Origin of the sequence: Pseudomonas sp. NPDC089569 (genome assembly GCF_050280625.1) — a bacterium.
GTDB lineage: Bacteria > Pseudomonadota > Gammaproteobacteria > Pseudomonadales > Pseudomonadaceae > Aquipseudomonas.
The window spans coordinates 1-94,162 of record NZ_JBNNVQ010000014.1; the positions used below are offsets into that span (position 1 = coordinate 1).

Genomic DNA, 94,162 nt, shown 5'->3' on the forward strand with positions numbered 1-94,162 from the left:
GCGGCTTCCATGATGGCGCGCATCTGCTCAAGGTTGTTGACGTTGAAGGCTGGAACGCCGTAGCCGAACTCGGCTGCGTGGTCCAGCATCTGGCGCATGCTGATAAGTGCCATTGTGGGTCTCTCTCCCGGTTGAGGGTCGTTAATCGTGCCAGCCTGCCGTAGCGGCGGCGGCTATTCAAGTTATTGCAGATCGGGGGTCGAGGCCCGGGCTGCTGATTCGGTACTGCTGAAATCTCTGGAACTGCACAGACCATGTGGGAGCGAGCCTGCTCGCGATTGCGATTGCACATTCAACATCGATATCGAATGTGCCGGCCTCATCGCGAGCAGGCTCGCTCCCACAATGGATCTGTGGTGTTTCAATTAATCCGCCTTGCAGCCACGGCCGATCAGATCATTGGTGGCGACCCAGTAAACCAGGCCCTCTTCACCCTTGACGTGAAACGCCAGCATGTTGTCGCTGTACAGCACACCGGACGCGCCTGGTTCTTCTTTCAGGCGATGAACCTGATCGGCGCCACCCAGGCGTACATCGACCTCCTTGCGGCTGTCATCGGTGTAGCGCCAAACCACCTTGGCCTGGCTGTCGCATGTCCATGTCGTCCAGTTATCCGCCGGTGCGGACGCCTGAAACGGGTTCCATTGCGCACAACCGCTCAACAATCCCAACGCCGCAACGGCGATCAAGCCTTTCATCCGTGTTCCTTAACCCGCGGTGAACGCCGCCGGCCCCGTGTAAAGAGTCAGACCCGTCAAGGACAACCATGTTCCTTGGCGGGCGTCTGTGTCTCGTATTTGTCCAGGCCTTCAGGCCCGGACCGCTTGTTGAGCACCGGATTGGTTTCTGCCTGCCAGTCGGCCTGGTAGCAACCATTTTGTGGTGCGGCCGGCGCAGATTCCGGCGTGGCTTGCGGGTGACTCCCGCAAGCGGCCAGCGATCCTGCGACGATCAACAACGCTAGCGTCTTGACCATCTGAACACTCCCTTGCCTGGTCAAACGGGCGACCCTCAGGCCTTGGCCCGGCTTTCCAGAACTTCGACGGCTGGCAGCACTTTGCCTTCGACGAATTCGAGGAATGCGCCACCGCCGGTGGAAATGTAGGAGATTTTTTCGGCAACGCCATACTTGTCGATGGCGGCCAGGGTGTCACCGCCACCTGCGATCGAGAATGCAGCGCTGTCGGCGATGGCCTGGGCCAGTACTTTGGTGCCGTTACCGAACTGATCGAATTCGAACACACCGACCGGACCGTTCCACAGAATGGTCTTCGACGCTTTCAGCAGATCGGCGAAGTTCGCCGCGGTCTGCGGGCCGATGTCCAGAATCATGTCGTCGGCAGCCACGTCGGCGATCAGCTTCACAGTGGCCGTAGCGCTTTCGGCGAACTCCTTGGCCACCACGACATCCACCGGCAGCGGAACACTGACCTTGGCGGCGATGGCGCGGGCGGTGTCCAGCAGGTCAGGCTCGTACAGGGACTTGCCGACCGGGTGACCGGCAGCCGCCAGGAAGGTGTTGGCGATGCCGCCACCGACGATCAACTGATCGCAGATCTGGCTCAGGCTGTTGAGCACGTCGAGCTTGGTCGACACCTTGGAACCGGCAACGATGGCGGCCATTGGCTTGGCCGGAGCGCCCAGGGCCTTGCCCAGCGCGTCCAGTTCGGCGGCCAGCAACGGACCTGCCGCGGCAACCTTGGCGAACTTGGCCACGCCATGGGTCGAACCTTCGGCGCGGTGAGCGGTGCCGAACGCGTCCATCACGAATACGTCGCACAGGGCAGCGTATTGCTGGGCCAGTTCGTCGGCGTTCTTTTTCTCGCCTTTGTTGAAGCGCACGTTTTCGAACAGCACGATGTCGCCGGCCTTCACGTCGACGCCACCCAGGTAGTCCGCCACCAGCGGCACTTCACGGCCCAGGGCGCGGCTCAGGTAGTCGGCCACTGGCTTGAGGCTGTTCTCGGCCGAGAACTCACCTTCGGTCGGGCGGCCAAGGTGCGAGCAGACCATCACCGCCGCACCTTTTTCCAGGGCCAGCTTGATGGTCGGCAGCGAAGCCAGGATACGCGCATCGCTGGTGACCACACCGTCCTTGACTGGGACGTTGAGGTCTTCGCGGATCAATACGCGCTTACCTTGCAGATCGAGGTCGGACATCTTCAACACGGTCATGGGTCGTACTTCCTGGATTACTTGTTTGTTGGAATCGCTGTCTGCAGATAATGCTCTGCAACATCCAGCATTCGATTGGCAAAACCCCATTCGTTGTCGAACCAGGCCAGGATGTTCACCAGCCGGGGGCCGGAAACGCGGGTCTGACTGGCATCGACGATGGCCGAATGAGGGTCATGATTGAAATCACAGCTTGCATGGGGTAGCTCGGTGTAGGCCAAAAGGCCCTTGAGCGGGCCGCTGGTCGCAGCTTCGCGCAGGATCCGGTTGACCTCGGTGGCGTCGGTATCGCTCGCCGTCTGCATCGTAATGTCGAGGCAGGAGACGTTGACCGTCGGCACACGTACGGCTTTGGCCTGAATTCGCCCGGCAAGTTCCGGCAACAGGCGTTCAATGCCGCGCGCCAGCCCGGTAGACACCGGGATCACCGATTGAAACGCCGAGCGGGTGCGACGCAGGTCTTCATGATGATAGGCATCGATGACCGGCTGATCATTCATCGCCGAGTGAATCGTGGTGATCGACACGTACTCCAGGCCAACGGCCTGATCGAGCAGACGCAACAACGGTACGCCGCAGTTGGTGGTGCAGGAGGCGTTGGACACCAGCAGCTCGTCGCCGCTCAGGCAATCCTGGTTCACGCCGTAGACGATGGTGGCGTCGACATCCGACTCGCTGGCCATCGGCTGGGAAAACAGCACCCGGGGGGCGCCCGCATCAAGAAAACGCTGGCCATCTTCACGGGTGTGATAAGCGCCGGAACATTCCAGCACCAGATCGACGCCCAGGGACGCCCAATCGATGCCTTCGGGAGTGGCACTGCGCAGGACCTTCACGCAGTCGCCATTGATATGCAGACAGTCGCCGTCGACCCTCACTTCGCCGGGAAAACGCCCGTGCGTGGAGTCGAAGCGCGTCAGGTATTCGATGCTGGCCATATCGGCCAGGTCGTTGATCGCGACAATCTCGAACCCGGCATCCGCTCCTCGCTCGAACAACGCACGCAAGACGCAACGACCGATACGGCCGTAGCCGTTGAGTGCAACTTTGTAGGGACGCGGTTGGGGCATGAGGGTTCTCGATCTCGTTAACAACACAACACTCTGTAGGAGCGAGCACGCTCGCGATGGAGGACAGAGCACCGCGGGGTGTCAGGCTTCCCGCGTTTTCGTTGACGTCCATCGCGAGCGTGCTCGCTCCTACAGGGGATCGCGGTGGTCGCCGCGTCGTGCTTAGTCTTCCAGCAGCTCTTCAGCCTGACCCAGGATGTTGTCCAGGGTGAAACCGAATTCTTCGAACAGGGCGGAAGCCGGCGCCGATTCACCGTAAGTGGTCATGCCGATCACGCGACCTTCAAGGCCGACATACTTGTACCAGTAGTCGGCGATGGAAGCTTCGATCGCAATACGGGCGCTGACCTGCAACGGCAGAACCGATTGCTTGTAGCCGGCATCCTGGGCATCGAACACGCTGGTGCACGGCATGGAAACCACGCGCACTTTGCGACCCTGTTCGGTCAGCTTGTCGTAAGCCTGAACAGCCAGCCCGACTTCCGAACCGGTAGCAATCAGGATCAGCTCAGGCTCGCCCGCGCAATCCTTGAGCACGTAACCGCCACGGCTGATGTCGGCGATCTGCAGGGCATTGCGGGTCTGGTGCTGCAGGTTCTGACGCGAGAAGACCAGGGCCGAAGGACCGTCCTTGCGCTCCAGTGCGTACTTCCAGCACACCGCCGATTCAACGGCGTCGGCTGGACGCCAGGTGTCGAGGTTCGGCGTGCTGCGCAGGCTGGCCAGTTGCTCGATTGGCTGGTGAGTCGGGCCGTCTTCGCCCAGACCGATGGAGTCGTGGGTGTAGACATGGATCACACGCTGCTTCATCAGGGCCGACATGCGCACCGCATTGCGAGCGTATTCCATGAACATCAGGAAGGTCGCACCGTAAGGCACCAGTCCGCCGTGCAGGGCAACGCCGTTCATGATGGCGGTCATGCCGAACTCGCGCACGCCGTAGTACATGTAGTTGCCGCTGGCATCTTCGGCGCTGACGCCTTTGCAGCCTTTCCACAGGGTCAGGTTGGAACCTGCCAGGTCAGCCGAACCACCGAGGAATTCAGGCAGCAGCGGGCCGAATGCGTTCAGGGCGTTCTGGCTGGCTTTACGGCTGGCGATGGTTTCGCCCTTGGCCGCCACTTCGGCGATGTAGGCATCGGCCTTTTCAGCGAAGTCGGCCGGCAGATCGCCGCTCAGGCGACGGATCAGTTCGTTTGCCAGGTCAGGGAAGGCAGCGGAGTAGGCCGCGAAGCGCTGGTCCCACTCGGCTTCCACGGCGCGGCCGGCTTCCTTGGCATCCCACTCGGCGTAGATGTCCGCCGGGATTTCGAACGGGCCGTGGTTCCACTTCAGTGCCGCACGGGTCAGGGCGATTTCCGCGTCACCCAGCGGGGCGCCGTGGCAGTCTTCCTTGCCTTGCTTGTTCGGCGAACCGAAACCGATGGTGGTCTTGCAGCAGATCAGGGTTGGCTGTGCGTTCTTGCGTGCCGTCTCGATCGCAGTCTTGATTTCTTCCGGATCGTGACCGTCAACGTTGCGAATCACTTGCCAGTTGTAGGCTTCGAAACGCTTGGGCGTGTCATCGGTGAACCAGCCTTCGACTTCGCCGTCGATGGAGATGCCGTTGTCATCGTAGAAAGCGATCAGTTTGCCCAGGCCCAGAGTACCGGCCAGGGAGCCGACTTCATGGGAAATGCCTTCCATCATGCAGCCATCACCCAGGAACACGTAGGTGTGGTGGTCAACGATGTTGTGGCCTGGACGGTTGAATTGCGCCGCCATGACTTTTTCAGCCAAGGCAAAGCCCACGGCATTGGCCAGGCCCTGACCCAATGGACCGGTGGTGGTTTCGACACCCGGGGTGTAACCGAACTCCGGGTGGCCCGGGGTGCGGCTGTGCAGTTGACGGAATTGCTTGAGGTCTTCGATCGACAGGTCGTAGCCGGTCAGGTGCAGCAGCGAGTAGATCAGCATCGAACCATGACCGTTGGACAGCACGAAGCGGTCACGGTCGGCGAACGATGGATTGCTCGGGTTGTGCTTGAGGTAGTCGCGCCAAAGCACTTCGGCGATATCCGCCATACCCATGGGGGCACCGGGGTGGCCGCTGTTGGCTTTTTGCACGGCATCCATGCTGAGGGCACGAATGGCGTTGGCACGCTCACGACGGCTAGGCATCGCTGATCTCCTGGGTTCTGAATCTGAAGGTGAATAATCGAAACGGAAAAAAGGCGAGCATTTTCCCTCACCCGGACGTCTCGGGGCAATGACAGATAGTCATCTGAAGGCGTTTTTCCAATGGATAACGACGGTTTCCACTGATGAAACCTTTCCGCCGTCCGTCAGTGGACCGAGGCCAGCGCCGAGAAGTGCCATCTATCGAGCAATATCAAAACTTTTTGATATTGCTCTTGCGATGCTTCCAGCGCGTGACTAGACTGCCGGCCTTATGAACCTGCGCGTGCCCTCCATTCGACATGACGATTGCGATGAGCTGGCGGCCCTTTGCAAGGCCGGCGGCGATCCTCTGCGGTTGAATGTGTTGCGCGCGCTGGCCAACGATTCGTTTGGCGTGCTGGAGCTGGCGCAGATCTTCGGCATCGGCCAGTCCGGCATGAGCCATCACCTCAAGGTATTGGCCCAGGCCGATCTGGTAGCGACCCGCCGTGAGGGCAATGCGATTTTCTACCGTCGCGCCCTGCCTCACACCGGCCTGCCCGGCGGCAAGTTGCATGCAGCATTGCTTGAAGAAGTGGATGAACTGACCCTGCCCGTCGATGTGCAATCACGGATCACTCAGGTTCACGAACAACGGGCGGCGGCCAGCCAGGATTTTTTCTCGCGGGTCGCAGAGAAGTTTCGCGCCCAGCAGGATTTGATTGCCGGATTGCCGCAGTACCGTGAGAGCGTGGTGGCCCTGCTCGACAAACTGAGCTTCGGCGAAGGCGCCACGGCCATTGAGGTCGGTCCCGGAGACGGTGCGTTTCTGCCGGACCTGGCGCGTCGCTTTACCCAGGTCACGGCGCTGGACAACAGCCAGGCGATGCTCGAACTGGCGCGCCAGGTCTGCGAACGTGAAAAGTTGACTAATGTCCGCCTGCAATTGGCCGATGCCTTGAATGGTGTCAACCTCAGGGCCGATTGCGTTGTACTGAACATGGTGCTGCATCATTTCGCCGCGCCGGCCGATGCACTCAAGCACATGGCCAATTTGCTGCAATCAGGCGGTAGCCTGCTAGTGACAGAGTTATGCAGCCACAACCAGAGTTGGGCCAGGGAAGCCTGCGGTGATCTCTGGTTGGGGTTTGAACAGGACGATCTGGCCCGTTGGGCCACCGCTGCGGGACTCGTTCCCGGGGAAAGCCTCTATGTAGGCTTACGTAATGGTTTCCAGATTCAGGTCCGCCATTTTCAGCGACCGGCTGGCGACACTCACCATCGGTAATTTCAGGAAAACATCGAGATGAGCGAATACTCCCTTTTCACCTCCGAGTCCGTGTCTGAAGGGCATCCGGACAAAATCGCCGACCAGATTTCTGATGCGGTGCTGGACGCCATCATTGCTGAAGACAAGTTCGCCCGAGTGGCGTGCGAGACTCTGGTGAAAACGGGCGTTGCGATCATCGCTGGTGAAGTCACCACGTCTGCCTGGGTTGACCTGGAGCAGATCGTCCGTGACGTGATCACCGACATCGGCTACACCAGCTCCAACGTCGGCTTCGACGGCGCAACCTGCGGCGTGATGAACATCATCGGCAAGCAGTCCCCGGACATCAACCAGGGCGTTGACCGTGCCAAGCCTGAAGATCAGGGCGCCGGCGACCAGGGCCTGATGTTCGGCTACGCCAGCAACGAAACCGACGTGCTGATGCCTGCGCCGATCACCTTCTCGCACCAGCTGGTTCAGCGCCAGGCCGAGGCCCGCAAATCCGGCCTGCTGCCTTGGCTGCGCCCGGACGCCAAGTCGCAAGTGACCTGCCGTTACGAAAACGGCAAGGTTGTCGGTATCGACGCCGTTGTTCTGTCGACCCAGCACAACCCGGAAGTGTCGTACAACGACCTGCGCGAAGGCGTGATGGAACTGATCGTCAAGCACGTGCTGCCTGCCGAACTGCTGTCCAAGGACACCCAGTTCCACATCAACCCGACCGGCCAGTTCATCATCGGCGGCCCGGTGGGCGACTGCGGCCTGACCGGTCGCAAGATCATCGTCGACAGCTACGGCGGCATGGCCCGTCACGGCGGTGGCGCGTTCTCCGGCAAGGATCCATCGAAGGTTGACCGTTCCGCTGCCTACGCCGGTCGTTACGTGGCGAAGAACATCGTCGCTGCCGGCCTGGCCGAGCGTTGCGAGATCCAGGTTTCCTACGCCATCGGCGTCGCTCAGCCGACTTCGATCTCGCTGAACACCTTCGGCACCGGCAAGATCAGCGATGACAAGATCATCAAGCTGGTTCGCGAAGTGTTCGACCTGCGTCCGTACGCGATCACCAAAATGCTCGACCTGCTGCACCCGATGTACCAGGAAACCGCGGCGTACGGCCACTTCGGTCGTATTCCGGGCACCAAGACCGTGGGTGACGATACCTTCACCACCTTCACCTGGGAAAAAACCGACCGCGCCGACGCACTGCGCGCTGCCGCCGGCCTGTAAGCCTCCCGGTTGTACAAAAAAGCCCCGCACGGTTCGCCGTGCGGGGCTTTTTGTTTTCTTGCGCCTGAAACTGTGCCCCTCCGTAGGAGAGAGCGGGCGGCGATCCGACTTGCCCGCGAAAGCGGTGTGCCTGTTGGTTGTGATTTTGAATGTGCCGACCCTGTTCGCGGGCGAGCCTCGCTCCTACAGCAAAAGCGGTGTACCTGTAGGAGCGAGGCTTGCCCGCGAAGAAGCCAGCCAAAACATTCGGTAAGACACCCGCTCCTTGCGCTCTCTAAACTGACCTAGCCTTCAAGCATCCCCCTGAGCAAGGATGCTCGCGATGCCCCTCAACCCGCGCCTGTTGTTCACCTGCCTGCTTGGCTTTGCCAGCCTTGAAGCCAACGCCACCCAATGCCCGGACTGGCCCACCGAACGCGCATCGAACGAAATCACCGCCCTGCAAGAACAGATCGGCACCTGGGACGACAGTTATCACCGCGAGGGTAAATCCCTGGTCGCCGATGAACTCTACGACCAGTCCCGAACGCGTCTTGCCCATTGGCGACACTGCTTCGATACCGGAGCGTCCGTAGATCCGCTGCGCACTGCACGCGGCACGATTGCCCATCCTGTGGTTCATACCGGCCTGGAAAAACTCCCTGACGGGCAAGCCGTCGAACGCTGGCTGCGTGATCGCACAGATGTCTGGGCCCAACCCAAGGTCGATGGCGTGGCGGTGACACTGATCTATCAGCGCGGCCTGCTGATTCGGGCGATCAGTCGCGGCGACGGAACACACGGCCAGGATTGGTCGGCATCGGCGCAGCGGATCGCTGGCATTCCACAAAAACTGTCGCAGCCTTTGGACCTGCTGGTGCAAGGCGAACTCTACTGGCGCCTGACCGATCACGTACAAGCCAAGGCAGGCAGCCTGAACGCACGCGCCACGGTCGCCGGCTTGATGGCGCGCAAATCGTTGAACCCCGAACAGGCCGCAGGAATCGGGCTGTTTGTCTGGGACTGGCCCGAAGGTCCAGCGGGCTTGCCCGAGCGCATCGCGATGCTGGAGCAACTGGGCTTTACCGGCACTGCGCACTACAGCCAGCCGATCACCACATTGGCCGATGCGCAGCACTGGCGTGATCACTGGTATCGCTCGCCCCTGCCATTCGCCAGCGACGGCATCGTCCTGCGTCAGTCGCATCGTCCTCCCGTCGACCGCTGGCAAGCCAGGCCGCCCTACTGGAGCGTTGCCTGGAAATATCCCTTCGCCCGCGCACTGGCGCAGGTCAGCAAGGTTCACTTCAGGATTGGCCGTACCGGGAAAATCACTCCAGTGCTGGAACTGACACCGGTGATCCTCGATGACCGGCAGATCAAACGCGTCAGCGTCAGCTCCTTTCAACGCTGGCAGGCACTGGACATTCGGCCGGGCGACCAGGTCGCCATCAGCCTGGCCGGCCTGACCATTCCCCGACTGGATGAGGTGGTCTTGCGCAGCACGGAGCGCGAGGCGTTGAATGTGCCGCAGGCAACGGATTTCCATGCCTTGAGTTGCTGGCAACCGACACCGGGATGCAAGGATCAGTTTCTCGCGCGCCTGACCTGGCTCAGTGGCAAGCAGGGGCTGGCACTGCCCCATGTGGGACCCGGCACCTGGAAAAAACTGCTTGAAGCAGGTCACTTGAACAGTCTGCTGGATTGGCTGACCCTCGATGCCCAAGAGCTTGCTAACATTGACGGTTTCGGCGAGCGCACCGCAGCACGGCTCTCGAGCAGTTTCGATAATGCCCGGCAACGCCCTTTCACCCACTGGCTCAAAGCCCTGGGTATGCCGCCGACAGGGCAGGCACAACTTGCTGATTCATGGCAGGTGCTGGCGCAACGAGATGTTGAACAATGGCAGGCCGAAACGGGAATCGGTCCGGGGCGAGCAGCGCAATTGAGCGCTTTTTTCCGCGCCCCTCAGGTCCTTTACTTGAGCGAGAGATTGCGTGAGGCCGGCGTTGACGGATTTTAGCCACCGGCAATGCCGCTTCAACCGGGAACCCTCCATGACCGACGGGCTCCAACAAGCCATTGCCGCTGTGACACGATTGCCTTATCACATGGAGCTTTTATGAAATTTCTTTCACCGCTCGCCCTGCTGACCCTTTGCGGCGTGATGGCCGCCCCGCTGATGGCGGCCGAGGAGGCACCCGAGCTGACCGGCTGCGCAGCCAAGAAGCAAGGCATCGTCAACCAGATCGAACAGGCCCAGTCCCGTGGCAACGCGGAGCAGCAGGCGGGCCTGGAAAAAGCCCTGAGCGAAGTCACCGCCAACTGCACCGATGCCTCGCTGAAAAAGGAGCGGGAAAACAAGGTGCTTGAAGCCAAGCACGAAGTCAGCAAGCGCCAGGCCGATCTCGAGAAGGCCATGAAAAACGGCGATCCGGAGAAGATCGACAAGCGCAAGGACAAACTGGCCGAATCCCGCAAGCAGTTGCAGGAAGCCGTGGATGAACTGGATAAGTAAGAACAGCTAGCGTTCAAGCATGGGGGCTACCACAGCCACCTGTATCGCGAGCGGGCTCACTCCTGCAACTGCATGCATTTTCCTGCGGGAACGAGCCTGCTCGCGAAGAGGTCAGACTGGACACCCTCAATCAATGATCCCTGAACTCCCTATGGCAAGCACTGCACGCATCTTCGACTTTCTGCACCGCCGGCCCGAGATTGCTGGCCTTGTAGGGTTGAACCTTGCTGACGATCACCAGTTCGCCTGTGGCGGTTTCCAGCGTGCGAGCCATTTCCTGAAAGCGGGCCTGTTTCTGCCAGACATCGCTTTTGGCACTGGTGTGGTCTTCTTCGCGCACTTGCGGAAAATGCTGCCATGGCTCATGGGACAACGCATCGAGCTTCACCGCGCCCTCAGCGAATTTCGGACCATCGAACGGAATGCGACCACGCAGCATCCCGCCCAGGTCTTCACCGGTCTTGAGCATTTGCTTGAAAATGGCCTTGCGCTGGCCGAGCGGCGAATTGGGATCGACACCGCCGCAAGCGGACAATGTCAGGCAGGCCAGCAATACAACGGAAAGTCTTTTAAGAGTCATAGTGGCTTCAGGCTTTCGACTTCAGGTCAGGGGAAACGGCCGCCAGTATCCTCGCGTCATCGGCAAACACCAATAGCCCTATTATCAATAAGGATTGCCTGAGTGCATCGCACGCACCTGCAATCGGCAAAGGAATCACTTCATGAACACCCGCTTCAAGGCATGGCGCCGCAGTCTGATCTGGACCCTGCCAATGGCAGTCCTGCTCGCAGGCTGCACCGGCGGCGAAAACACCAAGCCGAAAACCCATGCCCTGGCCACCTACTCCAGCGCCACATGGGAGGCACTGCCGACAGTGTCCGACAACGATCTTGTCGCCGGCTTCGGTTCGTGGCGCAGCGCCTGCACGCGACTCAAGTCCGACCCGGTCTGGGGCACGACCTGCGCAGCCGCCGCCAATGTGCCGCAAACCGCCGGTGAAATACGCGGATTTCTCAAGCAGAACCTGGATGTCTATGGTTTGCGCGCCGCCAACGACAACCCCAACGGCCTGATCACCGGCTACTACGAACCGGTCTACCCGGGCAGCCTGACCCAAACGGCTACGGCAAATATCCCGGTGTACGGTGTCCCCGAAGACATGATCATTGTCGCCCTGGACAGCATCTATCCGGAACTCAAGGGCAAACGCCTGCGCGGACGTCTCGAAGGTCGGGTGCTCAAGCCTTACGACGATGCGGCCACCATCGAGAGCAAGGGCGTCAAGGCGCCGGTCGTGGCATGGCTGACCGACCCGATGAATCTGCAATTCCTGCAAATCCAGGGCTCGGGGCGCATCCAGCTCGACAATGGCCGGCAGTTGCGCATCGCCTATGCCGACCAGAACGGCCACCCTTATCGGCCGATCGGACGATGGCTGGTGGAACAAGGCGAACTGAAGAAAGAAGACGTCACCATGAATGCCATCAGCGACTGGGCCAAGGCCAACCCGACGCGCATTCCGGAACTGCTCGGCAGCAACCCCAGCTATGTGTTCTTCACCCGCAACCCGGACAGCAACGAAGGGCCTCGCGGCTCGCTCAACGTTCCCTTGACGGCCGGCTACAGCGCTGCGGTGGATCGCAAGGTCATTCCGCTGGGCAGCCTGTTGTGGTTATCCACAACCCGCCCGGATGGCAGCGCACTGGTACGTCCGGTGGCGGCCCAGGACACCGGTGGCGCCATTGCCGGTGAAGTTCGTGCGGACCTGTTCTGGGGCACCGGTGATGCGGCCGGGCAGTTGGCCGGGGATATGAAGCAGCAGGGGCAGATCTGGATGCTCTGGCCCAAAGGCGCGGCATTGCCGCAAGTGCCGCAGGTGGCTGACGCAGAGAAGACCAAGCCCTGAGACCCGTCTCGGCAGTTAGATAGTTATCGCGAGCAGGCTCGCTCCCACAGGGTCAACGCCAGACCTGTAGAAGTGCGCCTGCTCCCGGCGAATTCAGGCCGACACCACGAAGAAACTCACGATCAACCCCATCCCGACAAACCAGGCCAGCGACCGCAGTATCGCCAGGTCCGCCAGATAGAAAATGATGTAAAGCAACCGACTGGTGATGAACAACACCGACAGCACATTGATCGTCACCAGCTCCGCGTTGCCAACCAGATGCGCCACGATCACCGCCGCGGCGAACGCCGGCGTCACCTCCAAGCTGTTCAGTTGCGCCGCGTGCGCCCGCTTGCCCACACCTTGCAGCGAATCGAGAAATCCGCGCGGGTCGTGATTGTCTTTCAAACCGTACCCGCCGCTGGCCTTGGCCACCGCCGTGCACACGTATGGCAGGAAGATCGCGATCAAAATGCACCACAGGGCAACCGTCATGAATCAGTCCTTTTTCAGGTTTCAGAACACTCAGAATTTCATCACCAGCATGCCGATCAACACCAGCCCACAGGCCAGGAGCCGAGGTCTGCCAAATGGCTCCTTCAAGTAGCGCATGCCGAACAGCACCACCAGAATCACGCTGATCTCGCGCAAGGCCGCCGCTTCGGCAATCGAGCCCAGTTGCATGGCCCACAGCACCAGAGCGTAGCTGAACAACACGCAGAACCCGACCGCCAGCCCCAACCGCCACTGTTCACGCCAGAACAACTTGAACGCGGGGCGCTTGCCCACCCAGGCCAGCAACGGAAACGGCCACGCACTGAGCAACGTCACCCAGACCAGGTAGTCCAGTGGATGCGACCAGCGCCGCAGTGCCTGCCCGTCGATGTAGGTGTAGCTGCCGATGCAGATACCGATCAGCGCCACCACCGGCAACATCGACCAGGGCAACCGCGCCCCGCCACCGCCCTGCAAGAGCAGGCACAGCATGCCAAGCGGGATCAGCAGAATGCCGAAGATCTGTTGATGGGTCAGTGTTTCCCCGGCAAAGATCAATGTCAGCGCCAGCACCACCAATGGCGACAACCCGCGCATCAGCGGATAGACCAGCCCCAGATCGCCGACCCGATAGGCCTGAATCAGCAAAAAGCGATAAAGCAGTTCGAACGCTGCCGAGGCCAGAATCCATGGCCAGATCTCCAGCGGCGGCAGCGACACGAATGGCAACGCTGCGGCGACAAACAACATCGCCACGCTGTCCATGCACGCCACGACCAACAAGCGCTCCGCGCTGAATTTGATCAGGGTATTCCACGCTGCATGCAACAGCGCCGCCAATAACACCAGTGCTGTAGCAAGCACGGCACACTCCTTTTGAAATTCTCCGCACTCCTCTGTAGGAGCGAGCATGCTCGCGATGACCGCAAGAACACCGCGGGGTGTCAGGCCGCCAGCATTATCGTTGACGTCCATCGCGAGCTTGCTCGCTCCTACAGAAGAGCGAATTGATTCGCCATATGTCAGCCGCTGTTTATACTGCAAACGACCACGCCGCACTCAGTTGCGCACAGACCAATTCCAAAAAATTTGCCCTTGCCCGCTCTCACAGAGAAGGGTCCTGGGCATGCGTATGCCTGATCACAGCGTCAAGACTACCGACAGAGACCTTGCGCATGCCACTCGCCTTGCTTGCCCTCGCTGTTGCCGCTTTCGGCATCGGCACCACTGAATTCGTCATCATGGGCTTGCTGCCCGATGTCGCCCGCGACCTCGCAGTGAGCATTCCCGATGCAGGACTGCTGATTACCGGTTACGCCCTGGGCGTGGTATTCGGGGCGCCGATACTCGCAGTCGGTACCGCCAACATGCCGCGCAAGGCCACACTGCTGGGCATGACGCTGATGTTCATCCTCGGCAACATGCTCTGCGCCCTGGCACCGAACTACGCCACGCTGATGGCTGCGCGGGTGATTACCGCGCTGTGCCATGGTGCGTTCTTCGGTATTGGCTCGGTGGTGGCGGCCGGTTTGGTGGCGCCGAACAAACGGGCCCAGGCGATTGCCATGATGTTCACCGGCCTGACCCTGGCCAACGTGCTGGGCGTGCCATTGGGCACGGCGCTTGGACAATACGCCGGTTGGCGCTCGACGTTCTGGGCGGTGTCGGTGATCGGTGTGATCGCCGCGATTGCGCAATGGATCTGGCTGCCGAAAAACATTGCAATGGACAAAGCCAACCTGGCCAGCGAATTCAGGGTACTGGGCAAGGGCAACGTGTTATTGGCGCTGGGCATGAGCGTGCTGGCCTCGACCAGCCTGTTCAGCGTATTCACCTACATCGCCCCCATTTTGCAGGACATCACCGGCGTCAGCCCTCACGGCGTGACCATCATGCTGCTGTTGTTCGGCGCGGGCCTGACGGCAGGCAGCATGCTCGGTGGGCGACTGGCCGACAGTCGCCTGCTGCCGTCACTGGTCGGCATGGCACTGGCCGTGGTGCTGGTGTTGGCCGCCTTCAGCCAGACCAGCCACTCGGTGATCCCGGCGGCCATCACGCTGGTGCTGTGGGGGACTTTCGCTTTCGCACTCTGCCCGATCCTGCAATTGCTGATCATCGACCAGGCACACGAGGCACCGAACCTGGGCTCGACCCTGAACCAGAGTGCATTCAACCTCGGTAATGCGGCGGGCGCCTGGATTGGCGGCCTGGTCGTGGCCAGCGGCGCGGACCTGGCGGATCTGCCCTGGACCGGTGCGTTGGTCAGCGGCCTTACGGTGCTGGCTGCGCTGTACTTTATCTTGCGGCAACGACGCAGTGCCGCTGTACCGGAGCTGGCTGGCTGATCATCTTTCGTTGTTTTGCGGGTCCGGTGCATCGCTCTGTTTTTCATGCGGTTTCGGTGCACCGCTCTCACTGCGAATCTGCGCATGACTGATCAGCGCAAAAATAAAACTGCCACCGATGATGTTCCCCGCCAGCGTGGGCCCGGCGAACACCAGCCAGAAATCCCGCCATGGCAGCTCGCCGGCAAACACCAGGTACGAGACTTCCAGTGATCCGACCACAATGTGGGTGAAGTCCCCCAGCGCCATGAAATAAGTGATGAGGATAATGATCCACATCTTCGCGCTCTCCATGGACGGAATCATCCAGACCATGGTGGCAATCATCCAGCCCGAAACAATGCCTTTGGCGAACATCTGGCTGGCATGGTTTTCCATGACCTTGCGTCCGATGTCGAGGAAGGCGACGTCTGTCTTGCTGTCGAAAATCGGCAGTTCCAGCATGACGTAGGCGACCAGCAAGGTGCCGCAAAGGTTGCCGAACAGCACCACGGACCACAGCCGAATCAATCGCCCCAGGTTGCCCAGCGTGGGTTTGCTCATGATCGGCAACACGGCGGTCAGGGTGTTTTCGGTGAACAATTGCTGGCGGCCGAGGATCACTGCGAGGAAGCCCGCGCAGTAGCCGAAGCTGGCAATCACCTTGAAACCTTCACCCTCCGGCAGACGGGAGTTGAGCAATCCCATGCCCATCAATGACAGGCCCATGGTCAGGCCCGCGGCCAGTGCCGACCACCACAATGCGGCCACACTGCGCTCCAGCTCCTGATCACCCTGGGTGCGAATGATTTCATGCAGCACCGCCGCGCGCGGTGGCTGGCTCTTTTCGACCTCATGCTGCTCCTTGGCCGTGAGGTCGGGGGTTTTGCCGTCGCTTGAGGAGTTCATGGTATGCGCAACCGGTGGCGGGCTATTTAGCTACGACCCTTGCCGCCCCGATAACGTTCTATATGTAGGAGCGAGCATGCTCGCGATGGATGCCAGAGCACCGCGGGGTGTCAGGCCGCCAGCGTTATCGTTGACGACCATCGCGAGCAGGCTCGCTCCCACAGGTACGGCGGTTTTTCTGTGGGAGCGAGCCTGCTCGCGATGAACGCACCACGGATTTTACTGAGCAGTGTCATCGTCCTTGAACTGGTCTTTGACGTACTTGATTTCGGTCCGGCCATGAGGCGCGGGCAAACCGTCCTCGCCCAGATTGACGAAAACCATCTTCTCCACGGTCAGGATACTTTTGCGGGTGATCTTGTTACGCACTTCACAGGTCAGGGTGATCGAGGTGCGACCGAACTCGGTGGCGGTGATACCCAGCTCGATGATGTCGCCCTGACGGGAGGCGCTGACAAAGTTGATCTCGGAAATGTACTTGGTCACGACACGCTGATTGCCCAACTGGACGATCGCGTAAATCGCCGCTTCTTCGTCGATCCAGCGCAACAGGCTGCCACCGAACAGCGTGCCATTGGGGTTGAGGTCTTCGGGCTTGACCCATTTGCGGGTATGGAAATTCATGTTCACTCCTGACCATCTTGCCGGTTGATGCCTGAATCATGGCAGAGCCCACACCAGAGCTCTATCCGGTATCGACTATGGTCTCGATTACCATTCGGACATTGACCGACAGAAACCCTTTGGAAGATCAGCATAGCCCGCTATAATCGCCCCCGTTTCAAAACGGTAACCTTCACTTGCTACCGTTTTCCCGCCACCTGTCCGAGGGGCGCTGCAGCAGGTTCGACCTGTCAGGCTCGGATGGGGCGTTGCCTGGCCTTGAATGGCCGGATACTTAACGCACAACGGCGCCCATTCGCATACTTTACGAATGGAGGCTCTTCATGAGCGCTGTCATCACGCCTGCAGATTTTACCGATTACAAAGTCGCCGACATGTCCCTGGCTGCCTGGGGCCGTCGCGAAACCATCATCGCCGAATCCGAAATGCCTGCCCTGATGGGTCTGCGTCGCAAGTACTCCGAAGAGCAACCGCTCAAGGGCGCGAAGATCCTCGGCTGCATCCACATGACCATCCAGACCGCCGTGCTGATCGAAACCCTGGTTGCCCTGGGTGCCGAAGTGCGCTGGTCGTCCTGCAACATTTTCTCCACTCAGGACCAGGCCGCCGCTTCCATCGCCGCTGCCGGCATCCCGGTTTTCGCCTGGAAAGGTGAAACCGAGGAAGAGTACGAGTGGTGCCTGGAGCAAACCATCCTCAAGGATGGCCAGCCTTGGGATGCCAACATGATCCTCGACGACGGCGGCGACCTGACCGAGCTGCTGCACAAGAAGTACCCACAGGTACTGGATCGCGTCCACGGTGTGACCGAAGAAACCACCACCGGCGTTCACCGTCTGCTGGACATGCTGGCCAAGGGCGAGCTGAAGATCCCGGCCATCAACGTCAACGACTCGGTGACCAAGAGCAAGAACGACAACAAGTACGGCTGCCGTCACAGCCTGAACGACGCGATCAAGCGCGGTACCGACCACCTGCTGTCCGGCAAGCAAGCGCTGGTCATCGGTTACGGTGACGTGGGCAAGGGCTCTGCACAGTCCCTGCGTCAGGAAGGCATGATCGTCAAAGTGTCCGAAGTCGACCCGATCTGCGCCATGCAAGCCTGCATGGACGGTTTCGAAGTGGTTTCGCCGTTCATCGACGGCATCAACAACGGCACCGAAGCAAGCATCGACAAGGCACTGCTGGGCAAGATCGACCTGATCGTGACCACCACCGGCAACGTCAACGTTTGCGATTCGAACATGCTCAAGGCCCTGAAGAAGCGCGCCGTTGTCTGCAACATCGGTCACTTCGACAACGAAATCGACACCGCTTTCATGCGCAAGAACTGGGCATGGGAAGAAGTGAAGCCACAGGTTCACAAGATCCACCGTACCGGCGCAGGCAGCTTCGACCCGCAGAACGACGACTACCTGATCCTGCTGGCCGAAGGCCGCCTGGTTAACCTGGGCAACGCCACTGGCCACCCAAGCCGCATCATGGACGGCTCGTTCGCCAACCAGGTACTGGCGCAGATCTTCCTGTTCGGCCAGAAGTACGCCGACCTGTCGCCGGCCCAGAAAGCCGAGCGCCTGACCGTTGAAGTACTGCCGAAGAAACTCGACGAAGAAGTGGCCCTGGAAATGGTCCGTGGCTTCGGCGGCGTGGTAACTCAACTGACCAAGACCCAGGCCGACTACATCGGCGTGACTGTCGAAGGTCCGTTCAAGCCACACGCCTACCGCTACTGATCAGCCAGCTGCTCCCCCTGTAGGAGCGAGCAAGCTCGCGATGGTGGTCAACGATAACGTTGGCCCCCTGACACCCCGCGGTGTCTGGTCGTCTATCGCGAGCATGCTCGCTCCTACAGGTACAGGGAGCCAGCTTCCGCCTTATGCGTTTTCAAGGGTATGACCATGTCCCAAGATCGTCGCTACAGCTTCGAGTTCTTCCCTACGAAGACCGACGCTGGGCATGAAAAGCTGCTCGCCACTGCCCGTCAGTTGGCCACTTACAACCCCGACTTCTTCTCCTGCACCTATGGCGCTGGTGGTTCGACCCGTGATCGCACCCTCAACACCGTTTTGCAGCTTGAAAGCGAAGTCAAAATTCCAGCCGCCCCGCACCTGTCCTGCGTGGGCGACAGCAAGGACGAGCTGCGCGGCCTGTTGAGCCAGTACAAGGCCGCCGGCATCACCCGCATCGTCGCACTGCGCGGCGACCTGCCTTCGGGCATGGGCATGGCCAGTGGCGAATTGCGCCATGCCAATGACCTGGTCGAATTCATTCGTGAAGAATCCGGCGACCACTTCCATATCGAAGTCGCTGCCTATCCGGAAATGCACCCGCAAGCGCGCAATTTCGAAGACGATATCGCCAACTTCGTTCGCAAGGCCAAGGCCGGCGCCAACAGCGCAATCACCCAGTATTTCTTCAACGCCGACAGCTATTTCTACTTTGTCGAGCGGGTGCGGGCACTGGGCGTGAACATCCCGATCGTGCCTGGCATCATGCCGATCACCAACTACAGCAAACTGGCACGTTTCTCCGACGCTTGCGGTGCGGAAATCCCGCGCTGGATCCGCAAGCAACTGGAAGCCTACGGCGACGACACCCAGAGCATTCAGCGTTTCGGCGAGCAGGTCATCACCGAAATGTGTGAACGTTTGTTACAAGGTGGCGCACCGGGCCTGCACTTCTATACCCTGAATCAGGCCGAAGCCAGCCTGGCGGTGTGGAACAACCTGAAGCTACCGCGCTGATCGGTTCCACGCAGCCAAACAGGCCCTCCTCGGAGGGCCTTTTTCATTCATCGAGCCCATGGAATGCTGTAATTCAATGATGACCACGCCCTCGACGACGCGCCCTCAACTCGTTTATCTGGTTTTCGGTTCCGAGACTTACCATCAGGAAGCCGTGTTCAGCATTGCCAGCGCGTTGGCCTGGCTGCGTGAAACACCCGAGGCAGGGCTCGACATCCAGGTCTTCAGTGACAACCCGCAACCCTACGAACAGCTACCGGTGCGTGTTCGCCCGCTCGACGAAGCCACCCGCCGACGCTGGAACGAACCCCATGGCTATCATTTCCGCGCCAAGCACGTCGCCCTGCGTACGGTGTTGGAAGAATTCGAAACCGCACTGCTGATCGATACCGACACATTCTTCCATTGCTCCCCCCTCAAACTGTTCGAACGCGTGCAGCCTGGCAGCTTGCTGTGCAACGACTACTACACCCACTACGGCAACAACAAGGAAAACGTTCTCTACAGTGCGCTGTCGGCCAGGCTCATGGAAAAGGGTCTGGCGGATGATCAGATGATGCTGCTCAACTCAGGCGTCATCGGCCTGCACCGCCAGGATGCTCAACTGCTCGACCGCTCTATCGCGCTGATCGACGAGTTGTTCCCCTTCGCAAAAGGCGCCTACACACTCGAAGAATTCTGTCTGTCCGTAGCGGCTTACCGAACAGTGGAGATCAACAAGTGCCCGGACCTGATTCACCACTACTGGAGCCGCAAGCAACTGTTCCGGGCCAAGGTCAAGGCCTGGATCCACAAACATGCCGCACAACCGACCAGCCAGGCGGCCCTGGACGACACTCACCGCGTATCGGCCCGACTGCCTCGACCACCGCGTGCCCAACGAGTGCTGTACAAAGTCATCACCCTGGCGCTGCCTGCGAATTTGCGCCAGTTCATCCGTGAGATTCTCTACGGCTGCTACGACCACCCCAACGAGTTCGACAGGGCCAGCGGCCCCGTCTGGTGGGAAAAGGCGCTGGAAAATCAGCAAGAGCGTCTGGGCACCCCGGTTTCCCGGCATTTGCTTGAGCAATGGTTCTCCAATGGCCTGGTCAAAATGATTCTTGGTCAGCGGCGTGCAGCCATCCATGAACACTTGCTCAATTCATCATGCAAATAGAGAAGTAGCGCCCAATCTGTCCAGGGACGCGTTAAACATGCGCGCCAGAGCTTCTCATTCGGTCATCGGCGTACTAACCTCAGGCCATGCCCTCCTTTGCCCAGTTGCTGACCGCCGTGCTTTTTACTTGCCTGAGCTTCACCGCCTGGGGCGAGAGACTGCGTATTGTCACGGAGCCGTGGGCACCTTACGTCTATGAGGAAAACGGCAGCGCCCTGGGATTGGACTACGAAACCACCGCTATCGTCTTCAAACGTCTTGGTATCGAGGTTCAATGGCAGTTCCTGCCGTGGAAGCGCTGCCTTTCGATGCTCGAATCGGGTCAGGCAGACGGCGCCCTGGACATATTCCACAGTGACGAGCGCGATGCCACCCTGCTCTACCCGAGCGAACCGCTCTCGCAAGTGCAGTTCGTGATGTTCTACGCCAATGAGCGTCCCCACCCATTCCGCACCCTCGACGAATTACGTGGCCTGACCATCGGCACCTCGCCGGGTTACCTGTACAGCCAGGACTTCAGGGAGTCGACGCTGTTTACCCGCGAACCGGCACCCAGCCACGAAGCCAACTTCGGCAAGCTGCTGCGCGGACGAATCGACTTGCTGATCACCGATCGCCGGGTCGGACAGCATTTGCTCGATCAATTGAACATTCGCGACAAAATCACCGAAAACCCGACCATCATCAGCCAGCAGAGCCAGTTTCTGGCGGTGCGCCGCAATGCCGGCATGGACTTGCTGGTGCAACGCTTCGGTGCCGAACTCAAGCGTTTCAAGCGCGAACCCGCCTATGCCGAGCTGAGCGCCCGATACGGCGCTGCTCCGGATAGTGCGATCAATCCTGCAAGCGCCACCGCCACCCGAGCGAAAACCGTTGAGCAGCAGGAAAGCGGCGCACAGTGATTGCTCTGTTATACTCCGGCGTTCCCGCCAGGCTTACGCCCGGACACCCGGAATCGTTCAAGGTATCTCGACCCGCTACAGCGCAGCCTTTTGGCCCGCGCGAGCGCTCCAGACGAGCCTTCGAGACCGAGGCTGGACCGGACGGGATTGCGTCCTCTAACGCCATTCGCGCCAGGCAAGACTCCCATTGGGCCCAGCCCTAACTGACAACAGGATTACTCATGTCCTTTGCTTCCCTCGGTCTCTCCGAGGCTTTAGTCCGCGCCATCGAAGCGGCGGGCTATACCGAGCCTACTCCGGTGCAACAGCGGGCCATTCCCGCCGTGTTGCAAGGTCGCGACCTGATGGTCGCGGCACAGACAGGTACCGGTAAAACCGGTGGTTTCGCCCTTCCGATTCTGGAGCGGTTGTTCCCCAACGGTCACCCGGACAAATCCCAGCGTCATGGCCCGCGCCAACCGCGCGTACTGGTCCTGACGCCCACCCGCGAACTCGCCGCGCAAGTGCATGACAGCTTCAAGGTCTATGCCCGTGACCTGAAATTCGTCAGTGCCTGCATCTTCGGCGGCGTCGGCATGAACCCGCAGGTTCAGGCCATGTCCCGTGGCGTGGACGTGCTGGTAGCGTGCCCTGGCCGACTGCTCGACCTCGCCGGCCAAGGCAGCGTCGATCTGTCCCACGTGGAAATCCTCGTGTTGGACGAAGCCGACCGCATGCTCGACATGGGCTTCGTCCATGATGTGAAGAAAGTCCTGGCCCGCCTGCCGGCCAAGCGCCAGAACCTGCTGTTCTCGGCGACTTTCTCCAAGGACATCACCGACCTTGCCAGCAAGCTGCTGCACAACCCGGAACGCATCGAAGTCACGCCACCGAACACCACGGTCGAGCGCATCGAACAGCGCGTATTCCGCCTGCCGGCAAGTCACAAGCGCGCACTGCTGGCGCATCTGATCACCGCCGGCGCCTGGGAACAGGTGCTGGTGTTTACCCGTACCAAGCATGGCGCCAACCGCCTGGCCGAGTACCTGGACAAGCACGGCCTGAGCGCCGTCGCGATCCACGGCAACAAGAGCCAGAATGCCCGTACCAAAGCCCTGGCCGATTTCAAGGCCGGCACTGTGCGCATCATGGTCGCCACCGATATCGCCGCACGCGGCCTCGACATCGACCAGTTGCCACATGTGGTCAACTTCGAACTGCCGAACGTCGATGAAGACTATGTACACCGCATTGGCCGTACCGGCCGTGCCGGTCGTTCGGGCGAAGCGATCTCGCTGGTGGCCCCGGACGAAGAAAAGCTGCTGAAAAGCATCGAGCGCATGACCCGGCAGAAGATCCCTGACGGTGATCTGATGGGCTTCGATGCCAGCGCCGTGGAAGCGGAAAAACCCGAAGCCCGCGAGCGTCCGGACATGCGCAACCCTCGCAACCCGCGCGGCCCGCGTGGTGAAGGTTCGAACAGCGGCAGCGGCAGTGGCGGTCGCAAGGACAAGGGCAAGGACAAAGGCAAGGAAAAGCCGGCCGCGTCCGCTCGTGGCGAGCGCCCGGCCCGCGAACAGCGTCAAGCAAGCCAGCCGCCGCGCGTCCCTGCCGACCGTGATCCGGATGAATTCCTGGATGACGATATCGACAACTTCGGCAACCGTGTCGACTACGTGCCCAAGCAAGCACCGGCACCGGGCCGCGGTCGTCGCCCGGGCGCCCAGGGTCAGGGCGCAGGTTCAAGTGCGGGCGCCGGCGCGCCACGTGGCGGCAAGCCACAGGGTCGCCAGAACGGTCCGCGCAACAGCGACGGCACTCCCAAGCGCAGCGGCCAACGCAGCGGTGGTCAACGTGATGGCCAGCCCCGTCGCGAAGACTCGCGCAATCGTCGCCCGGCTCGCGACGACCAGTCCCGCTCTGAACCGGCCGTGCAGAATCCGCGGGGCAATGCACCAAAGATCATGCACAAGGAGTCGAAAATCGACCGTTTCCCGACACCTGAGCAGCTGGATCAATTGCCAAGCCGTCCTCGTGGCGAAAAACCGGCGTTGCTGACCCGCAACCGCTGAGTGTTCTCCAGGCAATAAAAAACGCCCCTGATCGCAAGATCAGGGGCGTTTTTGTATCGGTCGCGAAAATTACTTCGCTTTGACACCTTCGAACGAAATGATCAGTTTCACTTCGTCAGACTGTGGACCCAGGTCCATCATCTTGCCGAAATCAGAACGCTTGATGCTGGTGGTACCTTCGAAGCCGGCACGGTAGCCGCCCCATGGATCCTTGCCTTCGCCCACGAAGATCGCCTTGACGACAACAGGCTTGGTGACGCCGTGAATGGTCAGGTCGCCAGTGACGTCGGCAGTGTCTTTGCCATCGGCATTCTTGCCGGTGGATTTGACGCTGGTGGACACGAAGGTGGCCTTGGCGAATTTATCCACTTCCAGGAAGTCTTTGCTGGAGATGTGCTTGTCACGCTCGGCGTTGTTGGTGAAGACGCTGGCGGTGTTCACGTTGAACTCGATCTTGCTGTCTTCAGGCTTGGCAGCATCAAAGCTGAATTTGCCGTCGATGTCCTTGAAAGTACCGTAGATGTAGCTGTAGCCCAGGTGGCTGATCTTGAAGTTGACAAAGGCGTGCTGGCCTTGCTTGTCAACGACGTAGTCAGCCGCCATCACATTGGCGGACAGCAGTGCGGAACCGATAGCCAGAGCGGCGAGAGTCTTTTTCAACATGCTTTGTTTTCCTTGAGAGTCGAGGTTGAACTTCAGGCTTTGCGACCGAGCATGCGCTTGAGGGTCACATCACGGTCAATAAAGTGGTGTTTCAATGCTGCCAACGCATGGAGGCCGGAAAAAATGACCAGCGTCCACGCCAGGTAGAGGTGAATCGCCCCGGCGTTATCCGCCTGGTCCGGCAGTCCGGAAACCAGCGCAGGCACTTCAAACCAGTCAAACACCGGAATCCCGACACCTTCTGCGGTGGAAATCAGGTAACCGGCAATCATCACAGCGAACAAACAGACATACAGAAAGGCATGGCCAAATTTCGCGCCCAGGCGCGTCATGCGGCTGTAGCTGGCCAACGTCGGTGGTGGCGGGCTGACAAACCGCCACAACACGCGCAACACCATGAACCCCAGCAGAATCAACCCGATGCTCTTGTGAATATCCGGCCCGGCTTTACGCCAGGGGTCGTAGTAGCCAAGGTCGACCATCCACAAGCCCAGGGCGAACAAGCCGAACACGGCCAGCGCCACGCCCCAGTGCAGAAAAATGCTGACCCAGCCATAGCGAGAAGTGGAGTTACGTAGCTGCATTGCCTAGATCCCTGTAAGTGCTGGCCCAAGACTATCGATTTACCTATCGAATTAAAGCGGAAAAATTCGCTTTGAAATATCGAAAAAATCGATGTGGAGTCTAAAACAGCTGAGTTAAGGAAAGATTAAAGTCCAAATTGTGAAAAGAAGTGAATACAAACCGGAGAACACCTGTACCAGAGGGTTTATTCGGCTCCAGCCACCCCATTTTTTCGGGCAGAAAACGCCCCCCTGTAGGAGCGAGCATGCTCGCGATGGACGTCAACGAAAACGCGGGCTTCCTGGATAACCGCGGCACCCTCCGGCCCATCGTCGGAACGCCGCCCGGAGCATGCTCGCTCCTACAGGGCCACAGGCTTTTCTGTTGCGTGCTGACGATTTTGGAAAAGCGATAAATATATATGGCCACCTAGGCATTTAAACTTGATCAAATAAGCGCTCAACAACTATTTGATTAAGGTGAAGATATGGCCATTAATTACACCCCCTTTCAAGCAAACGGCTCGCCGGTACTGCCTCCTAATCAAACAATGTCGCCGGGGCAATATCTAACGTCACTGAGCGGGCGATTTAGATTGGTATTGCAAGCTGATGGAAATTTGGTCATTACGGATAATGGGGCAGTAGTGTGGACTGCAGATACCAATCAGCCTTATAGCCGAACCACCCATCCGAAAAGGATGAGTGAACCGCTGATGTTTGTTATCAGTAATAGTGGCTTTCTTTATGATCCGTCCAGAAGGCGACTGTGGGTTGCCGAAAGCACTCACAGTATTGACAAATCGCTTTGGCACAACAGTTGGATGTCTATGCAAGATGATGGAAATTTGGTTATTTACGATCAGCGCACAGGAAACTTGTGCTGGGCGCGATTTGGTTTCGTTCCTGGACGTATTACAAAGCCCAAAGAAAGGCTCGTCAGAGACCTTCCATATAGTGAGGGGCATACTATTTGGAGATTTTGAGAGACATCCTCTATATATATCTCGAGATACTTAAGAGCTTTTGAATATTGGCTTTGGCTCCAAACAGTCAGGATAGTATGGATCAATATCGCATTTATGGGCCAGTTCAGGGGCATGTAGCTTGAGATCCAATCGGCCATTTACACAGCCAAGAACAGCTAACAAAACCATTACAACTACTAGCGCTTTCATACACCTCTCCAGTTTTTAAGAGATATTTGATTATTTGATGCTCAAGGACCTTTAAAAACTGGGGGCGGATTCAGGCAATCAGGATCGTATGGATTAATATGACATCTATGCGCCAACTCTGGGCCGACTCCACCAGGAAAGAACTGGCCACTCTCACAACCAGAGAGTGTTACCAATATCATTATTGCTGCCCGTGCTTTCATATGCGCTCCAGTTTTTTGAAGAGCATAAATCTTCAGCTCAAACGCGCTCTATCATTTGCCTCTGATTTCTTTGTGGGAAGTCTCCGATAGATCGCTGAGGCGTGTAGGACCGCATGGGCATAACAGAGACGCCTCATGTTTGAAGAGCAAAAAAAAAGCGCGACCCATGGGCCGCGCTTTTTTACACCTGAACGTTACTGAGCCTTGGCCTCAGTCGGCGCCGCAGGCTTGGCCGCTGGCTTCTTCGCCGGTTCAGCCTTTTTCGCCGGCGCTTTGGCCGGGGCTTTTTTCGCCTCGGTCTTGGCGGCCGGTTTCTTCGCCGGGGCTACCTTTTTGGCAGGTTCGGCTTTCACCGGTTCAGCAGGTTTCGGTGCTTCCACCGGTGCAACTACCGGAGCCGGAGCCGGGGCTGGCGCAACGGCCGGTGCAGAGGCTACAGGCTCGGGAGCCTTGGCCGGTTCCGGTTTCTTGTCGTCATCGGAACCGCCGAACAGGTTGCTGAAGAAGTTGCCTTTCTTCGCCGCCACGGCGCCCGTACCCACCGCCGCCGCAGTCGCCACGGCCGCAGCAGGCCCGACTTTTGGCGCGTCAACAGACTTGCCCGCCGCCAGATCTTCAACCTGACCGGCTGCACGCTGACCGGTGCGCAACGCGCCTTCCAGGGTGCCCGGATACAGGGTGTCGGTGTGTTCACCGGCGAACGCTACGCGTTGCAGCGGACGCTCCCACAGGCGCCAGTACTTGCTGATCTGGCCAGGGCCGAAGGCCAGGTACGAACCGCCGGTCGACGGGTCGGTGCTGTAGCGACGGATTTCATAACCGGTGAACGCACCACGGGCCTGTGGATAAAAGGCATGCAGACGGATCAGCACCTGATCCACCATCTGCTTGTCGCCGAATGCCTGCATGACCCGCGCGTTATCGCCGGAGAGGTTGAGCACCACGTTGGCGCCACCCTTCAAGGCAGGTTCGATCCACAGCATGCCAAGACCGGTGTTGCTGTAGATTTCGCCGGACATCCGCGCCTTGCTTTCCCACACCGGCGTCTTGAACTTCAGCATGATCTGGTCGCGCCAGCCGTAGTTGGTGCCCTTGATCGCCGCCTGGTGCTGGGCGTCCAGCGCCGGGATCATCTCGATCTTGTTCAGGGCGCGCAGCGGCACGGCCAGGACCACGTAGTCAGCCTGATAGCCGACACTGCCGACCTTCACGGTGACGCCGTCCTTGTCCTGGGTGATGGCCGATACCGGGGAATTGGTCTTGATGGTTTTCAGTTGCTTGACGAAAGCCTGGGCCAGCACCGTGCTGCCACCGACCAGACGCGCCGCCCGCAAGTCGCGGTCGGAAACGCCGCGATAAACGCGATTTTGCTGAGCGTAATAGAGCAGCGACAGGCGCGAAGGCTCGTCGTAGCGGGTACGGATCTGCTGGTTGACCAACTGGCGCGCGGTGGCCGGCAGGTTTTGCTTGTCGAGCCAGCTGGACACGTTGATCTGGTCCAGCGCGTGCAGCGTGTTGCTGGACGCCGGGTTTTGCGGGTCGTCGATCGAACGCGCCAGGTCATCGAGGGTTTTCTCGTAACGCTTGAGCGCCTCGGCAGTAGCCGGCTGCTTGGTGGCCAGGTCGGCGGCGCTGAAATACTCGCCATCGATCAGGTAGCCCGGAGTCCGCACGAACTCGGGGGCCGGCGTGGTGCTCAGCTTGAAGGTCGATACGTATTTGTTCAGGACCGGCTGGGCCTTGTCATTGCCGATCCACTCGCTGGTGGCCATGCCGGAACGACCGCCCAGGTTCGGCTTGGCTTCCAGCAGCGTGACCTGCCAGCCCTTGTTCTGCAGTTCATAGGCGGCCGTGAGGCCCGCGACCCCGCCACCCACCACGATTGCGGTTTTATCCTTGGCCAGCGTAGACACGCTGAACAGCCCCAACATCACCAGCGCACAGGCGCGCAGCCAACCGACAGACATTCAGCGAACTCCGGAAATATCGTAAAAATAGCGATTTTGCGAGCCAGGCGACTCAAGAACCGCGAAGGATACGTCAGCCGTCAGACGCCCGCCAGCAACGTCTACCGCCCTATACAAAGTAGCTCAATCGACACAATGGGTTGTCCCCGTGGCAGGCATTGCATAGGCTTGCGCGATTGTATGTCCGCGCGTGTCACGGACCGCCTCCAGGAGATTGAAAATGGGCCTGAATAATCAGTGGATGCAACGCGATCTCGCCGTGTTGTGGCATCCCTGCACCCAGATGAAAGACCACGAACAACTGCCGCTGATCCCGATCAAGCGCGGTGAAGGCGTCTGGCTGGAAGACTTCGAAGGCAAGCGCTACCTCGATGCCGTCAGTTCCTGGTGGGTCAACGTGTTCGGCCACGCCAACCCGCGAATCAACCAGCGCATCAAGGACCAGGTCGATCAACTGGAGCACGTGATTCTCGCCGGCTTCAGTCATCAACCGGTGATCGAACTGTCCGAACGCCTGGTGAAGATCACGCCTGAAGGCCTGACCCGGTGCTTCTACGCCGATAACGGCTCATCGTGCATCGAAGTCGCGCTGAAAATGAGCTTTCACTACTGGCTCAATCGCGGCCAGCCGAACAAGAAGCGCTTCGTCACCCTGACCAACAGCTACCACGGCGAGACCATGGCGGCGATGTCCGTGGGTGATGTGCCGTTGTTCACCGAAACCTACAAAGCGCTGCTGATGGACACCCTCAAGGTGCCGAGCCCGGATTGCTACCTGCGCCCCGAAGGCATGAGCTGGGAAGAGCACTCGCGCAACATGTTCGCCGCGATGGAACAGACCCTGGCCGAGCATCACGATACGGTCGCGGCGGTGATCGTCGAACCGCTGATCCAGGGCGCCGGCGGCATGCGCATGTATCACCCGGTGTATCTCAAGCTGCTGCGCGAAGCCTGTGACCGTTATGGCGTGCACCTGATCCACGATGAAATCGCCGTGGGCTTTGGCCGCACCGGGACCATGTTCGCGTGCGAGCAGGCCGGCATCCGCCCGGACTTCCTGTGCCTGTCCAAGGCCCTGACCGGCGGTTACCTGCCGTTGGCGGCGTGCATGACCACCGACGAGGTCTACAACGCCTTCTACGATGACTACCCGACCCTGCGCGCCTTCCTGCATTCCCACAGCTACACCGGCAACCCGCTGGCCTGTGCGGCGGCCTTGGCGACGCTGGATATCTTCGAAGAAGACAAAGTGATCGAGAACAACAAGGCGCTGGCGCAGCGCATGGCCTCCTCGACCGCGCACCTGGTCGATCATCCCAACGTCTCGGAAGTGCGTCAGACCGGCATGGTGCTGGCCATCGAAATGGTCAAGGACAAGGCCAGTAAAGAAGCCTACCCATGGCAGGAACGTCGCGGCCTGAAGGTGTTCCAGCATGCGCTGGAGCGCGGCGCCCTGCTTCGACCGCTGGGCAGTGTGGTGTACTTCCTGCCGCCGTATGTCATCACCCCGCAGCAGATCGACTTCCTGGCCGAAGTGGCCAGCGAAGGCATCGACATCGCTACCCGCGACAGCGTCAGCGTGGCGGTGCCGAAGGACTTCCACCCGGGCTTTCGCGATCCGGGCTAACCGGGCTCGTTCCCACGCTCTGCGTGGGAATGCCTCACCGGACGCTCCGCGTTCGGCTTTTGGGACGCAGAGCGTCCCTGGCTGCATTCCCACGCAGAGCGTGGGAACGATCAACATCAGAGAACAGAAATGAGACTGTCCCGCTTTTTCATCGACGCCCCCTTGAGTACCGGCGAACACGAACTGCCCGAAGCCCAGGCGCATTACATCAGCCGCGTGCTGCGCATGGCCGAGGGTGACGCGGTGCAGATGTTCGACGGCTCCGGCCATGAGTTTCGCGGCTCGCTGGTGGAGGTCGGGAAAAAACGCGTCGTGGTACAGATCGATGAGCAGCTTGCCGGCCAGATCGAATCGCCCTTGCAGATCCATCTCGGCCAGGGCCTGTCCCGTGGCGAGCGCATGGACTGGGCGATTCAGAAAGCCACCGAGTTGGGCGTCAGCGAAATCACGCCGATTTTCAGTGAGCGTTGCGAAGTCCGGCTCAAGGACGAACGCGCCGATAAACGCCTGCTGCACTGGCGCCAGGTGGCGATCAGCGCCTGCGAGCAATGCGGGCGTTCACGGGTGCCGGTGATTCACCCGCCCGTATTGCTGGCCGATTGGCTGAAACAGACTCAAGCCGAGCTGAAACTGGTGCTGCATCCGGTCGCCGAACCGCTGGTCAGCCACGCCAAGCCGTCCACTCTCGCCTTCTTGATTGGCCCGGAAGGCGGTTTGTCCGACGCCGAAGTGGAGCAGGCCAAGGCCAGCGGTTTTCACGCCGCCCGCCTCGGCCCACGTGTATTGCGCACCGAAACCGCACCCGTTGTGGCGCTGGCGGTGGCCCAACAGCTTTGGGGCGACTTCTAACCGAATCCGTAGGAGCCAGGCTTGCCGGCGAAAGCGTTTTCAATGTCGCCGCACAACGAAAGACCGACTTCGCCGGCAAGCCTGGCTCCTACAGGTTGCATTTCATGGCGTTGGAGGTCGCTCGCTGGCCGATCAGCTCGCTGAGCAACCGCGCACTGCCGCAGGCCAGTGTGAACCCCAACGCACCATGCCCCAGGTTGAGCCACAGGTTTCGATAGGCCGTGGCACCCAGCAGCGGCACGCCGCTGGGGGTTGCCGGGCGCATGCCAGCCCATTCGATAGCTTCGTCATAGGCGCCGGCCTCGGGAAAGGTTTCACGGGCCTGTCGCTTGATCAGCGCCAGGCGCCTGGGATCGACTGCCGGGTCGAAGCCGACGATGTCGACCATCGCTGCCACACGCAGTTGCTCACCGATGCGCGCATACACGATCTTGCGGTCGTAGTCGGTGATGCTCACGTCCGGCGCCCGGTGTCCGGCGTCGATCGGCACCGTCAGGCTGTAGCCCTTGAGCGGGTACAGCGGCAACTGCAAGCCGGGCAATGCCAGCTGTGCGCTGCGATAACCGGCGGCGATCACCAACTGCTCGACCGGCAACACTTCGCTGCCCAGTTCAATGGCGCTGACGGCACCGCGACTGTTGCGAATCCCGGTTACTCCCTGACCCAGACGAAACTCGCAGCGACCGGAGGCTTCAAGCCGCGCGGCCAGCCTCCGGCAGAAGGCATGACAATCGCCCACTTCTTCGTCCGGGGTATAAATCGCCCCCACAAAAGGCGAATCGGCGAGCGCCGGTTCCAGTTGCGCGCAATCTGCCGGCGACAACACCTGCTGCAACGCAGGGTCGGCCAGGCTGTGGCGCGCATGATCAAAACGGCTGCGCTGGCGGAACGTCACCAGTTTGCCGTTGCGCCGCCAATGAAAGCCCGACAGCCCATCCTCCTCGCGCCATGTCTTGAGCGTGTCCTGACTCAGCAGTGCCAGACGCAGCAAGTGCGCGGTATTCCGGCGATTGACCGAGCGACGGCAAGCACCGAGAAACGAAATCATCCAGCGCCACTGCGCCGGTTCCAGACGTGGCCGCAGCTTCAACGGCGAATCGCCGCGCAACATCCAGCCAATCGCTTGCCACGGCACCCCGGCATCGGCCAGGGGCGCAACATAGCGATAGGAAAGTTGCCCGCCGTTGGCAAAACTGGTTTCGCTGCCCAGCGAGTCCCGGGCTTCGACCAGGGTCACGTCAAAACCATCGCGCACCAGCGCATACGCCGTTGCCAGACCGATCACACCGCCGCCGATGATGCATACACGCTGAGCCATGTCCGTCCTTGAAACCGTAGAGAAGACGGCTTCGAGATTAGGGCCAGGTGACAGGCGGCGAACAATGAATAAAGATGCCAAGCCCATAAGCAAAGGTTATGGACGTGTCATGCGCCTTCGCCACATCGAGATTTTCCAGGCCATCCGCCAGACCGGTTCGATCAGCGCCGCCGCACAGTTGCTGCATGTCTCGCAACCGGCGGTGACCAAGGTATTGCAGCACGCCGAGCAACAGTTGGGTTTCCCGTTGTTTCTGCGCATACGCGGCAAGTTGCAGGCAACGCCCGAAGCGCTGGAACTGGAGCGCGAGGTCGACAAGGTCAGTGAAAGCCTGCAAGGGGTGCGGCGCCTGGCCCAAAGCCTGCGTCGCGCGCCTGGTCACAGCCTGCGAATCGGTGCCACTCCCGCGCTGGCCCTGTCCTTGCTGCCGCCGGCTATTCATGAATGGACCGAACGCTACCCTGATATCGCCTGCGAATTGTCCAGCGCCCACAGCCGCGAACTGGTGCAGAACCTGCTGATGCGCGAAGTGGATGTCGCCCTGACCCTGCAACGACCGGATCATCCCGGCCTCAAGGCGCAGGCCCTGGCCAGCGGCGTGCTGGTGGCGCTGGCGCCTGCCGGTTACTGGCCAGCGGAAGAAGAAGGTTCGCCGTTGCCGCTGATCGCCCTGGCCGGTGCGCCCTTGATCGGCCTGTCCAGCGCCGACCCGCTGGCCGCTCGCCTGGACAGCTACCTGGAAGCGGTCGAGCCACCGCCTCGGGTGCGCATCGCCGTGCAGACCTATTCATTGGCCCGGGCGATGGTGGAGTCCGGGGCGGGGCTGGCGGTGATCGATCCGTTTACCGCACTGGGCGCATCCCCCGCCACCACCACAGTCCGTCCTCTGGCACCGCCGTTACCCATCACCCTGTATGCCGTGACCCGTGCTGCCGAGCCTCCGCCGCATACCTTGAACGATCTGTTGCAGGTGTTCAGCCGACGGGCCCGTGAACAGTTGGATCGCCTAACCTGCCCTACCCCGTAACCGTAGGAGCGAGGCTTGCCCGCGAAGCTTTTGATTATCTTGAGGCCCCCTTCGCGGGCAAGCCTCGCTCCTACGGTTTGTGATTGTTCGCACCTACAGGACGTATAGCAGGATCGCGACGAAGTGCAGCAGGCTCCCGGCGATCACGAACAGATGCCAGATCCCATGGGCATGGCGCAGGCGTTGGTCAAGGGCGAAGAAGATGATCCCCACGGTGTACAACACCCCGCCCATTGCCAGCCAGGCAAAACCGGCGCTGCCCAGTGCCGTCAGCAATGGCCGGACCGCCACCAGGACAATCCAGCCCATCACGGCATAAATCACGATCGACAGAACGCGTGCTTTTGAACGCGGCTTGATCTCTTGCAGGATGCCGATCAGTGCCAGCCCCCAAACAATCCCGAACAGTGTCCACCCCCAGGGCCCGCGCAGGGTGACCAGGCAAAACGGCGTATAGCTGCCGGCGATCAACAGGTAGATCGAGAAGTGATCGACCTTCTGCATGATCGCTTTCTTGCGCCCGCGCACGCTGTGGTACACGGTCGATGCGCTGTACAACACCAGCAAGGTAAAGGCGTAGATCGCCATGCTGACAATCTTCCACGGACTGCCGTCCAGGCTGGCGGCTACGATCAGCCACACCCCGCCGACAAACGCCGCCACCGCCCCGATCAAATGCGTCCAGGCGTTCAATCTTTCCCCGTGATACATCGGTGCCTACCTCAAAAATCGTTACACAAGCCTCAGGTCTGTAGCTTGAAAGCGCAATGTTTCCGTATTACGGGCACAATCGAGCGATACCAGAAAGAGCCCACGCCATGCTGATCGATGAAGAGTTGACCCTGAAAAAACTCGAGGTGTTCCTGGCCTTCATGCGCACCGGCAATCTGGCCCGGGCCGCTGCCGAATTGCAAACCAGCAATGTCAGCGTTCACCGCGCGATCCACTCCCTGGAAAACGCCCTGCGTTGCCCGTTGTTCAAGCACGAAGGCCGCAACCTGACGCCACTGGAAAGCGCTTATGTGCTGGAAGAGCGGGCACAGAAACTGATTCAGGACGTGATCGAAAGCGTACGGCTGACCCGCGAAGCCGCCGGTTTTTCCGCCGAACGCTTCAAGCTCGGCTCGCTGTATTCGCTGACCGTCAAGACCGTGCCGCAATTGATCATGGGCCTGAAAATCCGTCGCAGCGAACTCAACATCGACCTGATTCTCGGCTCCAATTTCGACCTGCTGTACAAGCTCAAGAACATGGAAGTCGATGCGATCCTGGTGTCGCTGGACGACAGCATCAACGACCCGGACCTGGAGCACATCCCGCTGTTCTCCGACGATATTTTCCTGGCCACGCCGGCGGACTCGAAATTTGCCCAACGCAGTGAAGTCGATCTGGCCGAAGTGCGCGACGAAACCTTCATCACCCTGACCCAGGGCTTCGCCACGCATCAGGACGGCAATCGAGTGTTCAGCCAGGCGGGGTTCGAGCCGAAGGTGGCGATGCAGGTCAACGACATCTTCACCCTGCTGAGCATGGTCAGCTCCGGTGTCGGTTATGCGTTGCTGCCGGGGAGGATCGCTGCGGTGTACGAGAACCGGGTGAAGTTGATTGCGCTACAGGAAAAGTACCGGTTGCAGCAGCATATAGGCGTAGTGTTCCTCAAGGCCAAGGAGCGTGATCCGAACCTGCTGGCGTTGCTGGCCGAGTGCCGGATGTATGCCAATCGCCAGGTCTGACACCGTGTCGCTCCCTTCGCGGGCAAGCCTCGCTCCTACAAGGGAATGCTATCCCCTGTAGGAGCGAGGCTTGCCCGCGAAGGCGTCAGATCAAACGACGACTAACCCACTATCCCGCGCACGATGAAGAACAACACCGACGGCCCCAACAGGCACCCGAGCCCGGTGTGGAAGGTCGCAGTCAACGCGCCATAAGGCACCAGCCTCCGGTCCGTCGCCGCCAGGCCTGCCGTCACGCCGCTGACGGTCCCGGCCAGGCCGCCGAACACCATCGCCGAGCGCGGGTTGTCCAGGCCCATCCAGCGGGCCGCCATCGGTGTGCCGACCATCACCAGGATCGCCTTGATCAGGCCGGTGGCAATCGACAACGCCACCACGTCGGAGCTTGCACCAATCGCCGCGCCGGTCACTGGGCCGACGATGTAGGTCACCGCACCCGCGCCAATGGTGGTCATGCTGACCGCATCGCGATAGCCGAACGCCCAGGCCATGCACGCGCCGACAATGAACGGCAGCACGGTTCCCAGCAGCAAGGCGACTGCACCGATCAGCCCGGCCTTTTTCGCTTCGGTGGCCTGCACTTCGAAGGCCGTGGCAACGATGGCAAAGTCGCGCAACATGGCGCCACCCATCAGGCCGATGCCGGAGAACAGCGTCAGGTCCGCCAGGCCTTTTTGCCCGCCGGTCAGGGTGCCGCCCACCCAGGCCAGCACCAAGCCAATGACGATGGCAATCGCCGAGCCGTGAATGCGCCCGAAGGTCAGGCGTTTGGAGAGAATCACCGACACCCACATGATGATGCCGACGAAAGCGAATGCAGTAACCAGACTGTTGGTTGCCAGGCCTTTCTCAATGAGTTCCCACATATCAGCGACCTCCTGCCGGTGCACCGGTCGACGTCATTGCCTCCGGTTCATCGGGCAAGGGTTCGCCCTTGTGGGTCCGGCTGATCAAGGCAATGGTGCAGCCGCAAACCACCACCGAGCCAATCGCGGCCAGCACCGCCACCGGGCCACCGTGCAGGGCCGTGACCACGTTCTGTTGCGCAGCCATCGCCACCACCACGGGAATGTACATGGCGCCCCAGAAGCCGACGCCCATTTCGCAGTCCTTGGTCATGCCGCCGCGGTTATGCATCCACAGCCGCGCACAGATCAACAGGATCATCGCGATCCCGACCCCGCCGACATTGGATTTGACGCCCAGCAGAACGCCGAGCATGTCGCCGATGATCACCCCGGCCAGGGTGCAGATCGCCAGCAGTGCCACACCGTAAATAATCATTGTTGTCGTCCTCAAAGTGCATCGTCGAATGTTGTTTTTGTTGTTCGAAGCCTCAAGTCGCAGGTCTAGGAGTGGCGGCGCCCCTCCTCACGTAACAGCGCCTGCAGGGTATCGAGCCGGGCACCGTCGAACGCAATCACGGTGCCTTGTTCGAACACCCGGCGCGCCAGCCCGGTCAACACCGCACCGGGCGGCAGTTCGATCTGTAGACGCACGCCGCGCTCATAGGCGTTTTGCACCGTACCGCGCCAATCCACCACGCGGCACATGTTGAACGCCAGGTCGTCGCGCAACGCTTCGACACGATTGATCGGCCGCGCGCGGCTGCCGCTCAGGTATCCCGTCACGGGTGTTTTCAGCGACACGTTGGCGAAGGCTTCGGCCAGAACCTTTGCCGGCGCGTCCAGCAACGGACAGTGCGACGGCACGCTCACGGCCAGGCGCCTGGCAACACCGGCACCACGACCCCTGGCCAATTCGGCGACGGCTTGCATAGCGCCGTCGCTGCCGGCAATCACCACCTGGTTATCGGCATTGATGTTGGCCAGGTAAACCGGTGTGTCGATGCTGTGGACCTGCGCCAGCAAGCCTTCCACCGTCGCCAGATCCAGACCGATGATCGCGGTCATGCCGTAGCCCTGCGGGTAAGCCTGCTGCATCAACTCACCCCGCAGGCTGACCAGATGCAGTGCATCGCTGAAACTCAAGGCACCGGCCACCACTGCTGCCGGATACGCGCCGATGGATAATCCGGCGACGTAATCCGTCGGCAACGATAACTGCCGGGCAGCCGCTACACCGGCGATCAACAGGCAAAGTTGCACCGCCCTGGTCGACTGCAATGCCTCGGCAGAATCGAGCAGCAGGACATCCTCGCCAAGCACATCACTCGCCTCTCTCAGGGTTTCCTGCGACAGGCGCTGGAGCATGCCCGGCTGCTGCGCGCCCTGCCCCGGGAATACCAGCAAGCTGCTCACGCTGCTTGCTCCTGTGGTTGCCAGGGATCATTCACGAGGCAGGCGGCAGTGGCATTCTTGAGCAGCACCTTGCTTGAAGCACCGGCCCACTCGCGCAAGGCGACGGCGCCAAACGGTGTCTGCATTTGCATGTCCACCACACACACCGCCGCATCGAGCCGGGTCACCAACGCCCGTGCCTCGGTGCGACCCATTGGATGCGGGGTACGCAGTATCAGGTCGAGATCGCTGCCCTCATGCAGGGCTTCGAATCCGCTGGCCAACTCAAACCCGGCGCTGCCACTGACACCCCAGACCCAACCGCAGGCATCGAGCATTGGCCGTAGTTGCGCCAATGCTCGCAGTGCCGGCAGTTCGCGCGGGCTGTCGACCCGGCAGAGCGCCTCGGGTGACACCCGACGGGACACCGAAGCGATCGCCATTGACGCGGCATAACGCTGCTCGCGCAGCGTCCCGCGCACCCCGATTGCGACCTGCCCCGCCGCCGCTACCGCGCGGCGCACCACCACGGGCTGCCCGGCGGCGAGTGACTCGATCACCCACGCCGGCGCATCCGCGGGCAACTGCTCAAGGGGCATGCCCCAGAGCAGGTCATGGGCCAATAGCGTGCTCACCACTGTTCTCTCAACAATTGGCGAACATGACTGGAGGCCGCGCGATTGCTCGCACCCAGGCGACTGCTCAAGTCACGGCCCTTCTCGGCGACATCGCCGATGGCCTGGATCAGGCACTCGGTCACCCGGCTCCGATCGGTGGCGGTCGGCTGCTCGATCTGTTCCACCGAGAGGGTTTCCCACAGCAGGCCCAGACTGGCGTAGCTGTCGATGTCATACGCCATCGGCGGCACGCTGGCGGCCAGGGTTTCCAGTTCTTCGACGCTGCGCAACGTGACCCGCGCCGCCGACGCCTTGCCCATGGCGTGCACCATCACCCCCGGATCACGCAGGGCGATCAAGCGGTTGGCCTGATAGCCGTGCGCCAGGAAGGCCCCGGACATGGCCTTGCCCACCAGCAGGCCGATGACCGCGTGGCCCGCCAGGCGGGCACGGGCGTAACTGTCCGCGGCGGCGGCCAGCGCCTGATGAATGCCCAGCGCCTCCTCGCGTCGACCGTAGGCCTGGCTCGGCACGTCGATGATCGCGATCAGTGCGCGTTTGTGCGGCGTGTTTCGATCAGCCGTGATCACGTCATCCACCGCCTTGGCCAGGCCCCACCCTTCAAGCAACCCGACCTCGCCATGGCGAGCACGGACGAAGCGATTGTCGGGGTCGGCCACCACGGCGATAAACCGCGCAGGCTGTTCACCTACAAACCCATCGGCCACCTTCAGCGAGGCGGGCAAACCGCCTACCGCCGTGGCACCGGCACTCAAGGCGTTGAACCAGTTCAAGCCTCTCTGGGAATACGCACTCATGAGCGCTCTCCTTGATACAGGTCGCGAACCGTGGCCGGCTCGATTTGCGGTCCGGCGTCCAGGCGCGCCAGGCGTTGCAGGAACAGTTCGGCTTGCTCGGTGCGCGGCTGCTTCGGCAAACCTTGCTTGAGCAGTTCACCGATCTGTTGCCGAATCTGCGCCACGTCATCCTCGGCATAGCGATCCACCAGCCCCGTGGCAAACCGCTGCTCGCCACCGGTAAGGCTCCAGATGAACGGGCGATCCCGTGAGTCGTACTCCTCAAGACCCGCTTCCTGTTCGATCACTTGCGGACCGTTCAGGCCGAGGCGAGCTTCCTGGGTCACCAGCAAGTAGCTGCACAACCCGGCGGCAATCGACATGCCGCCGAAGCAGCCGACGCTGCCCGCCACTACGCCGATCACCGGTTGGTATTGGCGCAGGTCGACAATCGCCGCATGAACATCGGCAATCGCCGCCAAGCCGAGATTGGCTTCCTGCAAACGCACGCCACCGGTTTCCAGCAGCAACACGGCGCGGGTCGGGATGCCCTTGCGGTTATCTTCGGCCGCCAGTTCCAGTGCACCGGCGATTTTCGCCCCGCCGACCTCACCGAGACTGCCGCCCTGGAACGCGCCTTCGATGGCTGCAACGACCACCGGCAAGCCATCGACGCTGCCCTTGGCGATCACCACGCCGTCATCGGCCTGCGGCACCACGCCCTGACGCGCCAGCCACGGCGACATGACCCGCTGAAACGGGTCGATCAACTCGCGGAACGTGCCGGCATCGAGCAAGGCCTTCGCCCGCTGCCGGGCACCGAGTTCGACGAAGCTGTGCTTGTTGAGCAAGGCTGCGCTGTCAGTCATGGCCGATCTCCTCGAAACCTTGTTCCAGGCGCAGGCGAACCACACCGGGGGTGGCGCCGAAATCATGGATGTCGATGTCCATCGCCGAGGGTGTCTGGCCGTCGAACATGCGCGCAAACAGATGCCGCCAGCGTTGTTCGCTGCCGTTGACCGAGGTCTGCACGGTGATCGTCAACTTGCCGGCCTGACCCGGCTGGATCAGCACTTCCAGATCACCCGAGCCGACACAACCCACCAGCGTGCGTCCGCGTGGCGGCTGCCCGGCGGGGAATTCAAAGGATAAGGTTTCCATCAAAAAGCTCCCTGAATGAGGCTGTCGCCCGACTCGATGCGGTCGATGAACAGGCAGGCTGCGAGCAAATCGGCAGCGCCACCGGGCGAGGCATTTAATGCAATCAGTTGTTGGTCGAGCTCATGCAGCCGGCGACGACCGCCGAGGCTGGCGCTACCGCCGGCATCAAGCACGGCCTGCGCACCGCGTTGCATGGTGTGCAGCCCTTGTTCGCCGGCGCGATAGAGCACGCAGGTGTCGGCCAACCCGGTCATGATCGCCAGCAACGCATCGAGCCGGGCATTCTGCTCGCCATGGCCGGCGGCGCGGCTGCGCTTGAGTTGCGGCAGTGCACACTGGGTCACGGCGGGGAATGCGAGTTGCGCTTGCTCACGGGCACCACGCGCACCGTAGCGCTGGGCGACGAGCGCACCATGGCTTTGCGGACGCGGCGCGTAACGGTCGTCGAGCAAGGCCAGGCGGGCCGCACGCAAGGCGATAGCGCCGGCGGCGGTTTCTTCGGGTGCGAGCGCAACGGCGGTGACCAGCAGCCCCAGGGCCCAGATCGCACCACGATGGGTGTTCACGCCGTGGGTGGTCAGCAGCATTGCCGCTTCGCCCTCCCGACCGATCTGTCCCACCGCCTCACGCAGCGGCAAACCGATTTCACCGAGGTCAAGGGCGGCCTCGGCCATTTCCTTGAACGCCGGCCACAAGGCCAGTGCCGAGGCATGCATCAGCCCCAGATGCAGATCGGTATGGGCGCCGCTGCCGCGACGATCGACCAGCGCCGGTTTCGGCGACAGATCCGCTTCGTCGATCAGCGCTTCCACCGCCAGATCCGCCAGCCGTTCGGCCAGGCCCAGGGGCTTGGGTTGCAGGTTGAATGCGTGCATTACCAGCTCCTGAACTTGGCGGGCGGGTTGTAGAGACCACCAGACCATTCCACCAGATCGGCCACGCTCTTGGCGGCCAGCAGCTCGCGGGTGGCGTCGGTGCGGCGGATGCCGAGGTCTTCGGGCAAGGCAATCAAGCCTTCGCGACGCATCCGCGCAGTGTCCTTGGGGTTGTGCCGCAAGCCGATGGCGGTCACTCCGGCCACGGCGGCGATCATCGCCTGGCGCTCTTCCAGGCTGCGGGCCTTGTACAGGTAAGCGATGCCCTCTTCAGTCAGCAGGTGGGTCACGTCATCGCCGTACACCATGATCGGCGCCAGCGGCATGCCGCTCTTCTTCGCCACATCGATGGCGTCGAGGGTTTCGACGAAGGTCGGTTTGCCGCCCTCCTGAAAGGTCTCGACCATTTGCACCACGAGTTTCTTGCCGCGCTCGAGCATCGGTTCGGCCGTGTCGGTGCGGCACATGTCGAGCCAGGCCGGCGTGCCATGGCGACGGCCGCGGGGGTCGTGGCCCATGTTCGGTGCGCCACCGAAACCCGCCAGACGGCCACGGGTGACAGTGGATGAATGACCGTCGCCATCGACTTGCAGCGTGGCGCCGATGAACAGGTCCACCGCGTATTGCCCGGCGAGTTGGCTGAACATCCGGTTGGATCGCAAGGAACCGTCACGCCCGGTGAAGAACACATCGGGGCGGGCGGCAATGTAGTTTTCCATGCCCAGTTCGGTGCCGAAGCAATGCACGCTTTCGACCCAGCCGCTTTCAATCGCCGGGATCAATGTCGGGTGGGGATTGAGCGTCCAGTTGCGGCAGATCTTGCCTTTGAGGCCCAGGGATTCGCCGTAGGTGGGCAGGATCAATTCGATAGCCGCAGTGTTGAAGCCGATGCCATGGTTGAGCGACTGCACGTTGTGTTTTTCGTAGATGCCGCGAATCGCCATCATCGCCATCAACACGTGCACAGGCTTGATGTGCCGGGGATCGCGGGTGAACAGCGGCTCGATGTAGAACGGCTTGTCGGCCACCACCACGAAATCGACCCAGGACGCCGGAATATCCACGCGGGGCAGATCACTGATGTCGTCAACCAACTGATTGACCTGGACGATGACGATGCCATCACTGAACGCGGCGGGTTCGATCAGGGCCGGGGTGTCTTCGGTGCTGGGGCCGGTGTAGATATTGCCGGCACGGTCGGCCATGAAGCCGGCCGAGAGCACGACGTTGGGAATCAGGTCCACCACCAGCCGTGCGTAGAGCTCGATGTAGGTGTGGATCGCGCCGATCTCCAACAGGCCGTCTTCGAGCAATTGGCTGATGCGCAGGCTTTGGGTGCCGGCGAAGGAAAAATCGAGTTTGCGGGCAATGCCGCGTTCGAACAGGTCCAAGTGTTCGGCGCGACCGACGCTGGGCATGATCATGTGCAGGTCATGCAACCTGGCTGGATCGGCCTTGGCCAGTGAGCGCGAGAGAAAGTCCGCCTGCTTCTGGTTGTTGCCCTCCAGTACCACACGGTCGCCGGGCAGAATCAACGCCTCCAGCGCCGAAACTATCTTGTCGGTGGGCAACACCACACCATCGGCAAGGCCCTTGACCAACTCGAGACGCCGCTGCTTTTCGCTGCGCCGCCGCGTCCATCGCGAGTCGGGGGATTTTGTTGTTGTCATGACCACTCCACGGGTTCGCTGTCGTGGAGCTACCTTAGGAGCGATGTGTGTGGAGCATCAATCAAGCAGCGTGGTGGATCGTTACGGTTAGCGTAATGGTTAGTGGATTTGCATTGAACGTACCGACGCCTTCGCGGGCAAGTCGAATCGTCGCACCGCTCACTCCTACGGGTTATGTGCAATTAATGTGGACGACCCCGAATCTGTAGGAGCGCGGCTCGCCCGCGAAGAGGCCAGTGAAGACTCCCGTGCTCCAGGCCTTGAAATGCTAAAGCCCGGCCATCTGTTCCTGCACTTGCTCCAGAAGCCGGTCAGTACTTTCCAGCAACTGCAATAGCAACGCCTCATCTTCATCCATATAGCCTTCGTACTCCGCCAGGTTGCGCCGTTCATGACACAGGGCGAACAGCCGTACTTGTACCCTGCTCACATCAGCGGTGTGCATCAGGCACTGGAACACCAGGTAGCGTTTATCCGAGCGATAACCGCTCAAACGCAAAGCAGTCAATGCGACGGCATGGGCAGCGTTGTAGGCCAGATCGAATCGGCCTGCGAAGGAAAGTGATGCGGTTCGTGCATCCTTGAGACGGTCCATCGCCGAGCGCATCAACCCTTCGCATTCCTTGCGATCCGGTGGCTCGCCTTTCAACCCACCGCTACGTAACAGATTCTCCAGATTCTCGCTGCTGCCCATCCTTGGACTCCACAGGGCTTTCACCCATCAAGATGATCTTTTCCTGCTGCATTACCCGCACGACAAAACTCGTTTCGGCCGCCAGTTTTGCGGCCCAGTCTTCAGGGCTGTAGAGCGTCGGATTAAGGGGGCGGCCCAGTTGATCTTCCAGTGGCAAGAGCCGCTCCATCACGTCACTGTAGTTGAGGCCTTTGCCGATCAGCATGATGTCAATGTCACTGGATGCGTTTGCCTGATCCTTGGCCATGGAGCCGTAGATAAATGCCCAGGTCAGCTGTTCGGCGAAGGGTTGCAACGCTTCTCGCAACGGTTGCGCGATTCCGAAGGTTTTGCGAGTGATGCCCAGGAGTTCGGCATAGATCGGGCAATCCGGATTGGCTTGATAGTGCGTCTGGTTGCCTTGGCGCGACATCGTCAGTACCCCCGCCCGTTGCAGACGATCCAGTTCACGCATGAGGCTGCCTTTACCCACCTGAGCCCAGCGGGCGATCTCGTTGGCGTAAAAACTCTGGTCGGGTTTACCGAACAGGAGGCCCAGCACTTTTTGCTGAGTGGTTGTGAACAAGGCTTCGCTCAGAGAAAGGTTTTGCACAGCGACGACCAATGAGTCCCAAAATGGGAACGATAGGTCCCTTTTTGGGAATCTTCAATTGATGGTTTTTGTTTAAAAGCTTGTCCGTGGGAACGGTGTGCGGCTACGCAGTCGTGCGTCGCGACCTACAACATTGCCGGAAGCCGCTGACTGGTGGGCCTTTGCGGGGATCTTTATCGTTTGGGGTGTCGCTGCCAATTCGGCGACCGGGCCTGGAAACCCGTGGTGTAGATAACGCAAAAGCGCCTTTCTTAACGTATGCTTGCGCACCTTTATTGTGTGCACTCCGTTATGGCGGTTGTGCGCGGGAGACCTAGTGTCTGCCGGGTTATCCGCACCCCGGGTTTCCAGCCCGCGTACAGCTGCCACCCCTTCGCCTGGTAACCGAATGGCGCAGCTGAAACTCAATACGCGGAGATTCACCATGTTCAAAGTAACTCCCAATCCTCCAGACACAGATTCCGAAGACGAAAAACTCAAGGAAGCCGCCGAGCGCGCCTTCTCTCATTACTTCCCGCCCTCTGATGAAAAACCGCCCAGGCGCCGAAAATTCCAGCTCTTCAGCGTCTCTCCCGATATCGGCACTGAAGCACTGCTGGCCAACGCCTCTGAAGACTTGCTCTCCATCAGCGCCATTGCGGCCGATCTGGCAGACGATGTGGAAGGCTCGCGTCGCTCCGTAGCCCTGGCGCTCAGCCGAATGGCCGATGGCGTGCAATTGTTGGTGGAGCGGGCACTGGATCACCATGAAACGTTGGCTCAGGCCAAGGTTTAGCCAGCCCGGCACGCAGCCCTGTATTTGTAGGAGCGAGCACGCTCGCGAGAAACCCGAGAACGTCGCGGGAAGTCAGGTGCCCCGCGTGATCGTTGACGACCATCGCGAGCATGCTCGCTCCTACAGGGTCAAAGCGTCGGCGCTGTAAGCCTGTAGGAGCGAGCGGTGCGACGATTCGACTTGCCCGCGAACAGGTTTGTCAGGTCAACCCGGCATTGACCAACAACTCTTCCAACGCCAGCAAATCCGGCACCCTGGCCACCTGATCCGCCACCTGCACCGCCGCTTTTTCCAGCGAACACAACGGCACATCCACATAGCTCAACTGGCTGTCGAGCTTGTACGAGCGTGGAATGCCCTGGATCAGCATGGCGATGAATTTCAGCTCCGGCCGACCGCCCAGTGCGTTGAGGACGACGATGCGCGCGCGTTCGCCGATGGCGATTTTGTTGCCGCAGGCCGACTCGAAACTGAGCAAGGGAATCTGCCGGTTACGCCAGGTGACCCGCCCCAGGTACCAGGGTGGCGTATCGAGATCGAACGCCGCGGACTGGTAATCGATCAGCTCCGCAACGGCAACGTTGGGCAGAATCAGGTTACGGTCGGCCAGGGGCAGCAACAGGCCGGTGAGGTTGATGCTGCGCTGGTTGATGCGCTGCTCAAGCATAGGTTTTGCTCCACAGGGCGATGCTTTCGAGCAGCACCGATTCCTGGTACGGCTTGCCGAGGTAGTCGTTGACACCGATGGCCATGGCCCGGTCGCGGTGTTTCTGGCCGGTGCGGGAAGTGATCATGATGATCGGCAAGTGCTGCAAACGCTCATCGCCGCGCACTTGTGCCGCGACTTCGAAGCCATCCATGCGCGGCATTTCGATATCCAGCAGCATGACGTCCGGCATGTGCTCTTCAAGCAGCAGCATGGCGTCGACACCGTCCTTGGCGGTCAACACGTTCATGCCATGGCGTTCGAGCAGGCGGCTGGTGACCTTGCGCACCGTGACCGAGTCGTCGACCACCATCACCAGCAACGGCCGCTGCGGCTCGAACTCGCTGTCCGGGCTCGCCGTACGTTGCGGCACATGGGCCTGCAGGGCGCGGATCGGCGCCAGCAGATCCAGAATCAGCACCACCCGGCCATCCCCCAGGATCGTCGCTCCCGATACGCCTTGCACCGCGGCGAATTGCGGGCCGAGGCTCTTGACCACAATCTCGCGGGTGCCGGCCATGGTATCGACCTGCACCGCGACATGCCGTTCGTTGCACTGCACCAGCAGCACCGGTAACGCCTGGCTCTGGCCCAACAGTTTTGGCCGGGGACCGGTTTTCAACAGTTCGCCCAGATAACACAGTTCATAGCGCTGCCCGGCGTATTCATAGGCCGGCGGATCGAGGCGGTAGTGACCTTCGAGCTCGTTGGGCAACACGCGGACGATGCCGTCGATGGTGTTCAGCGGAATGGCATATTGATCCTCGCCGCATTGCACCATCAGCGCACGATTGACCGACACCGTGAAAGGCAGGCGAATACGGAAATGCACGCCCTGCCCCGGCACGGAATCGATGCTCATGCTACCGCCCAGTTGCCGCACTTCTTCGAGCACCACGTCCATGCCCACGCCACGCCCTGATATCTGGGTGATTTTCTCGGCGGTGGAAAACCCCGGTTGCAGGATGAACTGCAACACATCGTGGTCACTGATTTCACTGTCAGGATCGAGCAAGCCACGCTTGATGGCTTTGCGTCGCACCGCATCGAGCGGTACGCCGGCACCATCGTCGCGGATGTCGAAAATGATGTCGCCACCTTCACGCAACAGGTCGAGCGTGATTCGCCCCTGCGCCGGCTTGCCTAATGCAAGTCGCACCTGGGCAGGCTCAAGTCCATGGTCCACGGCGTTGCGCAGCATGTGCTCCAGCGGAGCCGCCATGCGTTCGAGCACATTACGGTCCATCTCGCCTTCGGCGTTGTCGACCACGAACTCCACATCCTTGCCCAATTCATCCGCCACCTGACGGACGATACGCTTCAAGCGCGGCAGCATTCGCTCGAAGGGCACCATGCGCGTGCGCATCAGGCCTTCCTGCAATTCGGTGTTGATGCGTCCCTGCTGTTGCAGCAGGTTTTCCGCATCCTGAGTCCGCCGGTCGAGGGTTTCCTTGAGGTCGAGCAAGTCGGAGGCCGATTCGAACAAGGCACGGGACAATTGCTGCAATTGCGAATGGCGGTCCATTTCCAGCGGGTCGAATTCTTCGTAGCCCAGGCGTTCGCCATCGACTTGCTGGCGACTGAGAATCCGGCCCTGGGTTTCGGTATCGAGGCGACGCAACTGCTCGCGAATACGCTCGATGGTTGTCTCCATCTCGTTCAGGGCGACTTGCGCATCGTTGACCTGCTGTTCGATTCGGCCACGGAAAATAGAGGTCTCGCCGGCCAGGTTGACCAGATCATCGAGCAGTTCGGCCGAGACCTTGACCATGTCCGCGCCGGCGTCCACTGGCGGCTGCGGCGCCTCAGCCTTGACGGTAGCCGTCAGCGGCAGTTCCAGCGGTACAGGCTGCGGGGTCTCTGGGGTCGGATGGCTGAAGTTCCTGATCGCATCCAGCAACCGGTCAGCCGGCGGCAACGGTTCTGCGGCACGGGCCGCATCGAGCATCTGCGCCAGGCGGTCATGGCTTCGCTGCAGCAGTTCGAACAGTGCAGGCGTCGGTTTGAGTAGCCCGCTGGACAGGCCTTCATAGAGAAATTCCAGCTCATGGGCCAGATCGCCGATCGGGGTGATTTCCACCATGCGTGCGCCCCCCTTGAGGGTGTGCAGGTCACGCAGCAGGGTTTCCACTTCCTGACGATTCGACGGCTCGGCCTGCCAGCGCACCAGCGCCGCTCCGGAGCTTTCGATGATGTCGAAACCTTCCTCGAGGAAGATATCCAGCAACTCGCTGTCATGAGGGTTCGCGTCGTCCCCGGTCGCCGGGTCGCCCCCTTCGGCGCGACCGGCATGGCCCTGTCGAAAGGCCCGAACCGCTTCGATCAGCTCGCCGGAATCGTCCAGCGGCTGATGGCGCTGCAATTGCTCCAGCAAATTCGCCAACCGGTCATGGCTGTGTCGCAGCAACTGTGCCAGCGGGTCGCTGTAGCTGTAGCGCCGGTCCACCAGCCCTTCGTACAGGCTTTCCAGCTCACGGCCCAGATCCGCGACCGGCTCGATCCCGGCCATCCGCGCGCCCCCCTTGAGGGTGTGCAAGTCGCGCTGCAGGGATGACAGCGGCGCGCCGTTGTCCGGCTCGTCCAGCCAGCGCTGCAAGGCCTGGTTGGCACTGTCGAGAATATCCACGGCCTCTTCGAGGAAGATCGAAACGATGTCGTCGCCCACGTCCACATCGTTCGCGGTCCGGGCGAGTTCTGCCGTGGCATTGCCCAACTCACGAATGCTCAGGGTACGACTGCCATCGCTGCGAATCAGGCCCATGGCCGATGGATCAAGGCTCTCGTCGAGCAAGCCGTGCAAGGCGCGGATCCGTTCCGGCCGCGGGCTGACTTCCTGGCCGGCAGCCAGTTCGTCCAGCATGTTGATCAAGGCTTCGTGGGCACATTGCGCCTCATGGAAAAACGTATCGCCCACAGCCAGGCTGCTTTCTTCCACGGCGCCGTAAAGGTCGAGCAAGGCTTCGCAGAGTTCGTCCACAGGATGCAGATCGGCCAGGTGCGCGCCCTCGCCGAGGGTGGTCAACTCATCCAGCAGCGCACTCAGTTCCTGGCGCTCGCCGGGATGTTGCTGCCAGCGCTGCAACAGGTTTTCGGCATCCAGCAGGATGTCCATGCCCTGGGCCAGGAAGTTGTTGATCAGTTGCGGGTCGCGTTTGATCCGCAACCTGCTGCTCGGTGTATCCAGAAGTGCCTGCAAGCGTTCGGCCAGCAGCGCCTGGGTCCGCTCGATCAACGCCTGGGCATCGGGAATCCTGGCCAGTGGATCGCTGGTGAGCTGGCGCAAACCGAGACGGAACAAGCCCTCGGCCTCCAGCAGCACTTCGACTTCATCCAGGTCCAAAGCGACCTGGTGGGCCTTGTATTCACGGGCAAGTTGGTCCAGTGGCGCAGCCAGTTCGACAATCGGCAAGACCCCGGCCATCGACGCACTGCCCTTGAGGGTGTGCAGGGCACGCAGCAACTCGTCACTGGCCTGCAGTGGCACATGCTCGGCGGCCTGATCGAGAAAGCGGTTGAGGCTGGCCAGGTGCGACTGCGCTTCCTTGCGGAAGATCTCCAGCAACAGGGGGTCGAGTGCCGAAACGTCCTGCGTATCTTCGTCCGATGCCGGCTCATCACCCTTGGCCAAGGCATGGGCGCGGGCAGCCAGTTGATCGACATCGTTGCGCTGGCGCTGGGCATTTCGGGCAAATTCGTCCAGCAGCTCCGGCAGCAAGCCCTGTACATCGCCAAGCAGCTGCTGCACCGCCGCGCCCGGCGCGACGCTATGTTCCAGAACGCGGTTGAGCAGGTTTTCCACAGCCCAGGCCAGTTCTCCCACGACCAGCGCACGGACCATGCGACCACTGCCCTTGAGGGTGTGGAAAGCACGCCGCACTTCGCCCAGCGCGGTTTTGTTCGCGGGATCCGCCGACCAGCGCGGCAGGTATTCACGAAGGACTTCCAGCACTTCATCGGTTTCTTCGAGGAAGACTTCGCGCAACTCATCGTCGACCGGCTCTTCACCGGCAGGGGGCGGCAACAGGCTTCCCGGTGTCGTCAGGGCCGGCGGGTTGAGGGCCGACACCGGGTTGGCCAGCACATCGGCCAGGGTCTGAACGATGGCCGGATCGTCCAACTCCTGCAGTTGCGCCATGACCTGCGCTTCGCTGGGGCTCAACACGTCTTCAAGCACCGGGACACGCTGTTCGCTGGGGAAGAATCCGAGGGCAGCCAGGCTTTTTTCCGCCACATCGAGCAACGGCTCTTCAGTGGCTTCCGGGTCATCGGTGAGGCGCTCCAGGTAATACTCGATGCTGGTGATGACGTCGGCCAGGCTGTCCAGTTCCTGCCAGCCCGGTTGACCGGGTTCGAGCAGCAAATGTTCGCGGATGAAGTGACTGCAGGTTTCGATCAGGCTCGCCGCGCGGGTCAGTTGAATCATCGCCAGCGCACCGCGTACCTGGGTCAACAAGGCCGGCAGCGCCTGCAAATGTTGACGGTCCCAGTCGGCGTCGATGTAGTCGACGATCATGTCCTTGGCCTGTTGCAGGCAAATGCGCGCTTCCTTGATGACGATCTGATGGATCTGCGTCAGGTCGGTGGTCGGCAGGCAACCGTCTTCCTGACTCTCGGGCTCTACCGTGCCGGCCATGCCGGCCAGGGTCGCCTCGACATAAAGCAAGGCGCCGGCGACGTCCATGAGCGTCGCGTCATCCGGTGCGCGCTGGCCTTGAGCAAGGCTTAGCACCACGGCCAGTTGATCGATGATGACCTTGCGCGGCTGGCCGAAACCCAGCACCGCCAGGGTATCGGCAACTTGCCGCAGCGGTGCCAGCAGGCTGTCGAGGTCGGCCGCGTGTTGCCGGTCGCTGCGCACGAACAGGTCCAGACGTTCCTTGACCCGCACCAGCTCTTCACACAGTGCCACCAGCACCGAACGCATGGCATCACGGTCGGGACCGGCCAGCCGCGCGCGTTCTTCATCGACCATCGCACTGTCGGGCAGCGCGTCATCCAGTCCATAGCGATCTTTCATGGTCAGCATCTGCGCAGTGGGGTGTTCGGCTTTGGCAATGTAAAACATCAGACTTTTGAGCAGCTCCGGCGGCGCCGGATGATTAACGGCACCCATGCCCTCTTCGAGCAGGCGCTTGAGCACCTTGTCAGCATCCTTGAACAGGCTGCGCAAAGCCGGGCTATTGGCGATTGCGCCGCCGCGCATGCCATCGACCAGCGCAGAAGCGATTTGCCACAACGGGCTCAGAGGAGCATTGCCGCACAGGGTTTCAAGGCGGGCGAAAACTTTGGCCAGATACTCGAGGTGGGTGCCGTCATCCTGTTCGCGCAGCAGACCGACCAGTGCCATCTGCAACATCTGCCGCAGTTTACGCAACACATTCGGCAGTTCTGCCGGTTCCAGTGACGCCAGCGACGCTGCATCCAGAGGTGGCAGCTCGGGCAGATGCGGACTGAACAGGTGGGTTTCCGATAACAGACTCTCGCCACGTGCGCTGCGCAGGTCGTTGATCAATGGCAACAGTACGAGCGGCAAATCGCGACGTGCCCCCTGCACCCGGTCGAGGTAAATCGGCAGTTGTCCCATGGCTTGCAACATCAGGTGCAGCGCTTCGTCACGATGACTGATGCGATTGTGTTGCAAAGCCGATGTCAGGTGTTCCATCTCTTCGGCGAGCAGGGCCGCGCCGTAGAATTCGACCATCTGCAAGCTGCCGTGAACCTGATGGATGCACGCCAGGCAATCGCTCAGGGCGTGCGTCGCCTGCGGATCATCAAGCTCGGTTTCAATCGCGTGATGAGCCTGCTTCAGCGTTTCGGCAATCTCGCCCTTGACCCATTCGAGGGCCACATAGTCGTGCCGATCACCCATAACCACTCCAGTTTTCGCTTCAGTCACGTTGCATCAGTCGAATTGCATGCGCCCGCAGGCGAATCAAGCCTTGTCCGTCACCTGCGCCTTGGTGGCCGGCAAGGTGAAACCGGACACCGAACGCCGCAGCTGGCTGGCCATTTTCGCCAGGTTGCCGATGCTCTCGGCAGTGGCGGTCGAGCCGGACGATGTCTGCGTGGTGATCTGCTGGATCACGTTCATCGTCAGGGAAATCTGACCGGCAGACGACGTCTGCTGTTGCGCGGCGTTGGAAATGCTCTGGATCAGTGCCGCGAGGGTTTTGGAGACGCCTTCGATTTCCTCCAGGGCCACACCGGCATCCTGCGCCAGATGTGCGCCGCGCACCACTTCAGTGGTCGTCTGCTCCATGGAGATGACCGCTTCGTTGGTGTCGGCCTGGATCGCGCGCACCAGCGTTTCGATCTGCCGCGTGGCGGCCGACGATCGCTCGGCCAGGCGTTGCACCTCGTCGGCAACCACCGCGAAACCGCGCCCGGCATCGCCGGCCATGGACGCCTGGATCGCCGCGTTCAGGGCCAGGATGTTGGTTTGATCGGCAATGTCATCGATCAGGCTGACAATGTCGCCGATTTCCTGGGATGACTCGCCAAGACGCTTGATTCGCTTGGCAGTGTCCTGAATCTGCTCGCGAATGTTGTCCATGCCGTGGATGGTGTTGTGCACCACCTCGTTGCCCTTGTTGGCAATTTCCACCGAGCGCTCGGCCACGGCCGAGGATTCGGCGGCGTTGGCAGACACCTGGTCGATGGACTGGGCCATATCGCTGATCGCGGTGGAAGCTTCGGAAATCTGCTGCGCCTGATGCTCGGAGGCTTGCGCCAGGTGCATGGCGGTGGCCTGGGTTTCCTGCACGGCAGCGGCGACCTGTCCGGCGGTCAGGTTGATGGTCGCCACGAGGTCGCGCAACTGGTCCACGGAATAGTTGATCGAGTCGGCAATGGTGCCGGTGAAATCCTCTGTCACCGAGGCGGTCACGGTCAGGTCGCCATCGGCCAGATCCTCGATTTCATCGAGCAGGCGCATGATCGCGTTCTGATTGCGTTCGTTCTTCTCCGCGGTTTCACGCAGTTGGCGATTGGTTTCACGCACCATCACCATACCGATGAGGATGATCGACGCCAGCGCCGCCAGCCCCAAGACATAGCCGCCAATGGTGTCGGTGGTGCGCCCGCCCGCAAGGTTCTCGAAACCGCTGGCCAGATGAGAGGCCTCATCGAGCAGGGTTTGCGACAGACTGAAGATGTTGGTGGCCGACTCCCGGACCTTGAACAGTTCCGGCGAAGTTTCGAGGATTTCATCCACCGAGCCGGAGACGAACTGGAACAATTCGGCGATCTCGGTCAAGCGCCCACGGGCATCCTGATCCTCGACCTGGCTGATTTTCAGTGCCGCGTTACCCTGGAGCATGCCATTGAGCACCAGCCCGAAACGCGCCGCATCGCGGCCGAAGGCATCGGCGGCCTGCTGTGAGCTTTCGTCACCGGACAACACCGTGTTCACCGCCCCCAGAATGCGCTCGGCCAGCAACGATTGACGCTGGGCCATCGCCACCTGAGTGGCCGGGGCACCACGTTGCAGGAGGATTTCGACCACTTTCTCGTACTCGACCTGCAATTGCGGCACGGTTTCGGCGAGGGTCGCGGCGACCTGATGCAGCGAGAGCACGGTCTGTTCGCTGGAGAGAATGGCATCGGTGTTTTTCAGCAGGCGTTCCCAGTCCATCTGCACGGCGCGCATTTCCGGGCGTACCGTTGCCGGCGCCGGCGGCAGGCCGGTGGAAGGATCACCTTTCTTCAGATAACCCCAGCGCTGGGCGAAATCGTTTCGCGCATCGCTGAGCAACTTGAACGCGGCAGCCTTGCCGGCAGCGGCTTCGGTGGCGTTTTTGGCAATGCGTTGGGACAGCACGCGCAGCTCGCCGGCGTGACCGATGTATTGCTTGTCGTAGGTGGACTGGGTGTTGAGGTACGCGAAATTGGCGAACAGCAGCATGATGAAGATGATCAGCGCGATGAACAGCGCGATGATCTGCGAACGACTGCGCGACCCTTCCATTGGCTTGCCTGTTTTTGCTTTTGTCATCGGTCTTCGCCTGTTAAACCGCACCTTGTTCAATCTTGCCCAAGCCCCTGTGGGAGCGAGCCTGCTCGCGATGGAGTGTCAGTCGACATCAATGCAGCTGATACACCATCGCGAGCAGGCTCGCTCCCACAAGTAAACTGCGTTAAGCCGCGATGTTCATGAAGCCCTGCGACCTCGCCAACGCATGCGGGCTGAACACCCGCCAGGTCTGTTCGCGCTGATAGCAACCTTCGACGAACGCCGACATCGCCCCCTGCACATCTTCGGCCGGAACCGGTTGCAGGCTGCCCTGGGCAAAATGCTGAAGCCCGAAGACCTCGTCGACCATCAGCCCGGCAAACACTTCCTGATGCTCCACCACCAGCACCCGCCGCTGCCTGCGCGCCGCCGACAACTCGTGCCCGAAGAAACCGCACAAATCCATGACCGGCAGCAGGCGCCCGCGCAGGTTGGCAACGCCCCTGACCCAGGATTTCACCCCCGGCACCTGGGTCAACCGCGGTTCATGCAACACTTCACTGACTTCGCTCATGGGCGCGACATACCAGTACTCGCCCAGACGAAAGCCGATGCCGCTCCAGCTGTCCTGCCCCGTCGGCTGGGACGGCAAGTCCGCCGCCAACAGGCGACAACGCTGGTCGATCTGCAACAGCAGTTCGAAAGCGGTCAGCGACTGGTTCATGGCCGTGTGCTCAACCGGCCAATACGTTATCGAGGGTCTTGATCAGCGTTTCTTCATCCACCGGCTTGGTCAGGTAATCCCGGGCGCCCTGGCGCGTGCCCCAGACCTTGTCGGTTTCCTGATCCTTGGTGGTAATGATGATGACCGGGATGTGCCCCGTTTCCGGGTCCTTGGTCAGTTGACGGGTCGCCTGGAAGCCATTGAGACCGGGCATGACGATATCCATCAGGACCGCATCGGGCTTTTCCAGACGCGCCAGGGCCACGCCATCGGCGCCATTTTCGGCTTTCAATACTTCATGACCGTGCTTTTCCAGCATGCCGGTCAGTTTGTACATTTCGGTCGGCGAATCATCGACGATCAGAATTCGTGCCATGGTCTTCCCCATTCTTGTCGACGCAAGGCCCGCTGGCCGAGCGTCACTGTTCGTGTCTTACTGCGGCAAAACAGCGGCAAAGCCCGGAACATGGGCCTGGATCGCGTTCAGCAGTTCTTCCTTGCTGAAAGGCTTGGTCAAAAACTGGTCGGAGCCGACGATGCGCCCCTTGGCCTTGTCGAACAGCCCGTCCCTGGACGACAGCATAATCACCGGCGTGGACTTGAATGCACTGTTGTTCTTGATCAAGGCGCAGGTCTGATAGCCATCCAGGCGCGGCATCATGATGTCGACAAAGATGATGCCGGGGTGATTGTCGGCAATCTTGGCCAGGGCATCGAAACCATCAATGGCCGTGATGACCTCACAACCTGCATTCTTGAGCAGCGTTTCTGCGGTACGGCGGATCGTTTTCGAATCATCGATCACCATGACCTTCAAGGCGCTGGGATGTCGTTCCATAGTTGCGCCACCGTCGCCTTTACGAATCTTTTTGTCCATTTGCGGGCTCAAAACCCTTGATGCTCAAGGGTTAGTACAACTTGGCAGTCTTTTTAGCACAGTCTCCAATACCAATCTATCGGCCGGTCTTCGAGGCGGTTTTTCCTTGACCGGGAACACACTCGGCGCCACTCTGTGGCCACTTTTTCGTGTCCTTTTGGCCGACCTTCTACTGTAGGAGCGAGCACGCTCGCGATGGAAGCCGGAGCACCGCGGGGTGTCAGGCCGCCAGCGTTATCGTTGACGACCATCGCGAGCATGCTCGCTCCTACAGGGTTCAGGTCGACATCAGCCCCCATTTTTCGAGGAAAACCCAATGAGCGTTCGCGTCGGGATTGTCATGGACCCAATCGCCAGCATTTCCTATAAAAAGGATAGCTCGCTGGCCATGTTGCTGGCCGCGCAAAAGCGTGGGTGGGAACTGTTCTATATGGAGCAGCGTGACTTGTACCAGGCCGAAGGCCAGGCCCGGGCGCGGATGCGTCCACTCAAAGTGTTCGCCAACCCGGAAAAATGGTTCGAACTGGAAGCCGAACAGGACACGTTGCTCAGCGATCTGGATGTGATCCTGATGCGCAAGGATCCTCCGTTCGACATGGAGTTCGTCTATTCGACCTACTTGCTGGAGCAAGCCGAAAGCGCCGGCGTGCTGGTGGTCAACAAGCCGCAAAGCTTGCGTGACTGCAACGAAAAACTGTTCGCAACGCTGTTCCCCCAGTGCACGCCACCCACTGTTGTGAGCCGCCGTGCCGACGTATTGCGTGAGTTCGCCGCCAAACACGGTGACGTGATCCTCAAGCCGCTGGACGGCATGGGCGGTACCTCGATCTTCCGTCACCGCGCCGGCGACCCCAACCTGTCGGTGATCCTTGAAACCCTGACCGCCCTCGGCGCCCAACAGATCATGGGGCAGGCCTATCTGCCGGCGATCAAGGATGGCGACAAGCGCATCCTGATGATCGACGGCGAGCCGGTGGATTACTGCCTGGCGCGCATTCCGGCCCAAGGCGAAACCCGCGGCAACCTTGCCGCCGGCGGTCGTGGCGAGGCTCGCCCACTGACCGAGAAGGATCGCTGGATCGCCGCACAAGTCGGCCCGACCCTGCGCGAGAAAGGCCTGCTGTTCGTCGGCCTTGACGTGATCGGCGAGCATCTGACGGAAATCAACGTCACCAGTCCGACCTGCATCCGCGAGATCGATAACGCCTTCGGCACCGACATCGGCGGCATGTTGATGGATGCCATCGATCAGAAGCTAAAGGCTCGTTGATAAGCCAAACCAACATTGCGTTATCATGCGCGGCCTGTGAAAACGCGATGTTGGTTTCCTTGACATGACCCTCCCGTCCGATCTGCCCGCCGAACTCGCCCACCGTGGCGTGCGCCCGGCCGATCGCCTTGGTTTTACCCTGTTCCTGGCAGCGCTGGTGCACTTGGCGCTGCTGCTGGGTGTCGGCTTCACGATGGTCGAGCCCAAGCAGATCAGCAGAACCCTGGAAATCACCCTCGCCACCTTCAAAAGCGAAAAGAAGCCTGAAAAGGCCGATTTTCTGGCTCAGGAAAATCAGCAAGGCAGCGGCACCCTGGATAAAAAGGCGATCCCCAAGACCACCGAGGTCGCGCCCTTCCAGGACAACAAGGTGCAAAAAGTCACGCCACCACCGGCCGCCAAGCCCGAGGTGCAGGAAGCCCCGCCGAAGGCTGCCGTGACCACCGTCGCACCGAAACCGAAAAAGGCCCCGGCCAAGACCGAGGAGCCCAAGACCGAGGTCAAGCCCCAGCTCCAGGCACCGACGTTCGACAGCGAGCAACTGTCCAGCGACATCGCCAGTCTTGAAGCGGAACTGGCCAACGAACAACAGCAGTACGCCAAGCGTCCACGCATCCACCGCCTGAGCGCCGCCTCGACCATGCGCGACAAGGGGGCCTGGTACAAGGACGAATGGCGCAAGAAGGTCGAGCGCATCGGCAACCTCAATTACCCCGAGGAAGCTCGACGCAAGCAGATTTACGGCAATTTGCGCCTGATGGTGTCGATCAACCGTGATGGTTCGCTGTATGAAGTGTTGGTGCTCGAATCCTCCGGGCAACCGCTGCTGGATCAGGCGGCGCAGCGCATTGTCAGACTGGCGGCACCTTTTGCGCCGTTCACCGGGGACTTGTCGGACATCGACCGCCTGGAAATCATCCGCACCTGGAAATTTGCCCGCGGGGATCGGTTGTCCAGTAATTGATGACCACCCCCTGTAGGAGCGAGCACGCTCGCGATGGACGTCAACGATATCGCTGGCGGCCTGACACCCCGCGGTGCTCTGGCATCCATCGCGAGCATGCTCGCTCCTACACGAATCCCGTTGTTTGCGGGATTTGCGGTGCATCTCCAGCTTGTCAGTTCGTCCCTCGAACGCCACACTAGCGCTCATGAAAAACGTCAGCCCCAGCTACCTCAAGCATCACTTCCTGATCGCCATGCCACACATGGTCGACCCGAACTTTGCGCACACCTTGACCTACATCGTCGAGCACACGGCCAATGGGGCCATGGGGCTGGTGGTCAACCGTCCGCAAGACCTGAATCTGGCCGATATCCTCGAGCAATTGCGCCCTGAAATAGAGCCGCCTGCCCTCTGCCAGCATGTACCGATCTTCATCGGCGGGCCGGTTCAGACCGATCGTGGTTTCGTCCTGCACCCCAGCGGGCAGACTTATCAGGCGACTGTCGACCTCGAAGGCGAGCTGTCCCTGTCCACGTCCCAGGATGTGCTGTTCGCCATTGCCGATGGCGTCGGTCCGGGCAAGAGCCTGATCGCCCTCGGTTATGCCGGATGGGAAGCCGGGCAACTGGAGGCCGAATTGGCCCAGAACGCCTGGCTGACCTGCCCGTTCGACGCCGACATCCTGTTCAACACCAGCAGCGAGCTGCGTCTGGAAGCCGCGGCCAGGCATCTGGGGATCAACCTCAGCCTGCTCACCAGTCAGGCGGGGCACGCCTGATGGCACTGCGGCTGATTCTGGGTTTTGACTATGGCACCCGGCAGATCGGCGTTGCTGTCGGCCAGGTGATCACCGGCCAGGCCCGCGAGCTGTGTACCCTCAAGGCGCAGAACGGCATTCCCGACTGGAATCAGGTCGATGCCTTGATGAAAGAATGGAAGCCCGACGCCGTAGTGGTCGGCCTGCCCTTGAACATGGACGGCACCCCCAGCGAAATGTGCGCCCGCGCGGAGAAGTTCGCCCGGCGCCTGAACGGCCGCTTCAACCTGCCCTTCTACACCCACGATGAACGCCTGACCACCTTCGAAGCCAAGGGTGAACGCATGGCCCGTGGCGGTCAGAAAGGCAGCTATCGCGACAATCCGGTCGACGCCATCGCCGCCGCCCTGTTGTTGCAGGGCTGGCTGGACGAAAACGGCGCACTGTTCCAATCCTGACGCACCCAATCCTGAAGAGCCTGTCTCTTTTAGCTACAACCCGAGCCACCCCAAGCGCTGCACGGCCGGGTCCAAGAAGGAGCAAACATGAGCCTGCCCAACCCCGCCGAACTGATCAGCCAGATGGCGATACGTCTCAATGCCCACCTGAAACACCGAGGCATCAGCGAACCGCGCTACATCGGTATCCGCACCGGTGGCGTCTGGGTCGCGCAAGCCCTGCTCAAGGAACTGGGCAGCGATGAACCCCTGGGCACCCTCGACGTTTCCTTCTACCGCGATGACTTCAGCCAGAACGGCCTGCACCCGCAAGTGCGCCCTTCGGCCCTGCCATTCGAAATCGAAGGCCAGCATCTGGTGCTGATCGATGACGTATTGATGAGCGGGCGGACCATCCGTGCAGCCATGAATGAGCTCTTCGATTACGGTCGCCCGGCCAGCGTGACGCTGGTGTGCCTGCTGGACCTGGACGCCGGCGAGCTGCCGATCCGGCCGAACGTGCTGGGCGCGACCCTGTCACTGGCGGCCCACGAACGGGTGAAGCTGTCCGGACCTGAGCTTGCGCTCGAACTGCAAGACCTCGCCCTTTAATCCGCCCTATTGAGAGTCCCCTTTGCGATGACGCCTATAGAAACCAAGCGCCCGCTGCAGCTCAATGATCAGGGCCAGCTGCGCCACTTCCTCTCCCTCGACGGCCTGCGCCGCGAGCTGTTGACGGAAATCCTCGATACAGCCGACTCCTTCCTTGAAGTCGGCGCCCGGGCGGTGAAGAAGGTCCCGTTGCTGCGCGGCAAAACCGTGTGCAACGTGTTCTTCGAGAACTCCACCCGCACCCGCACCACCTTCGAACTGGCAGCCCAGCGCCTGTCGGCGGACGTGATCACCCTGAACGTGTCGACCTCGTCGGCCAGCAAGGGCGAAACCCTGCTCGACACCCTGCGCAACCTGGAAGCCATGGCCGCCGACATGTTCGTCGTGCGCCACGGCGATTCCGGCGCCGCGCACTTCATCGCCGAGCATGTCTGCCCGCAGGTGGCAATCATCAACGGCGGCGACGGCCGGCACGCCCACCCGACCCAGGGCATGCTCGACATGCTGACCATCCGTCGCCACAAGGGCGGCTTCGAAAACCTGTCGGTAGCCATAGTCGGCGACATCCTGCACTCGCGGGTTGCGCGCTCGAACATGCTGGCCCTGAAAACCCTGGGTTGCCCGGATATCCGCGTGATCGCGCCGAAAACCCTGCTGCCGATCGGCATCGAGCAATACGGCGTGAAGGTCTACACCGACATGACCGAAGGCCTCAAGGACGTCGACGTAGTGATCATGCTGCGCCTGCAGCGTGAACGCATGACCGGCGGCCTGCTGCCAAGCGAAGGCGAGTTCTACCGCCTGTTCGGCCTGACCACCGCGCGCCTGGCCGGGGCCAAACCCGATGCCATCGTCATGCACCCAGGCCCGATCAACCGCGGTGTGGAGATCGAGTCGGCGGTGGCCGACGGCCCGCATTCGGTGATCCTCAATCAAGTGACCTACGGCATCGCGATACGCATGGCCGTTCTGTCCATGGCCATGAGCGGGCAGACAGCGCAACGCCAATTCGAGCAGGAGAACGTTCAGTGAAGCTCAGCATTCTCGGCGCCCGCGTCATTGATCCGGCCAGCGGCCTGGATCAAACCACCGATATCCATATTGAAGCCTGCAAGATCGTCGCCATTGGCGCCGCACCGGCCGGCTTTGTGCCGGTAGACACCATCAACGCCCAAGGCCTGGTGGCCGCCCCCGGCCTGGTCGACCTCAATGTCGCCCTGCGCGAGCCGGGTTATAGCCGCAAAGGCTCGATCACCAGCGAAACCCGTGCCGCCGCCGCAGGTGGCATCACCAGCCTGTGCTGCCCGCCGAAAACCAAACCGGTGCTGGACACCTCGGCCGTGGCCGAGCTGATCCTCGACCGTGCCCGCGAAGCCGGCAACACCAAAGTGTTTCCGATCGGCGCCCTGAGCAAAGGCCTGGAGGGCGAACAGCTTGCCGAACTGGTTGCGCTGCGCGATGCCGGTTGCGTGGCCTTCGGCAACGGCCTGGAGAGCTTCACAAATACCCGCACCCTGTGCCGGGCGCTGGAATACGCGGCAACCTTCGACTTGACCGTGATATTCAACTCTCAGGACCATGACCTCGCCGATGGCGGCTTGGCCCATGAAGGCCCGACGGCGAGCTTCCTCGGCTTGCCGGGCATTCCGGAAACCGCCGAAACCGTGGCCCTGGCCCGGGACCTGCTGCTGGTCGAGCAAACCGGTGTGCGTGCGCACTTCAGCCAGCTCACCAGCGCCCGCGGCGTGCAGTTGATCGCCCAGGCCCAGGCCCGCGGCCTGAAGGTCACGGCGGATGTGGCGCTGTACCAACTGATCCTGACCGACGAAGCACTGATCGACTTCAGCAGCCTCTATCACGTGCAGCCGCCGCTGCGTACCCGCGCCGACCGCGAGGGCCTGCGCGAGGCCGTGAAGTCCGGGGTGATCTCGGCCATTTCCAGCCATCACCAACCCCACGAGCGGGACGCCAAACTGGCCCCCTTCGGCGCCACCGAACCTGGCATCAGCAGCGTTGAACTGCTGCTGCCGCTGGCGATGACGCTGGTGGAGGACGGCTTGCTGGACCTGCCGACGTTGCTGGCACGTCTGAGTGCCGGCCCAGCCGAAGCGCTCGGCCTGCCGGCGGGTACTTTGGCGGTGGGGGGCGCGGCGGATATCGTGCTGTTCGACCCTGCGGCGTCGACCGTGGCCGGCGAAACCTGGTTGTCGAAGGGTGAAAACTGCCCGTTCATCGGCCATAGCCTGCCGGGTGTGGTGCGCTACACCCTGGTGGATGGGCGGATCAGTCACCAGGCGTAACCACCCGCCGATCGTTTCCACGCTCTGCGACCGCTATTGGAACGCGGAGCGTCCCGGGCTGCATTCCCACGCGGAGCGTGGGAACGATCGGCAAGTCGAATCGTCGCACCGCAGCTCCCACAGGATTGAGTGATCCCTGTGGGAGCTGGCTTGCCAGCGATGGCTTACTGGAAAGTGCCTCTGTTCTGCGCATTGCGCACGGAGACCTGGTCATTGAGCGTCCAGAAGTCATACAGCACACCCACGAAGAACAACCCGCCCGTTAACAGATAGAGCAGCCCACTGATCCATTTCCCCTGGTACATCCGGTGCACACCGAATACCCCGAGGAATGTCAGCAGTATCCACGCCACGTTGAATTCGATCGGCCCGGCAGTGAACCGAAGGTCTGCTTCACGGTCCATGGCAGGGATCAGAAACAGATCGATCAACCAGCCAATCCCCAGCAGTCCGAACGTGAAGAACCAGATCGTACCGGTCACAGGTTTGCCGTAATAAAAGCGATGAGCCCCGGTAAAACCGAAAATCCACAGCAAGTAACCGATAACTTTACTATGGGTGTCTTGATGGGATTGATAGGTGTTCATGGATGACCTCGAATCACACGATAGATAAATATTTTTGAATTCTTTGTGACTTCTTTACGAGCACCCGACGTACGGCAAGTGCTACCTTCTTTCGCGTCAAACCCTTCTAGCGCCTGACTTCTGTCCGACAATTGCGTCAATTTGCCGCTTGTTTGGTTCCGTTGACTCCAAGGTTGATCGACCAACGGCCTCGGAAGCGCAAAAAAAGCTGTTATAAAGTTGCGCGCTAACCCACACGAGCCTTGCCTATGCGTCCATTTTTCAAGACATGGCTAACCATTTGCCTATTATTGCCACTGGCCGCTCACGCCACCAATCGTGAGCAACGTTTACCTAACGTTAATGGTTACACCCCAAAATCCCATGCTTCTGCTCCATCGAGCAAAAGCAAGAAGTCAGCAAAACACGCTCCACAATTGAGCAGCAACAAAAGCGGCCTGGTTCCGCCGATGGCTGCCAAGGAAAGCAGCAATGTGCTGAGCCGCGCCGTCAATGTCCTCGGTACACCGTATCGTTGGGGCGGCAGCAGCCCAAGCAAAGGTTTCGATTGCAGCGGCCTGGTGAAATACGCGTTCAACGACGCCACGTTTGACCTGCCACGCACTTCCAATGCCATGGCCAGCGGTCATGGCGAGAAAGTCGATCGCAGCGACCTGAAGCCAGGCGACCTGATTTTCTTCAACATCAAGAGCCGTCGAGTCAATCACGTTGCCATCTACCTGGGCAACGACCGTTTCATCCACGCGCCTCGCCGTGGCAAATCGGTGAGCATCGACACCTTGAAGAAACCGTACTGGGAAAACCACTACGTGGTTGCCAAGCGGGTTCTGCCGAAAGAACCTCATCAGATGCGTGTTGCCCAGCGCTAAGACCGATCGTTCCCACGCTCCGCGTGGGAATGCCTCAACGGACGCTCTGCGTTCGGCTCTTGAGGGACGCGGAGCGTCCCGTGCTGCATTCCCACGCAGAGCGTGGGAACGATCAGCAACCTTCCCCTTCTAGAAGCTATCTGGCGAGCGCGCCTTTTCCCGCGCCACATCACGACTGACCAAGCCCTTGGTCACCAGATTCTTCAAGGCCATATCCAGCGTCTGCATCCCCAGCGACCCGCCCGCCTGAATCGATGAATACATCTGCGCCACCTTGTCCTCACGGATCAGGTTACGGATTGCCGACGTACCCAGCATGATTTCGTGCGCTGCAACGCGCCCACCACCGATTTTCTTGACCAGCGTCTGGGACACCACCGCCAGCAGCGATTCGGAAAGCATCGAGCGCACCATGGATTTCTCGTCCCCCGGAAACACATCGACGATGCGGTCGATGGTTTTCGCCGCCGACGTGGTGTGCAGCGTGCCGAACACCAGGTGCCCGGTTTCCGCGGCGGTCAGCGCCAGGCGAATGGTCTCCGGATCCCGCATTTCGCCCACCAGGATCACGTCCGGATCTTCACGCAGGGCCGAGCGCAGCGCTGCAGCAAAGCTGCGGGTATCGCGATGGACTTCGCGCTGATTGATCAGGCATTTGCGTGATTCGTGAAGAAATTCGATCGGATCCTCGATAGTGAGGATGTGGTGATGGCGATGGGCGTTCAGGTAGTCGATCATCGCCGCCAGCGTGGTGGATTTGCCGGACCCGGTCGGCCCGGTCACCAGCACCAGACCGCGCGGAGCGTCGGTCATTTTGTGAAACACTTCGCCCATACCCAGTTCTTCCATGCTCGGAATCCTGGACGGAATCGTGCGCAACACTGCGCCGGCGCCACGGCTCTGGTTGAATACGTTGACCCGAAAGCGCGCAATGCCAGGCACATCGAAGGAAAAGTCGGTTTCCAGATGCTTTTCGAAATCCACCCGCTGGGTGTCGTTCATGATGTCGTAGAGCAGTTCCTGCACCTGCTTGTGATCCAGGGCTGGCAGGTTGATGCGCCGCACATCGCCGTCGACGCGAATCATGGGCGGCAGGCCGGCGGACAGGTGCAGATCGGATGCCCCCTGTTTGGCGCTGAAGGCAAGCAATTCAGTGATATCCATAGCGCACCTCAATTCCAGTAGAATGCCGCGAACCTTCAGACCGCTGGTTCCTCTTGATGTCCACCATAGCAGACAACATTCTCGACGTTAGTTCGCGCATAAAAGCTGCAACACTCGCCGCCAAACGCGAAGAAAACAGCGTTCAGCTTCTGGCGGTGAGCAAGACCAAACCGGCTCAGGACCTGCGCGATGCCTATGCCGCCGGCCTGCGCGACTTTGGCGAGAACTACCTGCAGGAAGCTCTGGGCAAGCAGCTCGAATTGGCCGACCTGCCCTTGATCTGGCACTTCATCGGCCCCATTCAATCGAACAAGACTCGCGCCATCGCCGAGCATTTCGACTGGGTGCATTCCGTGGATCGCTTGAAAATCGCACAACGCCTGTCCGAACAACGTCCCGCCGATCTGCCGCCACTCAATATCTGCATCCAGGTCAATGTCAGCGGCGAAGCCAGCAAATCCGGCTGCACCCCGGCCGACTTGCCGGCCCTGGCCGAGGCCATCAGCGCCCTGCCGCGCCTGAAATTGCGCGGGTTGATGGCAATTCCCGAGCCGACGGAAGATCGCGCCGCCCAGGATGCCGCCTTCGCTGCCGTACAACGCCTGCAAGCCGACTTGAACCTGCCACTCGACACACTTTCCATGGGCATGAGCCACGATCTTGAATCGGCCATCGCCCAGGGCGCCACCTGGGTCCGCATCGGAACGGCCTTGTTTGGCGCCAGAGATTACGGTCAACCTTGACCTTGGCCGACACACCTTTAGATAAGGACCTGACATGAGCAAAACGCGTATAGCTTTTATCGGTGCCGGTAACATGGCCGCCAGCCTGATTGGCGGCTTGCGGGCCAAGGGCCTGGATGCCACGCAGATCCGCGCCAGCGATCCGGGCGAAGAAACCCGTGCACGCGTGGGCGCCGAGCATGGCATCGAAGTGTTTGCCGACAATGCCCAGGCCATCCAGGGCGCCGATGTGGTCGTACTGGCGGTCAAGCCCCAGGCGATGAAAGCGGTCTGCGAAGCCATTCGCCCAAGCCTGAAACCCGAGCAACTGGTGGTTTCGATTGCCGCGGGCATCACTTGCGCCAGCATGAACAACTGGCTCGGCGCCCAACCGATCGTGCGCTGCATGCCCAACACGCCGGCGCTGCTGCGCCAGGGCGTGAGCGGTCTGTTCGCCACCGCGCAAGTGAGCGCCGAACAACGCCAGCAAGCCCAGGAGCTGCTGTCGGCCGTCGGCGTTGCCTTGTGGCTGGACGAGGAACAGCAACTGGACGCCGTCACTGCGGTGTCCGGCTCGGGCCCCGCGTATTTCTTCCTGCTGATCGAGGCCATGACCGCCGCGGGCGTGAAACTCGGCCTGCCTGCGGACGTCGCCGCCCAACTGACTCTGCAAACCGCCCTGGGCGCCGCACACATGGCGGTGAGCAGTGATGTCGACGCCGCGGAATTGCGTCGCCGCGTCACCTCTCCTGCGGGCACCACGGAAGCGGCCATCAAATCGTTCCAGGCCAATGGCTTCGAAGCACTGGTCGAACAGGCGCTGGGCGCCGCTGCGCATCGTTCGGCCGAGATGGCCGAGCAGCTCGGTCGTTAAACCGTTCTCACAAAGGAATCAATAATGCTCGGACTCAATGACGCTGCCATTTTTGTGATTCAAACCCTGGGCAGCCTGTATCTGCTGATCGTGCTCATGCGCTTCCTGCTGCAACTGGTGCGGGCGAACTTCTACAACCCGCTCAGCCAGTTCGCCGTGAAAGCCACTCAACCGCTGCTCAAGCCATTGCGCCGGGTTATCCCGAGCCTGTTCGGACTGGACATGTCGTCGCTGGTACTGGCCCTGCTGGTGCAAATGGCGCTGTTCGCGGTCATCCTGTTGCTCAGTGGTTACCAGGTCAATTTGCTGTTCCTGGCACCCTGGGCCCTGATCGGTATCTTCGCGCTGTTCTTGAAGATCCTGTTCTGGGCGATGATCATCAGTGTGATCCTGTCCTGGGTCGCTCCGGGCAGCCATAACCCCGCTGCGGAACTGGTCCAGCAGATTACTGAACCGGTGCTGGCGCCGTTTCGCCGGATCATTCCGAACCTGGGCGGCCTCGACATCTCGCCGATCTTCGCGTTCATCGCGCTGCAGCTGCTGCAAAGCTGGCTGATTCCGCGCCTTGCCTACTACGCGCTGATGCCGCGCGAGTTGTTTGGCCTGATCTGAACCGCGTCATCGTTCTTCGCGGGCAAGCCTCGCTCCTACGGGCATTCGTAACCCTGTAGGAGCGAGGCTTGCCCGCGAATGCAACACCTGGTTTTAACTGAATCAAATCAGGCCCGGCCTTTGCTTGCCGCTAACCCCAGCGGTCTTTAGACTTACGCCTCATTTCAACGAGAGCAGGGTCGATGCCAGCTGCCTTTCCCCCCGATTCTGTTGGTCTGGTGACGCCGCAAGTGGCGCACTTCAGCGAACCCCTGGCGTTGGCCTGTGGTCGTTCGCTTCCGGCCTATGACCTGATTTACGAAACCTACGGCACGCTCAACGCCGCGGCGAGTAACGCCGTGCTGATCTGCCACGCGTTGTCCGGTCATCACCATGCCGCCGGCTATCACAGCCCCGATGACCGCAAGCCCGGTTGGTGGGACAGTTGCATCGGCCCCGGCAAGCCAATCGACACCAGCAAATTCTTCGTGGTCAGCCTGAACAATCTCGGCGGCTGCAACGGCTCCACCGGCCCGAGCAGTATCAACCCCGAAACCGGCAAGCCGTTCGGTGCCGACTTCCCGGTGCTGACCGTGGAAGACTGGGTGCACAGCCAGGCACGCCTGGCCGACCGCCTGGGCATCGCTCAATTCGCAGCCGTGATCGGCGGCAGCCTGGGCGGCATGCAGGCGATGCAATGGAGCATCACTTACCCTGACCGTATCCGTCACTGCCTGGCCATTGCCTCCGCCCCCAAACTGTCGGCACAGAACATCGCCTTCAACGAAGTGGCGCGTCAGGCGATCCTCACCGACCCCGAGTTCCACGGCGGTTCGTTCCAGGAACAGGGCGTGATCCCCAAGCGCGGGCTGATGCTGGCGCGGATGGTCGGGCACATCACTTACCTGTCCGACGACTCCATGGGCGAGAAATTCGGTCGCGGACTCAAGAGCGAGAAGCTCAACTACGACTTCCACAGCGTCGAGTTCCAGGTGGAAAGCTACCTGCGCTATCAGGGCGAGGAGTTCTCCGGGCGTTTCGACGCCAACACCTACCTGCTGATGACCAAAGCGCTGGACTACTTCGACCCGGCGGCCAATTTCGACGACGACCTGGCGAAAACCTTTGCCGGCGCCACCGCCAAGTTCTGCGTGATGTCGTTCACCACCGACTGGCGCTTCTCCCCGGCCCGCTCGCGGGAACTGGTGGATGCGTTGATGGCGGCCAGAAAAGACGTCTCCTATCTGGAAATCGACGCGCCGCAGGGCCATGACGCCTTCCTGATTCCGATCCCGCGCTACTTGCAGGCATTCGGCAACTACATGAACCGCATTACGTTGTGAGATAGCCATGAGAGCTGATCTGGAAATCATCCAGGAATGGATCCCCGCCGGCAGCCGAGTGCTCGACCTCGGCTGCGGCGACGGCGAGCTGCTGGCCTGGCTGCGCGACAACAAGCAGGTCACCGGTTACGGCCTGGAAAACGACGCAGACAACATCGCCGCGTGCATGACCAAGGGCATCAACGTCATCGAGCAGGACCTGGACAAGGGCCTGGGCAACTTTGCCAGCAACAGTTTCGACGTCGTGGTCATGACCCAGGCCCTGCAAGCGGTGCACTATCCGGACAAGATCCTCGACGAAATGCTGCGGGTCGGTCGCCAGTGCATCATCACGTTCCCGAATTTCGGCCACTGGCGCTGCCGCTGGTACCTGGCCAGCAAAGGCCGGATGCCAGTTTCCGAGTTCCTGCCGTACACCTGGTACAACACACCGAACATTCACTTCTGCACCTTCGCCGACTTTGAAGCCTTGTGCCGTGAACGTGAAGCCAAGGTCATTGATCGGCTTGCCGTAGATCAACAGCATCGGCATGGGTGGGTCAGCAAGCTTTGGCCTAATCTGTTAGGTGAGATCGGCATTTATCGTGTCAGCAGCCCGGGGCTCGCGGACCACAGGGTCGCGGTCTGAACCACCCTATTGCGAGGAGAACGATCATGGGTCGTCTAGCGCTGTTTCTACTCACCGCCTGCCTGAGTGTCACGGCCATGGCCGCCGATGCGATCAAAGGTGATCGCCAGGAAAAGTTCGGCGACGTGACCGTGCACTACAACACCTTCAACTCCACCTTCCTGACGCCGGACATCGCCAAGGCTGCTGAACTCACCCGCAGCAAGAACCAGGGCGTGATCAACATTGCCGTGCTCAAGGATGGAAAACCGCAGATGGCCCAGGTCAGCGGTACGGTCAAAGACCTGACCAGCCAGAGCGTGACCCTGAATTTCCGGCAAATCACCGAACAGGGCGCGATCTACTACATCGCCCAGTATCCGGTGGAGCAACAGGAAACCCGCACCTTTGAAATCAAGGTGCAAAACGGCGACAAGATCAACACCATCAATTTCAACCAAGAGCTTTTCCCCGGCGAATGATGAACCTCAAGCAACTCGTACTGGCCAGCCACAACGCCGGCAAACTCAAGGAACTCCAGGCCATGCTCGGCGAATCGGTGCAACTGCGCTCGATTGGCGAATTCAGCAGCGTGGAGCCTGAAGAAACCGGTCTGTCGTTCGTCGAGAACGCCATCCTCAAGGCCCGCAATGCCGCGCGCATTTCCGGCCTTCCGGCGCTGGCCGACGATTCCGGCCTGGCCGTGGACTTCCTCGGTGGCGCGCCGGGCATCTATTCGGCGCGCTACGCCGACGGCAAGGGCGATGCAGCGAACAACGCTAAGCTGCTCGATGCCTTGAAGGATGTGCCCGAGGCCGAGCGCGGTGCACAGTTCGTCTGCGTACTGGCCCTGGTGCGCCATGCCGACGATCCGCTGCCGATTCTCTGCGAAGGCTTGTGGCACGGTCGCATCCTGACCCAGGCCAGTGGCGAACACGGCTTCGGCTACGACCCGCTGTTCTGGGTACCGGAGCGCGATTGCTCCAGCGCCGAACTGAGCCCTGCCGACAAGAACCAGATCAGTCACCGCGCCCGTGCAATGGATCTGCTGCGCCAGCGTCTGGGCCTGAAATGACCCTTGAATCATCCGCGTCGCCGCTGATCTTCGGCGGCGCGCAATCGACTCGGGCGGCCTTGCCGGTACTGCCGCCCCTGGCGCTTTACATCCACATCCCGTGGTGTGTGCGCAAATGCCCTTATTGCGACTTCAACTCCCACACCGCAAGCCCGGTGCTGCCGGAGGAAGAGTACGTCGATGCGTTGCTGGCCGACCTTGACCAGGACCTGCATGCCGTCCATGGCCGCGAGCTGAGTTCGATCTTCTTCGGTGGCGGCACGCCCAGTCTGTTCAGCGCCCAGGCGCTGGGCCGCCTGCTTGAGGGTGTCGAACAGCGCATCCCGTTTGCCAGTGAAATTGAAATCACCCTGGAGGCCAATCCGGGAACCTTCGAACAAGAGAAGTTCAAGGCCTACCGCGCGCTGGGCATCAATCGCCTGTCCATTGGCATCCAGAGCTTCCAGCAGGAAAAACTCCAGGCGCTGGGCCGCATCCACAATGGCGACGAGGCGGTACGAGCTGCCGGCATGGCGCGCCAGGCCGGGTTCGACAACTTCAACCTGGACCTGATGCATGGCTTGCCCGACCAGTCCCTGGAAGATGCCCTGAGCGACCTGCGCCAGGCCATCGCGCTCAAGCCGACCCATTTGTCCTGGTATCAGCTGACCCTGGAGCCGAACACGGTGTTCTGGAACCAGCCGCCGACGCTGCCGGAAGACGACACGCTGTGGGACATTCAGGAAGCCGGCCAGGCCCTGCTGGCCGAACACGGCTACGCCCAGTATGAAGTGTCGGCCTACGCCCAACCCGGCCGAGCGGCCCGGCATAACCTCAACTACTGGAGCTTCGGCGATTTCATCGGCATTGGTGCCGGCGCCCATGGCAAGCTCAGCCACCCGGACGGGCGCATCGTGCGCACCTGGAAGACCCGCCTGCCGAAGGATTACCTGAACCCGGCGAAGCAATTTCTGGCGGGCGAGAAGGCCCTGGCCGATGACGAGATGCCTTTCGAGTTCCTGATGAACGCGCTGCGTCTGACGGCCGGTGTGGAATCGCGACTGTATCCGGAGCGCACCGGCCTGCCCCTGGAAAGTCTTGCCGAAGGCCGCGAGGAAGCCGAACAAAGCGGCCTGCTCCAGGTCGAACCGTCACGTCTGGCGGCCACCGAACGCGGACAGCTATTCCTCAATGACTTGCTGCAGAAATTTCTGACATAAGGAAATCGAATGGATTTGGTACTCGATCTGCTGGCCACCGTGTCTCGCTGGAGCCGCAGCAATCTTTCGGAAATCGCCCTGGCCCTGGTGGGCTGCCTGCTGGTGCTGTTCGGCGCGGACTTCAAGAGCTGGGTCGAGCAACGCCTGGGCAGCATCGCCGGCGCCTTGCGCGTCCCCCTGATGGCCCTGCTGTGCATGATCGGCAGCGGTGCCGCACTGATCTACGCCACGCCATGGATCGTTCGCGGCCTGAGCCAGTTCAACAACTACAGCCTTGCGCCGGTATTGCTGGTGGTATTGGTGTTGATCGGCGTGGTCGCTGACCGCCGCTGATTTTTTGCCGAATACAAAACAACTGTAGGAGCGAGGCTTGCCCGCGAAGAACGCTAACGCGGTGTATCAGTTACACGCGTAGCGCTCCCTTCGCGGGCAAGCCTCGCTCCTACAGATTGCGTGTTACTTAGGACTGCTTTTCGAACTTCAGATCCCACACGCCATGCCCAAGGCGTTCGCCACGGCGTTCGAACTTGGTGATCGGGCGTTCGGCCGGGCGTGGTACGCACTTGCCGTCTTCGGCGAGGTTGCGATAACCCGGCGCGACGTTCATCACTTCCAGCATGTACTCGGCGTACGGCTCCCAGTCGGTGGCCATGTGCAGGATACCGCCGACTTTCAACTTGCTGCGCACCAGTTCGGCGAAAGACGCCTGGACGATGCGGCGCTTGTGGTGACGGCTCTTGTGCCAGGGGTCGGGGAAAAACAGCATCAAGCGATCGAGGCTGTTATCAGCCACGCAGCGGTTGAGCACTTCGATCGCATCGCAATCGTAAACCCGCAGGTTGGTCAGGCCCTGGGTCAGTACGCCATTGAGCAGCGCACCGACACCGGGACGATGCACTTCCACGCCAATGAAATCCTGGTCCGGGGAAGCCGCAGCCATTTCCAGCAGCGAATGGCCCATGCCGAAACCGATTTCCAGGGAGCGCGGTGCCGAGCGGCCGAACACCTGGTCGAAGTCCACCGGCGCGTCGGCCAGCGGCAGCACGTACAGCGGCGCGCCCTGCTCCAGGCCGCGTTGCTGGCCTTCGGTCATGCGCCCTGCGCGCATCACGAAACTCTTGATGCGGCGGTGTTGGCGCTCGTCGCCTTCTTCCGTCTGGATTGGCGTGTCGTTCGATTCAGTCATCAATGGCTCTTACTTGATCAGACCATCCAGCGGCGAAGAGGCGCTGGCATAGAGTTTTTTCGGCATGCGGCCGGCGAGATAGGCCAGGCGACCGGCAACGATGGCGTGCTTCATGGCTTCGCCCATCATGATCGGCTGCTGGGCGTGGGCAATGGCCGAGTTCATCAGCACCGCATCACAACCCAGCTCCATGGCGATGGTGGCGTCGGACGCAGTACCGACACCGGCATCCACCAGCACCGGGATCTTGGCTTCTTCAAGGATGATCTGCAGGTTGTACGGGTTGCAGATGCCCAGGCCCGAACCGATCAGACCGGCCAACGGCATGACCGCGATGCAGCCGATTTCCGCCAGTTGCCGGGCGACGATCGGGTCATCGCTGGTGTAGACCATCACGTCGAAGCCTTCCTTGACCAGCGATTCGGCGGCCTTGAGGGTTTCGATTACGTTGGGGAACAGGGTTTTCTGGTCGGCCAGCACTTCCAGCTTCACCAGGTTGTGGCCGTCGAGCAGCTCGCGGGCCAGGCGGCAGGTACGCACAGCCTCGACGGCGTCGTAGCAACCGGCGGTATTCGGCAGGAAGGTGTAGCGATCCGGCGACAGCACTTCGAGCAGGTTCGGCTCACCCTCAATCTGGCCGAGGTTGGTGCGACGTACGGCGAAGGTGACGATTTCGGCGCCCGAAGCTTCGATGGCCAAACGGGTTTCTTCCATGTCACGGTACTTGCCGGTACCAACCAGCAAACGCGACTGGTAAGTACGACCGGCCAGAACGAAAGGCTTGTCGCTACGAACGATGCTCATGGGAAATCCTCTGTAGGGGTGAGGTACTTGCAGAATTTTGTCGGCCCTTGGGCCAGACGGCTAGCCGCCGCCGATGGCGTGCACCACTTCGACATTATCGCCGTCGTTGAGCGTGGTATCGGCATGCTGACTGCGCGGGACGATATCCAGATTGAGTTCGACCGCCACCCGGCGTCCGGTCAGATCCAGACGGGTCAGCAGGGCCGCAACGGTTTCACCGTCGGGCAGTTCAAAGGATTCGCCGTTCAACTGAATGCGCATGCGCAATGCCGCCATCATTTTTTGGGGCTGGCATTCTAGCCCGATCGTGACCCAAAGGTCAGCAACAAGCGTCAGGCGGTAAGCGGCAGGCGCCAGGCGGCAAGTCCCAGGCACACCCAGCCGATCAGGAAAAACAGACCACCGAACGGCGTGATGATACCGAGCTTGCCGAGGCCGATCGTGGTCAACAGGTACAGGCTGCCGGAAAACAGCAGGATACCGAGGCTGAATGAAATGCCGGCCCAGGTGACCAACCGGCCCTGGATCTGCGTGGCAAGCAGCGCCACTCCAAATAGCGCCAGGGTGTGAACCAATTGATAGGTAACGCCGGTTTGAAAGATCGCCAGATACTCGGCACTCAAGCGGCTTTTCAGGCCGTGGGCGGCAAAGGCGCCAAGACCGACACCGGTGAAGCCGAAAAAAGCGGCCAGCATCAGAAAGCCACGCAGCATGGAGAACTCCAGTCAGACTCGATCAACAGGGTCTGTATAATGGCCCGCTCAACGGGTTCGGCCAAGCCATTCTATGCTGCGTTCATATTTGCGTCGTTTCACCAAGGCCGTGCTCTGGTTCATGGCCGGCAGCATTTTGCTGGTGCTGATTTTTCGCTTCGTGCCACCACCGGGCACGACCCTGATGGTCGAACGCAAGATCGAATCCTGGGTCGATGGCGAGCCCATTGACCTGCAACGCACCTGGAAGCCATGGGATGAGATCTCCGATGAACTGAAGGTCGCGGTGATTGCCGGCGAAGACCAGAAATTCCCGGAGCACTGGGGATTCGACTTCGGCGCGATCAAGGCCGCCCTGGCCCACAATGAACTGGGCGGGACAATCCGCGGAGCCAGCACCCTGAGCCAGCAGGTTTCGAAAAACCTGTTCCTGTGGTCCGGCCGAAGCTGGTTGCGCAAGGGACTGGAAGCCTGGTTCACCACATTGATTGAAGTGTTCTGGCCCAAGCAGCGGATTCTTGAGGTGTACCTCAACAGCGTCGAATGGGACGACGGCGTGTTCGGTGCCGAAGCCGCGGCCAGACACCACTTCGGCATCAGTGCCCGCGCCCTGTCCCGGCAGCAGGCCAGTTTGCTGGCGGCGGTGTTACCGAACCCGCGGGTATGGAGCGCCAGCCATCCCACCTCATACGTGTCGCGGCGGGCCAGCTGGATTCGGCGACAAATGAGTCAGCTGGGTGGCGATAGCTATCTGGTGGAGCTCAATGATTCGCGGCGGGCGCCTTGGGCACAGTGACTGTGCACGGCATATACCTGTGGGAGCGAGCCTGCTCGCGATAGCGTTACAACTGATTCAATACGCTGCCTGATACGACGCCATCGCGAGCAGGCTCGCTCCCACAAAGGCAAAGCAAGCTAAATAAACAAAAACGCCCCGATCATTGATCGGGGCGTTTTTTATTGCCTGCTCGCACGTTACGCAGCAATCGACAACTTGAGCTTGTTCATCGCGCTCTTTTCAAGCTGGCGAATACGCTCGGCCGACACGTTGTACTTTTGCGCCAGGTCGTGCAGCGTGGCTTTTTCTTCTGCCAGCCAACGCTGGTAGAGAATATCGCGACTGCGGTCGTCCAGCACTTCCAGCGCTTCGTGCAGGTTGTGATTGGAGTTGTCACTCCAGTCGGCATCTTCCAGTTGACGCGCCGGGTCATACCGATGGTCTTCCAGATAGTTGGCCGGCGACTGGAACGCGCTGTCGTCGTCGGCTTCGGCAGCCGGATCGAAGGCCATGTCGTGGCCGGTCAGGCGACTTTCCATCTCGCGCACTTCCCGCGGCTCCACACCGAGGCTCTCCGCCACGCGATGGACTTCCTCGTTGTTCAGCCAGGCCAGACGCTTTTTCTGGCTACGCAGGTTGAAGAACAGCTTGCGCTGGGCCTTGGTGGTCGCAACCTTCACGATCCGCCAGTTGCGCAGGATGAATTCGTGGATTTCCGCCTTGATCCAGTGCACGGCAAAGGACACCAGGCGCACGCCCATCTCTGGATTGAAACGTTTCACAGCCTTCATCAGGCCGACGTTGCCTTCCTGGATCAGGTCTGCCTGAGCCAGACCGTAGCCGGAATAGCTACGGGCGATATGTACGACAAAACGCAAGTGGGCTAGCACCATCTGCCGAGCCGCCTCAAGATCCTGCTCATAGTAGAGACTCTCGGCCAGTTCACGCTCCTGCTCCGGCGACAGCAACGGGATGCTGTTCACCGTGTGCACATAGGCCTCCAGGTTCGCACCCGGGACCAGAGCATATGCAGGCTGCAAAGAATTGGTCATACGAAAAAACCTCCGACTTACATAACTCGTGCAGTTACGCACTGCGAAAATTGACCGGAAACCGCAGGACAAGTTCCCATAAAAACTGAAAGGTCAATACGAGCAAAATGATATTACTTTGGCGCAAGCTCCCGCAGGTGGCGAGCGACTGCAATCCATGCACCGATATACCCCAACAGCACCGCGCCAAGCAAGAGAGACAGACCGTCGGCTACCGGTACTCCGGCCAGCGCGAAATCACTGCCGTACAAACCGGCCAGCCCGACGACCGCTTCGTTCAACCAGTTCAGGCCGAACGCCAATACGCCCCAGGAAAGAATCCCCGCACCAAAACCATAGAGCGCGCCCATATAAAGGAAGGGCCTGCGCACATAGCTGTCAGTGCCACCGACGAGTTTAATCACTTCTATCTCTGTGCGGCGGTTTTCAATATGAAGACGAATGGTATTGCCTATCACCAAAAGTAATGCAGAAACCAGAAGCACGGTCAGACCGAAGACAAAACGGTCACCCAGCTTGAGAATCGCTGCCAGACGCTCGACCCAGACTAAATCAAGCTGCGCCTGTTGTACCTTCGGCAACTCGGAAAGTTTTTGTCTTAATGCTTCAAGAGCCGGCTTGTCGACTTCCTTCGGCGTGACCAAAACCACGCCTGGCAGGGGGTTTTCCGGCAGTTCCTTGAGCGCTTCGCCAAGGCCGGACTGTTGCTGGAACTCCTCGAGCGCCTGATCCCGACCCACATATTCGGCATCGGCCACGCCGGGAATGCGCTTGATCTGCTCACGCAGTGCTTCGCCCTCAGCCGGGCTTGCTTCAAGTTCCAGGTACAGGGAAATCTGCGCCGCACGCTGCCAGGACCCGCCCAGACGCTCGACGTTGCTTAGCAAAAGTGACAGCCCCATAGGCAGGCTCAGCGCCACTGCCATCACCATGCAGGTGAAGAAGCTGCCAATGGGTTGCTTGCCCAGGCGACGCAAACTGTCGACCAGACTGGCACGATGGCTTTCGATCCAGGCACGGAACAACGTGGCGAAATCCGGACCGTCATCATCGTCGTGTTTTTTCTTGCCCGGCTGCGGATCGGCAGCCTTTGGGGCCACGCGCTCGGAAACCTTTGGGCTGCGTGTCGCACTCATTCGCCGGCCTCCCCGTCACCGATCAATCGGCCGCGCTGCAAGGTCAGCATGCGATGGCGCATACGCGCGATCAGCGCCAGGTCGTGACTGGCGATCAGCACGCTGGTACCCAGACGATTGATATCTTCAAATACACCCATGATTTCCGCCGCCAGACGCGGGTCGAGGTTACCGGTCGGTTCGTCCGCCAGCAGCAAGGCCGGACGGTGAACGATGGCTCGGGCAATGCCGACGCGCTGTTGCTGCCCGGTAGACAGATCGCCGGGGTACAGTTCGGCCTTGTCCGATAGCGCCACGCGCTCCAGCGCCGAGTCCACGCGCTTGGCGACTTCGGCTTTGGACAGGCCAAGGATCTGCAATGGCAGGGCGACGTTGTTGAACACCGTACGATCAAACAGCAGTTGGTGATTCTGAAAAACCACGCCGATCTGCCGGCGTAAAAACGGAATCTGCGCGTTGCTGATGGTGCTCAGGTCCTGCCCGGCAAGCAGCAATTTGCCACTGGTCGGGCGCTCCATGGCCAGCAACAACCGCAACAGGGTGCTTTTGCCGGCACCCGAGTGACCGGTGACAAACAAGAATTCGCCCCTGCGGACTCGAAAGCTCAGCTCATGCAAGCCGACGTGACCGTTCGGATAGCGCTTACCGACCTGTTCGAAACGAATCATGAACGCTCCCGTTCGGCAAACAATGCCTGGACAAAGGGCTCAGCTTCAAAGGTACGCAAATCATCGATGCCTTCGCCGACGCCGATATAGCGGATCGGCAAACCAAACTGCTTGGCCAGGGCGAAGATCACCCCGCCCTTGGCCGTGCCGTCCAGCTTGGTCAGCGCCAGGCCGGTCAATTCGACGGTCTGGTTGAACTGCTTGGCCTGGTTGATGGCGTTCTGACCAGTACCGGCGTCAAGCACCAGCAACACCTCGTGCGGTGCGTCGGCATCGAGCTTGCCGATCACTCGACGAACCTTTTTCAATTCTTCCATCAGGTTGTCTTTGGTGTGCAGTCGACCGGCGGTATCGGCAATCAGTACATCGATGCCACGGGCCTTGGCGGCCTGCACGGCGTCGAAGATCACCGAAGCCGAATCGGCACCGGTGTGCTGGGCGATGACCGGGATCTTGTTGCGCTCCCCCCAGACCTGCAATTGCTCGACCGCCGCGGCGCGGAACGTGTCGCCGGCGGCAAGCATGACTTTCTTGCCTTCCAGCTGGAGTTTCTTGGCCAGTTTGCCGATGGTGGTGGTTTTGCCGGCGCCGTTGACGCCAACCACCAGAATCACGAATGGCTTGTTCTGGGCGACGATTTTCAACGGCTGCTCGACAGGCTTGAGCATCGCCGCCAACTCGCCTTGCAGAGACTTGTACAGCGCGTCGGAATCGGCCAGTTCTTTGCGCGCAACCTTCTGAGTCAGGCGCTGAATAATCACCGAAGTGGCCTCGACGCCCACATCGGCGGTCAGCAGACGGGTTTCGAGGTCGTCGAGCAGATCGTCATCAATGGCCTTCTTGCCCAGAAACAGGCTGGCCATGCCTTCACCGATGCTGGCGCTGGTCTTGGACAGGCCTTGCTTGAGGCGTGCAAAGAAGCCGGCCTTGGCTTCCTCGGTGCGTACCGGTTCAACCGGGGCTTCAACCGGTGCGGCGACAACAGGAGCAATAACAGGTGCAGGTGCAGGCGCCTGAACGATCGGAGCAGCCGGAGGAGTGATGACTGGCGGGCTCTGCACAACGGGCGCGACAACCGGTTCGGGCGCCCGGGCAGGAGCAGGAATCGGCGGAGTGACATGGGGTGCCTGTTCATCCTCGACCAGGGCAACCGGTTCTTCCGCCACTGGCAAGGTCAGCCAGGGCTCGGCAGCCTGGACCTGAGGCGTTTGAGCCGTGACTTCAACGGCAGGCTCGCTGGCCGGTTGCAGCACCGGCTCGGTAACGGGCGATACAACCGGTGCAGGCTCTGCTTGCTTCAAAGGTGCAGGGGCCGGCTCGGCAATGGTTTGCGGCTGTTCGACAACAGGCTCCTGCGGCTTTTTGCGCAGCCATCCGAACAGGCTTTTCTTTTCGCCAGCCGGGGCTGGGGTCTTCTTGTCGTCGTTGGAACCAAACATGGAGGACGGCTATCTCACGGTAGCGACGCGCCATCGGGCGCCCCGGCAATTGAATATTCGATGCAGAACAGACTGTGTTTGACCCAGCTTGTTCACGCGCAACAATTTGTCGAGGAGCGAACAGCACCTCAAAGGTCGACTAAATTCGAAGGACTGGAACGGCATTTTCGGCGAAAACGCAGAGTTTAGCTGACAAACTCAAAGCTTGTGCCGGTAACCCATACAACCTTCCGGCCGATCAAAGGCCTGATAGGCGTGGCCGCCAGTAAAACGGACCGTTATCCTAGCACCTCCTCGCCCGCCTAGGCTAAGACCAAGCGGACAGCCCAACAGGTTTAAACACGAATGAATGCTCTAGCCCGCCGTGCCGCAGGCCTGCTGCTCAGCACAGTTTGTCTGCCTCTCTCAGCCCTGGCTGCCGACCCACAACCCACACACGAATTTACCCTCGACAATGGCTTGAAGGTCGTCGTGCGCGAAGACCATCGCGCCCCCGTGGTGGTTTCCCAGATCTGGTACAAAGTCGGCTCCAGCTACGAGACACCCGGCCAGACCGGCCTGTCCCATGCCCTGGAACACATGATGTTCAAGGGCAGCGAGAAAGTCGGTCCCGGCGAGGCATCGCTGATCCTGCGCGACCTCGGCGCCGAGGAAAACGCCTTTACCAGCGACGATTTCACCGCGTATTACCAGGTGCTGGCCCGCGACCGCCTGGGCGTGGCCTTCGAACTGGAAGCCGACCGCATGGCCAGCCTGCGCCTGCCACCGGACGAATTCGCCCGGGAGATCGAAGTCATCAAGGAAGAGCGTCGCTTGCGTACCGACGACAAACCAATGTCCAAGGCCTACGAGCGCTTCAAGGCCATGGCCTATCCGGCCAGCGGCTATCACACGCCGACCATCGGCTGGATGGCGGACCTGGAGCGCATGAAAGTCGAAGAGCTGCGCCACTGGTATGAATCCTGGTACGCACCGAACAATGCCACCCTGGTGGTGGTCGGCGACGTGACACCCGATGAAGTCAAAACCCTTGCCCAACGCTATTTCGGCCCGGTCGCGAAACGCGCGGTGCCACCGGCGAAAATCCCGCTGGAGCTGGCCGAACCCGGCGAGCGCCAGATAACCCTGCACGTGAAAACCCAATTGCCGAGCCTGATGCTGGCCTTCAACGTGCCAAGCATCGCCACCGCGCAAGACAAACGCTCGGTCAACGCCCTGCGCCTGATTGCCGCCCTGCTCGACGGCGGCTACAGCGCACGCATCCCGACTCAACTGGAGCGCGGCGAAGAACTGGTCTCCGGTGGTTCGTCGAGTTACGACGCCTACACCCGGGGCGACAGCCTGTTTACCCTGTCGGCAACGCCCAACAGCCAGAAACACAAAACCATGGCTCAGGCGGAAGCCGGCTTGTGGAAGCTGCTTGAACAGCTGAAAACCACCGCACCGTCCACCGAGGAGCTGGAGCGCGTGCGCGCCCAGGTCATCGCCGGACTCGTCTACGAGCGCGACTCGATCAGCAGCCAGGCCACCGCTATCGGCCAACTGGAAACCGTCGGCCTGTCCTGGAGACTGATGGACACCGAACTGGCGGACCTGGAAAGCGTGACACCACAAGATATCCAAAACGCCGCCAAGCTGTATTTCACCCGCGAACGTCTCAGCGTCGCCCATGTACTGCCAGAGGAGACGCCTCATGAGTGAAGTCAAAAAATCCCGCGCAGCCCTGCTCGGCCTGATTGCGGCTGCCCTGATCGGGTCCGCCGCCTTTTATTTCTCCAGGACCGGCGAATCCGTTGCCAGCGAAGCCCTGGACAAGGCCAAGGCCAGCCAGAAGCTGCAATCGCTGACGGAACTCAACGGCAAGGCGCCAAGCCACCGCAAACTCGACGTACAGACGTGGAGCACCGCCGAAGGCGCCAAGGTGCTGTTCGTCGAAGCCCGCGAGCTGCCGATGTTCGACATGCGCCTGATCTTCGCCGCCGGCAGCAGCCAGGACGGCAACGCACCGGGCCTGGCGCTGCTGACCAACGCCATGCTCAATGAGGGTGTGGCCGGCAAGGATGTCAGTGCCATCGCCCAGGGCTTCGAGGGCCTGGGCGCCGATTTCGGCAACGGTGCCTACAAAGACATGGCCGTAGCATCCTTGCGCAGCCTCAGCGCGACGGACAAACGCGAGCCGGCGTTGAAGCTGTTCGCTGAGGTCGTCGGCAAACCGACCTTCCCCGCCGATTCCCTTACCCGCATCAAGAACCAGATGCTCGCCGGCTTCGAATATCAGAAACAGAACCCCGGTAAACTGGCCAGCCTTGAGTTGATGGACCGTTTGTACGGCGATCATCCCTACGCGCACGCCAGCGATGGCACGGCGAAAACCGTTCCGGCCATAACCCAGGCGCAATTGCGCGCATTCCATGAAAAAGCCTATGCGGCAGGTAACGTCGTGATTGCACTGGTCGGCGACTTGTCCCGCCCGGAAGCTGAAGCCATTGCCGCCCAGGTTTCCTCCGCACTGCCCAAAGGTCCGGCCCTGCCGAAAATCGCCCAGCCGACCGAGCCCAAGGCCAGCGTCAGCCACATCGAATTCCCTTCAAAGCAGACCAACCTGATACTCGCGCAACTGGGTATCGACCGTGATGATCCGGACTATGCGGCACTGTCCATGGGCAACCAGATCCTCGGTGGTGGTGGCTTCGGCACTCGACTGATGAGCGAAGTGCGCGAGAAGCGTGGCCTGTCGTACGGCGTGTACTCGGGCTTCACTCCGATGCAGGTACGTGGTCCGTTCATGATCAACCTGCAAACCCGTGCCGAAATGAGCGAGGGCACCCTCAAACTGGTGCAGGATGTCCTGGCCGACTACCTTAAAACCGGCCCGACCGAAAAAGAACTCGACGATGCCAAGCGCGAGCTGGCCGGCAGCTTCCCGCTGTCCACCGCCAGCAATGCCGATATCGTCGGCCAACTGGGCGCAATCGGCTTCTACAACCTGCCGTTGAGCCATCTGGAAGACTTCATGCAGCAGTCGCAGAACCTGACTGTCGAGCAAGTCAGGACCGCACTGAACAAACACCTGAGCACGGATAAAATGGTCATCGTCAGCGCTGGCCCGACCGTGCCGCAAAAGCCGTTACCGGCCCCTACTGATAAACCTGCCGAGCAACCGCTCGGGGTTCCGGAGCATTAATGGCCAACCCAAGAAAGCCTGCGCAAAAACTGCACAACGGCATCAACCAACTGCGCATCATCGGCGGCGAATGGCGCAGCCGCAAATTGAGCTTCCCCGACGCCCCTGGCCTGCGCCCAACGCCGGACCGGGTGCGCGAAACGCTGTTCAACTGGCTTGCGCCCTACGTACCGGGCGCCAAGGTACTCGACCCGTTCACTGGCAGCGGTGCGCTGTTCCTGGAGGCCTTGTCCCGTGGCGCGGCCATGGGCCAGGCGCTGGATGCCAGCAGCCTCGCGGTGTCCAGCCTCAAGGAGCACCTGGGCACGCTGCGCTGCACCACCGGCCATGTCCAGACCGCCGATGCCCTGCGTTATCTGGAAACCCAGCCTGCAACGGCTTATGACCTGGTGTTCCTCGACCCACCGTTCAACCAGGACCTGCTGCCTGCCGTTTGCACGTTGCTCGAAGAGCGCCAATGGCTGGCCGAGGATGCCTGGGTATACACCGAAAGCGAAACCGCTCCCTCGACCCTTGGCCTGCCGGGTAACTGGCGGCTGCATCGGGAACAAAAGTCCGGGCGGGTCTATTATTCCTTGTGGCAACGTATGACAGAAATCGCCGGTTGATTGACCGGCCAGTACAAGGCGCAAACATCGTCGATGCATGCGCCGCTGCTTCGAGAACGATCGTGCCTCATCCGTCAGAATGCTTCGTCCCTGCCTTCGGCCTTGGCAATCCGCACTTGCAGACCTTGTGGGGACCGCTTTGGCGCAAGACCACCCATATCGACCGCGAACGTGAACGCCTGTGGCTCGAGGATGGCGACTTCCTCGACCTCGACTGGCATGGGCCGCATAGCCTCGAAGCGCCGCTGGTGCTGGTGTTGCACGGTCTCACCGGCTCGTCGAATTCACCCTACGTGGCCGGCATACAAAAAGCCTTGGGGGACAAGGGCTGGGCCAGCGTCGCCCTGAACTGGCGCGGTTGTTCCGGCGAACCCAATCTGCTGCCACGCAGCTACCATTCCGGTGCCAGCGAAGACCTGGCCGAAACCATCAGGCATTTGCGCGCCAAACGGCCACTGGCACCGCTGTATGCGGTCGGATACTCCCTGGGTGGCAACGTGCTGCTCAAGCACCTCGGCGAATCCGGCAGCGACAGCGGCGTGCTCGGCGCGGTTGCGGTGTCGGTGCCGTTTCGCCTGGACCAGTGCGCCGACCGTATCGGCCAGGGCTTTTCAAAGGTCTATCAGGCGCATTTCATGCGCGAGATGCTGGCCTACATCAAGAACAAGCAACGCCAGTTTCAACGGGACGGACGCGAGGAGGACCTGGCGACGCTCGCGGCGCTCGGCTCACTGGAAAACTTGCGCACGTTCTGGGATTTCGATGGCCGGGTCACCGCGCCGCTCAATGGCTTTGCCGACGCCCACGACTACTACCGCCGCGCATCGAGCCGCTATTTCCTTGGGGAAATCCGTACGCCGACCTTGATCATTCACGCCGCGGACGATCCTTTCGTGTTTCCCCACAGCTTGCCGCTGCCTGATGAGCTGTCCACCAGCACACAGTTCGAGTTGCAGAGCAAAGGGGGGCATGTCGGGTTCGTGGACGGTTCGGTCAGGCAGCCGGGGTACTACCTGGAACGGCGCATTCCCCAGTGGCTGGCCGGCGCAGGACGCGTTTAGGACAATGGAAAGCGCTCAAGGCGAATCGATTCATTTCTGGCAAACCGCGCCATTGGCCGGCGTCGAGTTGTTGTCGGCGCGGTACATCGAACAACGTTTCGCGCCTCACGTACATGACGGCTACGTGATCGGCATGATCATGGCCGGTGCCCAGCGTTATCGTTATCGCGGCGCAGAACACCTGGCAGGCAGCGGCACGCTGGTACTGATCAATCCAGACGAATTGCACACCGGTCACAAAGGCACGGAGGGCGGATGGCTGTACCGCGCGTACTACCCGGACAGCGGACAGATCCTGTCCTTGCTGGCTGAACTCGAACTGCCAACCCACAATCTGCCGGCATTCGGCGCCACGCTGTACCGCGATCCCGACCTGGTCAACGGTTTCTGCCAATTGCATCGCCTGCTGGAAACACCCTCTACCGCCCTGCAACAGCAAACGGTCTGGCGCGAACTGATGCTGTCGTTGTTGCAACGTCATGCGGGGGTTGTGCAGGCGGGTAAGCCGGGCAAGGAGCACCGGGCAGTGACGCTGGCCAAGGAGTTGTTGCACACGCAACTGGCGGCGCCACCGTCGCTGGAGGAGCTGGCGACGGCGGTGAACCTGTCACCCTTCCATTTCGCCCGCGTGTTTCGTCGCGCTACCGGCATGCCGCCGCACACCTGGCTCATGCAACAGCGCATCGCCCGGGCGCGGGCATTGCTGCAAGGCGGTTGCCTGCCAGTGGAGGTCGCCATGCAACTGGGCTTTGCCGATCAGAGTCACCTGAGCCGGCAGTTCAAGCAGGTGTATGGGGTTGGGCCGGCGGCCTATCGAAGCGCCCGGCAACTGCTGACCAAAAACCTTTGATGTGGGAGCGAGCCTGCTCGCGATAGCGGAGTATCAGTCGACCAGGGTGTGACTGATGGATCGTAATCGCGAGCAGGCTCGCTCCCACAGGTTTTCGTGGTGATTACTCGCCTGTGGCAATGCCCCGCGCAGGATCGTTAATCCACTCACTCCACGACCCGGCATACAAGGCACCCAACGGATAACCCGCCAGACACAATGCAAACAGGTTATGGCAGGCCGTCACGCCGGACCCGCAATACGCAATCAGACCATCCGCCGGACGACCGCCCAGCTTCTCGGCAAACCGCTGCTTGAGTTGGTCGGCGGGCAGAAAGCGTCCATCGCTGCCCAGGTTGTCGGTGAATGCCGCGCATTGCGCACCGGGAATGTGCCCGGCAACCGGGTCGATAGGCTCCACCTCGCCCTTGAAGCGCGGCAAGGCACGGGCGTCGATGAGCGTCAGCTCGGGCTGACCGAGGCGCTTCTGCAACTGCTCGGCACTGCGCAACAATGAAGGGTCCGGCACGCCTTTGAACGTGCCACGGGCGCTCGATGGCGGGTCCAGACTCAGGGGCAGACCGGCTGCGTGCCAGGCCTTGAGCCCGCCATCGAGGATGAACACGCCATCGCGCTTGCCCAGCCAGGCCAGCAACCACCAGGCCCGCGCGGCGTATGCACCAGGGCCGTCGTCATACAGAATCACTTCACTGTCGTTATCGAGGCCAAAGGATTGCAGGCGTTCGATCAAGTCCGCCGGCTCGGGCAAGGGATGGCGCCCGGTCACGCCTTTGATGATTTTTCCACTGAGATCACGCTCCAGATCGGCATAAGCCGACCCGGCGATGTGGCCTTCGGCATAGCTGCGCTGACCGTAATCCGGGTCTTCGAGGGCAAAACGACAATCCAGAATCACCAGCCCCGGCTGTTCCTTTTTCAGGTCCAACGCTTGCGGGCTGATCAGTTGCGCAATGGGCATAACAGGCTCCTGTAGTCATTCACTTCAGATGATTCAAAGCTCTTCGAGTGCCTGCGCCAGCGGCACGTAGAACTCCTCAAACAATGCGTTGACCTCATCTCGCGATTGCTCCGTGACGAAGCCGGCCTCCAGCACGAGCACCTGATAAACGCCGCGTTTGATCGCCTGCTCGCTGAGGTGACTGGAGTTTTCCCGCGTGGTGCACAGAAAACGCACCCAGGACGTGAGAATGATCCAGGCATTGAGGGTCAGGGACTCGATTTGCACCCGATCCATTTTCAGGATGCCGGCCGCGACAAAGCCGTCGTAGATGGCCGCTCCCTGGATCAGGCAGCGCTGGGAAAAGCGCCGATAGCGGCCGGCCAGATCCGGGTCGCTATCGAGCAGGTGCTCCAGATCGCGATGCAGAAACCGGTAACGCCACATCGCCGAGAGCAGCTCCTTGAGGTAGAAACGCTTGTCCTCGACCGTGGCCGCACGCCCCTGAGGCGGGCGCAGGAAGCTGTCCACCAGGCTTTCGTACTCGCTGAACAGCACGGCGATAATCGCCTGCTTGTTAGGGAAGTGGTAGTACAGGTTGCCCGGGGAAATTTCCATGTGGGCCGCGATGTGGTTGGTGCTGATGCTGCGCTCGCCCTGCTGATTGAACAGCTCCAGGCTGTTCTGCACGATGCGCTCGCTGGTTTTGATCCGTGGGGCCATGGCTTGAGCTTTAATTCAGAGTGCGTTGATGGGCATCTTACGACCTATCCGGCAATGGATAAAACAAAGCTTAGCCGGGATGTCATTTGACTTTTTAGAGTATAGGCTCTAAAAAACACCTCATTACAATAAACCCGGAGCCGACCATGACCGCTGAAATTTCCTACCTGCAAGCGCTGCAGCAGCCTCTGGATGAGCTTCACGCCCTGTTCGATGCGCAACGCGCCGCCTATGCCGCCAACCCGATGCCGCCCGCCGGTCAGCGCCAGCAATGGCTCAAGGCGTTGCGCGACCTGCTGAACAGCGAGCGCCAGGCCTTGATCGATGCAATCAGCCAGGATTTCAGCCACCGCAGCGCCGATGAAACCCTGCTCGCGGAGCTGATGCCCAGTCTGCACGGTATCCACTACGCCAGCCGTCACCTCAAAGGCTGGATGCGCCCGTCGCGGCGCAAGGTCGGCATGGCCTTCCAGCCAGCGGCGGCCAAAGTGGTCTATCAGCCGTTGGGCGTGGTCGGTGTCATCGTGCCGTGGAACTACCCGCTGTACCTGGCCATCGGACCTCTGGTCGGTGCGTTGTCGGCGGGCAATCGGGTGATGCTCAAGCTCAGCGAATCGACCCCGGCCACCGGTTTGTTGCTCAAGGAACTGTTGGGACGGATCTTTCCCCAGGACCTGGTTTGCGTCGTGCTGGGTGAGTCCGATATCGGCGTGGCGTTTTCAAGGCTGCGCTTCGATCACTTGCTGTTCACCGGCGCCACCAGCATCGGCAAGCACGTCATGCGCGCGGCGGCGGAGAACCTGACACCGGTCACTCTGGAGCTGGGCGGCAAGTCGCCGGCCATTGTGTCGCGCGATGTACCGCTCAAGGACGCCGCCGAACGTATCGCATTCGGCAAGACCCTCAACGCGGGGCAAACCTGCGTGGCCCCCGACTATGTGCTGGTGCCCGAAGAACGCGTTGGCGCGTTTGTCGAGACCTATCGTCAAACCGTTCGCGGCTTTTACCCGACGCTGGTCGATAACCCGGACTACACCGCGATCATCAATGACCGACAACTGGCCCGACTCAACAGCTATATCAGCGATGCCACCAGCAAGGGTGCGTTGCTGATTCCAATGTTCGAACAGGGTCAGGGACGGCGCATGGGCCATAGCCTGCTGCTCAACGTCAACGATGAAATGACCGTGATGCAGGACGAAATCTTCGGCCCCTTGCTGCCAATCGTGCCGTACAAGGATCTTGATCAGGCATTCGTCTACATCAATCAGCGCCCTCGCCCCCTGGCGCTGTATTACTTCGGCTACGACAAGCGCGAGCAGAATCGCGTGCTTCATGAAACCCATTCCGGCGGCGTGTGCCTGAACGACACCTTGCTGCACGTCGCCCAGGACGACATGCCGTTCGGCGGCATCGGCCCTTCGGGCATGGGCCATTACCATGGCCACGAGGGTTTCCTGACCTTCAGCAAGGCCAAGGGTGTGCTGATCAAGCAGCGCTTCAACGCGGCGAAGCTGATTTACCCGCCGTATGGAAAATCCATCCAGAAACTGATCCAGAAGTTGTTCATCCGCTAACGATCATCAACCTCGGGTAATAACAATAATGAACCCAAGCTTGTCCGGTACTCCCGCGCTGTCACGGCGCGGGCTGCTCAAGTTCAGCCTCGGCGCCAGCGCCTTTCTCGCCACCGCCGGGTTGGGGGCCAGTCTCAGTGGCTGTTCTTCGAGCATTGCAGCCAGCGGTTTCGCAGCACTGCGAAATACCGACCTGCCGTTTCTAAGGGCGCTGATCCCGGTAATGCTCGACGGCGCCGTGGCCGTGGAGCACCTGCCGGACGCCATCGATGGCACGTTGAAAAGCCTGGACTACAACCTCGCTCACCTGTCGCCGGAAATGCTCAAGCTGACCCGGCAATTGTTCGATGTGCTGGGCATGGCAGTGACTCGCGGACCACTGACCGGCATTTGGGGCAGTTGGGAAAACGCCGGCGCCGAAAACATCCGGCACTTCCTGGAGCGCTGGGAAAACAGCTCGTTGAGTTTGCTGCGCATGGGTCACAACTCATTGCTGCAACTGGTGATGATGGCCTGGTATGGACGCAAGGAATCCTGGGCGCATTGCGGATATCCCGGGCCGCCTGCGGTTTGAAACTGTGCAGACCCGTTCGCTGTAGGAGCGAGGCTTGCCCGCGAAGGCGCCATCCGCATCACCACCTACCCCCAAAATAACAAGAGACCCCCAAGATGCCCGTACCCGATCCGTTCCGCGAAGGCATGGCCCGTGGCTGGAAAACCTACAACGGTTCGCAACTGGAGCAGGACCTGGCCCTTGAAGCGGACGTGGCGATCATCGGCAGCGGCGCCGGTGGCGGAACCACGGCCGAAATCCTCAGCGAGGCCGGCTACAAGGTATTGCTGATTGAGGAAGGCCCGCTCAAGACCAGCAGCGACTTCAAGCTGCTCGAAGACCAGGCCTACGCCAGCCTGTATCAGGAAGGCATCGGCCGCATGAGCAAGGATGGCGCGATCACCATCCTCCAGGGCCGGGCAGTGGGCGGCACCACGCTGATCAACTGGACCTCCAGTTTCCGCACCCCGGAGCCGACCCTGGAACACTGGGCCAAAGAGCACAACGTCAAAGGCCACTCGGTGGCCGAGATGGCGCCCTGGTTCGAGAAGATGGAGCAGCGCCTGGGCGTTGCCCCGTGGCAGGTGCCGCCCAATGCCAACAATGACGTGATCCGCAAGGGCTGCGAACAGCTGGGCTACAGCTGGCATGTGATTCCGCGCAATGTGCGCGGCTGCTGGAACCTCGGTTATTGCGGCATGGGCTGCCCGACCAACGCCAAACAATCGATGATGGTCACGACCATTCCGGCCACGCTGGAAAAGGGCGGCCAATTGCTCTACCTGGCCCGTGCCGAAAAGCTCCTGATCAATGGCGACAAGGTGACCGGCCTGCAATGCGTGGCCATGGACGAACGCTGTGTCGAGCCCACTGGCCGCCGCATCACGGTAAAGGCACGGCATTACGTGCTGGCTGGCGGTGGAATCAACAGCCCGGCGCTGTTATTGCGCTCGGACGCGCCCGACCCGCATAAACGGCTGGGCAAACGGACATTCCTGCACGTGGTGAACATGTCCGCCGGGCTGTTCGATGAGGTCATCAACCCGTTCTACGGGGCGCCGCAATCCATCTACTCCGATCATTTTCAATGGAAGGACGGCACCACCGGCAAGATCGGCTACAAACTGGAGGTGCCACCTCTGCACCCGGCGCTGGCGACAACGCTGCTCGGCGGCTTCGGTCAGGAAAATGCCCAACACATGGCCAACCTGCCCCATACCCACGCCATGCTCGCGCTGCTGCGCGACGGCTTTCACCCGGACAGCCCCGGCGGCAGTGTCGAATTGCGCGGTGACGGCACGCCGGTACTCGACTATCAGCTTTCGCCTTATGTCTGGGAGGGTTTGTGCCGGTCGTTCCATAGCATGGCCGAGATCCAGTTCGCCGCTGGCGCCAGCGCCGTGATGCCGATGCACGCCGACGCGCGCTATGTGAAAACCCTCGGTGAAGCGCGCACACTCATCGACGGCCTGAGCCTTGAGCGGTATCGCACGCGGCTGGGCAGCGCCCATGTCATGGGGGGATGCGCCATGGGTGACGACCCGAAAAGCGCCGTGACCGACAGCCTCGGACGGCATCATCAGCTGGGGAATCTGTCGATTCATGATGGCTCGCTGTTCCCCACCAGCATTGGTGCAAACCCGCAGTTATCGGTCTACGGATTGACGGCACAACTGGCCACTTCACTGGCGGAACGTTTGAAAAACCCGTGAAAATGACGAATATTCCCATCGTCTATAGTGCTTTCTTACCCAACAGGCGACTTGGCCGACCGGGAAGGCTGCGATACCATCCGACTCCCTAACGCACTCCCGCCAGGACGACGCGATGAACCGAGTGTTGTACCCAGGTACCTTCGACCCTATTACCAAGGGCCATGGCGATCTGGTCGAACGCGCCTCGCGCCTGTTCGATCACGTGATCATTGCTGTAGCCGCCAGCCCGAAGAAAAACCCGTTGTTTCCCCTGGAACAGCGAGTGGAGCTGGCCCGCGAGGTCACCAAACATCTGCCGAACGTTGAGGTTGTCGGCTTCTCGACGCTGCTGGCGCACTTTGCCAAAGAGCAGAATGCCAACGTGTTCCTGCGTGGCTTGCGCGCGGTGTCGGACTTCGAATACGAATTCCAGCTGGCCAACATGAACCGGCAACTGGCCCCGGATGTGGAAAGCCTGTTTCTTACCCCGTCCGAGCGTTATTCGTTCATTTCCTCGACGCTGGTCCGTGAAATTGCTGCCCTGGGCGGCGATATCACCAAGTTCGTGCACCCCGTGGTGGCGGACGCCCTGACCGAACGCTTCAAGAAGTAAACACCGCTACGGTGGGAGCCGCCTGCTCGAAATTGACGTCAACGGTGACGCGAAAAACCGGATAGACCCTGGTGTCAGAGGGTTTTTCGCGAGCAGGCTCGCTCCCACAGCACCAATGCGGCACAATTATGCGCATTGATTGATAGCGCCCGGGCTCGCCGCCCCGGCTGGAGTTAGCATGTCCCTGATCATCACCGACGATTGCATCAACTGCGACGTCTGCGAACCCGAGTGCCCGAACGCCGCCATTTCCCAGGGCGAAGAGATCTACGTGATCGATCCCAACCTGTGCACACAGTGCGTGGGCCACTACGACGAACCACAGTGCCAACAGGTCTGCCCGGTGGATTGCATTCCACTGGACGAAGCCCATCCGGAGACTCAGGAAGAGTTGATGGAGAAGTACCGGAAGATTACCGGCAAGGCTTGATCAGCGGTTCCTGTAGCGCCAGTCCCGGCCCCATCGCGAGCAGGCTCGCTCCCACAGGGTTACACGATACTTGTGAGAGCGAGCCTGCTCGCGATGGGGCCAGTTGTCACACCGAGCCACCCCAGACTGTCGTTGAATCAGCCCTGGCAACGCGGGCAAAAGACGCTGGCGCGCTGCCCGAGCTTCACTTCCCGCAATCCGGCCCCGCACACCTTGCAGTGCTCGCCGCCACGGCCATATACGAACAGCTCCTGCTGGAAGTAGCCCGGCTGGCCGTCTCCGCCGATAAAATCGCGCAACGTCGTACCCCCGCGCTCAATGGCGGCGGCGAGAATGCGCTTGATCTCGATGGCCAGCTTCAGGTATCGCCCTCGGGAAATGCTCCCGGCCTCGCGACGCGGGTCGATACCGGCGGCGAACAACGCCTCGGTCGCGTAGATATTGCCGACACCGACCACCACCGCGTTGTCCATGATGAACGGCTTTACCGCCATCGAACGCCCACGGGACATCTTGAACAAACGATCACCGTCGAACAGGTCGGTCAGTGGCTCCGGCCCCAGGTGGATCAACAATTCGTGGTTGAGCGGATCAAGGCTCCAGAGCATGGCGCCAAATCGGCGCGGATCGGTATAGCGCAACGCCAGACCCGACTCCAGTTCGATATCCACATGCTCATGTTTGGCCGCCGGAGTACCGACCTCCACCAGACGCAAATTCCCCGACATGCCCAAATGACTGATCAAGGTGCCCACTTCGGCATTGATCAGCAGGTACTTGGCGCGCCGCTCGACCAGCACGATGCGCTGGCCGGACAATCGCACATCCAGGTCCTCGGGAATCGGCCAGCGCAGGCGACGATCACGCACGATCACCCGGGTGACGCGCTGGCCTTCCAGGTGCGGGGCGATGCCGCGGCGGGTGGTTTCGACTTCTGGCAATTCAGGCATGGCGGTCTCGGATCGGACTTTCGTATTGAAAGAAGCTTTGCTGCTCAGCGAGTGCCGAGGTCGCGAATGGTCTGCTTGAGGGTGTCGAAGTCGTAGTCCGAGAGTCCGACATAATCGAGCACCAGAGGCCCGATGCTGTTCCATTCATGGTCTTCGGTCTGGTTGCCCAACACCCGGCAGGACGCACAAATGTGCTCGGCCATTTTCAGGATCGCCAGCAGGTTCTTCAACGAGCTGTTGCGTGAGGACTCATCGCTGAAGATGGCCAGGGCATTGTGATGATTGGCGATAGCCGCGCTCACGTGATCCGGCAGGCGCCAGGACTTGGCCGTGTAGTAACCGACCACTGCGTGATTGGTATTGAACACCTGGTTCTCGGTATCCACCACCCGGCAATCGGGACCGGCATTGGCGTAGGCCAGCTCCAGCACGCTCATGTAGTCGGGGAAACGCTGCAACATCAGCGGCACGCCGCAATCGTGAAACAGACCCAAGGCATACGCTTCGTCGCTGGCCTGGACGCCGATGTGCTTGGCCAGCGTCAGGCACGTCATCGCCACGTCCTGCGCCGTGTCCCAGAAGCGGTTCAGGGTGACGATGGTTTCGTCTTTCATCTCGCCCTTGATCGACTGCGCGTTGATCAGGTTGATGATCGAGCGGCTGCCCAACAGATTCACCGCGCGCTGGATCGAGGCGATCTTGTTGGTCAGGCCGTAATAAGGCGAGTTGACGATTTTCAGCAGGGAACCGGAGAGCCCTGGATCCTGGGAGATCAGCTTGGCGATCACGTCCAGATCCGGGTCGGGCATGTACTGCTCCATCTGCAGATCCACCATGATCTGCGGTTGGGCAGGCACACTGATGCCCTGCAGGGATTGCTGGATCTGTTCGGGCGTCAACTCTTGGGACATAAGTACACACTCTGGGCCAGCGGCAGATTCTAGCTTCTAAAATTTGGATCCGACACCTTGAGCGGTTAGTTGACACAAGTTTCATACAAATCCAGGCCTGATCACCGCATGTCCAGCCGGCGCGCCGTAGCCTTGCGCAACGCGGTATACTCCCGCTCTTTTTTTCCGGAGCGACGTCATGTCCCTGCCCAGCCTGCGCCTCAAAGCCAACGCCGACCGTCGTCTGCGCAACGGTCACTTGTGGGTCTACAGCAACGAAATCGATGTGAACGCCACTCCATTGCACGGCTTCAAGGCCGGCGACCAGGCAATCCTCGAAGCCGCCGGCGGCAAGACGCTGGGCATCGTCGCGATGAGCCCGAACAACCTGATCTGCGCCCGCCTGCTGTCGCGCGACATCAAGCTGCCGCTGGACAAGTCGCTGCTGGTGCACCGCCTCAACGTAGCCCTGTCGCTGCGTGAGCGCCTGTTCGACAAACCGTTCTACCGTCTGGTTTATGGCGATTCCGACCTGCTGCCGGGCCTGGTGGTCGACCGTTTCGGTGACATCCTGGTGGTGCAGATTGCCTCGGCAACCATGGAAGCCCACAAGGACGACGTAATCACCGCGCTGACCCAAGTACTCAAGCCGAGCGGCATCCTGTTCAAGAATGACTCCGCAGCTCGTGATGCCGAAGGCCTGAACCGCTACGTCGAGACCGTGTTCGGCCTGGTGCCGGAGTGGGTTGCGCTGGAAGAGAACGGCGTGAAATTCGAAGCACCGGTCATCGAAGGCCAGAAAACCGGCTGGTTCTACGATCACCGCATGAACCGCGCCCGCCTGGCGCCGTACGCCAAGGGCAAGCGTGTGCTGGACCTGTACAGCTACATCGGTGGCTGGGGCGTGCAAGCGGCAGCGTTCGGCGCCAGTGAAGTGTTCTGTGTCGACGCCTCCGGCTTCGCCCTCGACGGCGTCGAGCGCAACGCCGCACTGAACGGCTTTGCCGACAAAATGACCTGCATCGAAGGCGACGTGTTCGAAGCCCTGAAGGAACTCAAGGCCAGCGAAGAGCGCTTCGACGTCATCGTGGCCGACCCGCCCGCCTTCATCAAACGCAAGAAAGACATGAAAAACGGCGAAGGCGCCTACCGCCGCCTGAACGAACAGGCCATGCGCCTGCTCACCAAGGACGGCATCCTGGTCAGCGCTTCGTGCTCGATGCACCTGCCGGAAGACGACCTGCACAACATCCTGCTCACCAGCGCCCGTCACCTGGACCGTAACATCCAGATGCTCGAACGCGGCGGCCAGGGCCCGGACCATCCGGTGCACCCTGCCATCGCTGAAACGCGCTACATCAAGAGCATCACCTGCCGGTTGCTGCCTAACAGCTAACCCCGCCTTCCTGTAGGAGCGAGCACGCTCGCGATGGTCGTCAACGATAACGCTGGCGACCTGACACCCCGCGGTGCTCTGCCGTGCATCGCGAGTGTGCTCGCTCCTACAGGGACAGGGGCGTCAGATCCACATCGCATCCCATAGTGGATATTCGCCAATGTGGTCCACGAGACCTGCACGCAACGGGTTGGAGATGATGTAACGAGCGGCGAGCTTCAGATCTTCCTCCCAGCGCAGCGCCCTGTCGAAATAACCTTTCTGCCATAACCTCTCCGGATGACCTCGCTTCATATTGATTGCGCGGGCACTTCGAGCCTTGATGGTTTGCATCAGTTTCGGCAAGTCGCCGCTGTGCAGTTCGACCAGCCAGTGGAAGTGATCCGGCATGACCACCCAAGCGATGGAAGTGGCATTGCCGGCTTCCTGAGCTCTTTTGAACTCATTCACCACAACGCGACCAACGCGCCAATCCTGGAAAATTGGTTGTCGTTCATGGGTGACAGCAGTCAACAAATAGATACGCCCGGACTCCGAGCGACGACCTGTGCGTAATCGATGGGCGTGTGGCGTGTTGGACATTCCGTTGTCCTCTTCTGTGGTTGGAAGAGAAAACGTTAGACGCAACAGATAGCGACGGTGTGATGACAGAGAATCAGAATGTGTCCGCCGTAGCCCCTGTAGGAGCGAGCACGCTCGCGATGGACGACAGGGCACCGTTGGGTGTCAGGTTGCCAGCATTATCGTTGACGACCATCGCGAGCGTGCTCGCTCCTACAGGTCCCATGACAAGCCAGACGTCTCGCAAGCATTCCCTCCAGCCGCCAGCCGTGTAGAATCGCGAACATTCATCGCCAGTCATCCCCCGGCGGGTTTATGAGCTCAAGCTGAAGCGCGCGGCGATCCCGCAAAGTTATCGGCAGCTTCCGGACACACGGCCATTTCCGCGTGTTCCAGACGTCAATAGAAGCTCACTTCCCTTTTGATACCTGATTAGCCGCCCGGAGTGCTTCATGCCTGATTATCGTTCCAAGACATCCACCCATGGCCGCAACATGGCCGGCGCCCGCGCTCTGTGGCGCGCAACGGGGATGAAAGATGACGACTTCAAAAAGCCGATCATCGCCATTGCCAACTCCTTCACCCAGTTCGTACCGGGTCACGTGCACCTCAAGGACCTGGGTCAACTTGCAGAACGCGGTGACGGCCATTCCGATTTTGCCGTGGGCACCGGTTCAGCAGTAGAAGTAAAAGCTAATGTGGGAGCGAGCCTGCTCGCGATGGC

Annotated in this window: 94 protein-coding genes, 1 pseudogene and 1 riboswitch; of the genes and pseudogenes, 47 read left to right on the forward strand and 48 right to left on the reverse strand. The window is 60.8% G+C overall.

Going from position 1 to position 94,162, the window contains the following annotated elements:
• The 6 genes from ACQKP2_RS09105 to tkt form a co-directional block, all read right to left on the reverse strand.
• On the reverse strand, positions 1-113 hold a 113-nt coding region (locus tag ACQKP2_RS09105), incomplete at its 3' end, for a class II fructose-bisphosphate aldolase (protein ID WP_208540549.1).
• 252 nt (positions 114-365) lie between these two features.
• Positions 366-698, reverse strand: coding sequence for an MliC family protein (locus ACQKP2_RS09110; protein ID WP_427575942.1), 333 nt, complete (start codon positions 696-698; stop codon positions 366-368).
• Between the two features lie 56 nt (positions 699-754).
• Positions 755-976: a hypothetical protein gene (locus ACQKP2_RS09115; RefSeq protein ID WP_427575943.1), complete on the reverse strand. Its 222-nt coding sequence runs from the start codon at positions 974-976 to the stop codon at positions 755-757.
• Between the two features lie 35 nt (positions 977-1,011).
• On the reverse strand, positions 1,012-2,175 hold the full coding sequence (locus ACQKP2_RS09120) for a phosphoglycerate kinase (RefSeq protein WP_427575944.1): 1,164 nt from the start codon (positions 2,173-2,175) through the stop codon (positions 1,012-1,014).
• A gap of 17 nt (positions 2,176-2,192) precedes the next feature.
• Entirely contained in the window at positions 2,193-3,245 is a 1,053-nt protein-coding gene (gene epd / locus ACQKP2_RS09125; RefSeq protein WP_427575945.1) for an erythrose-4-phosphate dehydrogenase, read from the reverse strand.
• A gap of 162 nt (positions 3,246-3,407) precedes the next feature.
• Positions 3,408-5,405, reverse strand: coding sequence for a transketolase (gene tkt / locus ACQKP2_RS09130; protein WP_427575946.1), 1,998 nt, complete (start codon positions 5,403-5,405; stop codon positions 3,408-3,410).
• A gap of 271 nt (positions 5,406-5,676) precedes the next feature.
• Between tkt and ACQKP2_RS09135 the strand changes: the two genes are divergently transcribed.
• The 4 genes from ACQKP2_RS09135 (at position 5,677) to ACQKP2_RS09150 (ending at position 10,378) form a co-directional block, all read left to right on the forward strand.
• Positions 5,677-6,672, forward strand: coding sequence for an ArsR/SmtB family transcription factor (locus ACQKP2_RS09135; RefSeq protein WP_427575947.1), 996 nt, complete (start codon positions 5,677-5,679; stop codon positions 6,670-6,672).
• An 18-nt stretch (positions 6,673-6,690) separates the two neighbouring features.
• A complete protein-coding gene (gene metK / locus ACQKP2_RS09140; protein WP_427575948.1) occupies positions 6,691-7,881 on the forward strand; it encodes a methionine adenosyltransferase in 1,191 nt (396 codons plus the stop codon).
• 322 nt (positions 7,882-8,203) lie between these two features.
• Positions 8,204-9,883, forward strand: a complete 1,680-nt coding sequence (ligB, locus tag ACQKP2_RS09145) for an NAD-dependent DNA ligase LigB (RefSeq protein ID WP_427575949.1) — start codon at positions 8,204-8,206, stop codon at positions 9,881-9,883.
• A gap of 99 nt (positions 9,884-9,982) precedes the next feature.
• Positions 9,983-10,378, forward strand: a complete 396-nt coding sequence (locus ACQKP2_RS09150) for a DUF1090 domain-containing protein (protein WP_427575950.1) — start codon at positions 9,983-9,985, stop codon at positions 10,376-10,378.
• A gap of 130 nt (positions 10,379-10,508) precedes the next feature.
• Here ACQKP2_RS09150 and ACQKP2_RS09155 read toward each other — a convergent pair whose 3' ends face one another.
• On the reverse strand, positions 10,509-10,958 hold the full coding sequence (locus tag ACQKP2_RS09155; RefSeq protein WP_427575951.1) for a c-type cytochrome: 450 nt from the start codon (positions 10,956-10,958) through the stop codon (positions 10,509-10,511).
• A 142-nt stretch (positions 10,959-11,100) separates the two neighbouring features.
• On the opposite strand from ACQKP2_RS09155, the gene mltA reads away from it, so the two are divergent.
• Positions 11,101-12,285 (forward strand): murein transglycosylase A, encoded by a 1,185-nt coding sequence (mltA, locus tag ACQKP2_RS09160; protein WP_427575952.1) that lies wholly within the window; start codon positions 11,101-11,103, stop codon positions 12,283-12,285.
• Between the two features lie 93 nt (positions 12,286-12,378).
• Here the strand turns inward: mltA and ACQKP2_RS09165 are convergent, their stop codons facing one another.
• Both ACQKP2_RS09165 and ACQKP2_RS09170 read right to left on the reverse strand, forming a co-directional pair.
• Positions 12,379-12,762, reverse strand: a complete 384-nt coding sequence (locus tag ACQKP2_RS09165; protein ID WP_427575953.1) for an MAPEG family protein — start codon at positions 12,760-12,762, stop codon at positions 12,379-12,381.
• 30 nt (positions 12,763-12,792) lie between these two features.
• The gene (locus ACQKP2_RS09170) at positions 12,793-13,626 is read right to left on the reverse strand and encodes an EamA family transporter (protein ID WP_427575954.1); all 834 of its coding nucleotides are present in this window, start codon (positions 13,624-13,626) and stop codon (positions 12,793-12,795) included.
• A 311-nt stretch (positions 13,627-13,937) separates the two neighbouring features.
• Here ACQKP2_RS09170 and ACQKP2_RS09175 point away from each other — a divergent pair, with 311 nt between their 5' ends.
• Positions 13,938-15,107 carry an MFS transporter gene (locus ACQKP2_RS09175; RefSeq protein ID WP_427575955.1) on the forward strand — a complete coding sequence of 390 codons (1,170 nt, stop codon included), beginning with the start codon at positions 13,938-13,940 and terminating at the stop codon, positions 15,105-15,107.
• Here ACQKP2_RS09175 and ACQKP2_RS09180 read toward each other — a convergent pair whose 3' ends face one another.
• Both ACQKP2_RS09180 and ACQKP2_RS09185 read right to left on the reverse strand, forming a co-directional pair.
• On the reverse strand, positions 15,108-15,995 hold the full coding sequence (locus ACQKP2_RS09180) for a formate/nitrite transporter family protein (protein WP_427575956.1): 888 nt from the start codon (positions 15,993-15,995) through the stop codon (positions 15,108-15,110). It lies immediately after the preceding gene.
• Positions 15,996-16,214: 219 nt separating this feature from the next.
• Positions 16,215-16,619, reverse strand: coding sequence for an acyl-CoA thioesterase (locus ACQKP2_RS09185; RefSeq protein ID WP_427575957.1), 405 nt, complete (start codon positions 16,617-16,619; stop codon positions 16,215-16,217).
• Positions 16,620-16,816: 197 nt separating this feature from the next.
• Positions 16,817-16,919: riboswitch (S-adenosyl-L-homocysteine riboswitch) on the forward strand.
• Between the two features lie 23 nt (positions 16,920-16,942).
• On the opposite strand from ACQKP2_RS09185, the gene ahcY reads away from it, so the two are divergent.
• The 5 genes from ahcY (at position 16,943) to ACQKP2_RS09210 (ending at position 23,475) form a co-directional block, all read left to right on the forward strand.
• The gene (ahcY, locus tag ACQKP2_RS09190) at positions 16,943-18,352 is read left to right on the forward strand and encodes an adenosylhomocysteinase (protein ID WP_427575958.1); all 1,410 of its coding nucleotides are present in this window, start codon (positions 16,943-16,945) and stop codon (positions 18,350-18,352) included.
• A gap of 165 nt (positions 18,353-18,517) precedes the next feature.
• Positions 18,518-19,363, forward strand: coding sequence for a methylenetetrahydrofolate reductase [NAD(P)H] (gene metF, locus ACQKP2_RS09195; RefSeq protein ID WP_427575959.1), 846 nt, complete (start codon positions 18,518-18,520; stop codon positions 19,361-19,363).
• A 76-nt stretch (positions 19,364-19,439) separates the two neighbouring features.
• A complete protein-coding gene (locus ACQKP2_RS09200) occupies positions 19,440-20,522 on the forward strand; it encodes a hypothetical protein (protein ID WP_427575960.1) in 1,083 nt (360 codons plus the stop codon).
• A gap of 86 nt (positions 20,523-20,608) precedes the next feature.
• Positions 20,609-21,424 (forward strand): substrate-binding periplasmic protein, encoded by an 816-nt coding sequence (locus ACQKP2_RS09205; RefSeq protein ID WP_427575961.1) that lies wholly within the window; start codon positions 20,609-20,611, stop codon positions 21,422-21,424.
• A gap of 221 nt (positions 21,425-21,645) precedes the next feature.
• Entirely contained in the window at positions 21,646-23,475 is a 1,830-nt protein-coding gene (locus ACQKP2_RS09210; RefSeq protein WP_427575962.1) for a DEAD/DEAH box helicase, read from the forward strand.
• Positions 23,476-23,544: 69 nt separating this feature from the next.
• On the opposite strand, the gene ACQKP2_RS09215 is transcribed toward ACQKP2_RS09210, so the two are convergent.
• Together ACQKP2_RS09215 and ACQKP2_RS09220 are read right to left on the reverse strand one after the other, a co-directional pair.
• Entirely contained in the window at positions 23,545-24,138 is a 594-nt protein-coding gene (locus ACQKP2_RS09215) for a YceI family protein (RefSeq protein ID WP_427575963.1), read from the reverse strand.
• A 32-nt stretch (positions 24,139-24,170) separates the two neighbouring features.
• Positions 24,171-24,722: a cytochrome b gene (locus tag ACQKP2_RS09220; protein ID WP_427575964.1), complete on the reverse strand. Its 552-nt coding sequence runs from the start codon at positions 24,720-24,722 to the stop codon at positions 24,171-24,173.
• A gap of 467 nt (positions 24,723-25,189) precedes the next feature.
• Here ACQKP2_RS09220 and ACQKP2_RS09225 point away from each other — a divergent pair, with 467 nt between their 5' ends.
• Positions 25,190-25,687 (forward strand): hypothetical protein, encoded by a 498-nt coding sequence (locus tag ACQKP2_RS09225; RefSeq protein WP_427575965.1) that lies wholly within the window; start codon positions 25,190-25,192, stop codon positions 25,685-25,687.
• 589 nt (positions 25,688-26,276) lie between these two features.
• Here ACQKP2_RS09225 and ACQKP2_RS09230 read toward each other — a convergent pair.
• Positions 26,277-28,049 carry a flavin monoamine oxidase family protein gene (locus tag ACQKP2_RS09230; protein WP_427575966.1) on the reverse strand — a complete coding sequence of 591 codons (1,773 nt, stop codon included), beginning with the start codon at positions 28,047-28,049 and terminating at the stop codon, positions 26,277-26,279.
• A 220-nt stretch (positions 28,050-28,269) separates the two neighbouring features.
• Here ACQKP2_RS09230 and ACQKP2_RS09235 point away from each other — a divergent pair, with 220 nt between their 5' ends.
• Both ACQKP2_RS09235 and ACQKP2_RS09240 read left to right on the forward strand, forming a co-directional pair.
• The gene (locus ACQKP2_RS09235) at positions 28,270-29,676 is read left to right on the forward strand and encodes an adenosylmethionine--8-amino-7-oxononanoate transaminase (RefSeq protein ID WP_427575967.1); all 1,407 of its coding nucleotides are present in this window, start codon (positions 28,270-28,272) and stop codon (positions 29,674-29,676) included.
• 129 nt (positions 29,677-29,805) lie between these two features.
• Entirely contained in the window at positions 29,806-30,525 is a 720-nt protein-coding gene (locus ACQKP2_RS09240; RefSeq protein ID WP_427575968.1) for a 16S rRNA (uracil(1498)-N(3))-methyltransferase, read from the forward strand.
• 88 nt (positions 30,526-30,613) lie between these two features.
• On the opposite strand, the gene ACQKP2_RS09245 is transcribed toward ACQKP2_RS09240, so the two are convergent.
• Positions 30,614-31,843 carry a D-amino acid dehydrogenase gene (locus tag ACQKP2_RS09245; RefSeq protein WP_427575969.1) on the reverse strand — a complete coding sequence of 410 codons (1,230 nt, stop codon included), beginning with the start codon at positions 31,841-31,843 and terminating at the stop codon, positions 30,614-30,616.
• 109 nt (positions 31,844-31,952) lie between these two features.
• Here ACQKP2_RS09245 and ACQKP2_RS09250 point away from each other — a divergent pair, with 109 nt between their 5' ends.
• Entirely contained in the window at positions 31,953-32,870 is a 918-nt protein-coding gene (locus ACQKP2_RS09250) for a LysR family transcriptional regulator (protein WP_427575970.1), read from the forward strand.
• A 93-nt stretch (positions 32,871-32,963) separates the two neighbouring features.
• Here the strand turns inward: ACQKP2_RS09250 and trhA are convergent, their stop codons facing one another.
• A complete protein-coding gene (gene trhA, locus ACQKP2_RS09255) occupies positions 32,964-33,581 on the reverse strand; it encodes a PAQR family membrane homeostasis protein TrhA (protein ID WP_427575971.1) in 618 nt (205 codons plus the stop codon).
• Positions 33,582-33,688: 107 nt separating this feature from the next.
• Between trhA and ACQKP2_RS09260 the strand changes: the two genes are divergently transcribed.
• Positions 33,689-34,603, forward strand: a complete 915-nt coding sequence (locus tag ACQKP2_RS09260; protein WP_427575972.1) for a LysR family transcriptional regulator — start codon at positions 33,689-33,691, stop codon at positions 34,601-34,603.
• A 101-nt stretch (positions 34,604-34,704) separates the two neighbouring features.
• Here the strand turns inward: ACQKP2_RS09260 and madM are convergent, their stop codons facing one another.
• The 11 genes from madM to ACQKP2_RS09315 form a co-directional block, all read right to left on the reverse strand.
• Entirely contained in the window at positions 34,705-35,469 is a 765-nt protein-coding gene (gene madM, locus ACQKP2_RS09265; protein WP_427575973.1) for a malonate transporter subunit MadM, read from the reverse strand.
• Between the two features lies 1 nt (position 35,470).
• Positions 35,471-35,887, reverse strand: coding sequence for a malonate transporter subunit MadL (gene madL / locus ACQKP2_RS09270; RefSeq protein ID WP_427575974.1), 417 nt, complete (start codon positions 35,885-35,887; stop codon positions 35,471-35,473).
• Between the two features lie 65 nt (positions 35,888-35,952).
• On the reverse strand, positions 35,953-36,864 hold the full coding sequence (gene mdcH / locus ACQKP2_RS09275) for a malonate decarboxylase subunit epsilon (protein WP_427575975.1): 912 nt from the start codon (positions 36,862-36,864) through the stop codon (positions 35,953-35,955).
• Entirely contained in the window at positions 36,861-37,481 is a 621-nt protein-coding gene (locus ACQKP2_RS09280) for a malonate decarboxylase holo-ACP synthase (RefSeq protein ID WP_427575976.1), read from the reverse strand. The genes mdcH and ACQKP2_RS09280 overlap by 4 nt, the downstream gene beginning before the upstream one ends.
• Positions 37,475-38,278: a biotin-independent malonate decarboxylase subunit gamma gene (gene mdcE, locus ACQKP2_RS09285; RefSeq protein ID WP_427575977.1), complete on the reverse strand. Its 804-nt coding sequence runs from the start codon at positions 38,276-38,278 to the stop codon at positions 37,475-37,477. The genes ACQKP2_RS09280 and mdcE overlap by 7 nt, the downstream gene beginning before the upstream one ends.
• Entirely contained in the window at positions 38,275-39,126 is an 852-nt protein-coding gene (locus ACQKP2_RS09290) for a biotin-independent malonate decarboxylase subunit beta (RefSeq protein ID WP_427575978.1), read from the reverse strand. Before ACQKP2_RS09290 ends, mdcE begins: the two co-directional genes overlap by 4 nt.
• On the reverse strand, positions 39,119-39,418 hold the full coding sequence (locus ACQKP2_RS09295; RefSeq protein ID WP_427575979.1) for a malonate decarboxylase subunit delta: 300 nt from the start codon (positions 39,416-39,418) through the stop codon (positions 39,119-39,121). The genes ACQKP2_RS09290 and ACQKP2_RS09295 overlap by 8 nt, the downstream gene beginning before the upstream one ends.
• Positions 39,418-40,293: a triphosphoribosyl-dephospho-CoA synthase gene (locus ACQKP2_RS09300; protein ID WP_427575980.1), complete on the reverse strand. Its 876-nt coding sequence runs from the start codon at positions 40,291-40,293 to the stop codon at positions 39,418-39,420. The genes ACQKP2_RS09295 and ACQKP2_RS09300 overlap by 1 nt, the downstream gene beginning before the upstream one ends.
• Positions 40,293-41,963, reverse strand: a complete 1,671-nt coding sequence (gene mdcA, locus ACQKP2_RS09305) for a malonate decarboxylase subunit alpha (RefSeq protein ID WP_427575981.1) — start codon at positions 41,961-41,963, stop codon at positions 40,293-40,295. Before mdcA ends, ACQKP2_RS09300 begins: the two co-directional genes overlap by 1 nt.
• A gap of 268 nt (positions 41,964-42,231) precedes the next feature.
• Complete coding sequence (locus ACQKP2_RS09310) at positions 42,232-42,657, reverse strand: hypothetical protein (RefSeq protein ID WP_427575982.1); 426 nt, start codon at positions 42,655-42,657, stop codon at positions 42,232-42,234.
• The gene (locus ACQKP2_RS09315; protein ID WP_427575983.1) at positions 42,620-43,249 is read right to left on the reverse strand and encodes a transcriptional regulator; all 630 of its coding nucleotides are present in this window, start codon (positions 43,247-43,249) and stop codon (positions 42,620-42,622) included. Before ACQKP2_RS09315 ends, ACQKP2_RS09310 begins: the two co-directional genes overlap by 38 nt.
• A gap of 424 nt (positions 43,250-43,673) precedes the next feature.
• Between ACQKP2_RS09315 and ACQKP2_RS09320 the strand changes: the two genes are divergently transcribed.
• Entirely contained in the window at positions 43,674-44,024 is a 351-nt protein-coding gene (locus ACQKP2_RS09320) for a DUF6124 family protein (protein ID WP_427575984.1), read from the forward strand.
• Positions 44,025-44,223: 199 nt separating this feature from the next.
• On the opposite strand, the gene ACQKP2_RS09325 is transcribed toward ACQKP2_RS09320, so the two are convergent.
• The 6 genes from ACQKP2_RS09325 to pilG all read right to left on the reverse strand — a co-directional run bounded on the left by ACQKP2_RS09325 (position 44,224) and on the right by pilG (position 54,243).
• A complete protein-coding gene (locus tag ACQKP2_RS09325) occupies positions 44,224-44,691 on the reverse strand; it encodes a chemotaxis protein CheW (protein WP_427575985.1) in 468 nt (155 codons plus the stop codon).
• A complete protein-coding gene (locus ACQKP2_RS09330; RefSeq protein ID WP_427575986.1) occupies positions 44,684-50,599 on the reverse strand; it encodes an Hpt domain-containing protein in 5,916 nt (1,971 codons plus the stop codon). Before ACQKP2_RS09330 ends, ACQKP2_RS09325 begins: the two co-directional genes overlap by 8 nt.
• A 63-nt stretch (positions 50,600-50,662) precedes the next feature.
• Positions 50,663-52,723, reverse strand: coding sequence for a methyl-accepting chemotaxis protein (locus ACQKP2_RS09335; protein WP_427575987.1), 2,061 nt, complete (start codon positions 52,721-52,723; stop codon positions 50,663-50,665).
• A gap of 142 nt (positions 52,724-52,865) precedes the next feature.
• Positions 52,866-53,405, reverse strand: a complete 540-nt coding sequence (locus ACQKP2_RS09340; RefSeq protein ID WP_427575988.1) for a chemotaxis protein CheW — start codon at positions 53,403-53,405, stop codon at positions 52,866-52,868.
• A gap of 10 nt (positions 53,406-53,415) precedes the next feature.
• Positions 53,416-53,781: a twitching motility response regulator PilH gene (gene pilH, locus ACQKP2_RS09345; protein ID WP_427575989.1), complete on the reverse strand. Its 366-nt coding sequence runs from the start codon at positions 53,779-53,781 to the stop codon at positions 53,416-53,418.
• 57 nt (positions 53,782-53,838) lie between these two features.
• Positions 53,839-54,243: a twitching motility response regulator PilG gene (gene pilG / locus ACQKP2_RS09350; RefSeq protein WP_427576028.1), complete on the reverse strand. Its 405-nt coding sequence runs from the start codon at positions 54,241-54,243 to the stop codon at positions 53,839-53,841.
• A gap of 355 nt (positions 54,244-54,598) precedes the next feature.
• On the opposite strand from pilG, the gene gshB reads away from it, so the two are divergent.
• From gshB to ACQKP2_RS09385, 7 genes are all read left to right on the forward strand, one after another.
• Positions 54,599-55,552, forward strand: coding sequence for a glutathione synthase (gene gshB, locus ACQKP2_RS09355; RefSeq protein WP_427575990.1), 954 nt, complete (start codon positions 54,599-54,601; stop codon positions 55,550-55,552).
• A gap of 64 nt (positions 55,553-55,616) precedes the next feature.
• Entirely contained in the window at positions 55,617-56,516 is a 900-nt protein-coding gene (locus ACQKP2_RS09360; protein WP_427575991.1) for an energy transducer TonB, read from the forward strand.
• 187 nt (positions 56,517-56,703) lie between these two features.
• Complete coding sequence (locus tag ACQKP2_RS09365; protein WP_427575992.1) at positions 56,704-57,276, forward strand: YqgE/AlgH family protein; 573 nt, start codon at positions 56,704-56,706, stop codon at positions 57,274-57,276.
• On the forward strand, positions 57,276-57,713 hold the full coding sequence (ruvX, locus tag ACQKP2_RS09370) for a Holliday junction resolvase RuvX (protein ID WP_427575993.1): 438 nt from the start codon (positions 57,276-57,278) through the stop codon (positions 57,711-57,713). The genes ACQKP2_RS09365 and ruvX overlap by 1 nt, the downstream gene beginning before the upstream one ends.
• Positions 57,714-57,800: 87 nt before the next feature.
• Positions 57,801-58,304: a bifunctional pyr operon transcriptional regulator/uracil phosphoribosyltransferase PyrR gene (gene pyrR, locus ACQKP2_RS09375; RefSeq protein ID WP_427575994.1), complete on the forward strand. Its 504-nt coding sequence runs from the start codon at positions 57,801-57,803 to the stop codon at positions 58,302-58,304.
• A 27-nt stretch (positions 58,305-58,331) separates the two neighbouring features.
• Positions 58,332-59,336 (forward strand): aspartate carbamoyltransferase catalytic subunit, encoded by a 1,005-nt coding sequence (locus tag ACQKP2_RS09380; protein WP_427575995.1) that lies wholly within the window; start codon positions 58,332-58,334, stop codon positions 59,334-59,336.
• Positions 59,333-60,604 (forward strand): dihydroorotase, encoded by a 1,272-nt coding sequence (locus tag ACQKP2_RS09385; RefSeq protein WP_427575996.1) that lies wholly within the window; start codon positions 59,333-59,335, stop codon positions 60,602-60,604. The genes ACQKP2_RS09380 and ACQKP2_RS09385 overlap by 4 nt, the downstream gene beginning before the upstream one ends.
• Before the next feature lie 164 nt (positions 60,605-60,768).
• Here the strand turns inward: ACQKP2_RS09385 and ACQKP2_RS09390 are convergent, their stop codons facing one another.
• Positions 60,769-61,191, reverse strand: a complete 423-nt coding sequence (locus tag ACQKP2_RS09390; RefSeq protein ID WP_427575997.1) for an NINE protein — start codon at positions 61,189-61,191, stop codon at positions 60,769-60,771.
• A gap of 248 nt (positions 61,192-61,439) precedes the next feature.
• Between ACQKP2_RS09390 and ACQKP2_RS09395 the strand changes: the two genes are divergently transcribed.
• Positions 61,440-62,060 carry a C40 family peptidase gene (locus tag ACQKP2_RS09395; RefSeq protein WP_427575998.1) on the forward strand — a complete coding sequence of 207 codons (621 nt, stop codon included), beginning with the start codon at positions 61,440-61,442 and terminating at the stop codon, positions 62,058-62,060.
• A 129-nt stretch (positions 62,061-62,189) separates the two neighbouring features.
• On the opposite strand, the gene ACQKP2_RS09400 is transcribed toward ACQKP2_RS09395, so the two are convergent.
• Positions 62,190-63,224 (reverse strand): type IV pilus twitching motility protein PilT, encoded by a 1,035-nt coding sequence (locus ACQKP2_RS09400; protein WP_427575999.1) that lies wholly within the window; start codon positions 63,222-63,224, stop codon positions 62,190-62,192.
• Between the two features lie 56 nt (positions 63,225-63,280).
• Between ACQKP2_RS09400 and ACQKP2_RS09405 the strand changes: the two genes are divergently transcribed.
• The 9 genes from ACQKP2_RS09405 to ACQKP2_RS09445 all read left to right on the forward strand — a co-directional run bounded on the left by ACQKP2_RS09405 (position 63,281) and on the right by ACQKP2_RS09445 (position 69,968).
• Entirely contained in the window at positions 63,281-63,967 is a 687-nt protein-coding gene (locus ACQKP2_RS09405; protein WP_427576000.1) for a YggS family pyridoxal phosphate-dependent enzyme, read from the forward strand.
• A gap of 34 nt (positions 63,968-64,001) precedes the next feature.
• Positions 64,002-64,820 carry a pyrroline-5-carboxylate reductase gene (gene proC / locus ACQKP2_RS09410; protein WP_427576001.1) on the forward strand — a complete coding sequence of 273 codons (819 nt, stop codon included), beginning with the start codon at positions 64,002-64,004 and terminating at the stop codon, positions 64,818-64,820.
• Positions 64,821-64,844: 24 nt separating this feature from the next.
• Positions 64,845-65,432 (forward strand): YggT family protein, encoded by a 588-nt coding sequence (locus tag ACQKP2_RS09415; RefSeq protein ID WP_427576002.1) that lies wholly within the window; start codon positions 64,845-64,847, stop codon positions 65,430-65,432.
• A gap of 182 nt (positions 65,433-65,614) precedes the next feature.
• Positions 65,615-66,754 (forward strand): homoserine O-succinyltransferase MetX, encoded by a 1,140-nt coding sequence (gene metX, locus ACQKP2_RS09420; RefSeq protein ID WP_427576003.1) that lies wholly within the window; start codon positions 65,615-65,617, stop codon positions 66,752-66,754.
• A gap of 7 nt (positions 66,755-66,761) precedes the next feature.
• On the forward strand, positions 66,762-67,382 hold the full coding sequence (gene metW / locus ACQKP2_RS09425) for a methionine biosynthesis protein MetW (RefSeq protein ID WP_427576004.1): 621 nt from the start codon (positions 66,762-66,764) through the stop codon (positions 67,380-67,382).
• Positions 67,383-67,408: 26 nt separating this feature from the next.
• Positions 67,409-67,843 carry a DUF4426 domain-containing protein gene (locus ACQKP2_RS09430; protein WP_427576005.1) on the forward strand — a complete coding sequence of 145 codons (435 nt, stop codon included), beginning with the start codon at positions 67,409-67,411 and terminating at the stop codon, positions 67,841-67,843.
• Positions 67,840-68,436, forward strand: a complete 597-nt coding sequence (gene rdgB, locus ACQKP2_RS09435; RefSeq protein ID WP_427576006.1) for an RdgB/HAM1 family non-canonical purine NTP pyrophosphatase — start codon at positions 67,840-67,842, stop codon at positions 68,434-68,436. The genes ACQKP2_RS09430 and rdgB overlap by 4 nt, the downstream gene beginning before the upstream one ends.
• Positions 68,433-69,635, forward strand: a complete 1,203-nt coding sequence (gene hemW / locus ACQKP2_RS09440) for a radical SAM family heme chaperone HemW (RefSeq protein WP_427576007.1) — start codon at positions 68,433-68,435, stop codon at positions 69,633-69,635. The genes rdgB and hemW overlap by 4 nt, the downstream gene beginning before the upstream one ends.
• 9 nt (positions 69,636-69,644) lie before the next feature.
• A complete protein-coding gene (locus ACQKP2_RS09445; protein ID WP_427576008.1) occupies positions 69,645-69,968 on the forward strand; it encodes a DUF3392 domain-containing protein in 324 nt (107 codons plus the stop codon).
• Positions 69,969-70,095: 127 nt separating this feature from the next.
• Here ACQKP2_RS09445 and trmB read toward each other — a convergent pair whose 3' ends face one another.
• The 4 genes from trmB to ACQKP2_RS09465 form a co-directional block, all read right to left on the reverse strand.
• Positions 70,096-70,821, reverse strand: coding sequence for a tRNA (guanosine(46)-N7)-methyltransferase TrmB (gene trmB / locus ACQKP2_RS09450; RefSeq protein ID WP_310056073.1), 726 nt, complete (start codon positions 70,819-70,821; stop codon positions 70,096-70,098).
• Positions 70,822-70,830: 9 nt separating this feature from the next.
• Complete coding sequence (locus ACQKP2_RS09455; protein WP_427576009.1) at positions 70,831-71,625, reverse strand: thiazole synthase; 795 nt, start codon at positions 71,623-71,625, stop codon at positions 70,831-70,833.
• Between the two features lie 60 nt (positions 71,626-71,685).
• The gene (thiS, locus tag ACQKP2_RS09460; protein WP_007953386.1) at positions 71,686-71,886 is read right to left on the reverse strand and encodes a sulfur carrier protein ThiS; all 201 of its coding nucleotides are present in this window, start codon (positions 71,884-71,886) and stop codon (positions 71,686-71,688) included.
• A gap of 71 nt (positions 71,887-71,957) precedes the next feature.
• The gene (locus ACQKP2_RS09465; RefSeq protein WP_427576010.1) at positions 71,958-72,338 is read right to left on the reverse strand and encodes a DUF423 domain-containing protein; all 381 of its coding nucleotides are present in this window, start codon (positions 72,336-72,338) and stop codon (positions 71,958-71,960) included.
• Positions 72,339-72,411: 73 nt separating this feature from the next.
• Here ACQKP2_RS09465 and mtgA point away from each other — a divergent pair, with 73 nt between their 5' ends.
• Positions 72,412-73,134 carry a monofunctional biosynthetic peptidoglycan transglycosylase gene (mtgA, locus tag ACQKP2_RS09470; protein ID WP_427576011.1) on the forward strand — a complete coding sequence of 241 codons (723 nt, stop codon included), beginning with the start codon at positions 72,412-72,414 and terminating at the stop codon, positions 73,132-73,134.
• A 179-nt stretch (positions 73,135-73,313) separates the two neighbouring features.
• Here the strand turns inward: mtgA and rpoH are convergent, their stop codons facing one another.
• The 4 genes from rpoH to ftsY form a co-directional block, all read right to left on the reverse strand.
• Positions 73,314-74,168 (reverse strand): RNA polymerase sigma factor RpoH, encoded by an 855-nt coding sequence (gene rpoH / locus ACQKP2_RS09475; protein WP_110965350.1) that lies wholly within the window; start codon positions 74,166-74,168, stop codon positions 73,314-73,316.
• 113 nt (positions 74,169-74,281) lie between these two features.
• Positions 74,282-75,304, reverse strand: a complete 1,023-nt coding sequence (ftsX, locus tag ACQKP2_RS09480) for a permease-like cell division protein FtsX (protein ID WP_427576012.1) — start codon at positions 75,302-75,304, stop codon at positions 74,282-74,284.
• Complete coding sequence (gene ftsE / locus ACQKP2_RS09485) at positions 75,301-75,972, reverse strand: cell division ATP-binding protein FtsE (protein ID WP_427576013.1); 672 nt, start codon at positions 75,970-75,972, stop codon at positions 75,301-75,303. Before ftsE ends, ftsX begins: the two co-directional genes overlap by 4 nt.
• A complete protein-coding gene (gene ftsY / locus ACQKP2_RS09490) occupies positions 75,969-77,411 on the reverse strand; it encodes a signal recognition particle-docking protein FtsY (protein WP_427576014.1) in 1,443 nt (480 codons plus the stop codon). The genes ftsE and ftsY overlap by 4 nt, the downstream gene beginning before the upstream one ends.
• A gap of 345 nt (positions 77,412-77,756) precedes the next feature.
• On the opposite strand from ftsY, the gene ACQKP2_RS09495 reads away from it, so the two are divergent.
• The 5 genes from ACQKP2_RS09495 (at position 77,757) to ACQKP2_RS09515 (ending at position 83,114) form a co-directional block, all read left to right on the forward strand.
• Positions 77,757-79,112, forward strand: a complete 1,356-nt coding sequence (locus ACQKP2_RS09495) for a M16 family metallopeptidase (RefSeq protein ID WP_427576015.1) — start codon at positions 77,757-77,759, stop codon at positions 79,110-79,112.
• On the forward strand, positions 79,105-80,595 hold the full coding sequence (locus ACQKP2_RS09500; RefSeq protein WP_427576016.1) for a M16 family metallopeptidase: 1,491 nt from the start codon (positions 79,105-79,107) through the stop codon (positions 80,593-80,595). Before ACQKP2_RS09495 ends, ACQKP2_RS09500 begins: the two co-directional genes overlap by 8 nt.
• Complete coding sequence (rsmD, locus tag ACQKP2_RS09505) at positions 80,595-81,203, forward strand: 16S rRNA (guanine(966)-N(2))-methyltransferase RsmD (protein WP_427576017.1); 609 nt, start codon at positions 80,595-80,597, stop codon at positions 81,201-81,203. The genes ACQKP2_RS09500 and rsmD overlap by 1 nt, the downstream gene beginning before the upstream one ends.
• A 62-nt stretch (positions 81,204-81,265) precedes the next feature.
• Entirely contained in the window at positions 81,266-82,264 is a 999-nt protein-coding gene (locus tag ACQKP2_RS09510) for a hydrolase (RefSeq protein WP_427576018.1), read from the forward strand.
• A 4-nt stretch (positions 82,265-82,268) separates the two neighbouring features.
• Positions 82,269-83,114, forward strand: coding sequence for an AraC family ligand binding domain-containing protein (locus ACQKP2_RS09515; RefSeq protein ID WP_427576019.1), 846 nt, complete (start codon positions 82,269-82,271; stop codon positions 83,112-83,114).
• Positions 83,115-83,217: 103 nt separating this feature from the next.
• Here ACQKP2_RS09515 and ACQKP2_RS09520 read toward each other — a convergent pair whose 3' ends face one another.
• Together ACQKP2_RS09520 and ACQKP2_RS09525 are read right to left on the reverse strand one after the other, a co-directional pair.
• Positions 83,218-84,072, reverse strand: coding sequence for a sulfurtransferase (locus tag ACQKP2_RS09520; RefSeq protein WP_427576020.1), 855 nt, complete (start codon positions 84,070-84,072; stop codon positions 83,218-83,220).
• Positions 84,073-84,105: 33 nt separating this feature from the next.
• Complete coding sequence (locus ACQKP2_RS09525) at positions 84,106-84,774, reverse strand: TetR/AcrR family transcriptional regulator (protein WP_427576021.1); 669 nt, start codon at positions 84,772-84,774, stop codon at positions 84,106-84,108.
• A 146-nt stretch (positions 84,775-84,920) separates the two neighbouring features.
• Here ACQKP2_RS09525 and ACQKP2_RS09530 point away from each other — a divergent pair, with 146 nt between their 5' ends.
• The 5 genes from ACQKP2_RS09530 to ACQKP2_RS09550 all read left to right on the forward strand — a co-directional run bounded on the left by ACQKP2_RS09530 (position 84,921) and on the right by ACQKP2_RS09550 (position 89,641).
• The gene (locus ACQKP2_RS09530; protein WP_427576022.1) at positions 84,921-86,351 is read left to right on the forward strand and encodes a coniferyl aldehyde dehydrogenase; all 1,431 of its coding nucleotides are present in this window, start codon (positions 84,921-84,923) and stop codon (positions 86,349-86,351) included.
• Between the two features lie 28 nt (positions 86,352-86,379).
• Complete coding sequence (locus ACQKP2_RS09535) at positions 86,380-86,925, forward strand: twin-arginine translocation pathway signal protein (RefSeq protein ID WP_427576023.1); 546 nt, start codon at positions 86,380-86,382, stop codon at positions 86,923-86,925.
• A 95-nt stretch (positions 86,926-87,020) separates the two neighbouring features.
• Entirely contained in the window at positions 87,021-88,616 is a 1,596-nt protein-coding gene (locus tag ACQKP2_RS09540) for a GMC family oxidoreductase N-terminal domain-containing protein (protein ID WP_427576024.1), read from the forward strand.
• Positions 88,617-88,731: 115 nt separating this feature from the next.
• Positions 88,732-89,211: a pantetheine-phosphate adenylyltransferase gene (gene coaD, locus ACQKP2_RS09545; RefSeq protein WP_007939322.1), complete on the forward strand. Its 480-nt coding sequence runs from the start codon at positions 88,732-88,734 to the stop codon at positions 89,209-89,211.
• A gap of 178 nt (positions 89,212-89,389) precedes the next feature.
• The gene (locus tag ACQKP2_RS09550) at positions 89,390-89,641 is read left to right on the forward strand and encodes a YfhL family 4Fe-4S dicluster ferredoxin (protein WP_085723842.1); all 252 of its coding nucleotides are present in this window, start codon (positions 89,390-89,392) and stop codon (positions 89,639-89,641) included.
• Positions 89,642-89,778: 137 nt separating this feature from the next.
• Here the strand turns inward: ACQKP2_RS09550 and mutM are convergent, their stop codons facing one another.
• Together mutM and ACQKP2_RS09560 are read right to left on the reverse strand one after the other, a co-directional pair.
• A complete protein-coding gene (gene mutM / locus ACQKP2_RS09555; RefSeq protein ID WP_427576025.1) occupies positions 89,779-90,591 on the reverse strand; it encodes a bifunctional DNA-formamidopyrimidine glycosylase/DNA-(apurinic or apyrimidinic site) lyase in 813 nt (270 codons plus the stop codon).
• A gap of 44 nt (positions 90,592-90,635) precedes the next feature.
• Entirely contained in the window at positions 90,636-91,448 is an 813-nt protein-coding gene (locus ACQKP2_RS09560) for an HDOD domain-containing protein (protein WP_427576029.1), read from the reverse strand.
• Positions 91,449-91,680: 232 nt separating this feature from the next.
• Here ACQKP2_RS09560 and ACQKP2_RS09565 point away from each other — a divergent pair, with 232 nt between their 5' ends.
• Positions 91,681-92,877 (forward strand): class I SAM-dependent rRNA methyltransferase, encoded by a 1,197-nt coding sequence (locus ACQKP2_RS09565; protein ID WP_427576026.1) that lies wholly within the window; start codon positions 91,681-91,683, stop codon positions 92,875-92,877.
• 123 nt (positions 92,878-93,000) lie between these two features.
• On the opposite strand, the gene ACQKP2_RS09570 is transcribed toward ACQKP2_RS09565, so the two are convergent.
• Positions 93,001-93,459 carry an REP-associated tyrosine transposase gene (locus tag ACQKP2_RS09570; RefSeq protein ID WP_427576027.1) on the reverse strand — a complete coding sequence of 153 codons (459 nt, stop codon included), beginning with the start codon at positions 93,457-93,459 and terminating at the stop codon, positions 93,001-93,003.
• A 431-nt stretch (positions 93,460-93,890) separates the two neighbouring features.
• On the opposite strand from ACQKP2_RS09570, the pseudogene ACQKP2_RS09575 reads away from it, so the two are divergent.
• Positions 93,891-94,162, forward strand: a pseudogene (locus ACQKP2_RS09575) (hypothetical protein); the annotation flags it as partial.

Bases quoted from the DNA above. Each gene is read 5' to 3' on its own strand.
- ACQKP2_RS09570 (WP_427576027.1), bottom strand. From the start codon at position 93,459: ATGTCCAACACGCCACACGCCCATCGATTACGCACAGGTCGTCGCTCG.
- ruvX (WP_427575993.1), top strand. From the start codon at position 57,276: ATGGCACTGCGGCTGATTCTGGGTTTTGACTATGGCACCCGGCAGATC.
- ACQKP2_RS09465 (WP_427576010.1), bottom strand. From the start codon at position 72,338: ATGCTGCGTGGCTTTCTGATGCTGGCCGCTTTTTTCGGCTTCACCGGT.
- ACQKP2_RS09455 (WP_427576009.1), bottom strand. From the start codon at position 71,625: ATGAGCATCGTTCGTAGCGACAAGCCTTTCGTTCTGGCCGGTCGTACT.
- ftsY (WP_427576014.1), bottom strand. From the start codon at position 77,411: ATGTTTGGTTCCAACGACGACAAGAAGACCCCAGCCCCGGCTGGCGAA.
- ACQKP2_RS09380 (WP_427575995.1), top strand. From the start codon at position 58,332: ATGACGCCTATAGAAACCAAGCGCCCGCTGCAGCTCAATGATCAGGGC.
- ACQKP2_RS09110 (WP_427575942.1), bottom strand. From the start codon at position 698: ATGAAAGGCTTGATCGCCGTTGCGGCGTTGGGATTGTTGAGCGGTTGT.
- coaD (WP_007939322.1), top strand. From the start codon at position 88,732: ATGAACCGAGTGTTGTACCCAGGTACCTTCGACCCTATTACCAAGGGC.
- ACQKP2_RS09335 (WP_427575987.1), bottom strand. From the start codon at position 52,723: ATGACAAAAGCAAAAACAGGCAAGCCAATGGAAGGGTCGCGCAGTCGT.
- ACQKP2_RS09500 (WP_427576016.1), top strand. From the start codon at position 79,105: ATGAGTGAAGTCAAAAAATCCCGCGCAGCCCTGCTCGGCCTGATTGCG.
- ACQKP2_RS09530 (WP_427576022.1), top strand. From the start codon at position 84,921: ATGACCGCTGAAATTTCCTACCTGCAAGCGCTGCAGCAGCCTCTGGAT.
- metX (WP_427576003.1), top strand. From the start codon at position 65,615: ATGCCAGCTGCCTTTCCCCCCGATTCTGTTGGTCTGGTGACGCCGCAA.
- ACQKP2_RS09260 (WP_427575972.1), top strand. From the start codon at position 33,689: ATGCTGATCGATGAAGAGTTGACCCTGAAAAAACTCGAGGTGTTCCTG.
- ahcY (WP_427575958.1), top strand. From the start codon at position 16,943: ATGAGCGCTGTCATCACGCCTGCAGATTTTACCGATTACAAAGTCGCC.
- ACQKP2_RS09405 (WP_427576000.1), top strand. From the start codon at position 63,281: ATGTCCACCATAGCAGACAACATTCTCGACGTTAGTTCGCGCATAAAA.
- mdcE (WP_427575977.1), bottom strand. From the start codon at position 38,278: ATGAGTGCGTATTCCCAGAGAGGCTTGAACTGGTTCAACGCCTTGAGT.
- ACQKP2_RS09235 (WP_427575967.1), top strand. From the start codon at position 28,270: ATGGGCCTGAATAATCAGTGGATGCAACGCGATCTCGCCGTGTTGTGG.
- tkt (WP_427575946.1), bottom strand. From the start codon at position 5,405: ATGCCTAGCCGTCGTGAGCGTGCCAACGCCATTCGTGCCCTCAGCATG.
- ACQKP2_RS09155 (WP_427575951.1), bottom strand. From the start codon at position 10,958: ATGACTCTTAAAAGACTTTCCGTTGTATTGCTGGCCTGCCTGACATTG.
- ftsE (WP_427576013.1), bottom strand. From the start codon at position 75,972: ATGATTCGTTTCGAACAGGTCGGTAAGCGCTATCCGAACGGTCACGTC.
- ACQKP2_RS09400 (WP_427575999.1), bottom strand. From the start codon at position 63,224: ATGGATATCACTGAATTGCTTGCCTTCAGCGCCAAACAGGGGGCATCC.
- ACQKP2_RS09230 (WP_427575966.1), bottom strand. From the start codon at position 28,049: ATGTCTGTCGGTTGGCTGCGCGCCTGTGCGCTGGTGATGTTGGGGCTG.
- ACQKP2_RS09165 (WP_427575953.1), bottom strand. From the start codon at position 12,762: ATGACGGTTGCCCTGTGGTGCATTTTGATCGCGATCTTCCTGCCATAC.
- ACQKP2_RS09520 (WP_427576020.1), bottom strand. From the start codon at position 84,072: ATGCCCATTGCGCAACTGATCAGCCCGCAAGCGTTGGACCTGAAAAAG.
- ACQKP2_RS09535 (WP_427576023.1), top strand. From the start codon at position 86,380: ATGAACCCAAGCTTGTCCGGTACTCCCGCGCTGTCACGGCGCGGGCTG.
- trhA (WP_427575971.1), bottom strand. From the start codon at position 33,581: ATGTATCACGGGGAAAGATTGAACGCCTGGACGCATTTGATCGGGGCG.
- ACQKP2_RS09240 (WP_427575968.1), top strand. From the start codon at position 29,806: ATGAGACTGTCCCGCTTTTTCATCGACGCCCCCTTGAGTACCGGCGAA.
- ACQKP2_RS09185 (WP_427575957.1), bottom strand. From the start codon at position 16,619: ATGAATTTCCATACCCGCAAATGGGTCAAGCCCGAAGACCTCAACCCC.
- ftsX (WP_427576012.1), bottom strand. From the start codon at position 75,304: ATGAGTGCGACACGCAGCCCAAAGGTTTCCGAGCGCGTGGCCCCAAAG.
- madL (WP_427575974.1), bottom strand. From the start codon at position 35,887: ATGATTATTTACGGTGTGGCACTGCTGGCGATCTGCACCCTGGCCGGG.
- ACQKP2_RS09250 (WP_427575970.1), top strand. From the start codon at position 31,953: ATGCGCCTTCGCCACATCGAGATTTTCCAGGCCATCCGCCAGACCGGT.
- ACQKP2_RS09290 (WP_427575978.1), bottom strand. From the start codon at position 39,126: ATGACTGACAGCGCAGCCTTGCTCAACAAGCACAGCTTCGTCGAACTC.
- rdgB (WP_427576006.1), top strand. From the start codon at position 67,840: ATGATGAACCTCAAGCAACTCGTACTGGCCAGCCACAACGCCGGCAAA.
- mdcA (WP_427575981.1), bottom strand. From the start codon at position 41,963: ATGACAACAACAAAATCCCCCGACTCGCGATGGACGCGGCGGCGCAGC.
- ACQKP2_RS09395 (WP_427575998.1), top strand. From the start codon at position 61,440: ATGCGTCCATTTTTCAAGACATGGCTAACCATTTGCCTATTATTGCCA.
- ACQKP2_RS09525 (WP_427576021.1), bottom strand. From the start codon at position 84,774: ATGGCCCCACGGATCAAAACCAGCGAGCGCATCGTGCAGAACAGCCTG.
- ACQKP2_RS09565 (WP_427576026.1), top strand. From the start codon at position 91,681: ATGTCCCTGCCCAGCCTGCGCCTCAAAGCCAACGCCGACCGTCGTCTG.
- ACQKP2_RS09340 (WP_427575988.1), bottom strand. From the start codon at position 53,405: ATGAACCAGTCGCTGACCGCTTTCGAACTGCTGTTGCAGATCGACCAG.
- ACQKP2_RS09220 (WP_427575964.1), bottom strand. From the start codon at position 24,722: ATGCAGCTACGTAACTCCACTTCTCGCTATGGCTGGGTCAGCATTTTT.
- ACQKP2_RS09115 (WP_427575943.1), bottom strand. From the start codon at position 976: ATGGTCAAGACGCTAGCGTTGTTGATCGTCGCAGGATCGCTGGCCGCT.
- ACQKP2_RS09300 (WP_427575980.1), bottom strand. From the start codon at position 40,293: ATGCACGCATTCAACCTGCAACCCAAGCCCCTGGGCCTGGCCGAACGG.
- ACQKP2_RS09445 (WP_427576008.1), top strand. From the start codon at position 69,645: ATGGATTTGGTACTCGATCTGCTGGCCACCGTGTCTCGCTGGAGCCGC.
- rsmD (WP_427576017.1), top strand. From the start codon at position 80,595: ATGGCCAACCCAAGAAAGCCTGCGCAAAAACTGCACAACGGCATCAAC.
- ACQKP2_RS09415 (WP_427576002.1), top strand. From the start codon at position 64,845: ATGCTCGGACTCAATGACGCTGCCATTTTTGTGATTCAAACCCTGGGC.
- ACQKP2_RS09215 (WP_427575963.1), bottom strand. From the start codon at position 24,138: ATGTTGAAAAAGACTCTCGCCGCTCTGGCTATCGGTTCCGCACTGCTG.
- epd (WP_427575945.1), bottom strand. From the start codon at position 3,245: ATGCCCCAACCGCGTCCCTACAAAGTTGCACTCAACGGCTACGGCCGT.
- ACQKP2_RS09325 (WP_427575985.1), bottom strand. From the start codon at position 44,691: ATGCTTGAGCAGCGCATCAACCAGCGCAGCATCAACCTCACCGGCCTG.
- ACQKP2_RS09135 (WP_427575947.1), top strand. From the start codon at position 5,677: ATGAACCTGCGCGTGCCCTCCATTCGACATGACGATTGCGATGAGCTG.
- ACQKP2_RS09320 (WP_427575984.1), top strand. From the start codon at position 43,674: ATGTTCAAAGTAACTCCCAATCCTCCAGACACAGATTCCGAAGACGAA.
- pyrR (WP_427575994.1), top strand. From the start codon at position 57,801: ATGAGCCTGCCCAACCCCGCCGAACTGATCAGCCAGATGGCGATACGT.
- ACQKP2_RS09310 (WP_427575982.1), bottom strand. From the start codon at position 42,657: ATGGGCAGCAGCGAGAATCTGGAGAATCTGTTACGTAGCGGTGGGTTG.
- ACQKP2_RS09550 (WP_085723842.1), top strand. From the start codon at position 89,390: ATGTCCCTGATCATCACCGACGATTGCATCAACTGCGACGTCTGCGAA.
- metW (WP_427576004.1), top strand. From the start codon at position 66,762: ATGAGAGCTGATCTGGAAATCATCCAGGAATGGATCCCCGCCGGCAGC.
- ACQKP2_RS09360 (WP_427575991.1), top strand. From the start codon at position 55,617: ATGACCCTCCCGTCCGATCTGCCCGCCGAACTCGCCCACCGTGGCGTG.
- ACQKP2_RS09150 (WP_427575950.1), top strand. From the start codon at position 9,983: ATGAAATTTCTTTCACCGCTCGCCCTGCTGACCCTTTGCGGCGTGATG.
- ACQKP2_RS09205 (WP_427575961.1), top strand. From the start codon at position 20,609: ATGCCCTCCTTTGCCCAGTTGCTGACCGCCGTGCTTTTTACTTGCCTG.
- hemW (WP_427576007.1), top strand. From the start codon at position 68,433: ATGACCCTTGAATCATCCGCGTCGCCGCTGATCTTCGGCGGCGCGCAA.
- ACQKP2_RS09180 (WP_427575956.1), bottom strand. From the start codon at position 15,995: ATGAACTCCTCAAGCGACGGCAAAACCCCCGACCTCACGGCCAAGGAG.
- metK (WP_427575948.1), top strand. From the start codon at position 6,691: ATGAGCGAATACTCCCTTTTCACCTCCGAGTCCGTGTCTGAAGGGCAT.
- ACQKP2_RS09225 (WP_427575965.1), top strand. From the start codon at position 25,190: ATGGCCATTAATTACACCCCCTTTCAAGCAAACGGCTCGCCGGTACTG.
- ACQKP2_RS09430 (WP_427576005.1), top strand. From the start codon at position 67,409: ATGGGTCGTCTAGCGCTGTTTCTACTCACCGCCTGCCTGAGTGTCACG.
- metF (WP_427575959.1), top strand. From the start codon at position 18,518: ATGTCCCAAGATCGTCGCTACAGCTTCGAGTTCTTCCCTACGAAGACC.
- ACQKP2_RS09365 (WP_427575992.1), top strand. From the start codon at position 56,704: ATGAAAAACGTCAGCCCCAGCTACCTCAAGCATCACTTCCTGATCGCC.
- ACQKP2_RS09295 (WP_427575979.1), bottom strand. From the start codon at position 39,418: ATGGAAACCTTATCCTTTGAATTCCCCGCCGGGCAGCCGCCACGCGGA.
- mutM (WP_427576025.1), bottom strand. From the start codon at position 90,591: ATGCCTGAATTGCCAGAAGTCGAAACCACCCGCCGCGGCATCGCCCCG.
- ACQKP2_RS09210 (WP_427575962.1), top strand. From the start codon at position 21,646: ATGTCCTTTGCTTCCCTCGGTCTCTCCGAGGCTTTAGTCCGCGCCATC.
- gshB (WP_427575990.1), top strand. From the start codon at position 54,599: ATGAGCGTTCGCGTCGGGATTGTCATGGACCCAATCGCCAGCATTTCC.
- ACQKP2_RS09540 (WP_427576024.1), top strand. From the start codon at position 87,021: ATGCCCGTACCCGATCCGTTCCGCGAAGGCATGGCCCGTGGCTGGAAA.
- ACQKP2_RS09515 (WP_427576019.1), top strand. From the start codon at position 82,269: ATGGAAAGCGCTCAAGGCGAATCGATTCATTTCTGGCAAACCGCGCCA.
- ligB (WP_427575949.1), top strand. From the start codon at position 8,204: ATGCCCCTCAACCCGCGCCTGTTGTTCACCTGCCTGCTTGGCTTTGCC.
- trmB (WP_310056073.1), bottom strand. From the start codon at position 70,821: ATGACTGAATCGAACGACACGCCAATCCAGACGGAAGAAGGCGACGAG.
- thiS (WP_007953386.1), bottom strand. From the start codon at position 71,886: ATGCGCATTCAGTTGAACGGCGAATCCTTTGAACTGCCCGACGGTGAA.
- proC (WP_427576001.1), top strand. From the start codon at position 64,002: ATGAGCAAAACGCGTATAGCTTTTATCGGTGCCGGTAACATGGCCGCC.
- madM (WP_427575973.1), bottom strand. From the start codon at position 35,469: ATGTGGGAACTCATTGAGAAAGGCCTGGCAACCAACAGTCTGGTTACT.
- pilH (WP_427575989.1), bottom strand. From the start codon at position 53,781: ATGGCACGAATTCTGATCGTCGATGATTCGCCGACCGAAATGTACAAA.
- ACQKP2_RS09120 (WP_427575944.1), bottom strand. From the start codon at position 2,175: ATGACCGTGTTGAAGATGTCCGACCTCGATCTGCAAGGTAAGCGCGTA.
- rpoH (WP_110965350.1), bottom strand. From the start codon at position 74,168: ATGACCAATTCTTTGCAGCCTGCATATGCTCTGGTCCCGGGTGCGAAC.
- ACQKP2_RS09330 (WP_427575986.1), bottom strand. From the start codon at position 50,599: ATGGGTGATCGGCACGACTATGTGGCCCTCGAATGGGTCAAGGGCGAG.
- mltA (WP_427575952.1), top strand. From the start codon at position 11,101: ATGAACACCCGCTTCAAGGCATGGCGCCGCAGTCTGATCTGGACCCTG.
- ACQKP2_RS09390 (WP_427575997.1), bottom strand. From the start codon at position 61,191: ATGAACACCTATCAATCCCATCAAGACACCCATAGTAAAGTTATCGGT.
- mtgA (WP_427576011.1), top strand. From the start codon at position 72,412: ATGCTGCGTTCATATTTGCGTCGTTTCACCAAGGCCGTGCTCTGGTTC.
- ACQKP2_RS09495 (WP_427576015.1), top strand. From the start codon at position 77,757: ATGAATGCTCTAGCCCGCCGTGCCGCAGGCCTGCTGCTCAGCACAGTT.
- pilG (WP_427576028.1), bottom strand. From the start codon at position 54,243: ATGGAACGACATCCCAGCGCCTTGAAGGTCATGGTGATCGATGATTCG.
- ACQKP2_RS09200 (WP_427575960.1), top strand. From the start codon at position 19,440: ATGATGACCACGCCCTCGACGACGCGCCCTCAACTCGTTTATCTGGTT.
- ACQKP2_RS09245 (WP_427575969.1), bottom strand. From the start codon at position 31,843: ATGGCTCAGCGTGTATGCATCATCGGCGGCGGTGTGATCGGTCTGGCA.
- ACQKP2_RS09175 (WP_427575955.1), top strand. From the start codon at position 13,938: ATGCCACTCGCCTTGCTTGCCCTCGCTGTTGCCGCTTTCGGCATCGGC.